Raw genomic sequence first — 115,343 nt, 5'->3', positions numbered from 1 at the left:
CACCGGCGGAGAAACCGGCCGCGACCATGGCCAGTTTGATTACCTGCTCCTGAAAGATGGGAACACCCAGGGTGCGCTCCAGTACCTTGCGGATGGCGTCGTTGGGGTAGTCCACCGGTTCCAGGCCGTGTTTGCGCCGCAGATAGGGGTGCACCATGTCACCCTGGATGGGGCCGGGGCGTACAATGGCGACTTCGATCACCAGATCGTAGTAGGTCTCCGGTTTGAGCCTTGGCAGCATGTTGATCTGGGCCCGGGATTCCACCTGGAATACGCCGATACTGTCGCCTTTCTGGAGCATGGCATAGGTGGCACGATCCTCCGGAGGGATGTCCTGCATCCGGAATGGCTGGCCTTTCTCGTCGCTGATAAGCTCCAGCGCCTTGCGTATGGCGGAGAGCATGCCCAGGGCCAGAACATCCACTTTCATCAGTCCCAGGCTTTCCAGGTCGTCCTTGTCCCACTGGATCACGGTGCGGTCTGCCATGGCTGCATTTTCGACTGGTACCAGTTCGGCCAGTGGCCCGGCACTGATCACAAAACCACCTACGTGCTGGGACAGGTGTCTTGGGAAGCCCAGCAGTGTATTGACCAGGGTGAAGAACTGGTCCGCTACCTGGGGATTACGGGTGATTTTCTTGTCCAGAATCTGCTGGCGCCAGTTGGTGGCCTTGTCCCGCCAGTCGATGCCTTCCAGCAGCTGTTCCACCAGGGCCGGATCGAACCCCAGAGCCTTGCCGACATCGCGAATGGCACTGCGGGGCCGGTAACGGATCACCGTGGCAGCCAGGGCGGCCCGCTCCCGGCTGTAGCGCCGGTAGATGTACTGAATGACTTCTTCCCGCCGTTCATGCTCAAAATCCACATCAATGTCCGGTGGCTCGTCGCGGTCTTTGGAAATGAAGCGTTCGAACAGGAGCTCAACCCGGGCCGGATTTACTTCGGTGATGCCCAGGCAGTAACAGACGGCGGAATTGGCGGCAGAGCCCCGGCCTTGGCACAGGATGCCCCGGCTGCGGGCAAAGGCCACGATGTCATGGATGGTAAGAAAGTAATGCTCGTACTTCATCTCCGAGATCAGGCCAAGCTCCTTGCGGATCAGGCTCTGGACCTGAAGTGGCGTACCCTCGGGATAGCGCCGACGCTCGCCCTCTCGGGTCAGCCGTTTCAGGTAACTGGCGGGAGATTCATCTTCCGGCACCAGATCCGGTGGGTATTCATAGCGCAGACTGCCGGGTTCAAAGGTGCACTGCCGGGCAATGGTGAGGGTTTCAGTCAGCCAGGTTTCGGGAAACAGCCGCTGGAGAACCCTCAGGGGCCGCAGGTATCGTTCGCCATTCTGGAACAGGCAGTGGCCGGCGTGTTCCAGGTTGGTGTGATTGCGCAGAGCCGTGAGCACATCCTGCAGGGGCTGGCGTTCCCGGCTGTGCATATGTACTTCGCCAACGGCGGTTACGGGGATACGTAGCTGGTCAGCCAGCCAGTGTATCCGGGCAAGCCGTTGCTCTTCACCGGATTCCAGGGTGCGGGCGGCGGCAATCCAGAGCCGGGGATCAAACAGGCGGTTCAGCCATTCTCCGCAGGCCAGAGCCTGATCGGACTCTGCCTCGGCAGGTGAGGGTGGCAACCACAGGCACAGGCAGTCATCAAGAGGGTGGGTTTCAATATCCCGGGCGAACAGCTGGTAGTGGCCTTTCTCTGCCCGGCGGCGGCCGGTGGTGATCAACTGGCAGAGCTGGCCGTAACCTTTGCGGGTGCGCGCCAGAAGAATAAAGCGGGGCGTTGTTGCGCCTTTTGGCGTATCGGAGAGCTCGAACCAGCTGCCGGTAATGAGTTTGACCGGGCTTTGTGCCAGTGCCGCCCAGGCCCGGGGAATGCCGGCGACGGAACAGGCATCGGTGATCGCCAGGGCCGCGTAGCCAAGCTCGTGCGCCCTTTCGGCCAGCTCCTGGGGATGAGAGGCGCCGGTCAGAAAGGTAAAGTTGCTAAAGCAGAACAGCTCCGCATACTGATGCTCAGACATCAGCCAAACCATCCATGCACAAACCAGCCCTCCCGGGCATCCCGGAAGATCCAGGCCAACTGACCGCTGTTTAACTGGGCAATGTAGTAATCCCGGTGCACCCGCTGGCCATCCCACCAGCCGCCGCTGATCCGCTCCGGGCCGGCAAACCAGGCGACCGGCGTTTCAGTAAGCGCTTGCGGTCCTTTCAACAGCCAGAGAGGGCGCCGTGGCAGATCTCCGGCCGGCTTTAACGGAGCGGCCGTTTTGCGCATTACCTCCGAGGCCGACCATGCCCGTTCGGGGCGATGATCGGCCTGGGGCGAGAGCTGTTTGAGTGCCTGTTCCCCAAGGCGGGCCTGCAAACGGCTGATCAGGGTATGCCAGGCCTCGTTCAGGTCCTGTGTTTCACCCAGCAGATCCTCCCCGGAGGGCGCTTCCCGGGACAGGAAACGCTTCACCGACAGCATCAGTGAGATAACCGGAGCCTGCAGCGAGTGCTGCTCAAGCCGCAACTGGATCAGGTTGAGAAAGTTGTCGGCCCGGTGCTCAGGCCCGGAGGTGCGAATGTACAGACGGGTAGGTTCCGAGTGCCGGTGCCTCAGAACCAGCCGCAGGCTGTCGGTATCCTGCTGGCGCCAGCAAAGGTCTTCTTCCAGTTCCGTGAGCATGCGATGGAGCGGAAACAGCAGGCCCTGGGTGTGCTCGACCTCCTGCACAAAATCGGCCTGTTGCCGGAACGAGTGGGGCGGTTGCCAGGGGGCTCGAGGATCCGGCCGGGTGCCCTGGATTTTCTGGATGTGAGCCAGCAGCTCAGGAGACAGGCGGCGTGCCAGCTCATTGGGGGGTAAATCAAAGACCTCCCCCAGAGTGTTTAGCCCCAGTCGCTGAAGCCGGGTGGAGGCTTTCTCATCGAATTCGGCCGCAAGCAGGGGCATCTGGCTCAAAGTTCGCAGAATATGGCCCTTGTCGGCCGTGCACTCCCCCTTGCCGACACGGGCAATCAGGCGGGCTGCCAGAGGCGTGTAGCCAATACCAATCCAGGCATTCAGCTGGCGCTCATTCAGCCCCTGTTCCACCGTTTGCCAGACAGCCGGCAGCCCGCCGTAGAGTTTCTGCAGGCTACCAATTTCAGCCAGCAGGCCATCTGGTGGAACCAGTACAATGTGGGCGGCATAGCGATACAGCCAGCGGGCCTGATCTTCCAGAATCCTGGCTTCCTGGGTTTCATCGGCACGCACCATACCCAGATCCGGTACCAGGCTGATGGCGGTTTTCAGGCGCATGCCGCTACGAATACCCTGGCTCCTGGCTTCAGGGCAGGCCTGAATGACCTTCTGGCCAGAGCCTTCAACCACCACCAGGGCACCCTGATCTTCACGGGTGCGGCGAATATGGTCCAGCACCAGGTGCGGGAAATGCAGATACAGCCAGAGCATGGAGCGTTATTACCCGGTTGAACCCGACCAGGGGCCCCGGACAACCCGGGTGGTTTCACGAAATGAGAGATCTGCCCGCTGGGCCATGACCAGTGAACAGCGTTGCCCGGGCCAGCTGCCCCGGCGTTTGAGCACATTCACCTTGAGATCCTGCTGCTCGCCCGGTTCCAGTTCCAGGCGCAGGGCCGCCGGAGAATTTTGCTCGGCGTAGCGCCGTTCCCGGAACAGGACGCACACATTGCAGCCGGCCTCGGCGGCCAGCTGCAGCCGCCGGACCTCCCGGGAGGCAAGTCTTCCGGGCCAGGCCATCACCAGCCCTGTCACCGGTGAGCGAAGGCAGTTTTCCAGAGTCCACAGAAAGTCGCCCTCACCCTCGGTATGGATCAGCACCACCTGGTCCAGATCCACGCCTTCCCGGGCCAGGGCAGGTGCATAGGGGGTGTGCGGCGGGTTCAGCCAGAACACGGTTTTACGCTCCGCGCACATCCGCTGCATAAGTGGCAGCAGCAAATGCAGCTCGCCAATACCCGGTGCATCCAGAAGACATTCGCTCAGGGCGCCCCGAGGCCAGCCCAGGCCTCCGAGCTGGTTATCCAGAACCTGATATCCGGTTGGTTCTGCAGGTTGTGTGGTCTGGACGTGGCGGTGGCCCTGCCAGACACGGGAATCCTGCATCAGCGTATTCAGAAGCTCGCTCATGATGAAAACTCTCGAGGCACTGTTTAAATATACAGTATTCTGAAAGCGGCCGGATTTCAAGAGAAGGGTTGATAAAGCGAAGGGCACGACCCACGCTTGTTAGTACAGCCATCAACCATGGAGGTTGAAATGAGTGACCTGAAAGCACACAGCTGTGAAGCCTGCAGCCCGAACGCACCCAAGGCGACTGAGGAAGAAAAGCAGCAGCTACACAAAGATGTTCCGGACTGGGAGATCCTGGACATTGACGGTGAAGAACGGCTTCACAGGGTCTACAAGCTTAAAAACTTTGTGAAGGCCCTGGAGTTCACCAACAAGATTGGCGAACTCGCCGAAGAAGAAGACCACCACCCCGTGGTTGTTCTGGAGTATGGCAAAGTTGCAGTGAGCTGGTGGAGCCACGAAATCGGCGGCTTGCACAAAAACGACTTTATCCTGGCAGCGAGAACCGACGCTGCGTTCAACGACATGCAATAGCCCGAACTGCGGCGGAACCTGGCTTCCGCCGCACTCCTTCCGGACCGGAGATTGTTAGCAGAATGGTTGAAAACCGTACCGATAACCCACTGACTTTGAAGCTGGGTAACGAAGAGCTGGTCATTCGGCGACGCTATGAAATGATCAGCATCACCAACGATTTTTTAATCGCCATCTGGTTTCTGGTGGGCAGCATCCTGTTTCTGTTCCCGGAATACGAGAAGGCGGCAATCTGGTTGTTTATTATTGGCAGTTTCCAGTTCCTGATCCGCCCGACCATCCGGCTTGTCAGCCACATTCACGTGAAACGAATTCCGGCCAGTAACTGGGAGAGTTAGAAAGCCTCATCTACCGGGCTGCGAACGCCAAAGCCACCTTTGCGAACAACGTGGGTGTAGATTTCTGTTGTGCGTAAATCTGAGTGGCCAAGCAGCTTCTGGATGGTGCGGAGATCATAGCCGGCTTCAAGTAAGCGTGTGGCAAAACTATGACGAAAGGTATGACTGCCCGCGAGTTTGCGGATGCCGGCCGCCTGGATAGCTCGGCGAATGTGCTTTTGAACAGTTCGGTCTAGCAAGTGATGCCGCCTGCGAATGCCTGAGCGAGGATCCCGCGAAAGCTCCTGCGCGGAATCGATCTGTTGCTTTAACGGCTCGACCAGACGGTCCGGCAGCGGCGTAATTCGGTCTTTAGCACCTTTGCCGCTTCGAACAATCAACTGCTGCATATCAAAATCAACATCTTTAACTCTTAGGCGCAGGGCTTCATTGATACGCAGACCGGAGCCGTAGAGGAGTATGGCCACAAGTTTGTAGTCTCCGCTCAGGTTGTGAATAACGGACCTGGCTTCTTCCGCACTAAATACCGTTGGAAGCTTTACCGGCTTTCTGGAGTGCTCGAACTTCAGATCGTCCAGAGGTTGGCCCAGGAATTCCCGATATAAAAATACCAAAGCGTTCAAAGCGACTCTCTGGGTAGAGGCGCTGGCGTTTGCCTGCAAAACCAGATGAGACAGAAATGCTTCGACTTCTGCAGAGCCCATGGCTTCAGGGTGTTGGAGGCCGTGGAAGCGGATAAAGCGTTTGATCCAAAAGAGGTAGGTTTTCTCTGTCTTATAGGCCATGCCTCGCAGGCGTATAAAACCTCGAACTTTATCCAAAAAACGGGTTGGTTGTGCAGGTATCGGGGTAGGGATATCCATATCCAGTCATCCTTTACTGTTTTTATATACAGCATTTCGGTTTGAGCCGAAGTCAAGGGGCTGATGTTAGCGGAGTTATACGAACGAGTTCGCAAAACTCCAGATACCACATGAGAAATGACGGTAACTATCTGATAGGGTTGGAAAGTTGAAACAGGAAGGGCGGAGTTATACGCCTACGGTGGGAGCAGGAGTGGCTCAAAAGAGGGCGTATAACTCCGGCGGTAGCCGTGGTGATTGGTGCTCAAGAGGCTGTTTTTATTAAAGAAACTCGTGCTTTCTTGAGCGTGCTTGAAGGGAGTTTTACGAACGGGTGATATACGAACGCGTTCGTATAATTAGCTGTTATACGGCACGAATCCCACGAATTTGGAGTTCCATGCATGACTGACGACAGAACGTTATGTACTTCCAGAACTTTACCTTTCTCCCCAGAAGAAATTTACGGAGCATTTGCTTCGCCTAAATTATTGGCGGCATGGTGGGGGCCTGAGGGCTTTTCCAATACCTTCGAAATTCATGATTTCAGGGAAGGGGGGCGCTGGAAGTTCATAATGCACGCCCCGGACGGAATCGACCACCCAAACGAGAGCAAGTTTGAAGTACTTGAACCCAATTCAAAAATAGTCATTCACCATGACTGCCCGCCAAACTTCCGACTCACAGTTGAGCTCACTGCTGAGGCTTGTGGTACGCACGTAACTTGGAATCAAGTGTTTGAAGATGCTCGAACTGCCCAGGTAGTCAAAGAAAGGGCTGGCCCAGCAAATGAGCAAAATCTTGATCGGCTCACGCGTGTGCTTGAGCGGGCAAGAAATGCCGTATAACCAGGCAGTCAACCGGACGGCAAAAGCGTGGCGCTTTTGGTTCCCTCCGCTGCGCTCCGGCGCCGGTTACCGCAGGCGTTAAGCCTAACAGGAGTAAAGGTGCCTATCCGTCGCTTTCATATTGGTGAGGAGTACGAGCTGTTCGAAGTCTTTCACTCGGCGGTTCATCTCGTTGCTAGCCGTGATTACACTCCGGAGCAGATTGATGCTTGGGCGCCGGCAGGCTTGGATATGGAGCTTTGGGCACGGAAGATTCGCGATATCAAGCCATTTGTCGCAGAGGTTGACGGAAAGGTTGTTGGCTATGCAGATTTGCAGCCAACTGGCTATATTGATCATTTCTTCGTCTCGGGATATCACCAAGATCAAGGGATTGGAAGGCTATTGATGTCGACTCTTCTCAGTCAGGCAACCACGCTCGGTTTAAGAGAGCTGACGTCGGACGTCAGCCGGACGGCGCAGCCTTTTTTTGAAAAATTCGGGTTCTGCATAATTGAGGAACGGGCGCCCAAGGTGAGGGGCGTAGTCGTTCCAAACGCATTCATGCGCAAGCTTTTGCCGTGATTAGGCTTAATCAGTGCAGGCACGGCGACGCCCTCTCCATTGCGCCTTCGGCTACATTCCAAGGGCGCGTATGCTGCAAACGTTAAGTGTTTTCAGGGAGGAAACTGTGAGTAAGTATCATATTGCACAACTCAACATTGCCACGCTGTTGGCACGAATAGATTCGCCGCAGCTTTCGGATTTTGTCGCGAACCTCGATCGGATCAATGCGTTGGCAGATGACTCCCCTGGTTTTGTCTGGCGGCTACAAACCGAAGACGGTGATGCTACCGGCATTGATTATTTCGGCTCCGATAAAATCGTGAATCTTTCCCTCTGGGATTCAGTCGAGGCTTTGCATAATTACGTTTATCGGTCTGCCCACGTTGAGATCATGCGCCGCAAGAAGGAGTGGTTTCAGAAAATGGGACAGGCATATACGGTGCTTTGGTGGGTGCCTGCCGGTCACATTCCGTCAATGGAAGAGGCGGCGCAAAAGCTGAACATTCTGCGAGAGCATGGGCCAACCGCGGAGGCTTTCACATTCAAGAAAGCTTTCCCGGCTCCCAGCGAGCTAGCCAGTGTGCCCACTGATACTTGGGGTGGTAAATGCCCAGCCACTTAACAAATCAGTCAAGTTCGTTCCGGCCTGCGGCCTCCACCGGACGCCCCTGTCGGGCCACTGCCTTCAGCGTTATGCAATCCGTTGTGGAAAGCGAAATACAGCAAAAGCGATATCAAAGTGTTTTGGGCGATTGGGTTTGACTCGGAGACGCTAAAAATTCAAGAGGTTTTTGAAAACCGGGACAGATCTGTTTTCGGGCCAGGACGTCTTCGGCAAATCCTCTTCGCCTGCCAAGTACCCTTTAACGGGCCGAGCGCCGCCGTCGCGACAAGACTAAAGCAGCAAGAGACAGCATCATTAACATAAAGCCTGAGGGCTCAGGCACATCGACAGGGGGGGCGATCGACAGCGCATACAATATGTTGTCGTCAGACCCAAAATACACCACATCACCGGCAATGGTCGGTGACGAGTCAATGGCGCCGCCGGTCTGGAACGTCTCCTGCACCAGACCGCTCAACGCATCCAGCACATACAGTTGTCCGTCACCGGAGCCCACATAGAGCAAGCCATCGTAGAAGGCGGCGCTGGAATTAATCGCGCCTCCGGTCGACGTGACCCATACGATGGCACCGGTGGCGGTATCCAACGCATACAGGTTGCCGTCGTCTGATCCGATGTACATCAGTCCATCGTTGACGTTTGCGGACGCGTCCACCGAACCGGTCGTGAGCGTTTGCCAGAAGATCTCCCCGGTCAAGGCGCTCAACCCGTATACCGATTGATCGGAAGACCCGAAGAACACGGTATTGTCATAAACGACGGGCGAGGAAAATATCGGCCCTCCGGTAAACGTCACCCACAGAAACTGCCCTGTATTCGCGTCCAGCGCATACATGCTGCCATCGGCCGAACCGACATACAGAATGCCATCGACCACCGTTGGTGATGAATCGACAGAACCGCCGGTGGCGGTTTGCCACAGGATTTCTCCCGTGGCCGCATTCATCGCATAGACGGACCCGTCACCCGAACCGGAATAGACCACGTTGTTCACGACTTCCGGGGAAGAAACGACTGCACCCCCGCTATTGGTGATCCATACCGGTTGACCGGTCTGGGCATCCAGCGCGTTGAAGGTGCCATCCCCGGAACCGATATAAAGCAAACCGCCATCCACTGTCGGGCTGGAATCCACTGGGCCGCCAGTCGCAGTTTGCCACACGACCTGTCCGGTGGAGGCGTCCATGGAGTAAACAAAACCATCATCGGACCCGACAAAAAGGTGACCACCACTCACCGTTGGCGACGAATCAATGTCCCCCTCGGTGAGGGTTTGCCAGAGCAACCCTGCCTGGCTGACGGATGACATCAGAAGCCCGCCCAACATGACTAATAAAATCGGCCAACGAGCGGAGCCTTGGTGACTGAAACCTAAAAGATGGGAGGTCATAGCCTTCACCTACGCGGCAGTTTGGGTATTGCCAAGGTGAGGCAACATCCGCGCCAGTTTGCTTTTTTCGATTTGATTGAAACGTTTGGAAAAAGCAGTGGGACTGAGGTGTAAACAATACCGGCATTTTAAAGAAAATCGGGGCCGGCTTATTTCATGAGTCGTTGAGCTATCGGCGATAGTAAAACCTTTCGGAAAATAAATCCGTTCGGGTTTCGTTTCTATGGAACCGGTTCGAAGTAGCGGTTGAGCAGATCCGGATCGTCAAAATGGCGCTTGCCGATGAAGGCCGTGGCGTGGCGCCCCCACTGACGCATGCCGCCTGGAGAAAGCACGCCAGTGGGCCAGAGCAGGAACCGTTCCAGGCGAGCGGTACCGGGCACCGATCTTTTTGTGGCCTTCGATGGGTATGAATGCGGGTTCAAATACGTCGACAGTGCTTTGATCCACGTCGATGCAATTCACCGAGCATCAGTGGAAGGCTAAGATAACAAGGCAATGCACGCGACAAGCGCGTGATTGCAGCGTTCGCCCTTAAGACAAGAGGAATGCAATTACCGCCATGGAGGAAGCATCATGAAGCGCCCAAACCTTATGTCACTTTCTCTGCTCGTAGGCTTCCTGACCGTATCAGGCCATTTTGCGCAAACCAATGCGCAATCCAGCTCCTACTTGAACGCCGAGGAATCTGACCCCAGACGGTTGCGCTGGATGGCGGACTTCCCTCCGCCGCCTGAGAAGTTGATTATGCAGCCGGAATCTGATTTCTTTAGCTTTCCGAAGTTGCGCTGGACGGTATGCCACATTCGGGAACTAATGCCCACAAAGCAAGTGAATAGAGGCATCGGCCCGCCGGTCCCGCTTGAGTACGCAATCGATGACGGTATTGACACCGTGACCTTCACCCCCATGGGTGGCGGAAAACCGATGACGTGGAAGGAGTCCCTGGCGGCGAACTATACCGACGGCATGCTCATTCTTCACAAGGGCCGGGTCGTTTATGAGAAATACTTCGGCTGTCTCGATGAGATGGGCAAGCATGCCGCCATGTCGATGACCAAGTCCATTACGGGACTCCTGGCCGAGATCTTGGTAATTGAGGGACGGCTCGACGATAAAGTGAAGGTTTCCTCAATTATCCCTGAACTCAAGGATAGCGCGTTCGGCAACGCAACTGTGCGCCAGGTCATGGACATGACCACGGCGCTTGACTATAGCGAAGACTACTCTGATCCAAAGGCGGATATCTGGATCTATTCAAAGGCGGCGAGCCCCTTACCGAAACCAAAGGACTATGAAGGCCCAAACGGCTATTTTGAATATCTACAAACCGTCAAGCAAGACGGAGCCCACGGTGAGGCTTTCGGCTACAAGACAATCAACACGGACGCACTTGGTTGGATAATATCGCGGGTCACAGGCAAGGATTTAGCGCACCTGCTGTCGGAGCGTATCTGGAGCAGAATGGGCGCAGAGCTGGATGGATATATGACCGTGGACGCCAAGGGAACACCTTTTGCGGGCGGCGGACTCAGTGCAGGCATGCGAGACTTGGGCCGTATTGGGCTGCTCATGCTTAACGGCGGCAAGATCAATGGGCAGCGGTTGTTCCCGAAAGAGGTCATGGAGACCATCCGGGCCGGTGGCGATAAGAAAGCCTTTGCCAAGGCTGGCTACAAAACGCTTAAAGGCGGGAGTTACCGTAGTATGTGGTGGGTTTTCCATGATAGGCATGGCGCTTTTGCCGCACGTGGTGTTCATGGGCAAACCATCTATGTGGACCCAACCGCCGAGCTGGTCATCGTGCGGTTCGCTTCTTTTCCCACGGCTAACAACGCGCAGATTGACCCAACCTCGTTGCCTGCCTATCAAGCCGTGGCCAAGTATTTGATGAAAGAGTAAAGGGCACATAAACATGGGCGAACAAGGCGCTTCACCGGACGACAATTCCGCTGCGCTCCATTGCCGCCGGTGAGCTTGGTCGTTAGCCCTCCGAGTTACCCACGAACAGTAGACACCTTCTATAGTTAGGGTAGCCCCTGGCACGGAGGTGTTCCTTGAGCTGTAAGAAGCCCCAGGCCTACACCGAAGAGTTTCGTCGGGAAGCCGTTTGGAAAGCTGATCAACCTGGTAATACGACAGCATCCGTTGCCCGTGATCCGGGCATTCATCCGGGCCAGATTTACAACTGGCGTCGTCAGTTTATCCGCCTGTCCGACAAGCAATTCAACAGAGTTGATGGCCTCGATTACTCCAAGGCTGAGAGCGAGGCCATACGCAAGCTCCGGCGGGAGAACGACACCCTGAAAAAGGAAAACGAGTTCCTGAAAAAGGTGTCTGCCTTGTGCATTCGGATCGTGGGGTTCAGTACCTATAAACCGGATATCAGGATTACCTGCGCTCAAGACACTGCCTGCCAAGCATGAGCCGTAAAGGCAACTTTTGGGACAACGCGCCTATGGAATCGTTTTTCAGCCGCTCCCAACTTTTCGCTCTTTGAAACTTATGCAGGTGTTGTCTATTTGATCAATCAGAATACCGGGGAACTTGAAGTAATTTCTCCGAGGCAGGCTGTTGTTATTAATGCCGGTGAAGTTTTTTAAGAATGATGAAGGTCAGCTCTTCAAATACCTGGGGGATGGGCAAGTCGAGAAGGTTGATGAAACTGAATCTCTTGTCCAAAGGTACAGTGATTAACAAGCGGCATTGCCGAGGCGCGACACGAGGCATCATGGACACAGACACCAAGACCAATAAGCTGCTGTTGTGGTGCGGCATACTGTCCGGCCTCGCTTACATCGCCATCGACCTTCTGGCAAGCTTCCTGTATCCGGGCTACAGTCTCCGTGGGCAGGCCGTCAGTGAGCTGTTCGCGATCGGCGCACCCACCAGTCGCTGGGTCGTGCCGCTGTTCAGCCTGTCCAGTGTGCTCCTGTTTGCCTTCGCTGTCGGCGTGTGGCGCACCGCTGGTGCCAGGCGCCTGGTCCGTGTGCTCGCGCTGATGTTCGCTGGCTCCGCGGTCGTCGGCTTGCTTATTTGGAATGTCTTTCCGATGCACATGCGAGGTGCGGAGCGAACCTTCACGGACACGATGCACCTGATACTGGCGACTAATCCCTTCGTGCTGCTGAGCCTCATCCTCGCGATCGCCGCATTTCGCGGTGGACTTCGCATCTATTCCGCGGTAACCGTGATCATCATGCTGGTGCCCGCTATCGCTGCATTCTCTTATGCGCCAGCGTTGGGCCTGAACCAACCAACGCCGTGGCTAGGCGCCACCGAACGCCTCGCGCAATATGGCTACGTGGCATGGCAGTTGGTGTTGGCGATTGTCCTGCTTTGGCGCAGCAACTTGTGATCAGCTGCTAGTTGAGCTGGTGCATTGCGCCGGGTGGCGGTACGTCTCCTGATTTCGAAACCACGAGAATCCAACGGGTCACAATCGGTGTTCACTAAGTCGCACCGGCTGCCTCCGAGCGCCCCAATGCCCCGGCGGGCCCTCGAACACACCGGCACAGGCGGTACCGCAAGACTTGCAGTGGCCGTCGTCGGTCAGGTTCCAGGTGCCTAACTCGTACCAGTCGCGGCCGATCAGCAGTTCGCCGCAGTTGTGGCAATAGGTGCTGCCGCCGGATTTGTCATGCACATTGCCGGTGTAGGCGTAGCGAATGCCATTATCCATGGCAATCTTTCGGGCCCGGGTCAGAGTCTCTGGCGGGGTTGGCGGAGTATCCATCATCTTCCAGTCCGGATGGAATGCGGTGAAGTGCATGGGCACGTCCGGTCCCAGTTTCTCCACCACCCACTGGGTCATCTCGTTCAGCTCCTGCTCCGAATCGTTTTGGCCCGGGATAAGCAGGGTGGTCAGTTCCAGCCATACGCTGGTCTCATGTTTGATGTATTCCAGGGTTTCCAGAACTGGTTGCAGATGCCCGCCGGTAACTTTGTGGTAAAAGTGTTCGGTGAAGGCTTTGAGATCAACGTTGGCGGCGTCCATGTACTGGTAGAATTCCCGGCGCGGTTCTTCGGTTACGTACCCTGCCGTTACCGCAACCGAGCGCACATCCACCTTATGGCAGGCCCTGGCCACATCAATAGCGTATTCGTGGAAAATCACCGGGTCGTTGTACGTAAACGCTACGCTTTTGCAACCCAGGTTCCGGGCGGCGCGGGCAATGTCTTCCGGGCTGGCCTGGTCTGCCAGTTCATCGGTTTCCCGGGACTTGGTCATGTCCCAGTTCTGGCAGAATTTGCAGGCCAGATTGCAGCCAGCCGTGCCGAACGAGAGGGTGGGTGTGCCAGGGAGGAAGTGGTTCAACGGTTTCTTTTCGATGGGGTCTATGCAGTAACCACTGGAACGCCCGTAGGTAGTGAGAACCATCGTATCCTTGAGGCGGCCACGTACGAAGCAAAGCCCTCGCTGACCTTCGTGCAGTTTGCAATATCGCGGGCAAAGGTCGCATTGGATGCGACCGTCATCAAGCCAATGCCAGAATCCGACCTTGCGGCCCTGAAGAACCGGTATATCGCCCATGATGAGACCCCTCGTAATTTCCCTTCCGAACCGCCTCAAATAATCTATAGTTTTCTGATACGGGCGTGTCAACTTTCTCCAGTTTCTTTCAAAGCTCTCAGAGCAGTTAACAACCAGGCAGGACAGAGGCAGTGGCCAGATTCATCCTCGGTTTCTTATATGCGGTATTGATGGGGTGTGATGGTTCTCCCCAGAGTACCGCGCTTGGAACCCTCGAAAGGGATCGCATTGCTCATACCGCCACCGCAAGTGAGATTATCATTGCACTACCTGTTCCAAGGGGGGCTCAGGTTGCGAAAGGCACGGTGCTGGTCAAGCTTGACGACACGCTGCAGAACGCGGAAGTAGATAGGGCTGGCGCTCAGTTGGCAGAGGCGCAGGCTAACCTTGAAAAGCTTCGCCATGGCGCTCGACCTGAGGAGGTTGCAGCCGCCCGGGCAAATGTTGCGGGCGTTCGTGCCGAACTTGTCGAGAGTGAGGCAAATCATGCCCGGATCCTGAAACTTAGGAGGCAGAGCCTGGTTAGTCAGGCCGATCTGGATAAAGCTGTGGCCCTTCGCGATGCCAGTCGCGCCAAGCTGCAGAACGCTCAGGAAGCACTGCTGGAGCTGACTAACGGAGCCCGTGAGGAGGATCTTAGAGCGGCCGAAGCCGCCCTTGAAGCTGCCAGGGCAGTACTCACTCGAGAGAAAAAGCACTTGGCCGACCTGACTGTTGTGGCAACCCGCGATGGCATTCTCGATAACCTGCCATGGAATCTGGGCGAGAGAGTCACGGCGGGCAGTCCATTGGCGATAGTCCTGGCGGGCAAAGCGCCATTTGCGCGGGTCTATGTGCCGGAACCATATCGGGTGAAACTGGCCATCGGTGATGAGCTTGTCGTGAAAGTGGACGGTATCGAGCGGGCCATCAAAGGGCGCCTGCGATGGATTTCAACGGAGCCGGCTTTTACGCCTTATTACGCGTTGAATCAGGAAGAGCGTGCCCGCCTCATGTACCGCGCCGAGGTGCAATTGCCGGACACTGAAGCCGATTTGCCTAACGGATTACCCGCGCAGGTTGAGCTGCCATGACTGACTGTGTCATCCGGGCAGAAAAGCTCAGCCGACATTTTGGCGACGTCACGGCGGTTCAGAACCTCGATCTGAATGTTACACGCGGCAGCATATACGGCTTCCTCGGTCCCAATGGCAGCGGCAAGACCACTGCAATCCGTATGCTCATCGGCTTGCTTAAACCCAGCTCCGGGACGGCAGAGGTCCTTGGTTTCCCGCTACCGGGTGGGGCAGAGAAGCTGAGGTTGCGCATCGGTTACATGACACAGAAGTTTTCTCTGTACGACGATTTGACCGTCCAGGAAAACCTGAGGTTTATCGCCACTATCTTCGGCTTGCCCGTGCAACAGCAACGCCCGCGCGTTGAGGAACTGCTAAACCTCTATAAGCTTCTGAAAAACAGGCACCAGTTAGCGGGCAGCATGAGTGGTGGGCAACGACAACGCCTGAGCCTAGCTGCGGCCACACTGCACAAGCCAGCCCTGTTGTTTCTCGACGAGCCTACGTCGGCGGTGGATCCCCAGAGTCGCCGGGACTTCTGGGAACAGCTGTTTGATCTGAGTGACCAGGGCACGACGATCATGGTCTCGACTCATTATATGGATGAAGCCGAACGGTGCCATAAACTGGCAATCCTTGAAACCGGCATCAAGCGCGCTGATGGGGCGCCCAATGAGCTGATGAGAAACATGAATGCCCGGGTCGTTGAAATCAATACTTCAAACCCCCGTGAGCTGAAACACCGGCTGCTGGAGGTGCCGGAGGTGATTTCAGCAGCGCAACTGGGAGCCCGTCTCAGAGTGTTAGTGGGAAACCGGATCTCCGACCCCGTTGCCTATCTGACCAGGCAGCCCTTCATAGGAATACGGGATAACCTGGCTGAGGTGCGCCCGAGCCTGGAGGATGTCTTTGTAACCAGTACCGGACCAGGGCGCCAATGGTGATGTTACTGAGGGTCCGCGCCATAATCTGGAAGGAATTGATTCAGCTCAGGCGGGATCGGATGACGTTCGGAATGATTGTCATGATCCCTCTAATACAACTGTTGTTGTTCGGGTACGCCATTAACACCAACATTCGTCATATCCCCGTGGGGGTCGTCGATTTTAGCAAAAGTGGTTTGAGCCGTGTCCTGGTGCAAACTGTCAGTGCCACTCAAGTCGTCGATATCAAGCATTATTTCGAGGAAGTTGACGCGGCCAGAACAGCAATTGCCAGCGCCAAGATACGAGCGGCCCTGATCATACCCGAGGATGTCGACCATCGATTGGCACGTCATCCCACGGTTGGCCCTGGCTTGCCACCTTCTGGCGATGAGGAAACCAGCCGGCCCGTTGCCCAGTGGGTGGTTGATGGTTCCGATACGATCATTGCAGCGGCCATCAAGAGCCTGAGAAATATGCCCCTCGCCGAGCTGGTAGACGAGCCCCCAAACCGCAGTACTCCGACCTTTGAAGTGACCCTGCTTTACAACCCGGAACAGCGGACGGTGGTCAATATTGTCCCGGGCCTGGTGGCGATCATTCTGACCATGACCATGATCATGTTTACCTCTGCCGCCATTGTTCGCGAACGGGAACGGGGAAACATGGAGATGCTGATTTCAACCCCGGTGCGTTCGATTGAATTGATGATTGGGAAAATCATTCCCTATATTTTTATTGGTGTGATTCAGACATCCATCATTCTGGGCCTGGGGCATGTGTTGTTCAAAGTACCAATCGGGGGCGGGCTGGTTCAGCTTGCGGCTGTAACTTTTCTGTTTATCACGGCAAGTCTAACCCTGGGTTTGGTGATTTCCACGATTGCGCGGAACCAGCTTCAGTCAATGCAAATGACGGTTTTTGTGCTAATGCCTTCGATCCTTTTATCCGGATTCATCTTCCCCTACGAAGGCATGCCCGTTGTGGCGCAGTACATTGCCGAAGCCTTGCCGGCGACGCATTTCATGCATCTTATCCGCGGGGTAGTTCTTAGGGATGTTGAAGTAATGAATATGTCTTCAGATGTTTATTGGTTGGCGCTGTTCACGCTTGGAGGTCTGGCAGTGGCCTCGCTGAGGTTCAAGAAACGTCTTGAATAGGTTCGGGGTGTCAGGCGTGTTGAACTTCACTAAATCATCTATAGTTTGTTCAGCAGGGAGTTTGAATTTCTTTCATTGACTCGGTCCCCGTTACGGGTCGCTTTGTTAAGCAGGTGATCAGCTATGTCTGCAAACATACGAAAAGCCGCTGTTGCGGGTATGTTCTACCCGGACGATCCTGCCCAGCTCAGAACCATGGTGGACGGTTTCCTGAAACAGGTACCTGTAAAAGGGCGGGCCCCCAAAGCCATTATTGTTCCCCATGCCGGATACCAGTTTTCTGGCCCGGTTGCGGCGAGCGCCTACGCCCAGCTTGCGCCCCTTCGCGAACGCATACACAGGGTGGTACTGCTGGGGCCCTCCCACCGTGTACCCCTGAGAGGCATTGCCGCGCCGACGTCCGATTTCTTCGAGACGCCGCTCGGAAATATCGAAGTGGAGCAGGACACACTGGCCAGCCTGCAGTCCTTGCCCCAGGTTGGTTATCTGGATTCACCACACCAGCTGGAACATAGTCTGGAGGTGCATTTGCCGTTTCTGCAGTCGGTTTTTGACCGCTTTACCCTGGTGCCGCTTGTTGTAGGAGAAGCTTCCCCTGAGGAAGTGGCCGAGGTCTTGGAAATACTCTGGGGTGGCGACGAAACCCTGGTTGTGATCAGTTCCGATCTGAGCCACTACCACAGCTACCCAGTTGCCCGAGAGCTGGACAGCAATACCACCAGAAACATTGAGACTCTGGATTACCACCATATCGGATACGATGATGCCTGCGGGCGAAACCCGGTTAACGGGCTATTGTATCTGGCGCGGAAAAGAGGCCTGAAAGTAACCACCCTGGACCTGCGCAATTCCGGTGACACGGCCGGGCCGAGGGACCGGGTCGTGGGCTATGGTGCCTATGCCTTAACCGAAAAAACGGCCTAACATGCTGAATGAACAGGAGCAACAGACTCTGTTACAGGTAGCTTCAGCCTCGGTTCGTAATGGTCTCGTTTACGGCCAGCCGTTGCCAGTAGAAGCGAAGGAGTTCCCGGAACGGCTGGCAAAGCCCGGAGCCTGTTTTGTAACACTGGAAATCGCTGGCCGTTTGAGAGGCTGCATCGGTTCTCTGGAGGCTTGGCGTCCGCTTGTTCAGGACTGTGCGGAAAATGCTTTCGCCGCAGCTTTCCGCGATTTCCGCTTTCCCCCGGTTGCGGAGCAGGAGCTGGACCTTCTGGACTATCAGGTGTCGGTCTTGAGCGAGGCCATGCCTCTGTGTTTCCAGTCCGAGGATGATCTGCTCGTGCAGTTGCGGCCAGGCACGGATGGCGTGGTTCTGGAGCACGGCGATCGACGAGCCACCTTTTTGCCGTCGGTGTGGGAGAGCTTGCCGGAGCCGCGGGAATTTCTTCATCATTTGAAGCAGAAAGCAGGGATGGCGCCAGAGTACTGGTCCGACGCTATCAAAGCATTTCGCTATACCGTCGACCCCATCAGGAGGATGTAATGCCATTACCCGCCCCGTTAACCGAAGAACAGGTTTACCACGGTTGCCCAACGGACAAGCTGGATTTTATCACTACGGACGATCTGGAGGACCTGGAGCGGCCCTGTGGGCAGGACCGGGTTCTGAGGGCGTTGGAGTTCGGGGCGAGCATGCAAGCCGGTGGCTTCAATCTATTTGTTCTGGGGCCTTCCGGGGCCGGCAAGCACGAACTGGTGGAGCGCTTCCTCTCGCAACATGCGGCGAGGCAGCCGGTACCCCCCGACTGGTGTCATGTTTTTAACTTCCGGTTTACCGACCGACCGAACGCTATCCAGTTGCCGGCGGGTGAAGGGCGGCAGTTCAAGAAGGGCATGAATGACCTGGCCGAGGAATTGCATACGGCCATCCCGGCAGCCTTTGAGAGTGAGGAATACCAGGCCCGCCTCCAGGAGTTGCAGGAGGAAATGGCAAAACGCCAGCATCAGGGGCTGTTTGAAATCCAGGAGGAGGCAAACCGCAATAACATCGCGATGATCACCACACCGGCCGGCTTTACTTTCGCCCCCATGCGAAAGGGTGAAGTGATTGACCCGGAGGAATACAAAACCTTCTCGGATGAAGAGAAGCAGCTGATCGAATCCAAGGTTGAGGAATTGCAGAAGAAACTCCAGCAAGCCATCCAGCAGATTCCCAGGTTGCGGAAGGAAGTTCGGGAGCGGGTGCATGCCCTGAATGAGGAAATGGTTCAGCTGACCCTGGGTGGCCCCATTGGCGAGCTGCGGGAAAAATGGATGCACCTACCGGACGTTGTTGACTACCTGGATGCTGTCCGGGAGGACGTGGTTGAACATGCGGAAGCCTTCCAGGACAGTGATAATGGTCCGCCGGCCGGTCTGTTGGCCCGCTACAAGGTCAATCTCCTGGTAGACAATGCGGACACTGTGGGAGCGCCGGTTATCTACGAGGACCTCCCCAATCACCAGCATTTGGCCGGGCAAATAGAGCACCGGGCCCGCCAGGGGAATCTTTACACCGATTTCACACTCATTCGCGGCGGTTCCATGCACCGTGCCAACGGTGGTTATTTGATTATCGACGCCCGTCGTGTACTGACCCAACCAATGGCATGGGAGAGTCTGAAGCGCATCCTGTTTTCCGGTGAAATCCGCATCGAGTCGCTTGAGCGGCTTTATGGGCTTGTCAGTACCGTCAGCATGCAACCGGACCCGATTCCGGTTTCGGTCAAAGTGGTACTGCTAGGGGACCGGATGCTGTACTACCTGCTTTCCCACTATGACCCGGATTTTCTGGACCTGTTCAAGGTGGAAGCGGATTTCGAGGACGATCTTACCCGGGACGATGACAGCTACACGCTGTATTCCCGCATGATTGCCACCGTGGCGAGAGCTCTCGGAATGCGGGCCCTTGAACGTGACGCCGTAGCGAGGCTTATTGAGCATGCCAGCCGGCTGGCAGCGGACCAGCGCAAGCTGACCGCCCATGATCGGGTGCTTCGGGACATTTTGAGTGAAGCAGACCACTGGGCTGGACAGTCCGGCGCCGATACCGTTGAAGCCAGCCATATCCAGCAGGCTATTGATGAGCGCGAGTACCGTGCCAGCCGGGTTCGGGAGCGAAGTCGGGAGCAGATCAGCCGAGGCATTGTGATGATTGCCACAGAAGGTGAGGAAGTGGGTCAGGTCAACGGTTTGTCGGTGCTCAGGCTTGGCGCTTCCATGTTCGGGCAGCCTACGAGAATTACTGCAACGGCCCGACCGGGGAAGGGGCAGGTTGTGGATATAGAGCGAGAGGCCAAGCTTGGCGGTCCTATTCACAGCAAGGCGGTGATGATTCTTTCCCGGTTTCTGGCAAGCCGCTATGCGGGCGAGGGCGACTTGTCCCTGTCGGCTAGCCTGGCTTTCGAGCAGTCTTACGGTGGCGTAGAAGGAGATTCCGCTTCGGTGGCTGAAACCTGCGTGCTGCTTTCCGCCATTTCCCGGGTCCCCCTGATGCAGTCCTTTGCCGTGACTGGGTCTATGAATCAGCAAGGCGAGGTTCAGGCGGTGGGCGGTGTCAACGAAAAAATCGAGGGCTTCTTTGACGTCTGTCGCGAGTCCGGTGAAATCCGGGGGCAGGGGGTTTTGCTGCCGGCCAGTAACGTGGAGCACCTGATGCTCAGGGCGGATGTGCGTCAGGCCATTGTCGAGGGCCGCTTCCGGATCTATCCCGTCTCAGACATCAACCAGGCCATCGAGCTTTTAACGGGCATGGAAGCCGGTGAACCGGACAGCAGCGGCGAGTTCCCGGAAAACAGCTTTAACCGGCGGGTTGCAGACCGACTCGCGAAGTTTGCCGAAGTCAGCAAAAAACGGGATGACAACGGCGAAGTGAACAACAAAAACGGGGGCAAGGATAGTGACTGAGGCCGCCAATAATCAAGCCGGCCCCGGCACGCCAATAGGACGTGTTCTGGTACTTCTGGATGGCTCCAGAATGAGTTATGCCGCCCTCAATGCCGCTGCAGAGATTGCGGCCCGGACCGGCGCAGAAGTGTTGGGAGTTTTTGTCGAAGAGCGGAATTTGTTACGCAGCGCCGGCTATGGATTTGCGAGGGAAGTCGGGTCCTCGTCGGGGGTCAGCCGGCCTTTTGATCCGGTTGAGCTTGAGCAACGCTTACAGAGGCTGGCGGGCCAGGCTCGCCAGGCCCTCGCGGGCGTTGTGGCGCATTATGGGGGCCGACATGCCCTGAGCATTGCTCGTGGCAGCGTCGTTGAAGAGGTGCTGGCCCTGGCCGGGCCTCAGGACCTTCTGGTGCTTGGTCGGGTTGGCTGGTCGTCGGCGCCGGGGGGGCGGCTGGGTTCCACAGCAAGGGGCCTGTTTCGCCGGTCGCCTGGCAGGGTTCTGCTTTGGTGTGACAAGCAGATATTGCCACAGGGCCGGATTGTGGTCTTTCTCAACGAACACGAGGATGCCAATCGCCGCGCTGTCATGGCCGCAGCAGAGGCGGTCGGGCATTCCCGGCAGCCCGTGACGCTGTTGCTGGGCCCGGGTTCAGACATCCCACCGGAGGGCCTGCAAAGAATCAGGCAGGAGCTGGGGATTCCGGAGTCAGACATCCGTGTTGGGTCGCTTCCAGCCACTGACCCGGTTACCGTTGCCCGGGTTTTGCGTCAGGAGAGGGCTGCCCAGCTGGTACTTAGCCGTGAATGTACCTTGCTTCGGGAGCCTGGTTCGGACCAGTTGCTTCTGGCCCTGAATCTGCCGGTAACCATCACGCCATAAGAGCTTTTCGTTTTTCAAAAGGCCAGCCTTTCTGATGCTCGTGGATATTGTTTACATCGTTGGTTTAACTCTTGTTGCCGGTGCCTGCATTCCACTGGGCGGTTTGCTTGCCAGTTTTGAGCGGGTAGGTCCCAATTGGCTGGAAGAAGAATTCAGACATTTCCTGATTGCTCTGGGTGGTGGAATCTTGCTGGGTGCGGTGTCTGTGGTCATGATCCCTGAAGGCCAATCAAGTATGGATGACTCTCTATGGGCAATCCCTGCCATTATCGCCGGTGGGCTTCTATTCTTTGTTATTGAACGTATTCTGGGCCTGCAGCGCCGGGAGTCTCCACAGTTGATGGGGGTAATGCTGGATTTCGTTCCGGAAGCCATCGCGCTTGGCGGGCTTGCGGTGGTGAGCCCGGAAACCGCGGTGCTCATGGCTGTATTGATTGCGATGCAGAATCTGCCGGAAGGCTTCAATGCTTATCGGGAGATAGCCAGTCTGCCTGGGTATACCTCGCGGAAAACCCTCGTATTCATGAGCTGCCTCGTGATTACCGGGCCGCTGGCCGGCTTGCTTGGGTATTTCTTCTTGTCTGAGCGCCCCATTGCGCTGGGCGTGATCATGTTGGTGGCTTCGGGCGGAATTCTCTACCTGATATTTCAGGACATAGCCCCGCAGTCCAGGCTTGAGCGCCATTGGGGCCCGCCACTGGGGGCCGTGGTCGGCTTCTGCATGGCGCTGTTCAGTCACGACCTCGTGGGCCAGGTCTAGGCCAGCCGTTCAGGCAATCTTGCGGGCGTCTTCTTTGCGGAGGATTTCCTTGACGTCTTCGGCAGACAGGGTTTCCTCCTTCAGTACCGCTTTGGCTAGCGCGTCAAGCTGGGGACGGTGTTCAGTCAGAAAGTCCAGGGTCGCTTTTTCCAGCGCGAGGAGCTGTGACTGGATTTCCGCATCGATCAATTCGGCCATTTTTTCACTGAACTCTCTTGGCAGGCCCATTTCCCGGCCAAGGAAGACATGCTCTTCTCCAATGCTGAGACCGAGGGGGCCGATTTTCTCACTCATTCCCCACTGGCCGATCATCCGGCGAATCAGTGTTGTAGCCTCTTTCAGATCATTCTGGGCACCGGTGCTGACTTCGCCATAGACGATTTTCTCCGCACAGCGACCTCCGAGCATTACCTTGATTCGATCCTTCAGATAACTTTCCGTGTAGGTGTAGTGGTCGTCCTTTGGGGTCTGTTCAGTCATACCCATGGCCATACCGTGGGGGATGATGGTTAGCTTGGTGAGCGGGTCGGCGTTTGGCATATAGTAAGCCATGATGGCATGGCCACATTCGTGATAAGCCACCGCTTCCCGTTCCTCGGCCGTGAGCTTGGTATCGCGCTCCTCGCCAAGAATGATCCTGTCCCGGGCGAGATCAAAACAGTGGGCGTTGACCTCATGCAGGTTTTCCCTGGCTGCAGTGAGCGCGGCCTCGTTTACCAGGTTCTTCAGGTCTGCGCCGGAGAAACCGATGGTTCGGGCGGCTAGCTGCTCGAGGTCAACATCACTGGCCAGCGGCACCTTGCGAACGTGAACCTGCAGGATCGCGGTACGGGCGTCCTTGTGGGGCCGATCGAGCGTGATCTTGCGGTCAAACCGCCCCGGGCGAAGCAGGGCGCTGTCCAGGACATCGGGCCGGTTGGTGGCGGCCAGAACCAGGACATTCTCGTGCGCCTCGAAGCCATCCATCTCGGTCAGGATCTGGTTCAGGGTCTGTTCCCGCTCGTCGTGGCCACCCCCGAGGCCTGCGCCCCGGGAGCGGCCGATGGCGTCCAGCTCATCAATGAAGATCAGCGATGGTGCGTCCTTGCGGGCTTCCTGGAACATGTCCCGCACGCGGGCCGCACCTACACCGACAAACATTTCAATAAATTCCGATGCGCTGATGCTGTAGAAGGGCACCTCCGCCTCACCGGCAATGGCCCGGGCCAGCAGGGTCTTGCCGGTTCCCGGCGGGCCCACCAGTAACACACCCTTGGGCATGACGGCTCCCAGGGCCCGGTACTTCTCGGGGGATTTGAGGAAGTCGATGATCTCGGCAATTTCCCGCTTGGCGGATTCAATGCCGGCAACGTCATCAAGGGTGGCTGTAGACGTTTCCTTGCGGGCCCTTCGGGCTTTTGAACGGCTGAAATCAAACGGGCCACCGCCTTGGGTCATCCGCTTCTGTGCCGCGCCCCAGAACCAGAACATCAGCGCCAGCAGCAGGAGCCAGGGCAGGAAGCCTCGAATCAGTTCTTGCCACCAGGTCAGGCCCGAGGGTGTCGCCTTGATGGTTACCCGGTGTTCTTCGAGCAGGTTCAGCAGTGACGGGTCTTCCATGGGTGGCCGTGTTGTATGGAACCCCGGTGCGCTCTTTCTGGACGGGCTATCCGAGCTGAACGCCGCGGTCCCACTGTCGGTGAACAGGCCGGTAATGGATTCTTCCTTGAGTGTGACCTCCGCTACCTGATTGTTCATTACCGCCGTTTTGAAGTCGGAATAGGCGAGTTCCTGAAGCCGTGGCTGTCCGCTGTCCTGCATCCAGAGCACCATCAGGAAGATGGCGGCGCTTAGCCACAGAAACGAGAACTGGTTGGGAATGACCGGTTGTTGATCGTTCCCTGGCTTCTGCTGATTGCCTGGCCCGTTGTTCGGTGCTGTCATTTCGGCCTCCGGTCGCCCTCCATGATTTTTGCCACGAAGACGGATTTGCCATAGGTCTCGAATGACCATTTCATGGTATCCGAGAGAACCTTCATAACCTCATCATAGTCGCCAAAAATCTCGGTGCTCATTCGCCCCGCGTAGACTTCCAGCCCGGTTTGCTCCAGCCGGGCAATGAGGTCCCGTATTGGCTGCTTGTAGTCTTCTTTCAGGGGATAACAGCTCAGTTGTACAGAAAGATACATAATGCCTCCGGTCAGGTCAGTGATCCTGGTCAATGACTGCGTCAGTAGCCCATCGCCGAGGATGTACTTCGTCTTGGATCCGCTCCGCCGTAAAGAGTGCCGTCTTCACCAATCATAATACTCTGGATGGCGCCCATCGCCGAATTACGGACGACGGTGTGGCCCCGCTCCTCCAGAAGGCCAATGGTATCCGGACTGATGCCCTGTTCAATGCGGATTTCATCCGGAAACCACTGATGGTGCATGCGTGGCGCACTCACCGCCGTCTGGATGTTCATGCCGTGGTCAATCACATTCAGGATCACCTGCAAGGTAGTGGTAATAATCCGCGAGCCGCCCGGGCTGCCCGTTACCAGCACATTTTTTCCGTCCTTTTTGACGATGGTGGGCGACATGGAGCTGAGCATGCGTTTGCCGGGCTCAACCTTGTTAGCCTCACCGCCGATCAACCCGTAGGCGTTAGGCACGCCCGGTTTGGCGCTGAAATCATCCATTTCATTATTGAGCAGAAAGCCGGCGCCTTTCACGGTGATTCCGGAGCCATAACTGAAATTGATGGTGTAGGTGTTGGAGACCGCGTTGCCCCATTTATCCACCACCGAGAAGTGGGTGGTTTCGGGGCTTTCGTACGCGGCAGGCTGGCCCGGGTTGATGTCGCTGGCGGGACGGGCTTTCGCTGGATCAATGGTTTTACGGAGTTCTTCGGCGTACGCCTTGCTAGTAAGGCCGTCCAAGGGCACGTCTACGAAGTCGGTATCGCCGAGGTATTCGGAGCGGTCCGCGTAGGCCAGTTTCATGGCTTCGGCCTGGTGGTGAATGGCATCGGCCGAGTTGTGGCCGAATTCAGCGATGGGGAAGCCTTCCAGAATGTTCAGAATCTGGACAATGTGGGTGCCGCCAGAGGACGGCGGCGACATGGAAAAAATATCGTAACCGCGATAGGTGCCGTGCACCGGAGTGCGCACCACCGGGCGATAGCTTTTCAGGTCCTCAAGGGTAATCAGGCCGCCGTTCCTGGCCATTTCGTCAGCAATCAACTCGGCGGTTTCGCCTTCGTAAAAGCCTTTAACGCCGTCATCCGCAATCCGCTGCAGGGTGTCCGCCAGTTCCGGCTGGTAAAAGCGTTCGCCGGGCTGCCAGGCGCTGCCATCTTCTTTATAAAAGGTACTGAGAGTGGCGGGCCAGCGCTCAAGCCTTTCCCGGGCCTGCTCCAGGCCTTCGGTAAAGCGCTGGGGCACGATAAAGCCTTCGCGGGCCAGTTTGATGGCCGGAGCCAGGGCCTGTTTGAGGGAGATGGTGCCATGGCGATCCAGTGCCAGTGCCAGACCGGCCACGGTTCCGGGGACACCGGCGGCCAGATGGGTGAAGCGGCTGCGATTGCGGACGACATTGCCAGCTTCATCCTGAAACATCGTCTCCGTTGCGTCAGCGGGTGCTTTCTCACGGTAATCAATCGCTTCTGGCTCTGAGCTGTCCGCTTTGGATATCAGCATAAAACCGCCACCGCCAATGTTGCCCGAGCGGGGCTGGGTTACCGCCAGGGCAAATCCTGCGGTGACCGCGGCATCAACTGCGTTGCCTCCACCCCTGAGTACCTCCAGCGCCACTTCGGTGGCCAGGGTATGGCTAGTTGCGACCATGCCCTGTTCTGCGACGACCGGGTGAAACCGCTCTCCTTCGAGAATGGCCTCGCCGAACGCCGGCCCGATTGCGACAAGAAAAGCCAGGGCAGTTGCAATCGAAAGGCGGCTTGAGCGCCCCCTGGAGAGGTTTTTGGTTGTGTGCTGGTAGAGGTAGCTGTCCATGTCTCCATTCCTCGTTTCTGGCGTTCAGATAGGCTATGATAGCCGGTCATTTTAATAGGTGCGTACCGTTAACCTGCCGTTAATCATCGGTGGTGACTCCCCAGCGCACCTGCTTTCCCGGATTTCAGTTAAGGAAAGGCTTTCATGGAGCATACCTATCGTCTTGTGATTTCCTGCCCGGACCGGGTGGGAATTGTCGCCAAGGTGAGTAATTTCCTGTCCACCTACAATGGCTGGATTACCGAGGCGAGTCACCATTCGGATACCCACACCGGCTGGTTTTTCATGCGCCACGAAATCAAGGCTAGCTCGATTCCGTTTGGTCTGGATCAGTTCCGTGCCGCGTTCGAGCCCATTGCCCGTGAATTCAACATGCACTGGCACATTGCAGATTCGGCCCAACCGAAGAAGGTCGTGCTGATGTGCAGCAAGGAATCCCACTGCGTGGCAGATCTGCTGTACCGCTGGCACAGCAAGGAAATCAATGCCGAGATTGTGGCAGTGATTTCCAATCACGATGACCTTCGCCGGATGGTGGAATGGCACGAGATTCCCTACCACCACGTGCCGGTTAGCAGGGAAAACAAGGCGGAAGCTTTCGCCCACATCGACGATCTTTTCCACAAGTATGAGGTGGATGTGGTGGTGCTGGCCCGTTACATGCAAATACTCCCGGGTGAATTGTGTGAGCAATACGCGGGCAAGGTGATCAACATTCACCACAGTTTTCTGCCGTCTTTTGCCGGTGCACGGCCTTACCACCAGGCCTATAGCCGGGGGGTAAAACTGATTGGCGCGACCTGCCATTACGTGACCCAGGACCTCGACGAGGGCCCGATCATCGAGCAGGACGTCATCCGCATTACTCACAGTGATTCGATTGAAGACATGGTTCGCCTTGGCAAGGATGTGGAAAAGAACGTGCTGGCCCGCGGCCTGCGTTCCCACATCGAGGACCGGGTGATTACCTTCGAAAACAAGACGGTGGTGTTTGATTAAGGCTGCCTGACAGTTGCCCCGGAAAGGGCGCGACTGTGATAGACTTGGCGGCTTGTTGAAGAATAACTATGGGGCCCGAAAACGGCCCTGATACGACTTCCAGATAACGCAAAGGAACCTTTCTCGATGGGTGAGTTAGCCAAAGAGATCCTGCCGGTCAATATTGAAGATGAGTTAAAACAGTCCTACCTCGATTACGCCATGAGCGTCATCGTCGGGCGTGCGCTGCCGGATGTGAGGGATGGCCTCAAGCCGGTTCACCGCCGCGTTCTGTTCGCCATGTCCGAACTGAACAACGACTGGAACAAGGCCTACAAGAAGTCCGCCCGTGTGGTGGGTGACGTTATCGGTAAATATCACCCTCACGGTGACTCTGCGGTTTACGACACCATCGTTCGTATGGCCCAGCCATTCTCGCTGCGCTATCCGTTGGTGGACGGTCAGGGTAACTTCGGCTCCATTGACGGTGATAACGCGGCAGCCATGCGTTACACCGAGATCCGCATGGAGAAGATTGCCCACTCTCTGCTGGCGGATCTGGACAAGGAAACCGTCGATTTCGTTGATAACTATGACGGCACCGAGCGGATTCCCGAGGTTCTGCCTACGCGGGTTCCGAACCTGCTGGTGAATGGTTCCTCTGGTATTGCCGTGGGTATGGCCACCAATATTCCGCCTCACAACCTGACGGAAGTGGTTAACGGCTGCCTGGCACTGATCGATAACCCGGACCTCACCATTGATGAGTTGATGGGCTTCATTCCCGGCCCGGATTTTCCGACCGAGGCCATCATCAATGGCCGTGCCGGCATCGTAGAGGCCTATCGTACGGGCCGTGGCCGCATCTATATCCGTGCCCGGCATGAGATCGAGCACGATAACAAAACCAATCGCGACGCCGTCATCATCACCGAGCTGCCGTATCAGCTGAACAAGGCTCGCCTGATCGAAAAGATCGCCGAGCTGGTGAAAGAGAAGCGCCTCGAGGGCATTACCGAACTGCGGGATGAGTCCAACAAGGAAGGTATCCGGGTTGTGATCGAGCTGCGCCGGGGTGAAAACCCGGATGTGGTAGTCAATAACCTGTTCGCCCACACCCAGTTGCAGACGGTGTTCGGTATCAACATGGTCGCGCTGATTAATGGCGAGCCGAAAACACTGAACCTCAAGCAGATGCTTGATGCGTTTGTGCGCCACCGCCGTGAGGTGGTAACCCGCCGGACCATCTATGAACTGCGTAAGGCCCGTGAGCGCGGCCACATTCTTGAAGGCCTCACGGTTGCGCTGGCCAACATCGATGAGATGATCGAGCTGATCAAGGCTTCGCCCAGCTCGGTGGAAGCCAAAGAAAAGCTGATGGCCAGGGGCTGGGCCCCGGGCGATGTTCTGGCTATGCTCGAGCGCGCTGGCGAAGATGCTTGTCGCCCGGACGACCTGCCGGAAATCTATGGCCTGCGTAACGGCCTGTATTACCTGTCTCCGGAGCAGACCCAGGCGATTCTGGATATGCGTCTGCACCGCCTGACCGGTCTTGAAACCGAGAAGCTGCAGAACGAATACAAAGACATCCTTGAAAAGATTGCCGGCCTGCTGGAAATCCTGGGCGACCCGGACCGCCTGATGCAGGTTATCCGTGAAGAACTGGAAGCAGTTGTTGCCGAGTTCGGTGACGAGCGCCGTACCGAGATTACCAGCTCCCAGCGTGATCTGACCATTGCGGACCTGATTGACGAAGAAGACCTCGTAGTCACCATTTCCCACAGTGGTTACGCCAAGACCCAGGCCGTGGAAGACTACCAGGCCCAGCGCCGGGGCGGCCGGGGCAAGGCGGCGACATCCATGAAGGACGAAGACTTCGTTGAGAAGTTGCTCGTTGCCAATTCCCACGACACCATTCTGTGCTTCTCCAACCGCGGTAAGGTCTACTGGCTGCGGGTGTTCGAGATTCCTCGGGCGAGCCGGGCTTCCCGTGGTCGCCCAATGGTTAACATTCTGCCGCTGGAAGAAGGTGAGCGTATCACCACCTTCCTGCCAGTACGTGACTATCCGGAAGACCAGTTCGTGCTGATGGCTACCTCTGCCGGTGTGGTCAAGAAAACCCCACTTCCGAACTTCTCACGTCCGCGCAGCAGCGGTCTGATCGCCCTGTCCCTGGATGAAGGCGATACCCTGATTGGCGCTGCCATTACCAAGGGCGATGCCGAAGTCATGCTGTTCTCCACCGCCGGCAAAGCCGTTCGTTTTGCCGAGAGCGCGGTCCGTCCGATGAGCCGGACTGCCCGTGGTGTTCGCGGTATCAAGATGCCGGAGGGTCATCATGTCGTGTCGCTGATCATTCCGCAGGAAGGCGGCGTGATCCTGACTGCCAGTGAGAACGGTTACGGCAAGCGTACCGCCATCGACGAATTCCCAACCTATGGTCGGGGTAGTCAGGGCGTTATCGCCATGCAGTGTTCGGATCGGAACGGCAACCTGGTAACGGCCCTGCAGCTGTTCGAGGGGGACGAAATGATGCTGATTTCTGACAAGGGCACGCTGGTACGTACCCGGACAGACGAGGTGTCCGTCCTGAGCCGTAATACCCAGGGTGTACGCCTGATCAAGCTCAGCCAGGAAGATGAACGCCTGGTGGGGGTAGAGCGCATTGCCGAAACCGATGATGAAGAACTCGATGGTGAAGGCGAGGACGAAGGCGACACCTCGGCGGCAGACAGCAGCCCGGAAGACGGCGAAAAAGGTGAGGGTGCCGGCGAAGAGTAAGCCGGCCCCACCACAGACAGATTCAGCAAGACTGGAGAGATCACAGCAGCATGAGCAGGGCGTATAATTTTTGTGCAGGCCCGGCAACCTTGCCGGAGAGTGTGCTTCGTCAGGCGCGGGATGAAATGCTCGACTGGCGCGGTACCGGCATGTCGGTGATGGAGATGAGCCATCGTAGCGACGAGTTTGTCGAAATTGCGGAAACTGCAGAAAAAGATCTGCGTGAACTGGCCGGCGTGTCGGACGATTACGCCGTTCTCTTTATGCAGGGTGGGGCGTCCAGCCAGTTTTCCACCATTCCCCTGAATCTGCTGGGTGACAAAGGCTCGGCGGACTATGTGAATACGGGAATCTGGTCCAAGAAAGCCATTGCTGAAGCCAGCCGGTATGGCAAGGTGAATGTGGCGGCCAGTTCCGAGGACAGTGGCTTTACCACGATTCCGGACCAGGCGTCGTGGCACACCAGTGCCGATGCGGCGTACCTGCATTACACGCCGAACGAGACCATTGGTGGCCTGGAATTCGATTTCATCCCGGAAAGCCCGTCGGTTCCGCTGGTGGCGGATATGTCCTCTACCATGCTGTCCCGCCCGATGGACGTTTCAAAGTTTGGCCTGATCTATGCCGGGGCCCAGAAAAACATCGGTCCCTCCGGCCTGGTCGTGGTTATCATCCGCAAGGATCTCCTGGGCAAGGCCCGCAAGGAGACCCCGACCATGATGAACTACCAGGTGATTGCCGATAACGGGTCCATGTACAACACGCCGGCGACCTATTCCTGGTACCTGGCAGGCCTGACATTCCAGTGGCTGAAACGCCAGGGTGGGGTGAAGGCCATGGGTGAGGTGAACCTGCGCAAGGCCAGGAAGCTGTATGGCTTTATCGACACCAATGATTTCTACGCCAATCCCATCGATCAACGTTTCCGATCCTGGATGAACGTACCGTTCACCCTGGCAGACGATGCTCTTAATGGTGACTTCCTGCAGGGGGCCAATGCCCGCGGCCTGCTGAACCTGGCCGGCCACCGCTCGGTGGGTGGAATGCGCGCGAGTATCTATAACGCCATGCCCGAAGCCGGTGTTGATGCGCTGATTGAGTACATGACGGAATTTGCGAAGGAGCATGGCTGATCATGAGTGATGAGCAGGTCCGGCTAGGAGAGCTGAGGGACGAGATTGATCAGATTGATCAGAAGATCATGGAGCTGATCAGCGCCCGGGCAACCTGTGCCCAGGAAGTTGCCCACGTTAAGACGACGGCAAACCCGGGACAGGATGTCTTCTTTTACCGTCCGGAGCGGGAAGCCCAGGTGTTGCGCCGCATCAAGGAGCAGAACCCGGGGCCCTTATCCGGTGAGGAAATGGCGCGTCTGTTCCGGGAAATCATGTCGGCCTGCCTGGCACTGGAAAAGCCCATGCACATTGCCTTCCTGGGGCCGGTGGGCACCTTTACCCAGGCGGCGGCGCTCAAGCATTTTGGCCACTCGGTGGTCAGCGTGCCACTGCCCGCCATTGATGCGGTATTCCGGGAGGTAGAATCCGGCGCAGCCCACTACGGCGTGGTGCCGGTGGAAAACTCCACCGAGGGCATGATCAATCATACCCTCGATATGTTCATGACTTCGCGCCTGAAAATCTGTGGCGAAGTACAGCTTCGGATTCATCATCACCTGCTGGTGTCTCCGAAGCACAAGGATCAGGAAATTACCCGGATCTACTCCCATCAGCAGTCTTTCGCCCAGTGTCGCCAGTGGCTGGACACCCATCGCTACGGTATTGAGCGGGTGACGGTTTCGAGCAACGCCGAGGCGGCCAGGCGTGCAGCTGCGGAGCCGGGAACGGCAGCGATTGCCGGCGACATGGCAGCGGAGCTCTATGGTCTGGAAAAGCTGGCCAACTGCATTGAAGACCGGCCAGACAATACCACCCGCTTCCTGATCATCGGCCGGGAAGAAGTCCCGGCCAGCGGCCACGACAAGTCCTCTATTCTGGTTTCGATGCGAAATAAGCCGGGCGCGCTGTACCAGCTGCTTGAGCCGTTCCATCGCCGTGGCATCAGCCTGACCCGCATCGAAACCCGGCCATCACCGAGTGGGACCTGGGCTTATGTGTTCTACATCGATTTTGAAGGGCATATGGAAGACGAGCAGGTGCGCAAGGTTCTCGCAGAAGTGGAGGACGAAGCCGTTGAGCTCAAACGCTTGGGGTCCTACCCGATAGGGGTTCTTTGAATAGCCCGATAGGCGGTCTTTGAAAAGAAAGTATCGAGGATGATTTATGGCCATTGATTACCAGAGTCTGGCGGTCCGGGGCGTGCAGGCACTGTCGCCCTACCAGCCAGGAAAGCCGATTGAGGAACTGGCCCGGGAGTTGGGGCTGAATCCAGCAGAAATCATCAAGCTTGCCAGCAATGAGAATCCGCTCGGGCCCAGCGAGAAGGCCCTTTCTGCCGCTCGCCGGGCCCTGTCAGAGCTGTGCCAATATCCGGATGGCAACGGCTTCAACCTGAAGCAGGCGCTGTCGAAGCGCCTGGGTGTCGGGATGGATCAGATCACGCTGGGTAACGGCTCCAATGACGTTCTCGAAGTGATCACCCGCTGTTTTGCCGATGCCGATTCAGAAGTCGTTTTCTCCCAATATGCCTTTGCGGTGTATCCTCTGGTGACCCAGGCTATTGGCGCAAAGGGCGTGTCCGTGCCTGCCCGTGACTGGGGGCATGACCTGGACGCCATGGCCGCCGCAGTCACCGATCGCACAAGGCTGGTTTTTGTCGCCAACCCGAACAATCCTACGGGCACGGTGCACAAGGCCGATGCCATTGAGGCTTTTCTTGAGAAAATCCCGGCCAAGGTTCTGGTGGTGCTTGATGAAGCCTACTGCGAATACCTTACCGGTAACGAGTACCCTGACGGCGTTGAGTTGCTGTCCCGGTTCCCGAACCTGATCGTGTGCAGAACTTTCTCCAAGGCCTGGGGGCTTGCAGCCTTGCGGGTGGGTTATAGCGTCAGCTCCGCAGCCATTGCGGACATTCTTAACCGTGTGCGTCAGCCATTTAACGTAGACACGGTTGCCCTGTCTGCGGCTACAGCCGTGCTGGATGACGAAGACTACCTCCAACGCTCCCGGGACGTGAATAGTGCCGGGCTGCGCCAGCTTGAGCAGGCATTCGATCGCATGGGCCTGAGTTACATTCCCTCCGCCGGTAATTTTGTTGCAGTGGAAGTCGGGGAGCAGGCCATGGGGGTATACCAGACCCTTCTGGCCCATGGTGTGATTGTCCGCCCGATAGCGGGCTATGGCATGCCTCGCCATCTGCGGGTGTCGGTCGGGCTTCCGGAAGAGAACGAACGGTTTATCGACGCGTTGGCTCAGGCCCTGACGTCGTCGGGGTTGAGCGACTGATATGGCGCGTTCCGAACCTCTTTTTAGACGGGTAGCGGTGATAGGTCTGGGGCTTATTGGCGGCTCCCTGGCGACCGCAATCCGGCGTAATGGTCTGGCCGGCAAAGTGGTTGGAGCGGACCTGCGCAGTGAGGAGCTGCAACTCGGGAAAGAGCTGGGTGTTATTGATGAGGCGGCTTCTTCCGTGGCCGATGCCGTCAAGGGCGCCGACCTCGTAGTGCTTGCGGTTCCGGTGCGGGCTACCCGCACCGTCCTGGAGGAGGTTCGTGCCTGCCTTGAGCCTGGCGCGTTACTGACCGATGTTGGCAGTACAAAGTCCAGCTTTGTGGCGGATGTTGAGGCGGTATTTGGCAGCCTCTCTCCGCTGGTGATTCCGGGCCATCCGATCGCGGGCTCTGAAAAGAGTGGTATCCGGGCGGCCAATCCGGAGTTGTTTGCCAATCACAAGGTGATTCTTACGCCTCCGGACAACGTCAGTGAGCCGCATCTGGCCAGGCTTAGAGAGTTGTGGGAGGGCTGTGGCGCGACCGTGCTGACCATGTCTGTGGCCTATCACGACGAAGTGCTAGCGGCGACCAGCCACTTGCCCCATCTGATTGCTTTTTCCCTGGTCGACACCCTGGCGGGTGAAGACGAGAACATGGACATCTTCCGCTACGCCGCCGGGGGGTTCAGGGACTTTACCCGTATTGCTGCCAGTGACCCGGTGATGTGGCACGATATTTTTCTCTCGAACCGTGAGGCGGTCCTTCGGGTAATTGACCATTTTACGCACGACCTGGAACAGCTGCGCACGGCCATCGCAAACCAGGACAGTGCAACCCTGTTACGGGTTTTCAGTCGCGCCAAAGCGGCGCGTGAACATTTTTCGAAGATGCTCTCAGGACAGGCTTACGTGACAACTAATAGTGAAAAGCAGGTAGTGTTCCGTCTTCAGCCCGGTGGCGCTCTTTCCGGTGATATCCGGGTGCCCGGTGACAAATCCATGTCCCACCGCTCCATCATGTTGGGCGCGCTGGCGGATGGCGTAACCGAGGTTAAAGGCTTCCTGGAGGGCGAGGACAGCTTGGCCACGCTTCAGGCGTTCCGGGACATGGGGGTCACGATCGAGGGTCCGGAGGATGGCTTCGTGCGGATTCATGGCGTTGGCATGCATGGACTGCAGGCGCCCCGTGGCCCGTTGTATCTTGGGAATTCCGGAACCGCGATGCGGCTGTTTGCAGGCCTGCTGGCGGCTCAACCGTTCGATTCTGAACTGACCGGCGACGCCAGTCTCTCCGGCCGTCCCATGGGTCGGGTTGCAGACCCGTTGCGAGCCATGGGGGCGGTGATCGATACTGCTGAAGGTGGTCGCCCGCCTCTGAAAATTCGGGGTGGCCAGAAGCTGGCCGGCATCCACTACGAAATGCCGGTAGCCAGCGCTCAGGTCAAATCCTGCCTGTTGTTGGCCGGGCTATATGCCGAAGGCAGCACGTCCGTTACCGAGCCAGCACCCACCCGGGATCATACCGAGCGCATGCTGGCGGGCTTCGGTTATCATGTTCACCGTGATGGTGCGACGGCCAGTGTCAGTGGCGGTGGCAAGCTGACCGCCACCAATATTGACGTACCTGCCGACATATCCTCCTCGGCTTTTTTCCTGGTGGCTGCGAGCATCGCGCCCGGTTCTGATCTGATCCTTCGCCACGTAGGTATGAATCCCACCCGTGTGGGGGTGGTCAACATCCTGCGCCAGATGGGTGCCAACATTGAGGTCATCGACGAGCGCGAAATTGGCGGTGAGCCGGTAGCGGATCTGCGGGTGCGCTCCGCCGAACTCCACGGTATTGATATTCCAGAGGACCAGGTACCGTTGGCAATTGATGAATTCCCTGTTCTGTTCATCGCGGCGACCTGCGCCACTGGCCGCACGGTTCTGCGCGGCGCAGAGGAGCTGCGGGTCAAGGAAAGTGACCGAATTCAGGTGATGGCAGATGGCCTTGCCGCCCTGGGTGTGGAAACAACCGTAACGCCCGACGGCATCATCATTGATGGTGGTCAGGCCATTGGCAGTGGTGTCGTCAACAGCCATGGTGATCACCGTATCGCCATGTCTTTTGCAGTGGCATCGCTTCGGGCCAAAGGTGAGATTACCGTGACCGACTGCGCCAATGTGGCCACGTCTTTCCCGGGATTTGTGGAACTTGCAAAGGGCACGGGAATCAACATCTCAGCCGAGGGGCCGGAATAATGGGGGATAGTAGCACGCCAGTAATCACGGTGGATGGCCCCGGAGGGTCCGGCAAGGGCACCATCACCCAGATGCTGGCCAGAAGGCTGGGCTGGCACTTGCTGGATAGCGGTGCCTTATACCGACTGACGGCTTTGGCCGCTGTCAGGCAGGGTGTGCCTCTGGACGATGAGGAAAGTCTGGTGAAAGTAGCCGCCGGGCTGGATGTGGCGTTTGAGCCGACGCCCGAGGGTGAGCCGGTCAGGGTGATTCTGGCGGGCCAGGACGTGACCGCAGATATACGTACAGAAACCGCCGGGGAGAACGCGTCTAAAATAGCTGTCATGCAGCCGGTTCGAGACGCGCTGCTGCAGCGCCAGCGGGACTTCCGGCGGGCTCCGGGTCTGGTGGCCGATGGCAGGGATATGGGAACAGTGGTGTTCCCGGATGCGCCGGTCAAGATTTTCCTGACGGCGAGCGCGGAAGAGAGAGCCAGAAGGCGCTACAGCCAGTTGAAGGACGCGGGTGTCGATGTTAACATTGATTCCCTTTTAGAGGAGATACGGGTTCGTGATGAACGGGATATGAACCGTTCCGCTGCCCCTCTCAAGCCCGCAGATGATGCGCAAGTCATTGATTCTACGGGGTTGGGTATTGAAGAGGTGCTAGACAGGTGTATGGCCGCAGCAGGTCAGGCCTGACTACACCTTTTTGTCGTTGAAATGCCGGATGTAGCGTTATCTGCCAGCCACAGGCTTAGTCCGGAATTTATTAACAGACCGTGTTGCTGGTGGCACGGAGTACACTTGCGTTGATCATATAGGACTCATAATGAGCGAGAGCTTTGCGGATCTTTTTGAAGAAAGCCTAAAAGAAATTGATATGCAGCCGGGTTCCATCGTCCAGGGAACCGTAGTTGATGTCGATAACGACTGGGTCACCGTTAACGCCGGACTGAAGTCCGAAGGCGTTATCCCCGCCTCCCAGTTCCTGAACGAAAAAGGCGAGTTGGAAGTTGCTATTGGCGACGTTGTTGACGTAGCTCTCGACGCTGTGGAAGACGGTTTCGGTGAAACCCGTCTGTCCCGTGAAAAGGCCAAGCGCGCAGAAGCCTGGAAGGTTCTTGAGAAGTCCTTCGAAGCTGAGGAAGTGGTTAAGGGTATTATCAATGGCAAGGTCAAAGGCGGCTTCACTGTCGATCTGGCCGGCATCCGCGCCTTCCTGCCGGGCTCTCTGGTAGATGTTCGTCCGGTTCGCGACACCGCGCACCTGGAGAACAAGGAACTCGAATTCAAGGTTATCAAGCTGGACCAGAAGCGTAACAACGTGGTTGTTTCCCGCCGCGCCGTTCTGGAAGCTGAAAACAGTGCTGAGCGTGAAGCTCTGCTGGAAACCCTTACCGAAGGTATGGAGATCAAGGGTATCGTCAAGAACCTGACCGACTACGGCGCGTTCGTAGATCTGGGTGGTGTTGACGGCCTGCTGCACATTACTGATATGGCTTGGAAGCGCATCAAGCATCCGAGCGAAATCGTCAATGTGGGCGATGAGATCAGCGTCAAGGTTCTGAAGTTTGATCGTGAGCGTAACCGTGTATCCCTCGGCCTGAAGCAGCTGGGCGAAGATCCTTGGGTTGATATCAAGGGTCGTTACCCTGAAGGTAGCAAGGTTACTGCCCGCGTCACGAATCTGACTGACTACGGCTGCTTTGCCGAGCTGGAAGAAGGTGTTGAAGGTCTGGTTCACGTGTCCGAAATGGATTGGACTAACAAGAACATTCACCCGTCCAAGGTTGTCCAGGTAGGCGACGAAGTGGGTGTGATGATTCTGGATATCGACGAAGAACGTCGTCGTATCTCTTTGGGTATCAAGCAGTGCGTATCCAACCCGTGGGAAGATTTCTCCAGCAACTTCAACAAGGGTGATCGCATCTCCGGTAAGATCAAGTCAATCACTGACTTCGGTATCTTCATCGGTCTGGATGGCGGCATCGACGGCCTGGTTCACCTGTCTGACATCAGCTGGAACGAGACTGGGGAAGAAGCGGTTCGTGAATACAAGAAGGGTGACGAAGTTGAAACCGTTATCCTGTCTGTTGATCCAGAGCGTGAGCGTATCTCCCTGGGCATCAAGCAGCTTGAGAGCGATCCGTTTGCCGAGTTTGTTCAGCTGAACGACAAGGGCTCTATCGTTAAGGGCACCGTGTCTGCAGTTGATGCCAAGGCAGCTACCATTGCCCTGAACGACGAAGTTGAAGCAGTACTGAAGGCCTCTGAGATCAGCCGTGACCGTGTTGAAGATGCACGCAATGCGCTGAAGGAAGGCGAAGAAGTCGAAGCGAAGATTATCAGCATCGATCGTAAGAACCGCATCATCAACCTGTCTGTGAAGTCCAAAGATGTTGAGGACGACAAGCAGGCCCTGGACACCGTGCGGACCAAGACTGCCGAAACAGCTTCGGGTGCGACCACCATTGGTGATCTCATCAAGGAGCAGATGCAGCAGCAAAACGCCAACAAGGAATAAATTTCCGGTTGGTATGAAAAAACGGGCTCTAAGAGCCCGTTTTTTTTGTGTTTTTTTCTGGTTTGGCTAAACTAGGTAGTCATGGGAATCCGGGAACCGACGGCCGAATAATAACGAAAGAGGGAAATGCCTCATGACGAAGTCCGAACTGGTCGAGTTGATTGCGTCCAAGCAAACACAGCTCTCCGTCAAAGATGTCGAATTGGCTGTAAAAACCATTATTGAGCACATGTCCCAGTCGCTCGCAGATGGTCAAAGAATTGAGATCCGGGGATTTGGTAGTTTTTCCCTTCACCACCGGGCGGCGCGCACCGGTCGTAATCCGAAAACCGGTGAAGCTGTTCAGTTACCGGCCAAGTTTGTGCCGCACTTCAAACCGGGAAAGGAATTGAGGGAGCAGGTTAACGACAGTCTGAAGAAAGGCTTTTAAAAGCTGCTCAGGGAACGCGTATAATTCAGGCTTAGTCAGCCCTTTGGGAGTGCTATCTTTATGGCAGGATTGCAGAAGATCCTCATTATTCTGTTGGTTTTGGTCCTGGTTCTGCTGGCACTGGTGTTCTCGCTTAATAACCAAATGGCGGTGTCCCTCAACTTTCTGCTGTTTGAAACCCAGCCTCATGGCGTGGCCGTCTGGATCATTATGGCCTTTGTGGTTGGTGCGTTGGTTGGCATTCTGATTACCTTGCTGGCCACCGTCCGTACCTCGGTGTCCCGGCGGACCCTTCAGAAGCGACTTGATCGTGCCGAGCAGGCATTGGAGAAATCCAGGGCCCCGAACGACCGGACTCTTTAATGGATATTGTACTTCAGTGGCTGCTGCTGACCGTTGCAGTGGCTGTTGGCTGGCTGGTTGGCCGCCTGGGAAGCAATGGGAGCCGATCCAAGACAACCATTTCCGACGAGGAATCGGTAAAGGATCGCCTCCAGTTCCTCTTTACCAACTACTCCGACCAAGCGGTCGAGAACTTCGTACAATCCCTGGCTGTTAACAAGGAAACCGTCAGCCTGCACCTTTCAATTGGCAGTCATTTTCGCAATAAGGGCGAAACAGACCGTGCCATACTTATTCACCAGAACCTTCTGGCAAGGCCTGAGCTGCCATCACGCTTTTCGCCTCAGGTGACTCTCGAGCTGGCACGGGACTATCTCAACGCCGGTCTGCTGGATCGCGCCGAGGCATTGCTGCATCAGCTCATGGGTGACCGGGAATATGGCCGGCATTCCTCCCAGCAACTCATTGATCTGTATCAACAGGAAAAGGAATGGGGCAAAGCGTCGGAGGTTGCCCGTACCCTGACCCGCGGTGATGCCGATCCTGCGATGTTCAAGGTTCTGGCCTACCTGACATGTGAGCTTTCCGAGGCGGCGTTGAAACAGGATGACCGCTGGGAGGCGCAAAAGCTGGCCCGGGAAGCGCTGAGCTACGACCACTCCTGTGTCCGGGCCACTTTGATACTGATGAAGCTCCTGATTCGCCAGGGGAGCTTCCGTGAAGCTGGCAATCAGAGCCTGAAAGTCTTCGACCAGAACCCGGAGTTCGGTCCGGAGGCTGTCGACCGGTTGATGAAGCTGGAGCACGAGCACGGTGATATCGGTCGCCTGGTGAAAAAGCTGCGCAAGCTCTATGAGAATTACCCGAGTACCAGTTTGTTGCTCGCACTCGTTGAATCGGTAGAGCGGGCCTCGGGCCGGCCGGCTGCAATTGATCTGCTCCGGCAGGAGCTGGAGACCCGCCCAAGCGTCCGCGGCCTGTTGCGGCTTGTGGAGATGGCGGGCTATGAAAAGGGCATGACGACAGACGAAGGTAGGCTGGTGAGCCGTATCGGCCATTTGATCCTTGCCAACCGCCCGGTCTACCGATGTGTGAATTGCGGCTTCTCCGGCCGTCAGCTGCACTGGCTGTGCCCAAGCTGCAAACAGTGGGAAACAGTCCGCCCGATCCAGGGCGTTGAAGCCGAATAAACCTTTATTGAATTTCCGCAGGACAATTGAACGTGCAAACCGCAAACGATCCCAAGATCATCGTCGCCCTGGATTTTCCTTCCGAGACTTCCGCTCTGGGACTGGTTGATAAGCTTGATCCGGCCAAATGCCGACTGAAGGTAGGCAAGGAGCTGTTCACCCGCTCCGGCCCCCAACTGGTCGAGGCCCTGCAAAAGCGCGGATTCGATGTGTTCCTGGACCTGAAATTCCACGATATTCCCAACACGACATCAGCGGCGGTTGCAGCAGCAGCGGATCTCGGTGTCTGGATGGTGAACGTCCATGCCTCCGGTGGCGAAAAAATGATGACTGCCTGCCGGGAGCGCCTGGAAACCTTCGGGGCGGATCGCCCACTTCTGATCGCCGTCACCGTCCTCACCAGCATGAACGCCGACGATCTGGCCGGTATCGGCATCACCGACTCCCCGGAAGCCCAGGTGTCACGCCTGGCAACCCTCACCAGAAACTGCGGCCTCGACGGCGTCGTCTGCTCCGCGCAGGAAGCACCAAAACTCAAAACCGAACAGGGCGCCGACTTCAAGTTGGTCACCCCGGGGATTCGGCCTCTCACCGCTGATAAGGGCGATCAGCAGCGCATCATGACGCCCACGGATGCTCTCAAAGCCGGTTCAGACTACCTGGTAATCGGCCGCCCGATTACTCAGGCGTCTGACCCGCTGGCTGCCTTGGAGGCGATTCACTCGGAGGTGATAGGACTCTGATGTGTTCGGGCCTTTGAATTCTGCCCCAGCCTTCGCACTTGGGGGCTGGTGCTGTGGGTGCGCCCTCCCAAAAACCGCTACGAGCACGTCCATGTGCGCTTGGCTGTGGCCATCCATGGCCACAGACATTTTTGGGAGGGCGCACCCACAGCACCGTCTCGGCCAAGGCAACTATAGTCGACCTTTTTAAACCAGAAGCAGGTCGGATATCCGTTTCCACAAGGTTCGTTGTTGTTTGAGGGCGCCTGAATGGTCAGAACGGTGTGGCTGTCATGGCTTTCCAAAACTGTAGAGGGCCATGGACGGCCCGAAACAAGCGTGCTTGTAGCGTGTTTTGGAAAGCCATGACAGCCGCGCCAGTCCCGCTAGCAAGCAGGCTAGGGCAGGAGTATGCATCACCACCTAAGATGTGGTTAAAAACGTAATGCAAAAAAGAAGGCAATAAAAAACCCGCTAACTCAGAGAATTAGCGGGCTTTCAGAATAGTGGCTCCCCGAGCTGGGCTCGAACCAGCGACAAACGGATTAACAGTCCGTTGCTCTACCAACTGAGCTATCGGGGAACGTCGTCATGTGACGAGGCGCGTATATTATGTTGGCTATACCGCCCCGTCAACCCCTGGCCAGAACTTTTTAGCCCAGTGCTTTCTGAAGACGCTCGATAGCCTTGTGCAGGTTATCCATGCTGGTTGCGAAGCTCAGGCGCATGTGGCCGGGGCAGCCGAACGCAGAGCCAGGAACCAATGCCACGCCAGCGTCGGTCAGCAGTTTTTCGGCGAATTCCACATCATTGCTGACACTGGAGTCGGCATCGATGGCGCCCTGGAAACTCGGGAACACATAGAAGGTTCCGTCGCCGTGCAGGCATTCAACACCCGGCAGCTTGTTCAGGGCCTCTACCAGCCAATCGTGGCGTTCCTTGAACGCCTTGACCATCTCACCCACGCAAGCCTGATCGCCATCCAGCGCAGCCTGTGCTGCCGCCTGGGAGATGGAGGCCGGGTTCGAGGTGCTTTGGGACTGGATCTTCTTCATGGCACCGATGATTTTCGCAGGGCCGGCGGCGTAGCCGATACGCCAGCCGGTCATGGAGTAGGCCTTTGACACGCCGTTCAGCACGAACGTGCGGTCGTATAGCTCAGGCGTTGCGTTCAGGATGTTGCAGAATGGCGTACCGGTCCAGAGGATCGGCTCATACATGTCGTCGGTGGCGATCATGATGTTCGGGTGCTTTTTCAGCACCTCGCCGATAGCCTGCAATTCTTCCAGGGTGTACGCCATTCCGCTCGGGTTCGAGGGGCTATTGATCACGAACAGGCGGGTACGCTCAGTGATGGCGTTTTCCAGTTGTTCCGGGGTGATCTTGAAGCGGGTCTCGGCGCCGGTTTCAATAATAACCGGTTTGCCTTCGGCTACCAGGACCATATCCGGGTAGGAGACCCAGTAAGGTGCGGGGATGATTGCTTCGTCGCCCGAGTTCAGTGTGGCCAGTGCGAGGTTGAAAAAGCTCTGTTTGCCACCACTGCTTACCAGGATCTGGTTGGCTTCGTATTCCAGGCCGTTGTCCCGCTTGAACTTCGCAATAATCGCTTTCTTCAGGGCTGGCGTACCATCAACGGCAGTATATTTGGTCTGCCCGTTGTTGATGGCTTCAATGGCTGCCTGTTTGATGTGATCAGGGGTATCGAAGTCCGGCTCGCCTGCACCCAGGCCAATAATGTCCTGGCCGGCAGCGCGGAGTTCCGCGGCCTTGTTGGTGACTGCGAGGGTGGGAGAGGGCTTGATTGCCTGTACTCGGCTGGAAAGTTGAAGGTCCAAACTTGCGCTCCTTAAAGCTGCGTCTGATAGGGCTGCGACCGCCGGGTGCCAGAGCTGCTGGCTGATTTTCGCCCAGCCGTCGATCGCACTGATGGTATCATGAAGCCAGCGTATCGCTAAATTTCTCTATTGGTGGGGATGTTTCGTCCCTGCTACGGTCCTACCGGAGGTTTCCGCCAGTTATGGCCAGTAATCAGTCCAGCGTATCCACCAGAGAGGGTGTGTTCAAAGTTGATTCACCGTTCCAGCCTGCGGGCGATCAGCCCAAGGCGATCGAGGGGCTGGTGGACGGCATCCACTCCGGCCTGGCGCATCAGACCCTGCTGGGGGTAACCGGCTCCGGTAAAACGTTCACTATTGCCAACGTGATTCAGCAGATTCAGCGGCCAACGATCGTCATGGCCCACAACAAAACGCTGGCTGCACAGTTGTATGGCGAGTTCCGGGAGTTCTTTCCGGACAATGCTGTCGAGTATTTCGTTTCCTACTACGACTACTACCAACCTGAGGCCTATGTGCCATCGTCGGATACCTTTATCGAGAAGGACGCCTCCATCAACGAACACATCGAGCAGATGCGTCTTTCCGCCACCAAGGCGCTGCTGGAACGCTCGGATGCGATCATTGTAGCGACCGTTTCTTCTATCTACGGTCTTGGTGATCCCCAGTCCTACCTGAAGATGATGCTGCATCTGGATCGCGGGGATCAGATCGATCAGCGGTTTATCCTGCGTCGCCTGGCCGAACTGCAGTACACCCGCAACGACATTGAATTCCACCGGGCCAATTATCGGGTGCGCGGCGATGTGATTGATGTGTTCCCGGCGGAATCCGAGAAGGAGGCTATCCGCATTGAGCTATTCGATGACGAAGTGGAGAATCTCAGCTATTTCGACCCGCTTACCGGGGAGGTCCTGCGCCGGGTCCCCCGAGTAACGATCTATCCGAAGTCTCACTACGTGACCCCCCGACAGAAGGTCCTCGATGCGATTGAGCACATCAAGGTGGAGCTGGACGAGCGCCTGCAGCAGCTGCGGGACAATAACCGGCTGGTAGAAGCCCAGCGGCTTGAGGAGCGCACCCGGTACGACATCGAAATGATGATGGAGCTGGGTTACTGCAATGGTATCGAGAACTACTCGCGCTACCTCTCCGGCCGCCGTCCTGGGGAGGCGCCACCTACGCTCTTTGATTACCTGCCACCAAATGCCCTGCTGGTGGTGGACGAATCTCATGTGACCATTCCCCAGATCGGCGCCATGTACAAAGGCGACCGCTCCCGTAAGGAAACCCTCGTGGAATATGGGTTCCGCCTGCCGTCGGCGCTGGACAACCGGCCAATGCGGTTCGAGGAATGGGAGCGCATTGCACCGCAGATGATTTTTGTGTCCGCGACACCGGGCAACTATGAGGCCGAGCATTCCGGTCAGGTGGTGGAGCAGGTGGTACGGCCCACTGGTCTGCTGGATCCTGAAATCGAGGTTCGGCCGGCATCTACACAGGTGGATGATCTGCTCTCGGAGATCCACGCCCGGGTGAAGGTAAGGGAACGGGTTCTGGTGACCACCCTCACCAAACGGATGGCGGAAGATCTGACGGACTTCATGATGGAGCATGACATCAAGGTGCGGTATCTGCACTCGGACATCGACACGGTGGAGCGGGTGGAAATTATCCGGGACCTTCGCCGGGGTGAATTTGATGTGCTGGTGGGCATCAACCTGTTACGGGAAGGGCTGGATATGCCCGAGGTGTCGCTGGTTGCCATTCTGGATGCGGACAAGGAAGGCTTCCTGCGTTCGGAGCGGTCCCTTATCCAGACCATGGGCCGGGCGGCGCGGAATCTCCACGGCAAGGCCATTCTCTATGGTGACCGGATGACCGGCTCCATGCAGCGTGCCATTGATGAGACTGATCGTCGACGGGCCAAGCAGGAAGCCCACAACCTGGAACATGGTATTACGCCCCAGGGGCTGAACAAGAAGATTGCTGACATCATGGAAGGTGCTGGCGGAGGTAGTCGCGGTCGTCGCAAGGCGGACCGCCCGGGGCAGAAAGCTGCGGAGGAAGCGGAGCAGTATCGGGCGAAATTGGGCAATCGGTCGCCTGAGGAAGTTCTCAAGGAAGTTTCCCGTCTCGAGGACGAAATGTACAAGGCGGCTTCGGAACTGGATTTCGAGACGGCTGCACGCCTTCGGGACGATATCTCGGAATTGAAAGAGGCGGCTTTGCGGTCCGGGTAGTTAGCCCGGTCGCCTGGGTCCCACGATAACAGCCGCCCGTAAAGGCTGGTTGCGGCCATAACTGGACATCTGGCTGAACACCCGTTTGTCGACTGGCAGGTATTGCTTGTCGGCGACGGTTTCCCCGACCTCCACGTCAATTTCCGGGTCGTGCAGGTACACGAACTGGTCGTCGATGGCGCACACCGTTACCCAGTGGGGGACGCGGCTGCGGTTCAGTTGCCAGGTGCTGATCAGGATGACCGGTACCCGGCCTTCGTGCAGTGCTTCTTCCATGGCTTCCAGGGTGAGCGGATCGTGGTGGAGCTCTATGCCGGTCTGGCCGATGTCGTGCAGGAACCCCTCATGGACCAGTTCCAGAACCCGTTTCTTGTCCTCGCTCCTGACCGTGTCTTTGAACAGGGCGCCTTCCATGCTGATCCAGGCACTGGCCTCAAAGCCCCGGTTCCACGCCGACAGAGCCAGCCCGTGGGGGCCGCAACCACCGTGGCCGGCAAGCATGAAGATGGTTGTCGCCTCGCGCCAGATCCTCAGTTCTTCCAGGGTTGTGAGCGGTTGCTGTTCATCCAGAGTGGCCATTGCCATGATCAGGGCGGCGGGGCCACAGGAAAAGTCGGTGGTTTGCGGGTAGTAGGGCACCGCCGGGAATTCCCGGGACGGCTCATAGAACAGGATCCGCCGCTCAAAACGCAGGGCATCACCGTGGTCTTCGTAATAGTCCCGGTAGGTTCCGAACTGGCGATACCCGAGGCGTTTATAAAGATTGATGGCGCCACGGTTATCCTCCCGGACTTCCAGCCTCATGACGATGCGGCCCGCTTCAGCAGCTTCGTGTTCTGCTTCCCGGACCAGTTTTTCGCCGACACCCTGGCCGCGTAAGGTTGGTGATACCGCAATGGAGTAGATCCGGGCCAGCCGGGTGGCAGCGCTCATCAGAACCAGGCAATAGCCCTCCAATTCCCCGTTGGCTTCAGCGACGATCAGTCGGTCCCGGGGCATGTCCAGAAAACGGCGGAAACTGCGCCGGGACAACCGGTCCTCGGTGAAACACCGGTTTTCAAGCAAAACCAGAGCGTCGAGGTCCTTGCTGGTGGCTTGTCGGAGCTGGAAATCAGGCATGGTAATGCGGCCTTGAGATGATCTGAATGGGCGTGCTGGCAGGCTTCCCTGATCCGGCTATTATGGTAGAGAGTCCAGTGTACGCAAAGCGCGCAACTATGCGTAAAAGCACGCATCATGCGCCGATTGTGCGGGTATTGTTACCGGCGTATTGTTGCGGCAAATAACACAGGCAATAAACCTCAGGGAGGACCGCCTTTAATGTCCCGATTGCTCATTGTAGTGGACCGTGCCAAAGACTGGGCACCTTATTACCCCAGCGAAGACGTGCTGACTTTTGACCAGTATCTTCAGCTTTCGGCACCTCCGGCCAGCCGGGTGCGGGTCATCAACCTGTGCCAGAGCGCCAAATACCTGAGTCGGGGCTACTATTGCTCCCTATTGGCGGAAGCCCGCGGCCATCATGTGGTGCCCTCGGTGATGACTCTCAACGATCTGAGTCGCAAGGGGCTGTTTTCGCTGGAACTGGAAGAGCTGGATGCCAGTGTCATCAATTGGCTGGAAGCCGCCGGCTCGGCGATTGATCCCGCCAGCGACGAGCGGGAAGCGACCCATGAAGTGAAAATCCGGACCTACTTCGGACAGGCCGAACATCCCGATCTCAAGCCCGTGGCCCGTGCTCTGTTTGAGCGCTTCCCGTGTCCGATTCTCGAAATTGTGTTCAAGCGCCGCAAGCAGTGGCAGATCGAATCCATGAAACCGGCGGCTCCAGCGGATCTGGGGGAGCATGAGCAGGATGTCTTCGCGGCTGCTCTGGATCGTTTCAGCAGCATGGTTTGGCGTAAGCCGCGCACACGCCGGCGGTACCGCTTTGATCTGGCAGTGTTGGTGAACCCCGATGAAGAAATGCCGCCAAGCGACAAGGTGGCTCTGAAACGGTTTGAGAAAGCCGGTCGGAAGCTGGGTATCAACGTGGAACAGATCACTCGGCGGGATTACATGCGTCTGCCGGAGTACGACGGTCTGTTTATCCGGGAAACCACCGCTATTGATCATCACACCTACCGCTTCGCCCGCAAGGCGGATGCTGAGGGCATGGTGGTGATTGATGATCCGGCATCGATTCTGAAATGCACCAACAAGGTGTTCTTGGCAGACCTGCTGAAGAACAACAAGGTTCCGACGCCCAAAACGCTCATCCTTTCCAAGGATCAGAAAGATGCCGTTGAGCAGGTGATTACCGAGCTGGGTTTTCCGGCGGTCATCAAGATCCCGGATGGAGCATTCTCAAGGGGTGTTACCAAAGCGGAAGATGAAAAATCCCTGCGTGCCGGTCTTCGTGAACTGTTCAAGCAGTCGGCCCTGGTGCTGGCCCAGGAATATCTGTACACGGATTACGACTGGCGAATTGGTGTGCTTGGCGGTCGGGCTATCTACGCCTGTAAGTATATGATGGTTAAAGGGCACTGGCAGATTTATCAGCATGGTGAATCCGCAAGCGAAAGTGGCGGTTTTGAAACCATGCCCACCTATGAAGTGCCAAGAAATGTCATTCAGGCCGCACTGAATGCAACCAGGCTGATTGGTAATGGGCTTTATGGGGTGGATATTAAACAGTCGGGAAATCGGGTTGCCGTGATTGAAGTGAACGATAACCCGAGCATTGATGCAGGGGTTGAAGACAAGTTTCTGGGCGGGGAACTCTACACCCTGATCATGCAGGAGTTCCTGTCCCGAATGGAGGAGAACCGCCGCCGTTAGCCTTCGGCCCCGTTTGTCAGGGGCCGGCTACCCACACCCGAATACTGCCAAACCAGGGATAGTCCCCAAGCTCCTGGCGGATATTGCCCTGCGTGAAAATTGTGTCGTCGTCCGCTTCATCCAGGAACAGCTCCAGATGCACCTTGTTTTTGAGGTAATGGAGTCGCAGACGGCTGTGGTGGGGTAGCTCGCACAAGTGGCGGGCAATAATGGCCCGGATATCTTCCCTTGAAGGCAGGCGCTCCGAGGTCGGGGGCTGATCTTCGTCGTTCTCGGCATCAATGTGGAAGTTGATGTAGCGGATGTTGTCGAGGGCATCCCGCATGCCCGAGACCACCTGCATTCCAATTTGATGCCCTTCCGAGACACTGATTTCCGGCCGCACCACAAGATGAATGTCCAGCAGGATGTCATGCCCCATGCGGCGGCTGCGCAGTTCGTGAACGTTACGAACGCCATTGGTGTCCCGGGCAATGGTCTTGAGCATTTCGGTATCTTCGGGAGAGAGTCCTGTGTCGACAAGTTCCTTGACGCTGTCCCAGGTAAACTTCCAGCCAATGTGAATAATAATGCCGGCAATCACGACGGCCGCAAACACATCGAGCCACACCAGCCCGAGCATCGCTCCGGCGGTGGAGACTAAAACCACAATTGAAGAAAAGGCATCGGTACGGCTGTGCCAGGCATTGGCAATTATGAGGTCTGATCGTATGGCTTGGCCGACGGTGCGGGTGTAGCGGTAAATCCATTCCTTGCCCACAACGGACGCCGCGGCAGCTGCCAGAACCGGCCAGCCCGGCACGGTTTCTACGCCGCCCTCGATGAGACGCAGGGTGTTTTCCCAGGCCAGGGCTGCACCAACGGCGATCAGGATGCTGCCCAGTACCAGAGTCCCGAAGGTTTCGATTCGCTGATGGCCGTAGGGGTGGTCATCGTCGGGTTCCTGGCGCGAAACTTTCATTACCCCAAGAACGACCAGATCTGACGCAACATCGGTGAAGGAGTGAATCCCGTCCACCAGCAATGCCTGGGAGTGAAAAAGAGTACCTCCAATGACTTTAATGAAGCCCAGGACGGCATCAAGAATCATCCCGATAATGGTGACCCGCGATGCCGCCCTCATTTCACCGGCCAGGTTTTCACGGTGTTGTTGTGCAGGGGAGATGAGTTCTTGCATGGGGGCACTCCGAATCAGATAACAGGAGGCAGTATAACGTTATTCGGCCCGGTTGTGGCAGTCTGGGCTTGGCCCGTAATTGCAGTGGTTTATGCACATCATTGCAGAATGGTGATGGGTTAACATTTCGTACAGGTTTTGTCGATAGCAATACAAAAAATACATAACACATTGAAAATAAAGACAAAAATAACTGGTTAAAAAATGATCAATCTGTAGACTGGCGCAGTTATCAAGGGGTAGCAAACGTTGCCCCGCAATTTTCAACAGGTTTATCCACAGATTCCGTGGACAAGGTCATGAGACTGCCATGATACAGTCATTTAGAGCTGATTTTGTTTTGCCCCGGGATGCTGTGGAAAACTTCCGGTATACTCCGCCCACCTGGATTGAGGGAGTTTTTCAGATGTACGGCGTTATCCGTAACCTGCTTTTCCGATTACCACCGGAGCAGGCCCACAGTGTTGCACTGAATGGTCTTGATCTTGCGCAACGGTTGGGTGTTTTGAGCGCTTTCGCACCAAAGTTAGATTCATTACCAGTGAATGTTATGGGGTTGGACTTTCCAAACCCGGTCGGGCTGGCGGCAGGATTGGATAAAAACGCCGATCATCTCGATGCCCTGGGGGCCCTGGGCTTCGGATTTATAGAGGTGGGTACGGTTACACCGCTTGCCCAGCCAGGCAACCCCAAGCCTCGCATGTTCAGATTGCCAGAACATCAGGCCATCATTAATCGGATGGGTTTTAACAACGAAGGGCTGGAGCACCTGCTTCAGCGTGTGGATAACCGCCGTTACAGGGGCGTGCTCGGAATTAACGTTGGCAAGAACAAGGATACGCCCAACGACCAATCCGAGTCGGACTACCGCAAGGGCATTTCCGCGGTCTATACCCGGGCTGACTATATAACGGTGAATGTATCCTCACCCAATACGCCTGGACTTCGTGATCTGCAATTTGGTGAGTCCCTGAAAGGCCTGCTGGCGGCAATCAAGGATGAGCAGCTCAATTGCGAGAAACAGCATGGCCGGTATGTACCTGTTGCCGTGAAAATCGCTCCAGACATGGACGACGAAGGCATCCGGTTCGTCGCAATGGCCTTGAGGGAGACAGGGCTGGATGGGGTGATCGCCACTAACACCACTATCAACCGCGATGCCGTTGCGGGGCATCGCCACGCAGAGGAAGCCGGCGGCCTCAGTGGTGCACCGGTTCGCGAAGCTTCTCTGAGAGTCATCAAGGGCCTTTACGCAGAGCTGGGCGACTCCCTGCCGATCATCGGAGTAGGTGGCATTATCGATGGCGAGAGTGCTGCAGAAAAGATTCGAGCCGGCGCAAAACTGGTGCAGCTGTATACCGGCTTTATTTACCGTGGGCCAGATCTGATTCGCGAGGCGGTGGAAGCCATCAGACAGGTGAAATAATTTGTGTGCCCTGAAACGAAGATGGGCCCGCTTAGCGGGCCCGTGCGGGGAATGAACCCCGTGGCGCTTCATCGCATGGTACGGGGCGGGAGGCCCCGTTTGGGTTGCTCTGAGTACTGCGTCAAATTGTGTAGAAAAAGATCAGATTAAGATTCGGGGTTAGAGTTCAGGCGTCACGCTGTCGTAACGTTCGCCAGTTTATGGATGCCGGATACGCCGGTCATGCCCTCCCATTGATCTGTGCGGCCTTCTCGCCACCCGTTCAGCCATTCCTGACGAACTTCCGCCTGTTCGAGCGGGCAGCTGTCTTTGGATTTTCCGGACACGCCAGCGAGATAACCCCGCTTGAATGCACGAGCGTACATGTCTCTTTTCTGTCTTTTCATGCCGTTCCTCACTGATGGATTAACAGAACAAGCGTGTACACATCTGCAGTGGCCTTGACGAGTGTTACCCTCTCATGGATAACCCACTATTGTCAGCTCAAGCCAGAGCAGTCAGGATCCTGTTAACGGGAGGCGTTTTGCCTCCCGGAACGACGCGTCAAATACACGTTATGTCGAACGTTGCGCGGATGTACACTATTTATTTCATCTATGTGACGCTTTTTTTATAGTTTTATGAAATAAAGAATGGCGCCGGGACTCGGTAACGGCTGCTATTCCGGAAACTTACCCCCAAGCCGCCAATGAACCAGGAGTTGATCTTGTCCAAATCTGTCTTTTTCGTAACCTGCCCGAAGGGCTTGGAATACCTGCTGGCGGACGAGCTCAATACGTTCGGGCTGGACACTGTGCGTAATGCGCCGGCCGGTGTTTGGGTGGAAGGCCCTCTGGAGGGCGGTTACCGGGCCTGTCTCTGGTCCCGCCTGGCCAACCGGGTGATCCTTCATATAGATGAAGTGGATGCCACAAGTGGCGATAATCTCTATGACGGTGTGGTGCATATGGACTGGCAGCAGCACATTCCGGTGCAGGGTAGTTTCCGGGTCACCTTTCTTGGGCAGAACGACGCTATCCGCAACACCCAGTATGGCGCCCAGCGGGTTAAGGATGGCATTGTTGACAGGTTTCAGGCCAATGGCGGCCCTCGGCCCTCGGTGGATGCCAAGAATCCTGATGTGACAATATCGGCCCGCCTTAACCGGGGACGGCTGGCCATTGGCATTGACCTTAGCGGGCACAGCCTGCACATGCGGGGATATCGAACCGACAAAGGCATCGCGCCCCTGAAAGAAAACCTCGCAGCGGCATTGCTGATACGGGCAGGCTGGCCAGAGATCGCTGCCGCGGGCGGGGATTTCGTAGACCCCATGTGCGGTTCTGGCACCCTGGTTATAGAAGCCGCCATGATGGCGCTGGACCTGGCTCCCGGCCTGAAGCAGGAACGGTTCGGGTTTGAACTCTGGCCGGGTTATCAGCCAGACCTCTGGCTCTCTCTCCGGCAGGAAGCAGAGCATCGCGCCCACGAAGGCAAACAGGGACACATCCCCAGGCTGGCAGGGTTTGATCAGGACAGCAGGGTGATCGCGACGGCCTCGAACAATATTCAACGGGCAGGACTGGAGAGTCTGGTAAACGTAGAGACATGTCCTGTGGATGCCCTGCAGCTGGAAGGGCAGTGGTCGGAGCAGGGACTGATGCTGACCAATCCCCCTTACGGCGAACGCCTGAGTGAGCGCAAGGAACTTGGAGCGCTCTATCAGGCCCTGGGAGAAGCGGCAAAGCGGACAGTTCCCGGCTGGCGCCTCGGTGTGTTTACCGGTGTGCCGGAGTTCGGTAAGTCCATAGGTCTGCGCAGTTATAAGCAATATCGGTTGTTCAACGGTAAGCTGCCCGCTCAGCTGCTGCTGTTCCAAGTGGATGAGGTCAGCGCCATGACCCCGAGGGAACCCGATGTTCCCGGTGAGGTGACGCCTCGTATAGCCAACGAGGAACGCGCCGCCATGTTACGCAACCGGTTGAAGAAGAACATGAAGACCATCGGCCAGTGGGCGAGAAAGCAGGGTATTGGCTGCTACCGGTTGTACGATGCGGATATGCCGGAGTTTGCTTTGGCCATCGATATCTACGAGGGTCGGGTGCACGTTCAGGAATATCTGGCGCCGAAATCAGTGGACGAGCGGTCAGCCCGCGAACGGCTGGCGGAAGCTCTTGCGGTGATCCCGGAGGCTCTCGACATCGGGCGAGAGAACATGGTGTGTAAGCAGCGCCAGCGTCAGACCGGCACCAGTCAATACGAGAAGCAGGCCGCCAGCGGTGAGTTTTTCAAGGTGCACGAATACGGCTGCGTGCTCAAGGTGAACCTGAGGGATTATCTGGATACCGGGCTGTTCCTGGATCACCGGCCGGTACGGCACTGGATTCAGCAACACGCGGCGAACAAGCGGTTCCTGAACCTGTTCTGTTACACCGGCGCCGCGACAGTACATGCGGCGGTGGGTGGCGCCAGCCGTTCACTGAGCCTGGATATGTCGAAGACGTATGTCAGCTGGGCCGAGGACAACCTGGCCTTGAATCGCGCCGATCCGAAAAAGCACTGGGTAGAGCAGGCAGACTGCCTGGCGTGGCTGGCAGAGCGGCCGTCTGCGGACCAGCGCTTTGATCTGATTTTCATGGATCCGCCCACCTTTTCGAATTCTGCGAGGATGGCGGGAGTGCTGGATATTCAGAAGGATCATTCGAAGCTGATCAGGCAGGCCATGGCGCGGCTGAGTTCCGATGGGCTGCTGATTTTTTCCAACAATTTCCGCCGGTTCAAGCTGGACGATGAGCTGGAGAATGAGTTCGAGGTTACCGAGGTTACGCGGGATACCCTGGATAAGGATTTTCAGCGGAACTCCCGGATTCATCGCTGCTGGCATATTCGCCATCAAGCCTGATCCGATCAAAACTCGTAGCGTAGTCCACCTGAGAACTGGAACGTATTCACCTCCGAACCGGTGTCCTTGAACAGCTTTCCGCCTTCAAACACCAGATAGGTGTCGTCCATCACCTCGAAATCCAGGCCGGCAATCCAGCTTACGCTGAAGCCGCTGTCCGGGAATTCGCCTTCGAGGTCGAGGAAGGGTCTATTGCGGTTTGCTGAGGGGTTGGTGATTTCCGCTTCGCCGTGGATGTACGAAAAGCCGAACTGGCCGTAGAGGTTGGCATAGCCGGTGATGGGGTAGTGCAGGCCCATGTACCAGCTGGCGTAGTAGTCGACGGCGAGGGTAAGGTCGCTGTCCGGCACTTCGGCGTCGTTGAAGCCGCCACCGGCGCGGAGTTCGGCGTGGAACAGGTCGGTGATATGGCCGCCGACCACTAGCGTGCCACCGTTGCCCCAGGCGGTTTCCTTGGTTCTTTCACCGATGGTGCGGTGGTTGAAGGTGGTTGCAAGCAGGGCGATGTAGTGTTTGTCTTCCCTCGGCGTTTCCTGAGCCAGTGTGGCTTGGGAGGCAAAGAGCAGGGCGGTTACCAATGCAGAGGTTAGGGGCGTTCGCACAACCTTGTTCATTGTTATCGGGCTTCCTGACGTAGGCGAATACGGGCTGATTCTGCCTCGTGTAACCGATTGTTACGTCGACCCGTGTCACACTTCCCTGTGTCGATCATGCCCGGCTTTCAGTCTTCGTCGAACAGGCCTTCTTCTCGAGCCATTAGAAGCAGGGCGTAGACTCCGCTCTCCGGCAGTTGCGGTTCCAGGCTTTCCTCGAACAGGAGCCGGCGGCGGCGGTCTTCCAGAGTCTCGCTGTCCAGGCCGGTGATAAGTTCGCTGATGGGGGCGATCTCGAACGGCGCCTCCTGCTCCACCGCGGTGAAAATCAGATCTACCAGGATTTCGTCCGGATCCAGGCCGTCGACATAAACGGTCTGGTCCGGCAGATCCTGGTGCAGTTCCCGGGCCAGTTCGATCAGGGGTACACCCTGTTCCTCAAGGTAAAGCAGGTCGATGTCGCCCAGGTCGCCGTCTTCCGGCAGCCAATCATCGGAAGGTGCAATCACAACCGTTTTCATGCGGCCGTCTTCCAGCGACCAGGACATGGCGATGGGGAAGAGGGCATCGTCGGTCTGGCAGTATTCAATATCAAGAAATCTCGGTGCAGGCACGGTAAGCTCCCGGTGGTTGGTTTGTGACCCGGTTATAGGGAATGTCCGTTGACTCAGTATGAGGCTTTAAGGCTTCATGCCATACTGTTAAGGCAATTATCTTTCAATCAGGGACATCATGGAACACGCTGAATTTAACAAAGATTTATTGAAGTTTCTGAACTCGTCGCCCACGCCCTGGCATGCTGTGGCTACCATGAAGCAGCGGCTTGATGCTGCCGGCTTTCAGGAGTTGGACGAGCGCGAGGACTGGTCACTGGCTCAGAAACAGGGCTATTACGTTATCCGTAACGGCTCGTCGATCGTGGCCTTTCGTACTGGCAGCAAGGATGTCACCACTTCTGGCATCCGTATGGTGGGTGCTCACACTGACAGCCCCTGCCTGAAGGTCAAGCCCAATCCAGAGCTGCGTCGCAAAGGCTTTTTTCAGCTCGGAGTGGAAGTTTATGGCGGTGTCCTTCTCAATCCCTGGTTTGATCGGGACCTCTCTCTGGCCGGTCGTGTCACGGTGCTGGACGAGGAAGGCAAGGTGCGGGATACCCTGGTGGATTACTGTAAGCCGGTAGCGTTCATACCGAGCCTCGCCATTCACCTGGACCGGGAAGCCAACACCAGTCGTACGGTGAATGCCCAAACCGATCTGCCGCCGGTTCTGATGCAGGTGCCGGAGAACGACACCACGAGTTTTGTCGACCTGCTGTCTCGCCAGATTGCCGCCGAATCCGGGCTCAGTGTCCGCAAGGTGCTGGGTTACGAGCTGAGTTTCTATGATGCCCGGGAGGCATCTTTCGTGGGGCTGCGTGATGAATTTATTGCCTCCGCCCGGCTGGACAATCTACTGAGCTGTCACATTGGTCTTCAGGCCCTGTTAAAAGCGTCCGGAGACGAGGCAGCACTGCTGGTGTGCAATGACCACGAAGAGGTCGGCAGCATGTCGGCCGAAGGCGCGCAGGGGCCGTTCCTGACTGCCGTTCTGGACCGTTGGGCCGGCGCCGGCAAGGCCCGGGCGATTGCCCGTTCGATGATGGTGTCTGCAGACAATGCCCATGGTGTTCACCCAAATTACTTGGACAAGCACGATGAGAATCATGGTCCTATTCTGAATCAGGGCCCCGTCATCAAGGTAAATCATAACCAGCGCTATGCGACCAACAGTCGGTCGGCAGCTGTGTATCGTCACATCAGTGACGAGTTGGGGCTGCCACACCAGACTTTTGTGGTGCGAAGCGACATGGGCTGTGGCAGTACCATTGGCCCTCTGACGGCTGGTAATCTGGGCGTAACCACGCTGGATATTGGCGTGCCCCAGTTTGGTATGCACTCCATTCGTGAACTGATCGGGACCGAGGATGGCTTCACGCTGTTCCGGGTGCTGGCTGAGTTCATGCAGCGCGAACAGATTTTTTGAGGCTTGAAAAAAATGCCGCTGTCTCAAGTGAAACAGCGGCATTTCGAAATAAGTGGCTCCCCGAGCTGGGCTCGAACCAGCGACAAACGGATTAACAGTCCGTTGCTCTACCAACTGAGCTATCGGGGAACAGCATCAATCGGCGCGCATATTAAGCGCTTTGATTTGCGGGGTCAAGCCCCTGATATGAAAGGCTAAAAATTGTACGAAAGTAAGATCCTTCGCTACCGTCCACCGCTCTGGTTGCGCAATGGCCATGTCCAGTCTGTCTGGCCTACTCTTTTTCGCCGGGTACCGATGGTGAACCCGACAACGGAAATCCTGCCTACCCCGGATAACGATGAGTTGCACCTGGACTGGTATCGGCAGGGGAGTCGCAGGTTGGCCATTGTGTCCCACGGTCTTGAAGGGCACAGTCGGCGGCCCTATGTGCTTGGTTTGACCCGAGCCCTCCTCCGTGAAGGCTGGGATGTTCTGGCCTGGAATTTCCGCTCCTGTGGCGGTGTGATGAACCACCAGCCAAGGTTCTATCACAGCGGCGCCACAGAGGATCTTGGTCTGGTGGTTAATCGAGGACTGTCAGACACCTACGAGACATTATTCATGTCTGGCTTTAGCATGGGCGGCAACCTGACATTGCTCTATCTCGGCGAGCAGGGCGAGCAGGTGGACAGCAGAATCTGTGGTACCGTTGCCTATTCCGTGCCCTGCGATCTTGCGGGCAGTGCCGATATGCTGGCGCTGCCCAGCCGGAAGATCTACATGCAGAGGTTTTTGCGGGACCTTAAGGTAAAGATGCAGGAAAAAGCGGAAAAATTCCCGGCGCTGATTGATGTTTCTGGCTTTGATTCAATCCGCAGTTTTCATGAATTCGACGATCGTTACACAGCGCCCCTGCATGGTTTCAGGGATGCCCGGGATTACTGGGCCAGGTGTTCGGCTCTTGGCCGGCTGAAAGATATCCGGGTACCGGCGCTGATGGTGAATGCAGCAGATGACCCCTTCCTGTCCCCGGAGTGCTTTCCGGAATCCCGCCGCGTGCTCGGCGCCCATGTTCGGCTGGAAGCCCCGCGCTGGGGCGGCCATGTCGGCTTTGTCGAGCATGCCCGTGACGGATTTTACTGGTCAGAGCGTCGGGCGCTTGCCTTCCTGCAATCCCTGGCTTGATCCGGCGTCACTTCAGGATAGGCTTGATCACCGGCCAGACGTTCTCCAGTAATGTGTGCTGCGCCTTTTCGGTGGGGTGAAGGCCGTCGTCCTGCATCATTCCCTCTTTGTTGTAGACACCATCAAGAAAGAAGGGAACCAGATCGGTATCGTAGCGGTCTGATAGTTTCGGAAAAATGTCGGCAAACATCTGGGTGTATCGCTCGCCGTAATTCGGCGGAATCTGCATGCCCACCAGCACTGCCCGGGCGCCGGAGGCCTGTACCTGTTCAATCATGGAGGCCAGATTGGATTCAATGACATTGGGTGGAAAACCGCGCAGGCCATCGTTGCCGCCCAGTTCGATAATAACAACCTCCGGGGCGTTCTCCTCAAGCAACTCGGGTAGCCGTCGAGCCCCGCCATCGGTTGTCTCTCCGCTGATGCTGGCATTTACGACTTCCCAGCTGGCCAGTCCATTGTCATTCAGTCGGTCTCGCAGTAACTGCACCCAGGCCGTCTCGGAGGGTACACCATAAGCCGCGCTAAGGCTGTCTCCTAAAATAAGGAGAGTGTTCTGGCTGGCCGCCGCCGGCAGCGCCAGCAAAGTCGCCATGAGAAAAAAAATTGATCTGACGTACACCAATGCCGTATGCATAGACAGCTAATACACCTTATTCCGTGTTCAGAACCCAGGATCGGGAGATTCCGTGAATCAGATGACCAATGTTAACCCGGAAAACCAGAGCCCGATGTTACGGGTGGAAAACCTGACTCATCGTGTCAGCCTTGAAACCGATACGCTGACGATCTTGCAGGGGGTCAATCTCGAAATCAATCGGGGAGAATCCGTAGCCATTGTCGGCCGGTCCGGGTCCGGAAAAACCACGTTGCTAGGATTGCTTGCGGGTCTTGATACGCCAAGTGACGGAACGGTTGAGCTGGATGGCTCAGTGATCAGCAAGCTCAGCGAGGACGAGCGGGCGAAACTCCGCGCCCACCGGGTCGGATTTGTGTTTCAGTCATTTCAGCTGCTGCCCGCTCTGACCGCGCTGGAAAACGTTATGCTGCCTCTGGAGTTGGCTGGAATGGAAGCTCCGGAGAAAAGAGCCCGGGAACTCCTTGAACGGGTGGGGCTGGGCGAGCGCCTGACTCACACGCCAAGGCAGCTATCTGGCGGTGAACAGCAGCGCGTGGCGATTGCCCGGGCGTTTGCCTCAGACCCCCTGATCCTGTTTGCTGATGAACCGACCGGCAACCTGGATAACCGCACCGGTGCGGCGGTCTCCGATCTGTTGATGGCGCTGAACCGCGAGCAGGGCACCACGCTGGTGATGGTGACCCATGATGAGCAGTTGGCGGCGCGCTGCAGCCGTCAGTTCCACATTGAAGCCGGAGTGCTGACAGAGCCCGAAGCAGCAAGGGAGATGGCCCACTGATGGCTGCTGCAAAAAAACTGATGTCTGTCCGCCGGGATTGGCGGGAACGGGATGTGCGCGTTGTCCTGGCGGCACTGATTATTGCTGTGGCTACGGTTGCCACCATTGCCCTTTTTGCCAGCCAGCTGCAGCGAACGCTGGTAACCTCGGCCAGTTCCTTTCTTGCTGCCGATCGTCAGCTGGAGGCCGAGAACGGTCGCCCGATCCCGGAATCCTGGCTGGAACAGGCGCGGGAGCGTGGCTTGGAAACCGGCCGGATGGTCGAATTCTCGACAATGGTGTTCGGTGCGGACAACTTCCAGTTGGTTTCGGTCAAGGCGGTGAGTAACGAGTACCCCTTGAGGGGCGATATTGAGATCCAGCACAACCCTGAGGGACCGAGGGAGCTGGTTAGTCAGGGCCCGGCGCCGGGTGAAGTATGGATCAATCCGCGGCTGTTGCGCCTGTTGGAACTGCAAGTCGGCGACAGTCTGGAAGTGGGAAGCCGAAGTCTGACGGTATCTGGCTTGCTGATTCGCGAGCCGGACGGCGGTTTCCGTCTTTCAGCCTTGGCCCCCCGGGTCATGATGCACGTAGACGATGTGTCATCTACCGGCGTCGTTCAGGAAGGCAGCCGGGTCGAGTTTGTTTATCTGTTTGCCGGCGACGAGGCCGCTCTTGAAGCCTATTACCAGTGGCTCCAGCCTCGTATGGAACCCAGTCATGAGTGGGAGGGCGTGCGCGATGGCGAAACCTTCTCCCGGTCGCTGGAGCGTGCAGAACGCTTCCTGTTACTCGGTGGCAGCCTGGCTGTGCTGCTCGCCGCTGTGGCCGTGGCCGTGGCAAGCAGGCAATACGCGTTATCCCAGCGTGACACCGTGGCTCTGCTCAAGACTCTTGGCCTGAGCGGCGCCGGTATCGGCGGGCTGTATCTCAAGCGCCTCGCGCTCTGGGGTTTGGCGGGGATTATCGGCGGCATTTTGGTCGCGCTGCCGCTGTATTGGCTGCTGACCCGAATGCTGAGCGAGGTTCTGGAGCGCCCGGTGGGTTTTCAGCTTGACCCTTCAGCGCTGGCACCCGCCTTGCTAACGGCACTCGTCTCCCTGTTTGCCTTTGCCTACCCGCCAGTGCGTCGGCTCCGGAATGTGCCGGCCATGCGGGTGTTGCGCAGCCAGCCGGGAGAAACCGGCCGTGAGGTACTGCCGGATCTCGTTGTCGCCATCGTGGCAGTATTCGGCCTGGTATGGATGTACGCAGGTGAACTGGCGCTGGTGGTGTCTCTGCTGGGCGGCCTTGCCCTGTTGCTGGGTGCGCTCGGGTTGGCCGGGTGGCTGCTGGTTGCGACCCTTCGCCGGGTCCGTGGTGGCGGCAATTCCTGGCGCCTTGCTCTTGTCGGCCTGTACCGCCACCGCAAAGCCAGCATGTCCCAGATTGCGGTCTTTGCCATGACCCTTATGCTGGCCGCTACGCTGATCCTGGTGCGCACCTCCTTGCTGGCGGACTGGCAGGCCCAACTGCCCGACGACGCGCCCAATCATTTCCTGATCAACATTGCGCCGGATACGGTGGATGAAATTGATGCGTTCTGGCAGGAGCGTGGTCAGCCACTGGATAAGCTCTATCCCATGGTGCGCGGCCGTTTGACCGAACTCAATGGACAGCCGGTGAAGGAGGCCGTCAGCAAGGATGAGCGTATTGGTGCGCTCAACCGCGAACTGAACCTCACCTGGATGTCGGAGCTGCCGGAAGATAACCGGATTGTGGAGGGTAGCTGGTTCCAGCAAGGCCAGAAAGAAGGGGTTTCCGTGGAATCCGAACTGGCAGGAAAGCTGGGCCTGGTTCTGGGAGATGAGCTGACTTTTACTATCGGCTCCGAAAAAGTCACCGAAACCGTGACCAGTATTCGCACCGTTCAATGGGACAGCATGAAGCCAAACTTCTACATGGCTTTCCCGCCTGGCGGTGGCTTGTCGGATATGCCGGCGACCTGGATCACCAGTTTCTATCTGCCCAGAAACAAAAAAGATGCCCTTAATGAGTTCTCCCGGCGGTTTCCGACGGTATCGGTGCTGGAGATTGACAACGTCATAGACCGGATTCAGGAAATCGTCCGGCAGGTCACCCAGGCCATTGAAGCGATTCTGGCACTCATTCTCGCCGCCGCACTGGTGGTGATGGCTGCGGTGGTCAGCGCCACGCTCCGTGACCGGCAGCGGGAGGGCGCGCTGTTGAGAACCCTGGGTGGCCGACAGAGCCTGCTGGTGCGCAGCACGATGCTGGAATTCGCCTTGCTGGGTGGTTTCGCGGGGATTCTGGGCGTGGTTGCCGCAGAGGCAGCCGTCTGGGCACTGCAGTTCCGGATGTTTGAGGGGGCATTTCAGTGGCACTGGCAAGTGGTTTTGCCGATACCGCTGGTCAGCGCGGTTGTTTTGGCTCTGTTTGGCAGGTGGCAGTTGCGGCCGGTTCTCAGCGTGTCGCCAATGCTGCTACTAAGACGCGTCGAATAAGGACCAGTCGCTACCGGTGACTAACGGTAATTGGTGAGAATGGCGTCCAGCTCGCCATTCTGCTTGATGCGCGCCAGCTCTGTGTTGAACTGGTTTGCGAAGGCATGCCAGTCACGCCGAAGCATCAGCCGGAAACCATACTCACTGATGCCCTTGTCGGAGGACCGGAATTCGTCTTGAAGGCCCTCGTTACGCAGAATCCACCTGCCCACCAGTCGGTCCGCGACAGCGGCATCAAAGCGGTCGCCGTGGAGTACAAAGGTGAACATGTCACGGTCGCGGGAAACATCGAAGCGGCGAATCTTACCTTCGGTGAAGTAGGTTTCCAGCTGCGGGTGCAGATACCCCAGGTGGGTAACGATGGTTTTCGAGAACAGGTCTTCCGGAGTTTCGTACGATAGCTTTGAGCCTTTGGGAATGAAAAACACTTCCTCGATGTTCACAATCGGGTTGGTAAACAGGAACTTTTCGGGGTGGTCCGTCCATTCCCGGGCCCGGGGCGTTCCGTCGATAAAACCGTCGAGCAGCATCTGGTCGACCCGTTTACGGGGAACCTTTTGTGCAACGACACGGTAGCCAAGCCTATGGGAAATCAATGAAACCACATCCCACATGATCCCCGAGGGGGCGCCCTGGTCGACAATCAGGTAAGGCGGGTAGCCATTGGGGGAAATGTTCAGGTGGAAAACTTTCTGTTCCTGAGCATTTGCACCACGAATTGCAATCGCAGACAAGGCAAGTAGCAGAGCGGTGATTAAAGTGGGAAGGCGGCAGGATCGTCGGCTTTTCATGCGGAAGGGCTCTCTACGGAACATTGCTGTAGGTGGAAGAACGAACCCGGCTAAGATCCCTGCCAGAAAGCGTGATTGTCACTCCATTGCTGGCCAATTTCAAGGATTTGAAGTCTATGTTCAGGTAATCGGAGCAATGGGGCCCGGCGGATGGAGCCCCTTGCATCGGCAACCTGAAGTGTTCAGGCCCAGGCCCGGCGAAGCACCGCACGGGCATCTTCGAGGCTTACTTCCTTAGGGTTGAACATGATCGAGCCGTCATCCAGTGCCATTTCGGCGATGTGATCCAGCTGGTCTTCGCTCACCTTGCCTGCTTCTTTCAGAGTGCGAGGCAGCTGGCATCGCTTGTACAGGGCATCCCGTAATTTTCGGATCGCCGAAATGCTCGCTTCGGCCCTGCGACTTGCCGGGGTAGCGGCGAAGACCTCTGGCCCCTCCAGGTGCAGCAACAGCTCGCCCAATGGTTCCCGGATGGTCTCCAGGTTGTACTCCAGCACGTAGGGCAGGTATAGGCTCATGCACAAGCCATGGGGCAGGTGGCAGATGGCGCCAGTTGCGTGCCCAAGGGCATGCACGAGGCCTACCATCGAGTTGGAGAAGGCAATGCCCGCCATGGTGGAAGCCTGTGCCAGTTCCAGCCGACCGTCACTGTCCTTCGGGTTGTCCATGACCTTCAGCAGGGACTGGCTGACCTTCTTGATGGCCGCCGTAGCGTAGGCGTCGCTCAGAGGATTCTTTGCCATGCAGGTGAAGGCTTCTGTTGCGTGGGTCATGGCATCCATCGCCGTTGCCGCCGTGATATGGGGTGGCAGAGTCAGCGTCATTCTCGGATCAATAATCGCAGCATTTGGCAGAAGGAACGAGGAAGTGAACGGAAGCTTTACACCTTTGGCTTCATCGGTAATCACGGCAACCGAGGTCACCTCAGAGCCAGTGCCTGCGGTGGTCGGAACCACAAAAAACGGTTTCAGCGGATGCTTGAGCACGCCGGCGCCGCTGTATTTGGCAATGTCGTCACCGCCTTCGGAAACCAGAATGTTGACGGCCTTGCCGGTATCGATGGCCGAGCCACCGCCGACAGCGATGATGGAGTCGCATTTTTCCAGGCGGTAGATGCCGGCAATATCACGCACCACTGTGGTGGAGGAGTCTGGCGGCACGTCATCATAGATTGTGATGATTTCGAGCCCGCTTTCCTCACAAGCGGCAATGACCGGCTCCAGCAAACCTGCGGCGCGCACGCCCTTGTCAGTCACAATCATCGGCCGTTTTGCGCCCATGCCGGTCAGCTCGTAAGGAATGTGCTCAAGAGCGGCCTTGCCGGCGATCACTTTTACCGGGCAGAAGAACTCATAGTATTTGTTGGTCATTATGCTCTCGCTGTCTCGACGAAGTTGGTGGCAACTTTCAGATAAATGCGTGCGGCGCTGATCAGCTTCTCAGGCAGGTGCAGGTCAGCTGGATATTCTTTCACGGCACGCTGGGCAATCAGTTTGGGCAGGATGAAAGATTCAAGGCGGTTCAATACCCGGGTCATCCTCACCGCATAGCTGATATCACCGTCTACCAGCATGCGGTCATTGGCGAATGCCACGGAGGTCTTTTCCTGGAACGACAGCACCAGGAAGGCATGGGCAATGTGTTTGAACTGAATGGACAGGTCCACGGGGCGGGGCGCAGTGCTGCCGTGATAGTGAAAGCGGCCCTGGCCGGTATGTTCCACAATCAGTCGCGAGCCGTCAGGCATCACCATCATTTCAAACAGAAAGCCATCGGGCAGCGCCCGTGCTTCATTCTGGACGTTCTCGTCCACCTCGCTCACCGCTTGCAGGGCCCGCCCCATCACCTGGAACATCAGTTCCACATAGTAGCGCCGAGCCTGGAAAACCATGGGCTGGATACGTTTCGCTAACATGTCCGTCATCCAATTGTTGTTGATGTCATCTGATTTTTAGAGTTATTGCTCTAAAAGTCAATGGACATGATGATGTCAGCCTATTGCGTTAGCGTCGCGAGTTTCCGTTTGGCCTCTTCGGCCACCTCACCACCAGCCTCAGCAGCCTTGCTGTAATAGGCAATGGCCTGGCTGCGATTGTTCTGCTTCACGGCGATATCTCCCAGGCGGAGAAAGGCAATGGATGTGGGCACGGTTTCATTAGCTTTGATCAGGTTTTCCCGGGCCTTGTTCAGGTTGTTGAGGCGGAGTGCATTCAGCCCGTTGTATAAGCGATAGGTGAACATCTCCGGATACAGGCTCACCGCCTTTTCGAAGTCCGCACTGGCTTTTTCCGGTTCTTTCAGTTCCTGATAGATGCGGCCGCGAAGCGAGTAGAACATGGCTTCCCGCGGAAGCAGGCGAACGGCTTCATTCACCTTGTCCAGAGCCGCTTTCATGTCGTCCTTTGAAGCAAGTTCCATGGCCTTGTCATGGGCATCATAGGCGGGCTGAAGCGAGCGAAGTTTGGCCATTTTTCGATCGAAAACTTCCTTGCCCCGGTACCCACCGGTACCTATCTTCTGTGCGAGTGCCCGGTTCTCCTCAACCCGTTTGGCAGAGGGCGGATGAGTGGCGAACAGGCCGTCGATAAAACCCGACTTCCGGCCCTCCGCCAATTTCAGAAAGATTTCCTGAAGTTCCACCGCTGCAGCCGGGTCGTAGCCGGCTTCCTTCATGTAAAGGATACCGTAGTGATCGGATTCCAGCTCATCGCCCTGGCTGTACTGTGCCAGTGCAAGTTGAGCGCCCAGCGCGGCCCCGCCCATTATCAGTCCGGCCCATTCGTTGTCCGATAGTGCAAAGCCAAGACCGGCGACGCCGGCGCTGATCAGCATGCCCTGTTGCATTCGCTGAACACTGTGTCTTGCCGCCGCATGAACAATTTCGTGGCCCAGAACAGACGCCAACTGGGCCTCATCACCAAGCTCGGTCAGCAGGCCGCGGTTGATGGCAATTTTGCCGCCGGGCAGGGCCCAGGCATTGGGGACACTACTGTTAAGTACCACAAATTCGTAGGGCAGATCCGGCCGGTCGCTGACTGCGGCCATTTTCTGGCCAACCTCCTGCACATAAAGTGTCAGCTCAGGATCGACATAAAACTGACCGCCCTGAGTTTGCTGGGTCGGTACGTACTGTTCGGCGCCCATGGCGAGTTCCTGGTTCTCCCCAATCAGCGATAGCTGCTTTTCCCCGGTGACCGGGTTGACGCTACAAGCGCTAAGGGTCAAGGCCAGGGCAATTGCAAAAAGGCTGGTTTTGATAGCGGACAGGTTCACAGTGAGCTCCCTTTCGATGATGCAACGTCAGGTCCAGTTTATTCGGAGACCCGATTCCTTAATGGCCAGTTTATAACACATCGCTGTCTGGCGTTGGATTACCGGATGATGGCCAGCGGTGGTGGCGGACAGGTCCTTGGCGTATCATAAACCTCTGATCCCGCACTGTTTCGCACTTTTGATTCTAAGGCCGCCAATGGGTAACTTACTCGAACTGATTGCATTGCTCTGGTTCCTGGTTTGCTGGCTTGGTTATACCGAATATTCAAAGCGCCGGGCCGCAGATCGCGCCTGCTTGTCCAACACCCTCGACATGTATCGCGAAGACTGGATGCGGGTCATGCTCCGGCGGGAGAACCGCATTGCAGATGCCTCCGTGGTTGGCAATCTCGAGCGCAACGGAGCCTTCTTCGCCTCCAGCTGCCTGTTGATCCTCGCCGGTATCATCACTGCCTTGGGTTACACCCAGGAAGTCATGGAAGTGTTCAGCACCATGCCGTTCGGCACACTGCCGACAAGGGAAATCTGGGAACTTCGCATGGTGGTGCTGTTGGTCGTCTTTATTTACGCCTTTTTCAAATTCACCTGGTCGATGCGGATGTACAACTTTGTCTCTGTGATGATCGGCAGCGCGCCTCAGCCGGATGACACCAAAACAAGCCCTGCGGGCCGTGAAGCCTTTGCCCGCAGTGCCGGCAACGTCTGTAACCTGGCCGGTGACGCGTTCAACCTCGGCCTGCGCTCTTACTATTACGCATTGGCTGTGGTTGGCTGGTTCATTCATCCGATGGTGTTCATGGCGGCGTCCACCCTGGTCGTCATTGTTCTGTACCGCCGGGAATTCTGTTCCGAGGCACTTCGAGCGTTGCGTGCCGGCAAGGTTTTTGAGGAACCGGCACCGGTCAAGCCTGAAACCGACGCCAAATCCAAAAACTCATCCACAGGTTGATTCCGAATGAACGACGAAACCCGAATGAAACGGGTAACCCGGTTTATCGAAACGCTCAACCAGGCGAAAGAGTTGGGTCTCAACGTTACTGAGGCCACGGAGGGCAGCCTGACACTCTGCCTGCCCTACAGTGACCGGATCATCGGCAACCCGGACAATGGCGTCATCCACGGCGGTGCCATCACCACCCTCATGGACACTACGTCTGGTTGCGTTATTCTCTGTGCCCTGGAGGACTTCGAACTTTGCCCGACACTGGATTTGCGCGTGGACTACATGCGCCCGGCGCAGCCCCATAAACCAGTCTATGCCCGGGCGGAAACCTACCGGGTAACCCGGAACATTATCTTTACCCGCTGTGAAGCGTACCAGGAGGGGGGCGAAACCATCGCCAACTGTGTGGCGACCTTCATGCGTATCGGAAAGGATGCCAGCCCAAAGCACTATCGGGACCTGATTACAGGAGGTGAGGAATGACTGATCCGGAAATCCTCCGTTATACCCAGGAAACCGGGGACTTTACCCGGATGCTTGAGAGTATTCCCTACGCCACCTGGATAGGTTTGCAGTGCGAGCGCTTTGGGGATGACCTGATTTTTCGCCTGCCGAGAAAGGAATCCAATCTCGGCAACCCGATCCTGCCGGCGATTCATGGTGGAGTCATCGGGGGGTTCATGGAAATGTCGGCCAATATTTACCTGATTCTCTCCCAGGAATCCCTGCGTATGCCCCGCATTGTGGATTTCTCGCTCGATTACCTGCGCGCGGGTCTGGACCGTGAAACCTACGCCGAATGCCGCCTGACCCGCCAGGGCAACCGGGTGGCCAACGTGATGGTCAGCGCCTGGCAAAAGTCCCGGTCGCAACCCATCGCAACTGCACGGGCCCACTTCCTCCTTGAAGACTGAGTTCGTCAATGTTCCGGGGCTTGAAATGGCCCGGTGTGCCCCCAATTCCTGCTCAGACGAGGAATTTTGTGCAGGAGCGAGCACGGAGGCCGTTCCGAAACACGCTGTGAATACGTCCATGTACGTTCGGCTCCGCCATCCATGGCTCCGCACGGTTTCGGAACGGTCTCCGCGCCCACTCCTCAAACTATGAGGAAACTCGGGCACACCTCAGTGCCTGCCTATTCGTATCAGGAGACATAAACGCCATGACGGTTGAAACGCAAAAAGAGACCTTGGGTTTTCAGACAGAAGTGAAGCAGCTGCTTCATTTGATGATTCACTCGTTGTACTCGAACAAAGAAATCTTCCTGCGTGAGCTGATTTCAAACGCTTCGGATGCCGAAGACAAACTTCGTTTTGCCGCTCTGAAGGATGACAGTCTTTATGAAAACGACCCTGAACTGAGAATTCGCCTGGATTTTGACGAGGAAGCCAATACTGTCACGCTGACCGATAATGGTATCGGGATGACCCGTGATGACGTGATCCAGAATCTGGGCACGATCGCCCGCTCTGGTACTGCCGAATTCCTGCAGCAACTGTCCGGTGACGAGAAAAAGGACAGCAAGCTGATTGGTCAGTTTGGCGTCGGTTTCTACTCGTCGTTTATCGTGGCCGACAAGGTTGATGTGTTCACCCGCCGTGCCGGTGCCCCAGCGGAAGAGGGCGTCCATTGGGAATCGAAGGGCGACGGCGAGTTCACTATTGAACAGGTCAACCTTGAGCATCGCGGCACTCAGATCGTTCTGCACCTCAAGAGCGACGCCAAGGAATTTGCCAACGGCTGGAAGTTGCGCAGCCTGGTGAAAAAGTACTCCGATCACATTTCTTTCCCGGTGGTGATGAAAGCCGAATCGGAGGAAGGAGAAGACAAGAAAGACGAGTACGAAACGGTCAACGATGCCACCGCGCTCTGGACCCTGCCGCGTACCGAGATCAAGGACGAGGAGTACAAGGAGTTCTACAAGCACATCGCCCACGATTTCGAAGACCCGCTGACCTGGTCCCACAACAAGGTGGAAGGCAAGCTGGACTACACCAGCCTGCTGTACATTCCGGCCCGCGCGCCGTTCGATATGTACAACCGGGAAGCCCCCCGTGGTCTGAAGCTCTATGTGCAGCGTGTGTTCATCATGGACGACGCCGAGCAGTTCCTGCCGCTGTACCTGCGCTTCGCCAAGGGCGTGATCGATTCCAACGATCTGTCCCTGAACGTGTCCCGGGAGATTCTGCAGAACGACAGCACGGTGGAAAGTATCCGCACTGCGGTCACCAAGCGGGTTCTGGACATGCTGTCGAAGCTGGCTAAGAAAGACCCCGAGCAGTTCCAGAAATTCTGGGGCGAGTTTGGCACCGTGCTCAAGGAAGGCCCGGCGGAAGATTTCAGTAACCGCGAAAAAATTGCCGGCCTGCTGCGGTTTGCCTCTACCCATACCGGCGAGAGCACCCAGAACGTATCACTGGATGACTACATCAGCCGGATGAAGGAAGGCCAGAAGAAGATCTACTACATTACGGCAGACAACTTCACGGCCGCCAAGAGCAGTCCGCACCTGGAAGTGTTCCGCAAGAAGGGGATTGAGGTACTGATTCTGTCCGACCGGATTGACGAGTGGATGATGGGCTACCTCAGCGAATACGACAGCAAGCAGTTCCAGGACGTTGCCCGCGGAGATCTGGACCTTGGGGAAGTGGAGACCGAGGAAGACAAGAAGCACAAGGAAGAAGCCGCCGAGGAGCACAAGGATCTGCTAGAGCGCATCAAGAATGCTCTGAATGAACGGGTGCAGGAAGTGCGTGTTACCAACCGTCTGACTGACTCACCAGCCTGCCTGGTTGTGGGCGACTTCGACATGGGCGCGCAGATGAAGAAGATCATGGAAGCGGCCGGCCAGAAAGTGCCGGACAGCAAGCCGATCTTTGAAATCAACGTGGATCATCCGCTGGTTCAGCGCCTTGAAAGCGAGAAGGGTGAGGAGCGGTTCAGCGAGCTCTCGGCAGTACTGCTTGACCAGGCCACCCTGGCCAGCGGTGAGCAGCTCCAGGACCCGGGTGCCTACGTAACCCGCCTGAACCGTCTGCTGCTGGAACTGGCAAACTAAGAGCTTATGCAGCAGATCATTGTGGATGTCAGCATCAGCCCTGATGAGTGGATCAAGCTCTATCAGGGCGTTGCTACCGATGTTCGCACAACGGCCCGGGACGGACGCTCTGTCCGTTTCCCGGCTCGTATCCTTTCCCGTTTTTACCTCAGGAACGGTATTCGCGGCAGCTTCCGGATTCTGTTTGACGATGCCGGCAAGTTCGCGTCCATAGAGCGCCTGTAACCTCTCCTGCCCCTTCTTTAATAGCCAAAACCTTCCTCAATTTTATTTTTAATTAATTGTATTAAGGATTCTGCCTCGCGCTAAGGTGAAGCTGTTGTCGTCAGGCAGGAGGTGGTTCATGTCGGATTTGATTTCATTCAGCAGCCTTGAGGCGTGGCGTGATTGTCTCGGAATTCTGGTGGACTACTCGAGCGATTTTGCGTGCGCTCAGTAATCCGGAGAGAGGTCCGCACCGCGGCAGCAAACCCTATAGGTATTCACTATTTGGGGTATAAGAAATACTCAGAGCAGAGTGTTTTATCTGGCCTATAGTTAGAGATATCTGGATTGAGATGTGTCGTTTTGCCAAACCGAATGAGGAGAGAAAAATGACTGAGAACAATAGCCCGGGTGGCAAGTGCCCTGTAATGCACGGTTCAAACACTCAGGAAAAGGCTGATGTGGCCGGTTGGTGGCCTGAGAACCTTAACCTTGACATTCTTCATCAGCATGACCTCAAAACAAACCCCCTGGGAGAAGACTTCAACTATCGGGAAGAGGTCAGAAAGCTTGATCATGAAGCGCTTGAAAAAGACATGCACGAGCTGATGACCAACAGCCAGGAATGGTGGCCTGCAGACTGGGGGCATTATGGTGGCCTGATGATCCGCCTGGCCTGGCACGCTGCGGGCACTTACCGGTTGGCTGACGGCCGAGGCGGCGCGGGCACCGGTAATCAGAGGTTTGCCCCGCTGAACTCCTGGCCTGACAACGGTAACCTCGATAAAGCCAGGCGCTTGCTGTGGCCGCTCAAGAAAAAGTATGGCAACAAGGTGAGCTGGGCGGATCTGTTCATCCTGGCCGGTAACGTTGCTTATGAGTCATTTGGCTTCAAGACCTTCGGCTTCTCCTATGGTCGCGAGGATATCTGGCATCCGGAAAAAGACATTTACTGGGGTGCTGAGAAAGAGTGGCTGGCCCCGTCCGACAGCCGTTATGAGGACCTGAGCAAGCCGGATACCATGGAAAATCCACTGGCTGCGGTGCAGATGGGCCTGATTTATGTAAACCCAGAGGGTGTGAACGGTCAGTCCGATCCGCAAAAGACCGCTGAGCAGGTCCGTGTCACCTTCGCGCGAATGGCGATGAATGATGAAGAGACCGCTGCTCTGACTGCCGGCGGGCACACCGTTGGAAAGACCCACGGCAACGGCGATGCGGAAACGCTTGGGCCAGAGCCTGAGGGCGCTGATGTTCACGAACAGGGTCTTGGCTGGCACAACCCGAACCTTCAGGGAAAGGCGACCAACGCTATTACCTCAGGTCTTGAGGGTGCCTGGACCACCAACCCGACGCAGTTCGATATGGGGTACTTCGACCTGCTGTTCGGCTATGAATGGGAGCTGAAAAAGAGCCCGGCTGGCGCCAACCAGTGGGAGCCGATCGATATCAAGGAAGAACACAAGCCGGTTGACTCGACCGATCCGTCCATTCGCCGCAATCCGATTATGACCGATGCGGATATGGCTATGAAGGTGGATCCGAAGTACCGCGCGATCTGTGAGAAATTCATGGCGGATCCAGAATACTTCAAGGACTGCTTCGCTCGCGCCTGGTTCAAGCTGACTCACCGGGATATGGGTCCAAAGTCCCGTTACATTGGCCCGGACGTGCCCGCTGAAGATCTGATCTGGCAGGATCCGGTTCCCCAGGGCGAGACCAACTACATCGAAGAAGTCGTCAAAGAAAGAATTGCCGAAGCCGGCCTTAGCCTCAACGAACTGGTCGCTACCGCCTGGGACAGCGCCCGCACCTTCCGTGGCTCCGACATGCGTGGTGGTGCTAATGGCGCCCGCATCCGTCTGGCCCCCCAGAAAGACTGGGAAGGCAACGAGCCGGATCGCCTGGCCAAGGTATTGAAGGTCTACGAGAAGATCTCAGCCGATACCGGCGCCAGCATCGCGGACGTGATCGTGCTGGGTGGTAACCTGGGGGTTGAGATGGCGGCGAAGGCTGCCGGCCATGACGTTCACGTACCTTTCCTGAAGGGACGTGGTGACGCCACCGATGAGATGACGGATGCAGAATCCTTCGATCCGCTTGAGCCGTTGGCTGACGGTTTCCGCAACTGGCAGAAGAAGGACTACGTGGTCAAGCCTGAAGAACTGCTTCTGGATCGCGCCCAACTAATGGGCCTGACAGCGCCTGAGATGACTGTGCTGATGGGTGGCATGCGTGTGCTGGGGACCAACCATGGTGGCACGAAGCACGGCGTGTTCACAGATCGCGTTGGCCAATTGACCAACGACTTCTTCGTGAACCTGACTGACATGGCAAACCGTTGGGAGCCCACCGGCAAGAACTCGTACAACATCGTGGATCGTAAGAACGGCAACACCAAGTTTACCGCGACCCGTGTTGATCTCGTGTTCGGCTCCAACTCTATCCTGCGTGCTTACGCAGAGCTGTACGCCCAGGACGACAACGAAGAGAAGTTTGTGAAGGACTTCGTTGCTGCCTGGACCAAGGTCATGAATGCGGATCGTTTCGACGTTAAATAAGGCCCGCCAGTGAATGGACACCCCGGTAACGGGGTGTCCATTCAGGTCTTGATCAGGATCCCTGTCTACCATCTTCTCGTCAAATTCCTTACAATCCGCTCCGCCTGATTTTTGATCAGCCTTACTCTGTTAACAGCCCGTTTTCTGCTGGAGCATTCATGCGAATCATTCTTGCCCCGATGGAGGGGCTGGTCGACGCACCCATTCGTGAAACACTGACCAAAGTCGGTGGGATTGATCGGTGTGTGACAGAGTTCATTCGCGTGACTCACGGCATGCTGCCGCCGAGAGTGTTCTTCAAATACGCCCCAGAACTGCACAACCAGTCGCTTACCGAGGTGGGCACGCCTGTCGCGGTTCAGCTTCTGGGCTCAGACCCGCACCAGATGGCCCTTCATGGCGCAAAAGCCGCAGAGCTTGGCGCAACCCAGGTGGATGTTAATTTCGGCTGCCCTGCAAAGACCGTGAACAAACACAAGGGCGGATGTGTGCTCATGCGTGAGCCCGAGTTGATGCACGCGATTGTGGCTGCCGTTCGCCAGGCAGTGCCAGCGGCGGTGCCGGTTACCGCAAAAATGCGGCTGGGTTATGACGACCGCTCGATGGGCGTGGCCTGCGCCCAGGCCCTGGAAGCTGCCGGCGCGGAGGAGATTGTTATCCATGCCCGCAGTAAAGTCGATGGCTACAAACCGCCTGCGTACTGGGAAGAAATTGCCCGGGCCCGGGAAGCGGTGAGTACCCACATCATTGCCAACGGCGAAATCTGGACCGTGGCCGACTACTGGCGATGCCGTGACGTGTCCGGCTGCGATGATGTGATGATCGGCCGCGGTCTGATTGCGCGGCCAGATCTGGCCCGGCAAATCAAGGCAAGCCAGCAGGGTGAAACCGTATCTGACATGACCTGGCCGGAAGCCGTGGCACTGGTTCGCGAATACGCCACCGTTCTTCAGGGCTGGCTGGAAGACCGCTACGTGACCGGTCGCATCAAGCAATGGCTCAACTTTCTGCGCCAGGGCTTTGCGGAAGCGGAAGCGCTGTGGCCTGAAGCACGCAAAATCCGCCAGGTGACACCCATGTTGACCTGCCTCGAACAGCCTTTGCCGGGTGTCGATTCCCGCGCCGCTTGATCGGCCTTTTCCCTAACACAACTCTGCCCACTGACTAAACTGGTACTAACGGCGCGATCGTTCGTATCAGTGTTGGTGTCAACAATAAAGTGAATGGGAGGAACAACCACATGTCTCAAGGATTTTTACGAAGCACTCTCGCTGTTGCAGGGGCATCTGTCTGTCTTTTTCTGGGTTCTGCCATATCCGCCCAGGCCGATGACGGCATGGTGAAAGTCACGCCACTGGGCAGCCACGATGGCGAATTCTGCAGTCGTGACCGGGCACTGATATTTGAAGATCCGAACGGCACCCGAATTCTTTACGATGCAGGGCGAACTGTTGCCGGGCCGGAGGACCCGAGGCTGGGCAAGATTGATGTGGTGCTGGTTTCCCACATGCACGGGGATCATGTCGGAGACCAGAGAATCAGTCAGACCAATCAGGGAACCTGCGCTTCTCCGGACACCGGCGTGTCCACATTGCCGCAATCCAACACCGTCGATATTGCCGTGAAGCACAATGCGAAGATTGTAACGGGCAGTGAGATGCCGGCGTTTTTTGCCGCTAAGCTGAAGGGCGCCGGCGGTGATCCTGCCAATTCCATGCTGGTGCGCTTCGGTGGCGAGCGGGAAGTGGGTGGCGTTGCCGTTACTACCGTTCCGGCGGTGCACAGTAATGGCGTTTCCCCCTCGTTCCTGACTGGGCCGCTGGCGGAACACCTGAAAGCAGCCGGGGTGGGAGCCAGCGTCGGACCGCCTACCGGCTATGTGCTGAAGTTCTCCAATGGTCTGGTGGTCTATCTGTCAGGTGACACCGGCATCACCGCTGAGCAAAAACTGGTGGTTAACGATCATTACAGTGCCGGCCTGGTGGTTATGAACATCGGTGACACCTACACCACCGGCCCGACCCAGGCGGCCTACGTGATCAACGATCTGGTGCAGCCCAAGGCGGTCATTCCTTCCCATGCCAACGAGCCGGCCACATCCGGTGGCAAAGTGCAGGATGGAACCCGTACAGCACTGTTCCAGGAGTCGGTTAACGTGCCGGTTCACGTGCCACTCAGTGGCCGCACCATGGCATTTAATGGCGCGGCCAGCTGTGTCTCTGGCTGTAATTGAGGTAATCAATAATCAAAGAGACGGTCGAGAATGTTCAGTCTTCCATTTCCGGCCGGTAATTGCCCGACCGTGCTGCACCATTCAAGCGAGCACGCTTAAGCAGCGCGGCCTGGGCATCCGAGCCGTTGTCGGGCTCACCGGCCCAAGCCTTCTGAGCCGGTTCCTGCAAGGCCCGGCCGTAGGAGAAGCTCAGCTCCCAGGGTTGGGCGCCCATGCTGTTCATGGCGTTCAGATTGGCTGTGGCTTCCTCGGGTGTCTGGCCTCCGGACAGGAAGCAGATGCCCGGAACTGCTGCAGGAACCGCCCGGCGGAAAACGTCAAGGGTAGCCCTGGCCACCTCTTCCGGAGTTGCTTTCGGATTCTCTTTTCCCGGGGTGACCATGCTCGGCTTCAGAATCATCTGCTTCAGCTCGACTTTGTGCCGGTAAAGAGCATGAAACACCTCTCTTAACACCGACTCGCTTACTTCTGCAGTCCGTTCCATGGTGTGGTCGCCGTCAATCAGTACTTCAGGCTCCACAATGGGGACAATTCCAAGTGACTGGCAGATGGCTGCGTAGCGCGCCAGAACCTCGGCGTTCGCTTCGACAGCCTGCCGTGAGGGCAGGGTACCGGAGATGTGGAAGACATCTCGCCATTTGGCAAACCGTGCGCCTTGGTGCTTGTAGATTTCCAGGCGGTCTTCAAGGCCATCCAGCCCAACTGTGATCTCATCGCCCGGAGCGTTGATCAGGGGCTGCTTGCCCTTGTCCACCTTGATGCCGGGCACAATGCCCTTGCTCGCAAGAAGCTTAGGCATGGGCAGGTTGTCCAGGCTGTTCTGGCTCAGAGTCTCCTCGAACAGAATCACTCCGCTGATAAACTCCCCAAGCCCGGAGGCCGAAAAAATCAGACTGCGGTATTCCCGACGTTTTTCTTCGCTGGATTCAACGCCCACTGCCTTGAAGCGCTTGGCAATGGTGGGATGGCTTTCGTCCGCCGCCAGAATTCCTTTGCCGGGCTGAAGCAGTTCCCGGACAGTGTCGTTCAGTTCTTCCTGAATCGTCATAATGAGCTCCTGATTAATCCGTGGCAGTGTGAATGTGCGTTTGTTGTCTCTCATTGTAGACGCTCAATTGCGCTTTGAAATTTGACCTGAGCTAAGGCAAAAACGGCTTTCGTGAATTAGGCTTTACTGAACAACAACAGGAAAAGGGAAAGCCTGAATATGAAAACCGTTGTCAGTGTCAGCCAGGGATCCTCCGAATACGATTACGATCTTGAAACCGAGTTTCTGGGGCAACCTTTCCGAATTATTCGCATCGGCACCGATGGCGACCTGTCCCGGGCAGAGGCAGTGCTGGAATCGGTGCATTCCCAGGCAGACGCCATTGGCCTGAGCATGATTCACGACCACTACGAGGTGGGCCGGGAGCATCTTGAACACCCGGATACCGCCCGGCTGGAGGCCTGTGTGCCGGATAAGCCGGTGACAACCGGTGCGGGCCTGCGCGGTATTCTGCAGGAGTGGGCGGTGCGTCACACCCAGTCTGAACTGGGGCATTTTTTCGATAACGCCCGGGTATTATTCATGAATGGGCAGGCGGGTTATCGCATTGCCAAGGCGTTGTCCGAACACACCGATAACCTGTTCTTTGCTGACCCCTACACCGACTTCGGCGTGCCAAGGCTGCTGACCTCATTGAAGCAGCTGGAAACCTACACTTCGCTGACGGCGTCCATCATGTTCCGCCCTGCAGCGGTGAAAACCGTCGAGACCGTTCTGCGCACACCGCTGTACCGCCTCGGCGAGGGACTGGTTAAGGGTTCGCTGCGCCACGCGGTGTCTGACGCCCATGTGATAGTGGCGGCCATTGGGGACCTGGAAAATTTAGGCCAGAAAGAGCTGAATGGCAAAACCGTAATTACCTCTCGCGTTACAGAGTCCTCTCTCGACTGGATGCGTTCCAGAAGAGTGGCCATGGTCGTGGACTACAGCCCCTGGCTGGAAGGCCGGCCTGTTGGGGTCAACGTGATGGAAGCGATGATCAGTGCAGCGCTCTCCCGAACGCCGGAACAACTGGGGCCGGATGACTATCTGGATGTGATCCAGAGTCTGGGGATCGAGCCCAGGATTCTTTACCCCAACGGATACCGGCGGGTGAACCGTTTTGCCTTCGTGATTCACCCACTTTCGCAGCAGTATCTCACCAAAACTCCGCCCCTGGACTGGATTGCCAATGTATCGCCTCACGCGGTGATGAACCTGGTAGAGAAAGCGGTGGCCTATACGCCGCCATTCATTTACTCAAAGGTTTCAGGCATCCGGTCGCCGACCGGTGATGAAGTCGAGGGCTGGCTGATTACGGTCGGTGGCACCCCCAAAGAAATCATGGCCCATGATCCCGAATTCACCTATGGGCGGTTGCTGCAGGCAGCGAAACTTGCGAAAAAACTGGGTGCCCAGATCATGGGTCTGGGTGCGTTTACCAAGGTTGTGGGTGATGCTGGCATTACTGTGGCCAAACGCGCGCCGCTGCCGATCACCACTGGCAATAGCTACAGTGCCTCTGGTGCCCTTTGGGCGGCCCATGATGCCATGAAGAGAATTGGGCTCGTTACCATAGGCCCCAGCGGCAAAGCCGCCGGCAAAGCCATGGTGGTGGGCGCCACTGGTGCTATCGGGTCTGTTTGCGCCCGGCTGCTGGCCAAGGCGGTGGACGAGGTCTACCTCGCCGCTCCGGAACCGGCGAAACTGCTGTCTCTCAAAGAAAGCATTGAACAGGAAACACCAGGGGCCATCGTGCATGTTGCCGGTTCTGCAGATCGGGATCTGGCGGAGATGGATATGATTGTTACCGCCACCTCCGGTGCTGGCAAGCGCATTCTGGACATCATGAAAGTGAAGCCGGGTTGTGTCATTACCGATGTTGCCCGACCGCTGGATATTTCAGCGGAAGATGTGGCGAAGCGGCCGGATGTGCTGGTGATCGAATCCGGCGAGATCCAACTACCTGGTGAAGTCCATATGAAGGACATCGGCTTGCCGAAAGGGATCGCCTATGCCTGCCTGGCGGAAACCATCGTGCTGGCTCTGGAAGGGCGGTTCGAGAACTTCACTCTCGGCCGCAATATTGAATGGGAGAAGGTGCGGGAGATCTACAAGCTGGGCCTGAAGCACGGTATGAAGCTGGCCGCCATCTCCGGTGTGAACGGGGTGTTCACCGAAGAAGATTTCGAACGGGTTCGCCTCCTGGCGGCCAGCAAAGAGGATCAGACGGAGGGATCAAGCACGCCGGCGTAACGCACACCACTGAGCAGTGCCATTTCCCGATGCCAGGTGGACAGGTCGTCACTATCGAACTTGCTGAGGCTGTCGTGGCCACAGGCCCGGGCCATCACTTGCATCAGTGTCACCGACGCCTCAAGAAAATTTTTCAGCTGTTTCGCGGACTGATCCACATTCAGTCTCTGGCGCAGGTCCTCGTTCTGGGTGGCTATGCCCGCCGGGCAGTTGTTGGTATTGCAGATGCGGGCCGCAACGCAGCCGATGGACTGCATGGCGCTGTTGGCAACCGCAATGCCATCGGCGCCCAGAGCCATGGCCTTTACGAAATCCATCGGCACTCTCAGCCCGCCTGTCACAATGAGAGTGACCCGGCCACTGGCACCATGGTTATCAAGGCACCGGCGTGCCCGTGCCAGCGCAGGGATGGTGGGCACGCTGATGTGGTCCCGGAAGATTTCCGGTGCGGCACCGGTACCACCGCCGCGGCCGTCCAGGATGATGTAATCGGCGCCGGCCTCGAGTGCGAACTGTATGTCCCGTTCGATGTGATTGGCGCTGAGCTTGAAACCCACAGGAATGCCCCCCGTCAGCTCCCGTACATGTCTGGCGAAGTTCCGGAAATCCTCAACCGAGCGAAGGTCCTCGAAGGTAGGGGGAGAGTTGGCCGGCTCACCTTCGGGAATGTTCCGTACCTCTGAAATCCTGCCGGTATTCTTGTTGCCCGGAAGATGGCCACCGGTGCCGGTTTTTGCGCCCTGGCCACCCTTGAAGTGGAAAGCCTGGACTTTCTTCAAAAGTTCTTCCTTGTAGCCGAACTTGGCGCTGGCCAGCTCGTAGAAGTAACGGGAGTTCTCCTGCTGCTCCTCCGGCAGCATTCCCCCCTCGCCGGAGCAGATGCCCGTACCGGCCATTTCCGCCCCGCGGGCCAGGGCGATCTTGGCTTCCTCGGACAGCGCCCCGAAACTCATGTCAGAAACAAACAGTGGCATGCTCAGGGTCAGAGGCTTGCGCGCTTCCGGGCCGATCACCAGTTCCGTAGCAACATCGGCGTTATCGGCAAGCGGTTTGCTGGCCATCTGCGCCACCATAATCTGCAGATCATCCCAGTGGGGCAGAGTGTGGCGGGGTACGCCCATGGCGGTGATTGGGCCGTGGTGGCCCATCTTGCTCAATCCTTCCCGGGCCAGTTGGTGGATAAACTCTACCGTGGGTTCTTCTTTTGTGGCTTTGGCCTTTGGGGCGTCACCGGATGCACCCTCGTCGCCCTCTGGATCAGGCGCTTCCTTGCCAACCTGGTCCTTGCTGAATTTCCGGTGGGTGCCATCGCAATAGGGGGCACTGCCCGTCTGTTTGCACTGGCACAAAACCGCCTCTTCGTCCTTTTCGGCCTTGAAGACCTTGGGTTTGAAGCCCGTAACTCCATGAGAGCCATCACAGAATGGCTGGTTATTGGAACGGCCACAGACACAGAAGGCATATTCCTCGCCTTTCTTCAGGCTGACTTTCTTGGGCTTGTTATCAGCGATCACCGGATTGCTCATTGCAGGGCTCCTGTTTTGGCATATGCCGGAATGTACTCAGGTGTACGGGCATTAAACGCAAATAGGTTAACCGGTAGTGCTCCAGTGTGGATCAGGAATGCCCACGCCGCCACAGCAGCGCGAATAATCGAGCCGCCGACAATGACGGTCCTTTGTGTTCTTCCATGAGTAAATGGAGCAGCCTTCGATGGCAACTCCCGTACAAAGCCTCAGTGGCGAATGAAGTTTAATGGACCCTTCATGGGCCGACACCCGGGCTTACTGCATACGCCATTGTTTCTCAAGCAGAGTCTGTTCAAATTCAGGGCCGATCGGTGGGGTCGACATCATCCGGTCGAGATGATGGTCAATTACGCTGCCGCCGCTGGCGGTTTGGTAATCGCCAGATGTGCTCGGTTGCCCGGTTTCAACGCTTACCCTCTGTTCCCATATCCCTGACTCTGTGCGACAGGCAATCTGTTCCAAGGCTGTGTTATTTACGTCGAGGCGAAATTGACGGCACCATTCACCGGTTTGGTTCTGAAAGGTTAAGGTGGGCCTCAGGCTGGCAACGTCACTGATCGAGTAGGTCTGTCCACTGGGCTGGCTATCCAGTATTCGGGCCACGGCTGTCCAGGCCGGATCACCTTCGGATGGCAGTGTCAGCCACTGTGTCAGTGCCAATCCTGCAATGACTGCGGCGGCAATGGCTTTGCCGGAATGCCCGCGCAGTCTCCGAATCCGGGGAAATGTAATAATATTATCGGCTGCACGCGACGCGGGATGCTGATCCTCCACTTCCAGCATCTTGCTTATTGTGGCAGGCAGAGGGCGATCATCAATCGAGCAGTAATGACGCTGGAGTTCCGAATCCACGCCTGCGAGCTCTGCCAACCGATCTGTCAGCGAAGGGTCAACGGCGAGTTGTTCCCTGACCGACTCCATTTCCGGTTCGCTGAGTTCGCTGTCAAGGAAGGCGGAAAGGGTCTCATCTGTGATCTTCATGAATCGGTCCTCAAGGTTGCGGGCGCCAGAGCTTCGCTGAGCGCTGCTCTGGCGCGGGCCAGGCGGCTCATGACAGTGCCTCTGGGCACCTCGAGTATTTCCGCCACCATCTTGTAGGGCATGCCCTGGATAGCTACGAGAGAAATGATCTGACGCTGGTCTTGGGGTAGCCGGGACATGGCGGAGTCTACCCGGTTCCACTCGATTTCCTTGGTCGTCTGGTGTTCGCCATCTGTTACCAGACTGTCGCGCAGTTCTGGCTGTTCTGCGGCGTCACGCCGAACTTTTCTAGCCCGGCACTCGTCTATCCAGACATTTCGACATATCCGGAAAGCCCATTTGGTGAGGTCGACATCCTCCGGCCTCTCGTGGTTCAGGAGCCTCTCAACAGTATTCTGGAGCAGGTCGTCGGCATCGGCCATGGAGCCAGTCAGCGAATAGGCAAACCTTCGAAGACTGGGTAATAGGTCCGTGATTTTCTGTTGCATAGTGATCATTCTTGGTTGGGTTTATCCGGAAGACGATCCGGCCAACGATTTATTCCATTGTTCAGGGAATTTTTTTGATAGCGGGCCGTTAGAGTATGTGAAACGTTCAGGAATTTGGATGGTAAAAAATGACGCCAATTTTCAAATCTACCTTTATATCCGCTGTTCTCCTTTGGTGCGCGCCGGTATCGAGCCTCGCGTTGCCCGGTGGCGCACTGGACAACACCGCGGGCAGCATTACCCGACAGGTGGAAAGAAGTGCCGAGCGATTGGTTAAGCGGGCGGCAAACCGGAGTATCGAACAACGGCTGGAAAAGCAGGCTGAAGCACTGGAAGCCGACCTCAAGGCTTTGCCGGACGTACTGCCTGTCTACACGATTACTGGACAGAAAGCGTTCAATGAGGTTGCGCTGGAGGATGGTTCCAGGGCGGTAGAGAGGCAATGGTTGGTAACAGGTAACGAAGAGGATATTAAACATCTTGATCAAACCGGGATAAAGGTTCTGGCAAAGACACGCTATTCCGGTCTGGGGATGTTTGTTGCGCGTTTCCAGGTGAACGATGACATCAATTCACTTGAGGCATTGCGAGGGCTGATACCGGAGCTGGCCGACCGCCTGGACCGAAACCATGTATACAGCCCCGGGGTGGGGGAGACGCATGCACCGGTAAATGTGCAGTTACTCAAGCGCAAAAGCATCTGCGGTGGGGCCCTCCGGATAGGCATGATTGATACGTCCGTCGAGACCGAGCATTCTGCATTTGGCGGTGCCCGGATTATTGAGCAACGTTTTCTATCACTCGGAAGTGGTGGCGGAAAACTTGCGCCTGTGACGGCTCATGGTACGGCGGTAGCGGGCCAGCTGGTAGGCCGGCACGGGGATTCGGGCATGGCCCGATTACCAGGGGCAACGCTGTTCAACGCCTCGGTGTTTTACAGGCGAACGGAAGACCTGTCCGGCGCCACGCTGGGGCATTTGCTGGAAGGGTTGGACTGGCTGGTGACTCAGAACCTGTCAGTGATCAACATTAGTCTTACCGGCCCGGATAACCGGCTGTTGGCCTCAGCAATTCGAAAGCTTCGGAAAAGGGGCACGTTCTTGGTTGCTGCGGTTGGCAATGAGGGACCTGCAGTGTCACCACTGTATCCTGCCGCCTATTCCGAGGTTGTTGGTGTTACCGCAACAACCCCTGCCGGAAAGCTCTACAGGTGGGCCAACCGGGGAAAACAGGTGATGTTTGCTGCGCACGGTGTTGGGGTTCGCGTTCCCCGCCCGAACGGTGGTGTCAGGACGGACAGCGGCACCTCGCTTGCTGCACCCGTGGTTGCGGCCGCGCTCGCCTGTCGCCTTAACGAAGGTGGCTCGGAAAGGGCACTGCAGGCGCTAATCGACCATGCTCAGGATCTGGGTGAGCCCGGTCGCGACAGTCTCTATGGTTTCGGTTTTCTGCCGTATTGACTTGTGGCGTTCAGAAGCCCGCCCTGAGGCTGATGCCGGCGATGGTGCGTGTATAGTCTGCTGTGTTCCCATCCCCACGATAAATTCCGTGCGACACAGAGGGCTCAAGGCTGAAGGTTTTGTTGAGGCCAATTCGCCAGCTGGCTTCCAAGACATGGGCCTGATCGGCCCGACGGCTGGTTGAGGCATCGATCAAATTGCCAGTGAACGGATTGTCCAGAAAGGAATTGGATGGTGAGACTTCTGGTTGGTCATATTCCCTGGTTTCAAATCTCCAGCCAAGGCGAAACCGGTTGTCTTCGCCGCCCAGCGTAAAGTGGTTGAGCAGCGTTGCCCTGATACGCCACAGATCGTTGTCGAAAAAGTCAGCGCGAGCGTCTTCCTTTTCATAGTCCACGCCGACCTTGAAATGACTCCGGACCTGATTGAAAAAGAAAAACGAATCCAGGCTTGCACCTCGGATGTCTGAGTCGCGGGTATTGCTCTCGTCGTAATCCTTTCGTTTGTCCTGCAGGCTGGCCGATAGGTAGACATCATCACCTAGGAGACTGCCCAGGTAAGCGCTGGCCCGGTGAAAGTCGAGGAATGGTTCTGAACCCAGGATTGAATGTGAGTAGTGGTAACTCGTGCCAATGGTTACCGAATGAAAATCGTAACTAAGGTCAGCAGAGAGCAGGTGAATATCCTGGTTGAATTGGTCCAGCTCCTGGTATCGGCTGGCAGACAGGGAATACCCGAGGGTGAGGTTCAGTCGCTCGGCCGGCTTCAGCACACCTTCAAGGCCGGCGTCAAAAACCCAGGCCTGATCACTTCGGTCCGATGAGGCGTTCAGATCGTCCACTGAGACATTGTTGTCATGCTCCACGCCGGTTGAAAGGTGACCGTTAAAAGCTGATTCTTCGGCTGCCTGGGCAGAAACTATTGGCACCGTTAGGCTTAAAACGGTAACGACATGCGGTAAGGATCGTGTGAAGTACATGGCTGTATTCCTCCTGAGCTGGAAAAAAGAGGCCGGGCCAAAAGGCCCGGCTATCCAGATGTGGCATAGGCTTTATAGCAGACCGCCGCTGGCAGAACCTTTCACGGTGCTTCGTACGGAGTTCTGGACCTCGCTTTTCACGCTATCGGATACAGCGGTGCCAATCTGCTGATTGGTTTCGGCGTGGATTTTTGCATTCCGAGCCCGATTCGTCCGGGCCTTGGCTTCATCGGCTTGTTGGTTTGCCTCGCCGATGGCCGCGGTTGCTGTTGCCGAAGCTGTGCTCCGCACCTGCTGACCAGCTTGAACGCCGGCGGTTATGGCCTGATTGGCATTTTGGCGCGCTTCGTCTCGCGCGGTTTCACCATTCGCATGGCCCTCAGCGCTTGCCGATGCTCCGCCCTGTGCAGAAACACCGCTTTGAGTGCTGGCTTCGGCGCTCATGTTGGCGTCGGCGTTTGCGTTGGCAGTGCTCTCAGCTGCAAGTGCGCCAGTGGAAAGAAGTGAACAGATCGCGAGTGTCAGTACGTGCTTTTTCATAGTTACGTCCTCCTGTTTGCCCTTTTCGGGTTGCTTTCATCAGGAGGACGTACCAGGAGAGGATTTATTCCAGAGAAAATCCGGACATTATCGGAGACCGGCTTTCACAGCCCGTGCGTTATGCAGTTTTCTGTAGCTCTCAATCAGCCGTTGGTGCTTCTCGAGACCTACCAGCTGCATGTTGGTGGGCTCCAGGCCATGAAAACGAACTGTGCCTTCCACCGAGCCCACAACGGCTTTCATGGTGTTCTCACCGAACATGCGTGTGAAGTTGGTGATGTAATGGGACAGTTCCATATCGTCGTCGAGAGTGACTTCCAGTACCGCATACATCGCGCGGAAAAACAGGCCGCGTTCTACGGTGTTATCGTTGAACTGCAGGAACATGTCGACGAATTCCAGTGCTTCCTCGTGCCACTGCAGAGCGAGGCAAATCAGGATTTTCAGTTCCAGGATCGTGAGCTGGCCCCAGACCGTATTCTCATCGAACTCCACGCCGATCAGGGTGATGATCGTCATGTAGTTGTCGAGCTGACTGGCTTCAAGGCGTTCCACCAGGTCAGCCAGCTGGTCATCGTCCAGGCGGTGCAGGTTGAGGATATCTTCCCGGTAGTCCAGGGCCATGTTGGTATTATCCATGATCAGATCTTCGACCGGATACACCTCGGAATAGCCTGGCACCAGAATCCGGCAAACCGGCGCGCCCAGTTCCTCATAGACGGCGACATACACTTCCTTGCCCAAATCACGGAGGATGCCGAACAGGCAAGCTGCTTCCTCCGCGTTGGTGCCGGAGAAATCCCATTCGACAAAATCGAAGTCGGATTTGGCGCTGAAGAAACGCCAGGACACCACGCCGGTGGAATCAATAAAGTGCTCAACGAAATTGTTCGGCTCGGTGACTGCCAGACTGTTGAATGTCGGCGGTGGCACATCGTTCAAACCCTCGAAGCTGCGGCCCTGCAGCAGTTCGGTCAGGCTTCGCTCCAGCGCCACTTCAAAGCTCGGGTGGGCACCGAAGGAGGCAAACACGCCGCCGGTTCTCGGGTTCATCAGGGTGACGCACATTACCGGGAACTGGCCGCCAAGGGAGGCATCCTTAACCAGCGTCGGGAAGCCCTGGGCCTCAAGGGCTTCGATACCCTCAAGAATGTCCGGGTATTTCTCAAGGACTTCTCTGGGCACGTCCGGCAGGGAAATTTCTTCCTCGATTATCTGCTTCTTCACGGCCCGCTCAAAAATTTCCGAGAGGCACTGTACCTCTGCCTCTTGCAGGGTGTTACCCGCGCTCATACCGTTGCTGAGGAACAGGTTCTCGATCAGGTTGGAGGGGAAATACACCACCTCACCGTCTGATTTGCGCACGAAGGGCAGGGAGACAATCCCGCGCTCGGTTTTGCCGGAGTTGGTGTCGATCAGGTTGGAGCCAAACAGCTCGCCGTCCGGATTGTAAATGGCCAGGCTGTGGCCATCGAGCATGCCTTCCGGCAATTCGTCATCGGGGCCGGGCTTGAACCATTTTTCATTCGGGTAATGGACGAAGTCGCTGTTGGCGATCTCTTCTCCGAAGAACTGGTCGTTGTAAAAGAAGTTGCAGCTCAGGCGCTCAATGAATTCGCCCAGGGCCGAGCACAAGGCGCTCTCCTTGGTGGCACCCTTGCCGTTGGTGAAGCACATCGGGGATGCGGCATCGCGGATATGGAGTGACCAGACATGCGGCACGATATTGCGCCAGGAGGCGATCTCGATCTTCATCCCCAAGTCCTGGAGGATCGCGGTCATGTTGGCGATGGTCTGCTCCAGGGGCAGGTCCTTGCCTTCAATAAAGGTCTGGGTGCTGCCCTCTGGCTGCGTCATCAGCAGAGCCTGGGCATCGGCATCCAGATTTTCGACGGTCTCGATCTCGAAGGTTGGGCCGGTTTGAACCACCTTTTTCACGGTACACCGATCAATGGAACGCAGAATGCCCTGCCGATCCTTGTCGGAAATGTCTTCCGGCAACTCCACAGAAATCTTGAAAATCTGGTTGTAGCGGTTTTCCGGGTCCACGATGTTGTTCTGGGACAGGCGGATATTCTCGGTGGGAATGTCCCGTGCCAGGCAGTAAACGCGAACGAAATAGGCCGCACACAGCGCCGAGGACGCCAGGAAGTAGTCAAAAGGGCTGGGAGCGGAACCATCGCCCTTGTAGCGGATGGGTTGGTCGGTCACGACGGTGAAATCATCAAACTTGGCTTCAAGCCTGAGGTTGTCGAGAAAGTTGACGTTGATTTCCATTACAAAGGTACCCGGATTGGAGAGTTTGGCGCGCCACTGAATTTAGTGGCGGCCATTATCCAGTTTTTGCAGGCGTTCGTCTTGGTCGGTCTTTTACGGATGATTCAATGCCTGCTCAACCGCTTGCGCGGCGTGAATCTCCGTTGTGTCGTAGAGTGGAACATAGGTATCAGCCTGGCGGATCAGCAGGCCGATTTCGGTACACCCCAGAATAACGGCCTGCGCACCGCGCTCGGAAAGCGAAGCGACGATATCGAGATACGCTTTGCGGGACGCCGGATCGATTTCGCCACGGCAGAGCTCCTCGTAAATAACTCGATGAACCTCTTGGCGCTGAGCCTCGTCCGGTGTCATTACCTCAACACCGGCTTCTTCCAGCCGGTGGCGGTAAAACGCCTGCTCCATGGTAAATTGCGTGCCCAGCAGGCCCACGCGCCTAATGCCATCCCTGGCCAATACCTTTGCGGTGGCATCGGCTATGTGCAGCAGGGGAATACGAATCGCCTGTTCAATCTCAGGCGCGACCTTGTGCATTGTGTTGGTGCCGATCACCAGGAAGTCCGCGCCGGCCTTTTGCAGTGACAGCGCGGCGGCAGAGAGAATGTCAGCCGTGGCTGGCCAGTCGCCCTGGTGCTGGAGCGCCTCGATCTCCGCAAAATCGACGCTGTAGAGCACCAGCTTCGCGGAATGCAGGCCGCCCAGCCTGGCTTTGATGCCTTCGTTGATCAACCGGTAGTAGGTTTGGGTGGATTCCCAGCTCATGCCGCCGAGAAGGCCAATGGTTTTCATCGGAGATCTCCTTATTATCCGTTCGCCATTACTATCGCCAGGGTGGCCGTATAAACTGCCAGGATCAGCGCACTCTCGAACCCGATCCTTCCGATGCCGTAGCGCTGTCGCAGCACCATGCCCATCAACAGGATTGCGGTCATCAGAATGCTGATCAGCCCCCAGGTCATCTGAATGGGGGCGATATCGTGGTAAATGGATCCGTCCGGATAGGCAATATCGGCGGAGGCCACCACCAGCATATTAAAGCAGTTGGTGCCGAAGATATTGCTGACCGCCAGAGTGAGCGCGCCGGTGCGAATTGCAGCAATGGTGGTGATCAACTCGGGTGACGAGGTCGCAAGCGCCGTGAAGAGCCCCCCGATCAGCGTTTCGGAAAGGCCGGTCTCGTCACTGATGACCTTGGCGCCTTCCATCAACACCCATCCGGCTATGCCCGTCACCGCCGCCAGCGCGGTGAAGCTAAGCCAGGCTTGGGCCAGCCCGCCATGGAGGTAGTGTGCAGGCTTGTCTGGAACGGTCTGGCGGGTGAGGCGGGGGAACCACATTGGTTTGTTATCGGTGCTTCGAACCAGATACATGCCGAACAGATAGGCGGCGGCAATCACGGGCGTGACCGGGTGAATCCCCCAAACAGAAATCGCTGGACTGCCGATCGCCAGCAAAGGTAGCGCCAGCAGTGCGATCAACAACGCAGCAAGCATCAGGTTGGTAGGGGAGGCAGCTGCATGTTCCAGGTTGGCCTTGCGGTAAATCACGTCCGCAATACCCAGGAAAACCAGGTTCGCCGCCATGCTGCCCATAATGTTGCTCATGGCAAGATCCGGCCTTGAGTCCAGTGCAGCGCTGAGAGTGGCCGCAAAGTCGGGGAGTGACGTTACGCCCGCGAGCAGAAAGATGCCGAAAAGCGCTTCACCCAGGCCGGTTCGATCGGCCAGTTCGTCTGCCACGCGCGCCAGCCGGCTGCCGGCAGTCACAATCACTGCGGCAGCGATGGTAAAACCAATAATGCTGGTAGTGAGGGTTGAAAACACGCAGGGCCTCAGACGGTTGCAGTTACATACCTCACTGTAGTTCTTCTGGGCCGAGTGTCGCTACCTCACGTCATCCTGCCGTAATTCACACTCGCCCGGTATCTCTTACCGCCACCATTTCAGGATCATTGGCCGGACAGTCATGCCATGGATGATGATCGACAGCACGATAACCACCAGCGTAATGTGAATGAACTCTACGGACAGCTCTTCGGGCAGGCCAACGACGATTGCGAACATCAGATAATAGATCGAGCCGATGCCGCGCACGCCGAACCAGCCGACGAGCATCTGCAGCCTTAGCGGTGCTCCGGAACCAAGCAGGCCGAGGAAAACGCTGACAGGGCGAACGATGACAAAGAGGAACAGTGCCATGCCGACGGCTCTGAAGCTCCAGGAGTCAATAAACAGCATTCCACCCAGCAACAGAACAAGCACCAGCTCTGAAAGCCGCTCCAGGGGTTCCTTGAACAGAAGGGAACCCTGGGAGACCTGGGGGCTCAGCTCTGGCTGCGGCCTTCCAGAGGGGTCCGGAAAGACCGATAACGGGTCAGCGTTATCGCCAGGGGCGTTTTCGCCCGCCAGTCCGAGTTCCGATTGCCGGAGCGAAATGGCCGCCACAAAAACCGCCAGAAAGCCCCAGGCATCGAGCACCAGGCAGATGCCATAAACCACGCCTATCAAGCCCAGCCCGAGGAAGTCGTCCAGCATTGGACGGTCGCTGTCCATGAGGCGCTGCTTTTGAACAATCCGCGCCAGTACATGCCCCATCACCAGCCCGACAACCAGGGCAGATAGCGTTGCCCACACAACGTCCTTTAGAACCCAGGTGCCCAGCAGCTCAAAACTCGCAGGGGCGCTAATCAGGGCCATCCCCAGCATGACAAACGGAAAGGCACTGCCATCATTCATGCCGGCTTCACTGGTGAGGGTGAATCGTAAAGGATCTGTATCGCCGACGTGTCGAACCTGAACCTCCGTTGCCAGCACCGGATCGGTAGGTGCCAGAATGGCGCCCAGCAGAATGGCCGCGCCAAGAGGCAATGCCAGCATGTAATAAGCAAAAACCGCTGTCAGGGCAACACTGATAGTCATGGAGATAAAAGCAAGTCGGATGGGAACCCGCCATTTCTGCCAACGGAAGGGGACCGGCATTTTCATACCGGCAATAAACAACGACACCAGCACCGCAACTTCGGCCAGCACCTCCAGCAAATGCGCCTGTTCCAGCGGGTTGAAATGAAAGGCACCAAACACCGTCGGTCCGAGGGCAACGCCCACCGCCAGGTAGAGCAGGGTTGGTGTCAGGTGGCAGCGCTGCAGAAGGGATGATCGCAAGCCGATCATGATCAATAGGCTTCCAATCAATACAAACCAGATGGCGATGGTCAAAAAGGCTCTCCGATGCAGATCCGGCAGTAAGGGATTTTGAATGGTGTTTGGTCGGGGCGCCAGAGTGACAGACGCTGACCAAGTTGACGGGATTCAGCTATTTCCGTCGGACTGCGGAGCAATGTGACAGACTTTTGATGCAACAACACGGCGGGAAAAATACCTATGGCCCTGGTTCCGGGAGATTGACCAACCAGTGCCGCCACGTGGGGTTTTCTGTATCAGATATAACAGTGTCATTCCCCGGGATTGCGTGCATAACAGTCCGCAGCCGTGAATGCACGGTCTTTCCAAAGGCGCAAACCAAGCGCATTCAGATAAACCTCTGTGCCCTTGAAAACGAACTCGAACGCGCAAGGCTTCCGAGAATGAGTACGTGTTGCTCACTTCTCTCAACCGGTAGTTACACACACACCGTGTACAGCTGGTCTTAAACAGCAGGTTTTTTTATGTCTGAATGCGGGCACATCCAATTTTGGGCATGCCTTTCAGGCCGCGGTTAAGTTTCAATTAAGGTTGGTCTGCCAGACTTCTGCTGCCTGGTAAAGGGCCTGTGGCCCTTCCGCAGTCCGGATCCGATGGTAGCGGTCGATCTGTTTTTCCCTGAGGTGTTATGAAACGTTTTTGGCATAATCTGACTGTCATGAATAAATCGACACTGATTGTTCTGGTGTCCATATTCCTGATGGCGTTCGGTAACCATGCGTTCTTTTCGAACATAATCGAGGCTTTTCCGCTGAACTTCGATAATGCCGCGTTTGTGATCTCCCTTGCGGTTGTCTTTGGCGCTGCCCTGATCGCGATTCTTTCGCTGGTGTGTTATCGGTATACCACCAAGCCGGTATTGATCACGATCCTGATGCTGTCCTCCTTTGCCGCCTATTTCATGGACAGCTATAACACGGTGATCGATACCGACATGTTGCGTAACGTGGCGCAGACCAACGTGTCTGAAGCTTCGGATTTGATGTCTGGTAGCCTGATGATGTACGTAATCTTGCTGGGCGTTTTGCCGTCATTGTTCGTGTACCACGTCCAACTCAAGACAGGAACGGTTCGCCGGGATATTCTGTCTACGGTCAAACTGGCGTCGATCTCTCTGGGTGTTGTCGTGCTGCTCGTCGTGATCTTCGGTAATTTTTATGCCTCTTTCATCCGGGAGCATAAGATTCTGAGGTACTACGCCAATCCAACTTTTTACCTTGTCTCTACCTTCAAGTTTGCCAGTAGCGCTATTGAAAGCAGCAGCCTGCCGTTCACAATGATCGCCGCCGATGCTGTGGCCGCACCCGTTAAGCGCCCGCGAGAGCTGATTATTATGGTGGTCGGCGAAACCGCACGAGCGGACCGGTTTTCATTGAATGGCTATGAGCGTGAGACCAACCCCGAACTGGCGAAGGACAATGTCATCAGTTTTCCAGACTTCTGGTCCTGCGGAACCTCGACCGCAGTGGCGGTTCCCTGCATATTTTCGGTTTATGGCCAGTCAGACTACGATCAGAAAAAGGCCGAAGCCACCGAAAACGTACTGGATATTCTCGCTCGCACCGGCGTCAACGTGCTGTGGCTGGACAATAATTCCGACTCCAAGGGTGTGGCCGACCGGATAACCTACCGTGATTTCAAAACGCCAGAAAACAATCCGGCCTGCACTGATGAAGAGTGCCGGGATACCGGAATGCTGGCGGACCTGCAGCAGTATGTTGACGCTCATCCGGAAGGAGACATCCTGATCGTGCTGCACCAGATGGGCAATCACGGGCCCGCGTATTACAGGCGGTACCCCAAAGAGTTCGAAAAATTCACGCCGGTTTGCCAGACCAACGAGTTAGAGAGCTGCAGCAACGAGAGCATCAACAATGCTTACGATAACGCGATTCTGTATACCGACTTTTTTCTGTCAAAAGTTATTGATGAGCTTCGGCGTAATACGGACGACTTTGAAACCGGACTGTTCTACCTGAGTGACCACGGCGAATCGCTGGGTGAATATGACATGTACCTGCACGGGCTGCCGATGTTTATTGCGCCCGAGGCCCAGCGCCATGTTCCGGCGGTCATGTGGTTTTCGGATAACTTTTCCGGCGTGAACGAGAAGGCCCTGCGCGCCAGCAAGGACCGGACTATGAACCAGGATTGGGTCTTCCACACGCTGCTGGGGTTGTTTGACGTGCGTACTGACATCTACCAGCCGACGCTCGATATTCTGAATGTTCCGGAGGGCAAAACGCAGGAGCAACTGGCGGCGAAACAAGATCAGTAAGCCGGGCAAGTATGGCTGTGGTTTTCAATGATGGCCTCCGGAAGCGACGCCTCACGAAGGCCTGTTGTTACAGCGTAGCGTGGCTCCGCTTCCATTATCGGTCAACTGCAGTTTGGAAGTGGCTCCTAAGGGATTGCAGTGGCCTTATGGCTGGGGTGGTGCGCGCTTATGTGCCGAAGAAGTTCGATTGTCTCCTTTGAGGAAATCTTTTTATCGCCGGATTTCTTGGCGCTTTCGCCGCCAGTGAAGGAGACGATGTCCCCCATGCTCACCATGCCGCAAAGCTGATTGTACTGGTTGACGACGGGAAGACGCCGCACTTCGTGTGCTTCCATCAACTGGAGCGCCTTCTGAATACTATCGTCTGGAGTACAACAATGGAGTTCCCGATGGTTGGCAATGTCTTCGCCGCGAAGGTCCCACAAAGGCTTGTGTTGCATCGCAGCGCCCATTGCGATGTCCCGGTCGGTGACAATGCCCACCGGATGCTCCTCGTCATCAATCAGCGGAATGGCGCCACAGTCGTTGTTCCACATCAGCATGGCGATATCCTGCAAGGAGGATTGGGGCGAGCAGCTCGCCACTTCGGTAACCATGATTTCGTTGACTTTCATTTGGATTTCCTCCGTCCTTAGGGGAAGCGTTCGAATGAATTCCGTCAGCAATGCGCCCTTGCCACATCCAATTCCGCAAACTTCATGGGGCTATCCATTCTGAGGGCGACACCGGTTCCATCAATGAACCGGCGTAAACTTTAATATGTACTCAGTTCGGGTGATTGTCCATGATGGTCGTCAAGGCGATTGCTCGTCCCGATTATTCTAGTCATTTACTTCCGATTATTTACCCCCGGCGACATCCAGCAGGGACCCGGTTACATACGACGCCTTATCTGACAGCAACCACTCAATGGCATGTGCCACTTCATTCGGCTGACCACCGCGTTTGAGGGGAACGGAGGGGGACAGCCGTTCAACCCTGCCGGGCTCACCGCCATCAGCGTGGATATCGGTATGGATAAATCCGGGACGGACGCCATTTACGCGAATGTTCTTTTCCGCTGCTTCTACAGACAACCCCTTGGTTATCGCATCCATGGCTGCCTTGGACGCGGCGTAATCCATGTATTCGAACGGGGAACCGGTTCGGGCGGCGAGGGATGAAACATTCACGATCGCACCGCCATCGGGCATACGCCGCATGGCCTCGCGGCAGCAGAGAAAGCAACTGGTGACATTGGTCGCCATTACCCGGGTAAAGCGCTCGACGTCCATATCTACTAACCGCGACTGGGTAAGCAGCACGCCCACGTTATTCACCAGTGCGGTAACTGGCCCGAATGCCTGTTCCGTGGCATTGAACAGGGCAATCACATCCTGTTCCCGGCTGACATCGGCCTTAAAAGCGAGGGCGCGCCCGCCACTTGCCTCGATCTCTTCAACGACAGCCTCTGCTTGGTCCATCCGGGCGCGGTAATTGACACAAACCGCGTACCCGTTCGATGCCAGCAATTTGGCTGTGGCAGCTCCGATACCCCGGCTAGCGCCAGTGATGATGGCGACGTGGTTCATTGATGGTCTCCTCAGCGAATTGCTCGAGTGATGATGCTGTGGGTTATTGAATGCACGTCCCTACCATCGAGGTTGAGACAGCAGCCCGGTTACTGGGTAACATTGTTCCAGACACACTGCCACAGTAGACCGGGAACTGTTATGACAACAGGCAGGACCACTCCGGATCACCGACATGCCATTATTCTCCTTGCCCGAGTAGGTTATGGGGCCCGGGGTGTTGTCTATCTGCTGATAGGTGGGCTGGCAGCGTTGGCTGTATTCGGGCAGGGTGGCCAGACTACCGGTAGCCGTGGTGCCCTGCAGCGCCTCATGTTTGCCCCTTGGGGTGACATTTTGCTCGGGGGCATGGTTGTCGGCCTCTTGGGGTTCGCCTTGTGGAGAGGCATTCAGGCGGTCAAGGACACCGATCATCATGGCACTGATGCCAAGGGTATCGTGATCCGTACCGGCCTTTTTGTAAGTGCCATATCTCATACCATGCTCGCCGTTTTTGCGGTTAGCCTGATTTTCACCCTGGGCGGTTCGTCCAGCGGCTCGGGGAGTGGGTCCGTGGACGTTGCCAGCTGGCTGATGAGTCAGTCCTATGGACGCTGGCTGGTTGCCGGGGTCGGGGTGGCACTGACAGGCGCCGGTGTTGCACATGAAATCAAGGCCATGAAAACGCAATTTGATCGCCACTTCCTTATGCCGACGAAAATCAAATATTGGGCCTACCCCATCTGCTGGTTTGGCCTGGTGATCCGCGGCCTGGTGTTCGTGATTGTTGGCGCCTTCTTTATGACGGCGGCTTACCAGCTGGATCCCGCTGAGGCCGGCGGTATGGCAGAAGTCTTCAATACCCTGCGCGGTCAGGCATTTGGCCAGAGCCTATTGGCACTGGCGGCAATGGGATTGTTTGCTTTTGGCATCTACAGCTTGCTGGAAGCGGTATACCGCCGCATCGATCCGTAGACCGGAGAGAAATTCACCATGGTATTCAACTGCGGCGTGCACAGCGCTGGTCTCAACACCTGAACAGTGATCGCCAGCCTAGTCGATCCGATTGAGAGACCTGCGCCGATTCAGCCGCGACAACCCGGAAACCACGCCACTCAGCACAGCAAAGGTGGGCCTCACGACGAGCCGAAATGCCCAACTAACGACATACAGCACGGGCACTATTATGAACAGCCAGCCCAGAAACTGCACCAACCACACCGGATAGCCAAGCACCTCAGAGACTTCGGCGAGAAAGTCATTAATGATACTGGGGTGGGAAACCACGAGGTAGCCAACCCCTATGATAGCTGGCCATTTGGCGTATCGGGCGCTGGTCATCAGCATCCGGCCGCTGTTGGCCAGTCGGGTGGCGAGGGCTGCCGAGCGCGTGCTTCTGGCGGCGCCTTTAGTGGAAACGGCCACCGTGCGGCCTACCCGCAATACCTTCAATGCGCTGGCGAACACGAGTGCATCGACAGAGGCCCAGCCAATGTCCGCGGCGGATACGTTTTCACCCGTGCGATGTCGGATCTCCAGGTTTCGGATTCCGCTGGCGAAAAACTGGTTAATGTTCTCCAGTACCCGTTCGGTCCGCACCCAGGTAACGTCGCCTTGGCTGCTGACAACAAACTGACCGAGGAAATCGTGGCCTTCCTCCTGAATGAAGCGCACGGCGTACCAGCCGCGCTCCTCCGGAAGCAGGTTGTCTGTTCCAACGGTGGCTGTCTGTTCAGGGAGGGGGGCGTTACCAGTAAAGAAGTCCATGATGCGCTGGTACTTGTTGGCCGCCGTGTTCATAAGCTCAATCGAGCCAATTGGCCGGCCAAAAAAGTAGTCAATGGGAGGGAGGATGTTCTCGCCATAGAGCCGAAGGATTTCGCGGAATTCGACCTCTGGCCCATACAGGGGCAGGATCTTGCGAGTCATTTCGGGATACCTGAGATACGCGGCGCGGGCTTTCAGAAGGAGCAGTTCGTCGTCCGCCATATCCAGCAACGCGGCCTGAAGTTCGAGGGGTTGCTTTTCAATGGCGGGGAACTCGTAGAGCGTATCCTCGGCCTGAATCTGGATCAGCCTCTCCTCAATGGGCATGGGGTTGGAACTGACCGCTGAAATCAGCGCGATCAGCAATGCCACACCAAGAATCAGGAAGAATTTCTTCACAGCCTTACCCCGTGAGCGTTCCGGCTGCCCGCGTTGTCGGGCTCGTATAGCTTTTTGCGAAAAATGAAGTTGAAGTTCTGGAGCAAAAGACAGTAAAAGGTTTATCTGCTTTGTCCGCCATAGGTGATATCGACGTTACCCTGACCCAGATTCTATGCCAAGTGCAGTTTCAGGGAACGGATTTTTGTCCCGCGTGAGGAGAGCGACTAAGCTTCAGATAGCGTCTCCGGTCGGTAGCTGTCTGGAAAAGTCGAAGCCTGGACCCGGTTCCTCGTCAAATTGACAGTGCATGTCTCAGGGGAAAACTGCAGGATCTCAGGGGGAGCGAGCATAAATGGCTGCTCCAGGCTTTGAACTCCTCTTTAGGAAGGATCAGGATAAACGACTGGTGGTGCCGGACTGGTGATGCCGGAAAGTACCGAGGCGGGAGTCGTTGGAATAAGCTACGTTTATGTCTGGCTTAGCGGCAATGAACAAGAAAGGGAAAGTCTATGATCGGCGATCGCAGTGTGCATGTGTTTTATGATGAGGTAATGCTGGGACATAATCCCGAGGTGAATCTGCCGTTCATGCCCAGCAGGGTGGAGAAGCGCGTCAGGTCAATCCTCAAGGGGCTCGATTTCAAATGGAGCTATCCGGAACACCCGGGCCGGCTGACTGCAATCAAGACCTACCTGGATGAGCATCCGGTAAAGGGTGTTAAGTTCCGGACGGGAGCAGCCCCTGCAACCTACAATCAGCTGGCGCGAGTACACACTGCCGCCTACCTGGACCACATCTTTTCATTCGCGGGCAAACGTGCCTGGCTCGACAAGGACACAACAGCCGTTTCACCGGAGAGCATTAATGCGGCCACCGCTGCGGCCGGCAATGCCATTGCGGCAGTAGAAAGTGTCGTGAATGGTGAATGCAACAGTGCGTTCGCTCTGATACGTCCTCCCGGGCATCACGCCGAGCCGGTGCGGGCGCGGGGTTTCTGTCTGCTTAACAACGTTGCCGTGGCGGCCGCTCACGCTCAGGCCAAACTGGGCTGTGAACGTATTCTGCTCATTGACTGGGACGCCCACCATGGTAACGGTACTCAGGATATCTTCTGGGCGGAGCCGGATGTGCTGTTCTTTGACACCCATTGTGCGGCGCCCTTTTATCCGGGTTCGGGCCACATAGAGGAAATAGGTGACGGTCTGGGAGAGGGGTATACCATCAATGTTCCGCTACCGGAAACTGCGGGCGACGTCGCCTTCGAGAAGGTCTTCCGCGACATTCTGGTGCCGGCTGCCGATTACTTTAAACCGGATCTTGTGCTGGTCTCAGCCGGGTTTGACCCACACCGTAACGACATGGCAATGAATCTGACGTTCGACGGCTTCAGGGTGATCACCCGAATTGTGCAGGACATCTCCGACAAGCACTGTAAAGGACGACTGGCACTGGTTCTTGAAGGAGGTTACAGCCTGGCGTCGCTCTCGGAAGGGGTGCACGCGGTGCTTGAGACACTGGCAGGCGGTGACGTGCCGGAGGTCCGGGAAATGGGCCTCAGGGAAGCGGAAGAGGCGGCGGAATTCCACCGCTCTGCGTTCAGTGATGAGGAAGAAGAGTAATCGGCAGGTTGTCCGTTACTTTGCTCTTTCTTCGCGACACTCATAGGAACCCATTTCAAATTCCCTGCAAATCCAGGGACGATTTTCATAAATGGTGCACATGAATGTGTGTCGGTCTAACGCTGAGCACCAACCATCCTCTAAGCGCAGCATGGTTTCACCGCCCCACTTATCGTAAGCAATATGCTGCTCAGGAACACCTGTGTCGCTAATAATCATGACTTCCAAACGGCAGCAACAGGCCCGGCAATTCGAACAGGAAATCTCAGGGTCGGTTATGTTCTCAACAGGAATGGTCATAAATATATAATGAACTCGGTTGCAGCATGGAGGATCAAACGGGGTCGCGTTTGCCCGCCGGGAAAGCTCCCAAAGTACACGATTTTTGCCTAAGTGCCAGATCAAGATTTGCAGGCTGACGCTGCTGCTTGCCTGTTGCCCAAGGAAACAGAGGCCAGTAGTAACTGTGATACAGTTGAAGTCAACACGAATGGATAGTGAGAAGGCAATGAGGCGTCCTGTTTGTACTGATGATTCGGGTCATGGCTGATCGCGGGGGAGCGGCCGGCGCGCTGTGTTCGCATTTACGCGGGACCAGCCAGCTGGTTACCGAGGCGGTCGGTGGTGTGGTGGACACCGTTGAGGCTATGCATCGCAACATCTCCGGTTTGGCCCCGATTGTCGGCGCTCCCCGTAAAGGCCCGACTCGGGGAATTACTGGCTTGGTGTACCGCAGCGTTCGGGTGATCTCCCGGGCTGCGGGCGTTGGTATCGATGCCGGCCTGGATCAGTTCGCGCCCTTGCTGAACTATCAGGGGGTTTCACTTAAGCGAGAAAGAGCGCTGGCCACCCTCAATGGAGTACTTGGCGATTACCTGGTGGCCACTGACAACCCGCTGGCAATCCCCATGTGCTTTCGCAAGGAGGGAGCGGCCCTGCAATCTGGCCGGGCGTCGCTGGAAAGTGCCTTTCCCGAGCCCTCTACTCGCCTCCTGGTGATGGTCCATGGCCTGTGCATGAACGATCTGATGTGGCAGCGCGGCGACCACAATCACGGAGATGAGCTGGCCCGTTCCCTTGGTTATACCCCGTTGTATTTGCATTACAATAGCGGCCGGCACATATCTACCAACGGCCAGGCGTTTGCCGACGTGCTCGAACGGCTGGTCCAGGAATGGCCGGTGCCGGTGGATGAGCTGGTCATTCTCGGCCACAGCATGGGAGGCCTGCTTTCCCGCAGTGCATGCCATTACGGCAGGGCTGCGGGTCACACTTGGCCGGACCGCCTGAGCAAACTGGTCTTTCTCGGCACGCCGCATCATGGTTCACCACTTGAGCGTATCGGAAATCGGGTCGACACCCTGGCGGGTGTCAGTCCGTACGTGGCGCCTATCGGGCGGTTGGGGAAAATTCGCAGTGCCGGCGTAAAGGATCTGCGTTACGGCAATATTCTTGATGAAGACTGGGAAGCCTTTGAACCAGAACACCCCCATGATGCCCGGGCCGCCGTAACGCTGCCCGAAGGCACGGATTGTTATGCAATAGCGGCGACGACGCAGTCCAGGGCTGATGCCGCCGGAGTCTATACTCGCGGAGACGGTCTGGTTCCTGTCATGAGTGCCCTGGGCCTGCACCACGATGAGAGCCGGGCATTGCCGATTCCGCTATCCCACCAAAGCGTGTTCTACGGGGTCAATCATTTTGATCTGCTCGACAGCCCGGCGGTATACGAGCGGATCCACGGTTGGCTGGCCGACCACTGATAACGCGGGTGCAGTAATTTATTTCTGCCGAATGAGGGATTGATGTCGTTTCAGAATTGTTTGCACCGTTATGCGCGGTCGCTTCGCCGGGGCCTCCACATCCTGGCTGCTCCGGTGAAGGGCGACAGTGGTCGGGGCGGACTGTTTATCCAGGCCTACCGCGGTTACGGCTCCCGCAACCGGCTGTTCCTGATGGGGCGGGTTTTTCGGCAGCCGGGTTTCGGAGCATCCTGGCGGGAAGACCTGCTGCGCCGCGACCTCATCGACCTGATCCGCAGACTGCTGCGCAAGCCGATCGTCGGGGCCCGCGTCCGGATTCGGTACAAGGACACCAATACCGTCGTTCATACCGACCGGCACGGGTTTTTCCACGTGGATATGGAACTGGGCACCATGCCGTCGGATGTTTCCTGGCATGAGATGGAACTGTCACTGGACAGCCCCGCCGACGAGCGTGCCGCCACCATCGGCGAGTTCTATACCCCATTGCCCCGCGCCCGCTTCGGCGTGATCAGCGATATTGACGATACCGTGGTTTATACTGGCGTCGCCAATACCGCCATGATGATGTGGCGCCTGTTTGCCCAGGGTGCCGAGAGTCGTACGGTTTTTCCCGGTGTGCCGGCCCTGTACCAGGCTTTCCATGCCGGTCGCGATGATGACGAAGGAAACCCCCTGTTTTATGTTTCCAGGGCTCCCTGGAGTATCTATCAGGTGCTGGTGGAGGTTTTTCGCCGCAACCGGATTCCCCATGGTCCGATCCTCATCCTGCGGGAGTGGGGTATGAAGCGTGGCAGTCTGCTGCCGCGGAGGGCCCGGGATCATAAGCTGGACGCGATTCGCCATATCCTCGGTATGTACCCTGACATGCGGTTTATTCTGGTCGGTGATTCCGGGCAGCGAGACCCCGAGGTCTACAGCCGCATTCTGCGGGAACATCCGGGGCGAATACTGGGTATTTACATTCGCGATGTCAGCAACACCCGGGCACGTTCGGAAGCCATCGACAGGCTCGCCCGTGAGGCCCGCGAGGCGGGCTGTGACCTGATACTGGCGGCCGACAATGCGGCGATGGCCGAGCATGCTGCCAGTGAGGGGCTTATTGCCGATTGTGCTGTGAATGCGGTACGTGAAGAACTTGACACCAAGACCAGCGGGGCTTAAATAAATCTATACCGGTTTTTTCTTTCAGCCAGGAAAGTCGGTCAAGAAAACCGGTTCCTTTCCAGGCTGTGGAGCGCGGTTTACGGCAACTGAAAATTCGGGTGGTATTGCGTTGATTACTTGAATCCAGGGAAGGAGGAAAGTTATGGAACTGCCTACCTTTAATGAGCTGAGGGATCTGGCCCAGCGCGACCCTGAAGGCTTTGAGGTTTTACGCTCGGCGTTGATCGAAGACTGTATTCGCTGCAGTTCGGTCAGCAATCAACGCAGGCTGCGGGGCATTCAGTTTGTGATCGAGGCCCGGCGCCGGGTAGCCGGCAGTCCGATGAAGGCACTGCTGGATATTCAGACCATGATGTATGACTCGTTGCTCGGCCTGCAGCAGGCCCTGCTTTGTCAGCAGCGCCCCTCTGAACCATCGGCACCATCAAACGCCCGAGTCCTGCACTTCCGACGGTCCCCGTCTTCTGTGGATTAGTGATTCCAGGTTATCGTGTCCCCGGTTTCCCTGCTTACCTGCCAAGAAGCCCTTCTCGGCATGAATTGCCAGACTGCCTTCCATCGGAATCTCGTACTGATAAAAACCAGCCACGGATAACGTGACGAGAAATAATAGCGCTTGGCCTAAACTTTATGGCAATATACATTCATTCAGTATGAATGTTTAATTAACGGCACTACTAATAGTACAAGGAGAGCGACCAATGGCACTGTCATTTCTGAACATTTTTAAGAAAGACGATACAGAAGAGGAGCCCAAACGGGCGGAAGAGGCCGATTCGAATAAGAATGCCAAGGCGAGCCCGGATGACTCTCCGAAGAAGGGCAACCACGGTGAGGGTACCTGCTGCGGTTCCTGCTCGTAACCGGGGCACGCATCGCTTGAAGCTCTATAACACGCCCCGGATAGCCGATCCGGGGCAGGTCAATCCCATCTGATGTCGCTTTTGCTAATCGGCCTAACAATTTTGGATGCTGTATTCTTTTTTGGATACCGCTTCCACCATTCCTTTGTCGTCGATCACTGGTGCATAGACATACTCGAAGAATCGCTTATGGCCCCGGGCTGACTGGACCTCCACCTCCCTGCGCATCTGGTCGGTGGGCGCTCCAGCTCGACCACTATACCCAGCAGGATTTGTTCGACGTGGTCTCTGAGTTTTTCCCGTGACAGGTCGGGATTGGGCAGGATCGTTCTTGCGTCGTAATCCCAGACCTGCAGAATCTCACCCATATGGATTCGGATGAAGTCAGAGAGTTTTATGGCTGGGCACCCCATCTCGAAATACCTTCACAGCTAATATTACTTAAGTAGGTTTTTCTGGTCTTGTACACCCGGTTTTCTGATCTGTGTCAATGCAGTCGTCGTTGAATGTCCTATCTTGGATTTTAGGCAGTTCTATTCCCGCTACGGGAGGAACCCATGCGGAATCTTGGCGCTTTCTCAGTTCTTGCTGCTTGTCTATCCTTCTTGATCCCTTCCATTGCCTTGGCATTGTCGGTGGGAACACCGGTGAATCCTGGCCTGTACGATGGTGTCGGCCGGGTCGATGGCTGTTCCGGTACGCTGATATCGCCGACCCGTGTCCTGACTGCGGCGCACTGCTTCTGCCCCGGGGATAAGCTTGGCGCCTGCAAGACCCGGGCAGAATTCAAGCTGTCCGATGTGCATCCGGTCGACAACCCGGCAACGAGTGTGAACGAGTCGGTCTATTTGACCAACATCACCATCCCCGGCACGTTGCGTATTCACCCTCAATACAGTCAGCCAACCTGGAATCTGAACGACTTCGCGGTGCTTGACCTCGACGTGCCAGCCCACACCATGGCAACGGGCTTGGCGACAATCCCACTCCAGGACCCAAGTGTGCTGCCTCGGCTAGGGGAGACACTCTGGCTTGTCGGGCACGGCCACACCGGAACCGATTGCAAGGGTCCCAGGCAGAAGCGGTGGCTGGCCTTGCCTACCGCCGAAGTCATTGCCCATGCGGTGCGTTTCATCCAACCGGGGAAAAACGCCTGTCCCGGTGACTCGGGTGGCGCGGTGCTTGATCAAACAGGGCGGCTGGTAGCCGTCATCTCCTGGATTGGAACGGAAACCAATACCCGTCCCACGCACACCAGCTACAACTGGATAGCCGGTTTGCCTGACACGCCCTATGGAAGTTGCGGCTGGTACCCGGTGGGGCCGCAAAAGAGCCATGGTGCTGGCGCGGCCTGGTGCCCCTCAGGACAATTCTTGACTCAGTTCGATCTTGACGGCGACCGAAGCCTTGATGACCACGATGCGCCGGTTGTGGGCCAGGCGCGATGCTGTGCCCCGGCAGCTGCTCCATCCGCCTGGAACCAGTGCAACTGGGTCCGGGTGGGCCCCCGCAGTCACCAGGCCGGCGGCGCCTGGTGCCCGCCGGGCAGCTACATCACGCAATTTGACCTTGACGGCGACCGGGCGATTAGCGGTCATGATTCACCGATCGTTGGCCAGGCACTGTGCTGCCGTCACACCGCGCCTTCGATAAATAACTGGGGTTCCACCGCCTGGTGGCCGGTCGGGTTGCAAGAAAGCCATGGGGTGGGTAAGGCGTGGTGTCCATCGGGTGCCTACCTCGGAGCCTTCGACTTAGACAGCGGCGGACAGCCCCACGACTCGCCCTACGTCGGGCAGGCGCTTTGTATCAAACCACGGCCCTAGGAACCACTGGAGTCATCTCCGATGTCCAGCCGAAACCAGCAAGACGGTGCGAATCCGGAAAGAAAACCGACGATCTGGCAAAATCCGGGGGTCGTTGCTGCCATCATGGCTTCTTTTATCGGTGGGGTGTTCGGCGTGATCCAAGTCATTATCCCACTCGTCGAGGAGTGGGGCAGAGAAGGCAATGGGGCGGAAGCGATTGCTTCAACGGAGATTGCTACTAACCCCATTGAACTTATCGTTCAGGCAGATCGCATGCTCGCGAATATCGAAACCCCCATTAATCTCCGGATCGACCTTATCCGAGCGCTTAAACAAGGCTCCGGTGAGGGTGCGTCTCCAGGCTACCACGAGGACGCCGTCGATATTTTAGTCCGCTATTTGCGGCAAGCCGTGGGTGAACGGCGGCATGCCAAAGATGACTTCGGGCTACCCTATCTGCGAAAGGATGAGTATGGCAACCAGTTCGAGCCGGACCCGCGGATGTCACGGCCCCTCAGTATCGTCGCCGCGCTGGAGGCACTGGACACAATCCGGGATGCGGCTCCCACGCCAGTTGAGGTGCGGATCGGCAACATAGATTTCAGCTATATGAACCTCTCCTCTCTGGATCTCTCTGACTTCAACGCCGGCCATTCAAGCTTCAAGTCGGCCTTTCTCTCGGGTTGCGAGTGCCGGGGAACGAACTTTAACAATGGAGACCTGCGCGGCCTTGTCGTCTGGGGTGAGGAACAATCCCGGTTTGACGGAGCAAAGTTCAGCAACACCAAACTTGGCGGCTCGAAATGGGCCAATGTCAATCTGACCGGTGTGGATTTGAGCCGGGCGATCGGCCGCCCGGCCGTGTGGCTGGACATTGAGCCCAAGGAAATTCAGGCCCTCTTCTGATGAACGCCAGACCAACCTGGTAAATTTGGGGAATTGTCACGGCATTCGCAGTGAGCATGCCGATTGAGAGATCAACTTCATTGCCCGTCGATGGCAAAGCTCAACGACAATCAATCTGTCCGGGTTTTCCGTCGGCGGGTTGGCCTATGGGTTTAGTTCCGGTTCTTCAGAACCGTATAAATCTGGAACACCGCACCCGCCTGCGTCCGGTTTTCTACCAAGTCTTCAAGCAGCTCCAGAACCCGTTTCTCGTCGTTGCTGCGAAGACCCGGCCAATACACATAGGGCACCAGATCCGGGTTGTTAATGAACAAGAGGGCGGTCTCTTCCGGTTTGTTGGCGATGTCTCCGCGCAAGCCCACGGTGAAGCGGCGGCCCTCGCGATCTCTCAGCGTCACCAGCAGTGAGTTGTCCCGTTCGACGAACCGGGTTTCCTGGACAGAAATGGGCTCAGCAAGGTCGGGAACAGAGGTGATGTAGTATTGAAACCCCAGGAAAGCTGATAACAGGACCAGCAGTGCCGCCAGGGAAATAGATTTGATCATCAAATGGATTCCGGACCGGTTACATGACCCTCGAAAATATCCCGAAGGGCAGAGATTTCAAAACGTAGCTAAGCGGTGTCCATGGCCACCAGGGTACATAGGCTCTGCGCTTTTCCGATTCAATGGCCTTCACCAGAGCCTTGACGCCGGTGTCGAGGTCCACGCGGAAGGGCGCATTTTTAGTATCCCGGTTAATATCCGTGAGGATGTAGCCGGGCAGAATGTTGCTGACGTTGATCGGTTTGTCCTTGGTATCCAATTGCAGGCCTTCGGCCAATGAGGCCACGGCGGCTTTGGTGGCGGCGTAGACGTTCAGGGGGCCACGGAAGCCTCGCACGCCGCTGACTGAAGACATCAGTACCAGATGGCCGCTGTTCTGCTCCCTGAAAATCTCCATAGCCGCCTCGCTCTGGGCAATGGCGGCCACAAAGTTGGTTTCGGCGGTTTGGCGGTTGGCGGCAAAGTGTCCTCGCCCGATCGGTTGGGAGCTGCCAATGCCGGCGTTAACCACCACCCGGTCAAGACTGCCCAGTTCACCCCGGAATCCCCGGAACACCTCGAACACCTGGTCGTAATCGCACACGTCCAGGCCTCGAACGAGAACCCGGATACCAGGGTTGGCCTGCTGCAATTCCCGCTGCAGCGCCTCCAGCTTATCGGCCCGTCGCGCACAGAGCGCCAGGTTGCAGCCCTTGGCGGCCCACGCGCGCGCCATACCTTCACCGAGACCAGTACTTGCACCGGTAATCAGAATGTTCTTTCGCATCGTTTATGCCTTGATCCGTCAGGGTAATTGGTGTTCAGACTAACATGATTGGATGCTATCGGAGTTGATGGAAAAATAGTTCTGTCCGGGTTTTTTGTGCCTGCGGTTGGGGCTATATTGGATAAAAGGTGATTGGTTGGCTACGAGAATCGCTGTGCCCTGGTGGCAACGATGTGCAGCCAATACGAGCCCGGATCGGGTCCTCGTGTCACAGGGAGAGTAACATGGACGATTTCAAGTACATCCGGTTTTTCAGCGAACTCGATAACAATGATGTGCCGCTAGTGGGCGGCAAAAATGCCTCACTCGGGGAAATGTACCGAACGCTGTCGGGGCAGGGCGTGTCTGTGCCCAATGGTTTTGCGACCACCGCTGAGGCCTACCGGTACATGCTGGACGAAGCCGGCGCCTGGGAGAAATTGCACGAGGCCCTGGACGACCTGGACCCCACCAACATGGCGGATCTTGCCAAACGAGGTAAGCGCGCACGGGAGATTGTCTATGGTGCCGGGTTGCCCCGGGATCTCGCCGCCGAAATCCTCGCCGCGTACAAGATTCTGCAGGAAGAGTACGGGGACGATCTGAGCCTCGCCGTTCGCAGCTCCGCCACAGCAGAGGATTTACCGACCGCCAGTTTTGCCGGCCAGCAGGACACCTACCTCAACATCCGGGGTGATGAGAGCCTGCTCGACGCCTGTCGCCGGGACTTCGCCAGCCTGTTTACCGATCGCGCCATCCATTACCGCCTGGATCAGGGCTTTGACCATTTCAAGGTGTCATTGTCCATCGGCGTCATGAAGATGGTCCGGTCTGATCTCGCCTCCGCCGGGGTCATGTTTACGCTGGACACGGAATCCGGCTTCCGAGACGTGGTTTTTATCACTGGGGCTTACGGTTTGGGGGAGAACATTGTCCAGGGTGCTGTGGAGCCGGACGAATTCTATGTCCACAAGCCGACCTTCACGAAAGGTCACAGAACGGTGCTGCGCCGACGGCTCGGCGAAAAAGCACTGAAAATGGTCTATCTGGAAGGCGAAACTCGCCACACCACCCGTAACACCTCCACCCCTAAGGCAGAGCGGGAGCGTTTCTGCCTTGACGACGCCGACGTCCTCAGACTGGCGGATTACGCACTCAGTATCGAACAGCATTATAAACGGCCCATGGATATTGAGTGGGCGAAAGACGGACTTGATGGCGAGTTGTATATCGTTCAGGCCCGCCCCGAAACCGTTACCTCTCAGCGTCAGGTGAACATGCTGGAAACCGATGTCCTCGACGGTAAGGGCGAGGTCATCGTGACCGGGCATGCCGTGGGTGAACGCATCGCGTCCGGTCGCAGCCGGGTCATCACCTCCGCCGCCCACCTCGCCGACTTTATTCCGGGCGAAGTGCTGGTTGCCGACAACACCACCCCCGACTGGGAGCCGGTGATGAAAACCGCAGCGGCGATCATTACCAATCGTGGCGGACGCACCTGCCATGCCGCCATCATAGCCAGGGAGTTGGGCATCCCCGCCGTGGTCGGGACCGGCAACGCAACCACCGCCATCCCGGACGGTGAAACCGTCACCGTCTCCTGCGCGGAAGGCGATAACGGCCGTATCTACCGGGGAGAAGTCCCGTTCCACCGGGAACAAACCGACGTCGGTGATATCGCCCGCCCGGTCACGGAGATCATGATCAATCTCGGAAACCCCGAGCTCGCCTTCAAGACGTCCTTCCTGCCCAACGACGGAGTGGGCCTGGCGCGGATGGAATTCATCATCACCGAATACATCAAGGCGCATCCACTGGCTCTGCTGCATCCGGACAGGGTCGCCAATGAAAAGGCCAGGGAAGCCATCCAAAAGCTCACCCTGGGTGCCGCCGACGGCGAAGCGTTCTTTGTGCAGCGTCTGGCGGAAGGCATCGGCACCATTGCGGCGGCCTTCTGGCCCAAGCCTGTGGTCGTGCGGCTGTCCGATTTCAAATCCAACGAATACGCCAGCCTGCTGGGCGGCGCTGCGTTCGAGCCGGAGGAAGCCAACCCGATGATCGGCTTCCGGGGCGCCTCCCGCTACGCCCACCCCGCCTATGAAGAGGGCTTTCGGCTGGAATGCCGGGCCATGAAACGGGTACGTGAGGAGATGGGACTGACCAACGTCATTCTGATGCTTCCTTTCGTGCGCCGGGTAGCGGAAGCGGACACGGTACTCGCAAAAATGGCGGAGTTCGGACTCAAGCGCGGGGAAAATGGCCTGCAGATCTATGCCATGTGCGAGATACCCAATAACGTCATCCTGATCGATCAGTTTGCCCAGCGCTTTGATGGCTTTTCTATCGGGTCCAATGATCTCACCCAGCTCACGCTTGGCGTGGATCGGGACAGCGACATCGTCGCCTTTGACTACGACGAGCGGGATGACGGCGTGAAGGAAATGATCAAGCTGGCCGTGGAAGGTTGCCGCCGCAACGGCATCCATTCCGGGCTGTGTGGCCAGGCGCCTTCTGACTACCCGGAAATGGCCGAATACCTGGTGGAACTGGGCATTGATTCCATGAGTCTCAATCCCGATACCGTCATCAAAACAACGCGCCACGTGCTTGCGGTGGAGGCGCGCCTGACATCATCCGGGAGTGCTTGATAGTCGATGCTTTCACAAAACCGCCACTTTTCGCATCAGGGCCGGCAGAATCTCCTGTGACTTACAGGCCCAGCCTTTCGTTTTCGCGTTGGAAAATGTCACGAATCCTGGCCCCATCAGAGGGCTCTTCTTCAAGTGTTTCCGGGTTCCATTGGCTCCGTCGGGTATCAAAAAAGTCACCGCCATAGATGTGAATGCCCCCCGTAAAGCGCTGCAGCGGATTGGTCACCGAATGCACGATATCTTCACGTAGCATTGTGGTGTCCTTTGCAAACAAGGCCTCCGCACCGAACGCCTTGATTCCCTCAGGCGTCCTTTTCCAAAAAATATTGTCCTCGCGGCCCGTGTAAATGCCGATGTTGGCCCACATCAGATGATTATGTGGCATGAGATTCATCTGTGGCGTCCAGGTGGCAGCGAATATTGTCAGCGTGGGTGAGCTCAGCAATACGTTGAGGCCTGCCTTGTCCGGTTCGCCCAGCGCTGCCAGTACCGCCGCGGGTTCAGAGACTGCACGGGCAAGGACGTCGTTGACGGCGGCTTGAGCATCGGTCTCCTGGCTGGCAGCAATGCAGTCAGCAATGAAGCGGTCAATATCCATAGTTGTACCCCCCTCGAACTCCATGGCCCAGTATCCAAAAAGACGGATATTGCTTAGTATATTTTAGGTCAAATCGACATCATCTGTACTATGAAATTATCATTCTCCCGCTGATTGGCGGCGGCGAGTCGTTGCCACCCAGGAGCAAGTGATGGACGACGCTTTCGCTAAACTGCCCGTGGCCGTACTAAGCCTGAATCCGGCGGTGGACATCACCTACGAAATCCCGCGCCTGATCGCGGACCAGAAGGTCCACGCCCTGAAATCCCGCTACGATCCCGGCGGAAACGGAATCAATGTCGGTCGAGGCCTCAAACGGCTGGGTGTCCAGGCCTGCACCTTCTGTGTTGTCGCCGGCGAAATCGGCCGCTTCCTGCGTCATCAGCTCGATGCGCAGCTGGACCAGGTCAGCTACCTGGAAGTGGACGGGGAAACCCGGATCAATGGCACCATTCTTGAGAGCGTGACGGGTGCCCAGTTTGAGGTCAGCGGTGTCGGCCCCAATGTGTCGACCACACAATGGGAAAGTCTGCTCGACCGGTTTGTGACCCATTGTGGCGATGGGCTGGGGATCATCACCGGCTCGTTACAGCGGAGTTTACCGACAGACTTGTACGCGGAAGCGGTGCGGCGGGTGAGGGCGACCGGAGGGCGAGCGGTGGTTGACTCCCATGATGAACTGCTCCGACATGCCATCGATGCCCAGCCTTTTCTGATCAAGCCCAACCGATTTGAGTTGGAAACGCTGATCGGGCGGTCTTTGATAGATGAGCGGGACATCGTTCGGGAAGCCCGCGATTTGCAGGAGCAGGGCGTGACCTGGGTGTGTGTTTCTCTGGGCTCTGAGGGTGCGTTACTGGTGACACCGTCCAGTGTCCTGAAGGGCGAAGCGCCCTCCGTCCCCGTGGTCTCTTCCGTTGGGGCCGGTGATTCGATGGTGGCCGGCATGGCGGCGTTATTGGCGCAGGGCGCGTCCGCCGAGGATGCGTTACGGGAGGGAATTGCCTGCAGTGCAGCGACGGTGATGCAGCCGGGGACCGAGCTGTTCGATCAGGCAACGGTCAATCGGCTGCGTGGTGAGGTTAAGGTGACGCGACTACGCAACAGCCAATGTTAAACCTGATCTGACGGATGACCATCAAAATCGGTAGCTGAACTCGATCATGTGAAAATCCGCCCCAATCGTGTCAGATCCATTAACGGCGGCGTCGGAATAATGAAGAAACCGATATCCCAGCCCTAGCTTTGCATATAGTGGAACAGTAACGCCCGAGGTCAGGGCAAACTGGAAGGGCCCACCATAATCCTGGGTGCCGAAGCGCCACCTGCTGAACAAAGCGCCACCTGCGCCCAGGTCCAGCAGGAAACGCCCGTCCTCACTACCCAGCGTCAATTCCGGGATGAGTGAAACGACGAGCGCATTTTCTCCGGCTCCCCGCAAAAGTCCGCCACTCGCCATTAAACGGCTGCCCAGACCCCATCCTGAAGTGGAGTAGGTATTCCAGGGCAGATGCAAGTTCGCCGACACATCGTATTCTTTAAAGTCCTCCGGAGCCTCTTCTCCAAGCAAGGTTTTCTCTGAAATCCGTGCGCGTATGCTGAGACTCTGTAATCCCAACTCGTCCGAGTAGCCCAGGCCAGGAATGAGAAGACAGCAGATGACGATCGCCAGCAGCCCGAAATGAAAGGAATGGTGAGAAAGAACCATTACTGGCAGCCTATGCTTATTTTGAGAAAGGTCTTCGCTGCTAGGCTTTTGAGCGGTGAAGAGCCTTATAACGTTCCTCTAACTCAACTCGAATCGCACGACGCTGCTGGCCGTTAGCAAATCGCCTGATTTGCTCATCCGTGCGTGGTTTCAGTTTAGGCACTTCAACGGCTTTCCCTTTTTCGTCAACAGCTACCATAGTGAAAAAGCAACTGTTGGTATGTCTGACCAGCTTTTCACGGATGTTTTCCGTGATCACTTTAATGCCCACCTCCATTGAGGTGCGTCCTGTGTAGTTTACGCTGGCCAGAAAGGTAACCAATTCACCCACATGAATGGGTTGAAGAAACATTACCTGGTCCACGGACAGAGTTACGACATAGGTACCTGCGTAACGGCTGGCGCACGCATAGGCCACTTCATCCAGACACTTAAGCAAGGTGCCTCCGTGCACGTTGCCAGAAAAGTTGGACTTATCTGGCGTCATCAAAATGGTCATGGTGAGTGTTGTAGATTCGAGTTCCATAATGCTCTCGTTTTTATTTGACCATTCAGTATATGCGCAAAAGATGCGGCGGCGTAAAGCCGGTGGACGAGGCGGTTTAACCATCGGCCTCGTAACTGATCAAATCCACATCAGCGGCCTCGATGCGCAGAGGAACCAGCTCCTGGTACGCCGGGGAGTTGTGCCAATTGACCACGGATTCCGGGTCCGGAAAGCGAATGACGACGGTATCCGTGTGAGGGTGTTGTCCGCTCAGTACCGTCGCTCGTTTCCCCCGAAGCACAAGCTCGGCACCCCAGGGCACCAATGTTCCGGGAACCCGACTCCGGTATTCCGCCCATTTGTCCGGGTCTTTAATGGTGATCTGGCCGATTACGTAGGCTGTCATGTTTTCTCCCGCTCACTGATACAGAGTCTTTCGGCATCGGTCGGCAGTGGCCACACTCCGGGCATTCGAGTGTCGCTCCCGAACCGATATCTCCACAGCTAGTGTCTCTTGATTTTTGAAACGGCCAGCTCTGCGGTAATTCCATAACGCTCCAGAATTTCCGCCAGTTCTCCGGACTGTTTCATCTCTGCAAGGGTATCAGACAGAATTTGAGCATAGCGGGTGGCATTCGGGTTCTGAGGGCTGAAGCCGGTGTAGTCTTCGAAGGCTTCGGTAGTATGTACGGCGATCACGATGGTGTCGCGGTTGCTCTGAAGCATGCGCAAACCTGTTGCTGTCGTGCTTTCACCATGCACGACATGCACCCGGGAGTCGTTGTCCTGCTCCTCTGCGAGATAGGCGATGAGACCAGGACCAAGGCCCTCAGCGGTTTTTTTGGCCCATCTGCTTGGCAGCTGCAGGGAGGAGCTGTCCACTTTTGCCTTTCACAATGTATTCAACGGACCCGCCAGCCTCCAGAAAAGCAGCGGTCTGCTCCTTGATCGAGGCGGTGGTTACTGAGTTACTTGTGGTTTTCTTGCTCATAAAATTCTCCTGTGAAATGTCGGCTCTTTCGCCCATTTCTACACACCATAGTAACTGAATCAGGAAAATATTATTGAAAGAATCGAGAAGCAGAATTTTAGCGCCAAATTCAAGAGCCCTGAAAGCGGCCATGCGATTATTGTGGTGATCCTGCGCACTGGCGCCGCCCGTCCGAGCTTTTTTTTGACAAAAGTCGGGAGTCGTTCATAAACTTTAATTGCCGTTCCGATATTACTCCTACCGACTGGGCCTGAAGCAGAAGGACTCGCGTTTTCAGCCTCCGTTCGTTCCGAGATGTTCGGCTCATGGTCTTTGCAGTTGATGATTAAGCGAAAACTGACGACAGGTGACTAACCAGGAGGGTTTGACCATGTCAGATAAAGAGCTTGTCAATTCATCGCGTCGTAGGATTCTGAAAGCAGGGGTGGCCGCCAGCGCGGCAGCCGCTTTTGGCCCCTGGGTCTGGACCAGCCGCACCGCAAGTGCCGCCGCCTACCTCCCCGGAATCACCCTCGACCCCTCAACCATTCCGCAGTTTCTCAATCTACTCCCGAACCCGCTGGCGACCGCGTTCAAGTTCGATCTCTCGGGAACGCCTACCATCGGCATGGCGCAGACGACCGCGCAGATCCTCCCTAGCGGCGCGGTGACCACCGTTTGGGGCTACTCGGGCGCGGCCCAGGCCGCCGGTTTCCCTGCAACCACCTTTCCCGGTCGCACCTTTGAGGTCCAGGCCGGCCAGCCGCTGCAGGTGCAGTGGGAAAACAACCTGCCGGTGAATCCAACGCAGGGGGCCCATCATTTGTTACCTGTCGATACCACCTTGCACGGGGTCGACATCACTGCGGGCCCACCGGTCGTGCCACACCTGCACGGTGGTGACACCGAATCCGATAGCGATGGCCTGCCCGAATGCTGGTGGGCGCCCAATGAGAACAACTTGGGGCCGAGCTTCGTCAAGAGTCTGTACAACTACGCCAACTCCCAGGAAGCGGGGACGATCTGGTATCACGACCATGCGCTGGGCATAACCCGGCTCAACGTCTACGCCGGTCTCGCGGGCTTTTATATCATCCGTGACGACTATGACACGGGAGCGCCGGGCAATCCGCTGAATCTCCCGCCCTCTCCCTACGACATTCCGCTGGTGATCCAGGACCGGATTTTCGATCTCAATAACCAGCTTTTCTATCCCTCGAGTCCGGCTCTGGCCGCACAGTTGTTCGGCCCCGCAGTGCCTGGACCCTACCCGGACCCTACGGTCTTCGCCGAGGTCTTTGGTGATGTGATCATCGTCAACGGCAAAGCCTGGCCGAAACTCCAGGTCGAGCCGCGCAAGTACCGCTTCCGTATCCTCAACGGCTCGGACACCCGCTTCTACAATCTCTTCCTGGACTTCAGCGTCCCGTTCCTCCAGATTGGGACCGATCAGGCGCTCTTGAATGCGCCGGTGGCAACATCCCAGCTCCCGGTCGCACCGGGAGAGCGGGTCGACGTCGTCGTGGACTTCTCCGGACTCGCCGGCCAAACCATCATTATGCGCAACAATGCGCCGGGGACCTTCCGCCGCCCGATGGTTATCGATCCGAAAACGACCGGCAGGATCATGGCCTTCGAGGTCTCTGTCCCGCTTGACGCGAACCTGCCCGACCTGGCCCTGCCGCCGACATTGCGCGGCGGTCCAGGCCAGCCGGCGCCGATTTCGCTCGCCAGCGAACTGACCCGGGTTTCCAACACCCGCCAGGTATTCCTCTACGAGGGCCTTGACGCGTTGGGCCGACTCAAGCCGCTGCTGGGCACCGCGGAAGGTCCGCTGGACTTTTCCGCCCCGGTGACCGAAACCCCGGCGCTTGGCAGCACCGAGATCTGGGAGATTTACAACACCACGCCCGACACGCATCCCATTCACCTGCACCTGGTGCGATTCCTGGTTGTGAATCGCCAGAGCTTTGATGTGCGCCGGTTTGCGCCAGGTCCCGGCGGGGTGGCCACGGTAAGGTTACGGGGCCAGCCGAAGCCGCCCGCCGCTACCGAGGCTGGCTGGAAGGACACGGTGCAAGTGCCGCCGGGAGAAGTGGTACGGATTGTGGCCAGCTTTAACCGGCCGGGGCGCTATGCCTGGCACTGCCATATCCTCTCGCACGAGGATCACGAGATGATGCGGCCGTTCGTAGTTTCATAGTGTAGGTGTAGCAGCGGATTCCCCGCCAGTGGGGTCTCTGATTTGGTCGGAGATGCTCGTAACCCCTCTCGCAATGAGGAAACAGCGCGAGGGGTTGCGAGCACTTCGGTCATCACGACAGCATCGCAGAAAGCTCATCCGTCGTAGCCACGGTTATTCGCGCGGTCCAAGCGGAACCATAATATGGGCGTATGGGGTATTCTTCCACATGACGTAGGGGCCACCCACGTTCGGATCGTTGGATATTCCCTCCAGCGCCTCCTCGGGATTTGGCGCGATAATCATCAGGTGCGGCCCTTCTGTCACCCACGGCTCGCCCGGGTCCTGGGTGGTATCAAAGGGGTCCTCATTATTCGTGGGAGCATCTCCGGCCAGCATATAGGAGATCCCGACTTTGGTCGTCTCGAACGGGGCTTTGTTGCCGACCGCGTCCAAAACCGCCATCCAGGTGGCGTCACTACACATGGGCACATCGAGTTCCGGTGAAATGGAGGGCATGCATGTCCATCCATTTGAACCCTCTCGAAGGATCGTACCGTCCATGTCCATGATCGTTGCATTTTCGCTGACCTGTGCCGGACCCGCCGACATCGCCAACTCTATTTTTTCTTCTTTGGTATCCGCGCCATAGGCTGTTCCAACCGCGACTGTGACAAGGGATACCACGCATGAAAAACCGATACCTAAACGCCTTATCTTATTCATTGGTCAATCTCCTTTTGCCAATCACTAACCCATCAAATCAATCTGCTACCGTGCTATGTCCGTGTCAAGCTGTTTCGGCCAGTTTCATCCGTTGAGATATCCACGAGCGCAAGTGGCAAGCTGCGACCGCTAATCGAAACATGAAGCGGTCAAACGAAGACAACTTCTGGCCGTGTTATTCCTATCCCCAAACAAAAAGGCCCGAAGTTTTCACTCCAGGCCTTCTCGTTACTCACCGGTCAATCACCTTAACCGCACTTGCTGTCGCCACAGGACAGGCAAGTCGCACACCCGTCCATTACGATCACCGCCTTGGTGCTGCACTTGCCGCACATGGTGGCGTTGGGTGGGAAGTCACTGGCTTTCTCATCGTTCGTGGCTGTGCTGTGGCTGGCTTCGAACTCGGCGCGCTTTTCGGCGAGGATGCGCTTGGTGGTTTCGCTCATTTCCTCGCTCTCCAGCAGACCGATGGCCTTCAGGTGCTTCTCGATCACCGCACCGATTTCAGCCACCAGGGAAGGCATGAATACGCCGCCTTTCTTGAAGTAGCCGCCGTTGGGGTCGTACACGCTGCGAAGCTCTTCCACCAGAAAGGTGACGTCGCCACCCTTGCGGAATACCGCAGAGATAACACGGGTGAGGGCGATAACCCACTGGAAGTGTTCCATCGACTTGGAGTTGATGAACACTTCGTACGGCTGCCGGCTTTCGTGGTCGGTGCCTTCGTTGAGCAGGATGTCATTGATGGTGATGTACATCGCATGCTCGGCGATCGGCGGTTTGATCTTGTAGGTCGTACCCAGCAGGAAGTCTGGCCGTTCGATGTATTCGTTCATCTGAACGGGCTTGGTTTCCGCCTTCACCGGTGGCTGGTGTTCAGTGGTCACTTCGGGCTCGGCTTTCTTGACTCGGTAGCCGACGATTTTGTTGCTGATTTTAACTGTCATCTTCGTTGTCCTGTGTCGGTTCCCGGATCAATATTTTCCGTAGGTGCCTTCTTTAAGCGCGTCAAAGAGGTTAGCGGCGTTGTGGATTTCGCCATCGTACTCTACCTGCTCGTTGCCCTTGAGGGTGACCTTGCTGCCGTCGTCCAGAGTGAACTCGTACAGCGTGTTTTCCAGATCCTTCTCTTTTACCAGTACGCCCTGGAAGGCTTCCGGATTAAAGCGGAAGGTGGTGCAGCCCTTCAGGCCCTTATCGTAGGCGTACAGGTAGATGCCCTTGAAGGCCTGATAGTCGAAGTCCGTCGGCACGTTCGCGGTTTTGGAAATCGAGGAATCTACCCATTTCTGGGCAGCGGCCTGGATGTCTACGTGCTGCGCCGGCGATACATCATCGGAGGTGGTGAAGTAGGCCGGCAGCTTCTTGTCTTCCTCTTCGGAGAACGGCATGGCGCCCGGGTTTACCAAGTGGCGGTAAGCCAACAACTCGAAGGAGAAAACGTCGACTTTTTCCTTGGTCTTACGGCCTTCGCGGATGATGTTGCGCGCGTAGTGGTGCGAGAAGCTCGGCTCGATGCCGTTACTGGCGTTGTTGGCCAGTGACAGGCTGATGGTGCCGGTCGGCGCAATGGAGGTGTGATGCGTAAACCGGCCACCTTTCTCGGCCAGTTCTTCCACCAGCTTCGGCTCTACGTTGGCGATCAGCTGCATATAGCGGCTGTATTTGGCGTGCAGAATGCGGCCTTTGATCTTGTCGCCCAGCTTGTAGCCATCTTCAGTGAGCTGCGGGCATTTACCCAGCATTTTCGGCGTGACTTCAAACTCGTCATCCATGATCGGCGCCACGCCTTTTTCTTCAGCCAGAACGAGGGACTGG

Annotated in this window: 103 protein-coding genes, 2 tRNA genes and 2 pseudogenes (2 of these 107 cut by a window edge); 59 read left to right on the top strand and 48 right to left on the bottom strand. The window is 56.8% G+C overall.

The features are described from left to right. The 3 genes in view from ACN0XM_RS15680 to imuA are tightly spaced (at most 9 nt apart) and all read right to left on the bottom strand, a layout consistent with a single transcriptional unit that may run on beyond the window. Positions 1-2,023 carry the 5' portion of an error-prone DNA polymerase gene (locus ACN0XM_RS15680; protein ID WP_417567879.1) on the bottom strand. 1,097 nt of this gene lie to the left of the window's left edge, so only the first 2,023 of its 3,120 coding nucleotides appear in the window; it begins with the start codon at positions 2,021-2,023; the stop codon falls past the left edge of the window. Further along, on the bottom strand, positions 2,023-3,441 hold the full coding sequence (locus tag ACN0XM_RS15675) for a Y-family DNA polymerase (RefSeq protein ID WP_417567878.1): 1,419 nt from the start codon (positions 3,439-3,441) through the stop codon (positions 2,023-2,025). The genes ACN0XM_RS15680 and ACN0XM_RS15675 overlap by 1 nt, the downstream gene beginning before the upstream one ends. A 9-nt stretch (positions 3,442-3,450) precedes the next feature. Continuing rightward, positions 3,451-4,140 carry a translesion DNA synthesis-associated protein ImuA gene (gene imuA / locus ACN0XM_RS15670; RefSeq protein ID WP_417567877.1) on the bottom strand — a complete coding sequence of 230 codons (690 nt, stop codon included), beginning with the start codon at positions 4,138-4,140 and terminating at the stop codon, positions 3,451-3,453. A gap of 129 nt (positions 4,141-4,269) precedes the next feature. Here imuA and ACN0XM_RS15665 point away from each other — a divergent pair, with 129 nt between their 5' ends. Together ACN0XM_RS15665 and ACN0XM_RS15660 are read left to right on the top strand one after the other, a co-directional pair. Beyond that, positions 4,270-4,617 (top strand): 4a-hydroxytetrahydrobiopterin dehydratase, encoded by a 348-nt coding sequence (locus ACN0XM_RS15665; protein ID WP_417567876.1) that lies wholly within the window; start codon positions 4,270-4,272, stop codon positions 4,615-4,617. Positions 4,618-4,679: 62 nt separating this feature from the next. Next, entirely contained in the window at positions 4,680-4,955 is a 276-nt protein-coding gene (locus ACN0XM_RS15660) for a YrhK family protein (protein WP_417567875.1), read from the top strand. Here the strand turns inward: ACN0XM_RS15660 and ACN0XM_RS15655 are convergent. Further along, complete coding sequence (locus ACN0XM_RS15655) at positions 4,952-5,818, bottom strand: tyrosine-type recombinase/integrase (protein WP_417567874.1); 867 nt, start codon at positions 5,816-5,818, stop codon at positions 4,952-4,954. The two genes, ACN0XM_RS15660 and ACN0XM_RS15655, sit on opposite strands and share 4 nt — an antisense overlap. Before the next feature lie 383 nt (positions 5,819-6,201). On the opposite strand from ACN0XM_RS15655, the gene ACN0XM_RS15650 reads away from it, so the two are divergent. From ACN0XM_RS15650 to ACN0XM_RS15640, 3 genes are all read left to right on the top strand, one after another. Further along, the gene (locus ACN0XM_RS15650; protein WP_417567873.1) at positions 6,202-6,645 is read left to right on the top strand and encodes an SRPBCC domain-containing protein; all 444 of its coding nucleotides are present in this window, start codon (positions 6,202-6,204) and stop codon (positions 6,643-6,645) included. A 99-nt stretch (positions 6,646-6,744) separates the two neighbouring features. Next, entirely contained in the window at positions 6,745-7,209 is a 465-nt protein-coding gene (locus ACN0XM_RS15645) for a GNAT family N-acetyltransferase (protein WP_417567872.1), read from the top strand. A gap of 106 nt (positions 7,210-7,315) precedes the next feature. Further along, complete coding sequence (locus ACN0XM_RS15640; RefSeq protein WP_417567871.1) at positions 7,316-7,813, top strand: DUF3291 domain-containing protein; 498 nt, start codon at positions 7,316-7,318, stop codon at positions 7,811-7,813. A 241-nt stretch (positions 7,814-8,054) separates the two neighbouring features. Here the strand turns inward: ACN0XM_RS15640 and ACN0XM_RS15635 are convergent, their stop codons facing one another. After that, positions 8,055-9,125, bottom strand: a complete 1,071-nt coding sequence (locus tag ACN0XM_RS15635; RefSeq protein WP_417567870.1) for a PQQ-binding-like beta-propeller repeat protein — start codon at positions 9,123-9,125, stop codon at positions 8,055-8,057. Between the two features lie 302 nt (positions 9,126-9,427). Beyond that, a complete protein-coding gene (locus tag ACN0XM_RS15630) occupies positions 9,428-9,589 on the bottom strand; it encodes a hypothetical protein (RefSeq protein ID WP_417567869.1) in 162 nt (53 codons plus the stop codon). 193 nt (positions 9,590-9,782) lie between these two features. Here ACN0XM_RS15630 and ACN0XM_RS15625 point away from each other — a divergent pair, with 193 nt between their 5' ends. The 4 genes and pseudogenes from ACN0XM_RS15625 (at position 9,783) to ACN0XM_RS15610 (ending at position 12,564) form a co-directional block, all read left to right on the top strand. Continuing rightward, entirely contained in the window at positions 9,783-11,108 is a 1,326-nt protein-coding gene (locus ACN0XM_RS15625; protein WP_417567868.1) for a serine hydrolase domain-containing protein, read from the top strand. A 155-nt stretch (positions 11,109-11,263) separates the two neighbouring features. Then, positions 11,264-11,491: pseudogene (locus ACN0XM_RS15620) on the top strand (transposase); the annotation flags it as partial. 32 nt (positions 11,492-11,523) lie between these two features. After that, positions 11,524-11,691: pseudogene (locus ACN0XM_RS15615) on the top strand (IS3 family transposase); the annotation flags it as partial. Between the two features lie 120 nt (positions 11,692-11,811). Then, positions 11,812-12,564, top strand: coding sequence for a DUF998 domain-containing protein (locus ACN0XM_RS15610; protein ID WP_417567867.1), 753 nt, complete (start codon positions 11,812-11,814; stop codon positions 12,562-12,564). 78 nt (positions 12,565-12,642) lie between these two features. Here the strand turns inward: ACN0XM_RS15610 and amrS are convergent, their stop codons facing one another. Next, positions 12,643-13,740, bottom strand: a complete 1,098-nt coding sequence (amrS, locus tag ACN0XM_RS15605) for an AmmeMemoRadiSam system radical SAM enzyme (RefSeq protein ID WP_417567866.1) — start codon at positions 13,738-13,740, stop codon at positions 12,643-12,645. Between the two features lie 131 nt (positions 13,741-13,871). On the opposite strand from amrS, the gene ACN0XM_RS15600 reads away from it, so the two are divergent. From ACN0XM_RS15600 to ACN0XM_RS15565, 8 genes are all read left to right on the top strand, one after another. Continuing rightward, on the top strand, positions 13,872-14,813 hold the full coding sequence (locus ACN0XM_RS15600; RefSeq protein WP_417567865.1) for an HlyD family secretion protein: 942 nt from the start codon (positions 13,872-13,874) through the stop codon (positions 14,811-14,813). Then, positions 14,810-15,739 (top strand): ATP-binding cassette domain-containing protein, encoded by a 930-nt coding sequence (locus tag ACN0XM_RS15595; RefSeq protein ID WP_417567864.1) that lies wholly within the window; start codon positions 14,810-14,812, stop codon positions 15,737-15,739. The genes ACN0XM_RS15600 and ACN0XM_RS15595 overlap by 4 nt, the downstream gene beginning before the upstream one ends. Then, a complete protein-coding gene (locus tag ACN0XM_RS15590; RefSeq protein ID WP_417567863.1) occupies positions 15,733-16,878 on the top strand; it encodes an ABC transporter permease in 1,146 nt (381 codons plus the stop codon). Before ACN0XM_RS15595 ends, ACN0XM_RS15590 begins: the two co-directional genes overlap by 7 nt. Before the next feature lie 123 nt (positions 16,879-17,001). After that, complete coding sequence (amrB, locus tag ACN0XM_RS15585) at positions 17,002-17,802, top strand: AmmeMemoRadiSam system protein B (protein WP_417567862.1); 801 nt, start codon at positions 17,002-17,004, stop codon at positions 17,800-17,802. Between the two features lies 1 nt (position 17,803). Beyond that, the gene (gene amrA / locus ACN0XM_RS15580; protein WP_417567861.1) at positions 17,804-18,364 is read left to right on the top strand and encodes an AmmeMemoRadiSam system protein A; all 561 of its coding nucleotides are present in this window, start codon (positions 17,804-17,806) and stop codon (positions 18,362-18,364) included. Continuing rightward, the gene (locus tag ACN0XM_RS15575) at positions 18,364-20,766 is read left to right on the top strand and encodes an AAA family ATPase (protein ID WP_417567860.1); all 2,403 of its coding nucleotides are present in this window, start codon (positions 18,364-18,366) and stop codon (positions 20,764-20,766) included. The genes amrA and ACN0XM_RS15575 overlap by 1 nt, the downstream gene beginning before the upstream one ends. Continuing rightward, on the top strand, positions 20,759-21,625 hold the full coding sequence (locus tag ACN0XM_RS15570) for a universal stress protein (RefSeq protein WP_417567859.1): 867 nt from the start codon (positions 20,759-20,761) through the stop codon (positions 21,623-21,625). The genes ACN0XM_RS15575 and ACN0XM_RS15570 overlap by 8 nt, the downstream gene beginning before the upstream one ends. 34 nt (positions 21,626-21,659) lie before the next feature. Then, a complete protein-coding gene (locus ACN0XM_RS15565) occupies positions 21,660-22,385 on the top strand; it encodes a ZIP family metal transporter (RefSeq protein ID WP_417567858.1) in 726 nt (241 codons plus the stop codon). A 9-nt stretch (positions 22,386-22,394) separates the two neighbouring features. On the opposite strand, the gene ftsH is transcribed toward ACN0XM_RS15565, so the two are convergent. The 3 genes from ftsH to ggt are packed head-to-tail and all read right to left on the bottom strand — an operon-like array spanning position 22,395 to position 26,358. After that, complete coding sequence (gene ftsH, locus ACN0XM_RS15560; RefSeq protein WP_417567857.1) at positions 22,395-24,308, bottom strand: ATP-dependent zinc metalloprotease FtsH; 1,914 nt, start codon at positions 24,306-24,308, stop codon at positions 22,395-22,397. Next, positions 24,305-24,553: a YkoF family thiamine/hydroxymethylpyrimidine-binding protein gene (locus tag ACN0XM_RS15555; protein WP_417567856.1), complete on the bottom strand. Its 249-nt coding sequence runs from the start codon at positions 24,551-24,553 to the stop codon at positions 24,305-24,307. Before ACN0XM_RS15555 ends, ftsH begins: the two co-directional genes overlap by 4 nt. A 41-nt stretch (positions 24,554-24,594) precedes the next feature. Next, positions 24,595-26,358: a gamma-glutamyltransferase gene (gene ggt, locus ACN0XM_RS15550; RefSeq protein WP_417567855.1), complete on the bottom strand. Its 1,764-nt coding sequence runs from the start codon at positions 26,356-26,358 to the stop codon at positions 24,595-24,597. Between the two features lie 144 nt (positions 26,359-26,502). Between ggt and purU the strand changes: the two genes are divergently transcribed. The 12 genes from purU to pyrF all read left to right on the top strand — a co-directional run bounded on the left by purU (position 26,503) and on the right by pyrF (position 40,961). Further along, entirely contained in the window at positions 26,503-27,357 is an 855-nt protein-coding gene (purU, locus tag ACN0XM_RS15545) for a formyltetrahydrofolate deformylase (RefSeq protein WP_417567854.1), read from the top strand. Positions 27,358-27,483: 126 nt separating this feature from the next. Continuing rightward, positions 27,484-30,117 (top strand): DNA gyrase subunit A, encoded by a 2,634-nt coding sequence (gene gyrA / locus ACN0XM_RS15540; RefSeq protein WP_417567853.1) that lies wholly within the window; start codon positions 27,484-27,486, stop codon positions 30,115-30,117. Between the two features lie 50 nt (positions 30,118-30,167). After that, positions 30,168-31,250 (top strand): 3-phosphoserine/phosphohydroxythreonine transaminase, encoded by a 1,083-nt coding sequence (serC, locus tag ACN0XM_RS15535; RefSeq protein ID WP_417567852.1) that lies wholly within the window; start codon positions 30,168-30,170, stop codon positions 31,248-31,250. A 2-nt stretch (positions 31,251-31,252) separates the two neighbouring features. Next, entirely contained in the window at positions 31,253-32,350 is a 1,098-nt protein-coding gene (gene pheA, locus ACN0XM_RS15530; RefSeq protein WP_417567851.1) for a prephenate dehydratase, read from the top strand. Positions 32,351-32,396: 46 nt separating this feature from the next. After that, positions 32,397-33,521 (top strand): histidinol-phosphate transaminase, encoded by a 1,125-nt coding sequence (hisC, locus tag ACN0XM_RS15525; protein ID WP_417567850.1) that lies wholly within the window; start codon positions 32,397-32,399, stop codon positions 33,519-33,521. A gap of 1 nt (position 33,522) precedes the next feature. Then, positions 33,523-35,751: a bifunctional prephenate dehydrogenase/3-phosphoshikimate 1-carboxyvinyltransferase gene (locus tag ACN0XM_RS15520; protein WP_417567849.1), complete on the top strand. Its 2,229-nt coding sequence runs from the start codon at positions 33,523-33,525 to the stop codon at positions 35,749-35,751. Beyond that, a complete protein-coding gene (gene cmk, locus ACN0XM_RS15515) occupies positions 35,751-36,431 on the top strand; it encodes a (d)CMP kinase (RefSeq protein WP_417567848.1) in 681 nt (226 codons plus the stop codon). Before ACN0XM_RS15520 ends, cmk begins: the two co-directional genes overlap by 1 nt. Before the next feature lie 130 nt (positions 36,432-36,561). Further along, the gene (rpsA, locus tag ACN0XM_RS15510) at positions 36,562-38,256 is read left to right on the top strand and encodes a 30S ribosomal protein S1 (RefSeq protein ID WP_417567847.1); all 1,695 of its coding nucleotides are present in this window, start codon (positions 36,562-36,564) and stop codon (positions 38,254-38,256) included. A 133-nt stretch (positions 38,257-38,389) separates the two neighbouring features. After that, positions 38,390-38,686: an integration host factor subunit beta gene (locus tag ACN0XM_RS15505; RefSeq protein WP_007154691.1), complete on the top strand. Its 297-nt coding sequence runs from the start codon at positions 38,390-38,392 to the stop codon at positions 38,684-38,686. Between the two features lie 60 nt (positions 38,687-38,746). Then, entirely contained in the window at positions 38,747-39,049 is a 303-nt protein-coding gene (locus ACN0XM_RS15500) for a LapA family protein (protein WP_417567846.1), read from the top strand. Continuing rightward, positions 39,049-40,218 (top strand): lipopolysaccharide assembly protein LapB, encoded by a 1,170-nt coding sequence (lapB, locus tag ACN0XM_RS15495; protein ID WP_417567845.1) that lies wholly within the window; start codon positions 39,049-39,051, stop codon positions 40,216-40,218. The genes ACN0XM_RS15500 and lapB overlap by 1 nt, the downstream gene beginning before the upstream one ends. 32 nt (positions 40,219-40,250) lie before the next feature. Next, positions 40,251-40,961, top strand: a complete 711-nt coding sequence (gene pyrF, locus ACN0XM_RS15490) for an orotidine-5'-phosphate decarboxylase (RefSeq protein ID WP_417567844.1) — start codon at positions 40,251-40,253, stop codon at positions 40,959-40,961. A gap of 486 nt (positions 40,962-41,447) precedes the next feature. On the opposite strand, the gene ACN0XM_RS15485 is transcribed toward pyrF, so the two are convergent. After that, positions 41,448-41,523 (bottom strand) — tRNA-Asn (locus ACN0XM_RS15485). A 70-nt stretch (positions 41,524-41,593) separates the two neighbouring features. Further along, positions 41,594-42,778, bottom strand: a complete 1,185-nt coding sequence (locus ACN0XM_RS15480) for a pyridoxal phosphate-dependent aminotransferase (RefSeq protein ID WP_417567843.1) — start codon at positions 42,776-42,778, stop codon at positions 41,594-41,596. 182 nt (positions 42,779-42,960) lie between these two features. Between ACN0XM_RS15480 and uvrB the strand changes: the two genes are divergently transcribed. Then, positions 42,961-45,021 carry an excinuclease ABC subunit UvrB gene (uvrB, locus tag ACN0XM_RS15475; protein WP_417567842.1) on the top strand — a complete coding sequence of 687 codons (2,061 nt, stop codon included), beginning with the start codon at positions 42,961-42,963 and terminating at the stop codon, positions 45,019-45,021. Here the strand turns inward: uvrB and rimI are convergent, their stop codons facing one another. Then, positions 45,022-46,140: a ribosomal protein S18-alanine N-acetyltransferase gene (gene rimI, locus ACN0XM_RS15470; RefSeq protein ID WP_417567841.1), complete on the bottom strand. Its 1,119-nt coding sequence runs from the start codon at positions 46,138-46,140 to the stop codon at positions 45,022-45,024. Positions 46,141-46,341: 201 nt separating this feature from the next. On the opposite strand from rimI, the gene ACN0XM_RS15465 reads away from it, so the two are divergent. Continuing rightward, positions 46,342-47,841 (top strand): RimK family protein, encoded by a 1,500-nt coding sequence (locus ACN0XM_RS15465; protein ID WP_417567840.1) that lies wholly within the window; start codon positions 46,342-46,344, stop codon positions 47,839-47,841. 16 nt (positions 47,842-47,857) lie between these two features. Here ACN0XM_RS15465 and ACN0XM_RS15460 read toward each other — a convergent pair whose 3' ends face one another. After that, complete coding sequence (locus ACN0XM_RS15460; RefSeq protein WP_417567839.1) at positions 47,858-49,018, bottom strand: cation diffusion facilitator family transporter; 1,161 nt, start codon at positions 49,016-49,018, stop codon at positions 47,858-47,860. 406 nt (positions 49,019-49,424) lie between these two features. Between ACN0XM_RS15460 and ACN0XM_RS15455 the strand changes: the two genes are divergently transcribed. Further along, positions 49,425-50,444 (top strand): quinone-dependent dihydroorotate dehydrogenase, encoded by a 1,020-nt coding sequence (locus ACN0XM_RS15455; RefSeq protein ID WP_417567838.1) that lies wholly within the window; start codon positions 49,425-49,427, stop codon positions 50,442-50,444. 173 nt (positions 50,445-50,617) lie between these two features. On the opposite strand, the gene rmf is transcribed toward ACN0XM_RS15455, so the two are convergent. Beyond that, the gene (gene rmf / locus ACN0XM_RS15450) at positions 50,618-50,830 is read right to left on the bottom strand and encodes a ribosome modulation factor (RefSeq protein WP_099619549.1); all 213 of its coding nucleotides are present in this window, start codon (positions 50,828-50,830) and stop codon (positions 50,618-50,620) included. 302 nt (positions 50,831-51,132) lie between these two features. On the opposite strand from rmf, the gene rlmKL reads away from it, so the two are divergent. Further along, positions 51,133-53,325 carry a bifunctional 23S rRNA (guanine(2069)-N(7))-methyltransferase RlmK/23S rRNA (guanine(2445)-N(2))-methyltransferase RlmL gene (gene rlmKL, locus ACN0XM_RS15445; RefSeq protein ID WP_417567837.1) on the top strand — a complete coding sequence of 731 codons (2,193 nt, stop codon included), beginning with the start codon at positions 51,133-51,135 and terminating at the stop codon, positions 53,323-53,325. A 5-nt stretch (positions 53,326-53,330) separates the two neighbouring features. Here the strand turns inward: rlmKL and ACN0XM_RS15440 are convergent, their stop codons facing one another. Continuing rightward, positions 53,331-53,939 (bottom strand): outer membrane beta-barrel protein, encoded by a 609-nt coding sequence (locus ACN0XM_RS15440; RefSeq protein ID WP_417567836.1) that lies wholly within the window; start codon positions 53,937-53,939, stop codon positions 53,331-53,333. A gap of 107 nt (positions 53,940-54,046) precedes the next feature. Next, the gene (locus tag ACN0XM_RS15435) at positions 54,047-54,532 is read right to left on the bottom strand and encodes a hypothetical protein (protein WP_417567835.1); all 486 of its coding nucleotides are present in this window, start codon (positions 54,530-54,532) and stop codon (positions 54,047-54,049) included. 118 nt (positions 54,533-54,650) lie between these two features. Here ACN0XM_RS15435 and ACN0XM_RS15430 point away from each other — a divergent pair, with 118 nt between their 5' ends. After that, the gene (locus tag ACN0XM_RS15430) at positions 54,651-55,940 is read left to right on the top strand and encodes a M18 family aminopeptidase (protein ID WP_417567834.1); all 1,290 of its coding nucleotides are present in this window, start codon (positions 54,651-54,653) and stop codon (positions 55,938-55,940) included. 53 nt (positions 55,941-55,993) lie between these two features. On the opposite strand, the gene ACN0XM_RS15425 is transcribed toward ACN0XM_RS15430, so the two are convergent. After that, positions 55,994-56,069 (bottom strand) — tRNA-Asn (locus ACN0XM_RS15425). A 72-nt stretch (positions 56,070-56,141) separates the two neighbouring features. Here ACN0XM_RS15425 and ACN0XM_RS15420 point away from each other — a divergent pair. After that, positions 56,142-57,107 carry a YheT family hydrolase gene (locus ACN0XM_RS15420; protein WP_417567833.1) on the top strand — a complete coding sequence of 322 codons (966 nt, stop codon included), beginning with the start codon at positions 56,142-56,144 and terminating at the stop codon, positions 57,105-57,107. 7 nt (positions 57,108-57,114) lie between these two features. Here ACN0XM_RS15420 and ACN0XM_RS15415 read toward each other — a convergent pair whose 3' ends face one another. Further along, entirely contained in the window at positions 57,115-57,744 is a 630-nt protein-coding gene (locus ACN0XM_RS15415; RefSeq protein WP_417567832.1) for an arylesterase, read from the bottom strand. A 61-nt stretch (positions 57,745-57,805) separates the two neighbouring features. Between ACN0XM_RS15415 and ACN0XM_RS15410 the strand changes: the two genes are divergently transcribed. Continuing rightward, positions 57,806-58,525 (top strand): ABC transporter ATP-binding protein, encoded by a 720-nt coding sequence (locus ACN0XM_RS15410; protein ID WP_417567961.1) that lies wholly within the window; start codon positions 57,806-57,808, stop codon positions 58,523-58,525. Next, positions 58,525-61,011 carry an ABC transporter permease gene (locus ACN0XM_RS15405; protein ID WP_417567831.1) on the top strand — a complete coding sequence of 829 codons (2,487 nt, stop codon included), beginning with the start codon at positions 58,525-58,527 and terminating at the stop codon, positions 61,009-61,011. Before ACN0XM_RS15410 ends, ACN0XM_RS15405 begins: the two co-directional genes overlap by 1 nt. Positions 61,012-61,031: 20 nt before the next feature. Here the strand turns inward: ACN0XM_RS15405 and ACN0XM_RS15400 are convergent, their stop codons facing one another. The 4 genes from ACN0XM_RS15400 to ACN0XM_RS15385 form a co-directional block, all read right to left on the bottom strand. After that, positions 61,032-61,802, bottom strand: a complete 771-nt coding sequence (locus tag ACN0XM_RS15400) for a substrate-binding periplasmic protein (RefSeq protein ID WP_417567830.1) — start codon at positions 61,800-61,802, stop codon at positions 61,032-61,034. A 182-nt stretch (positions 61,803-61,984) separates the two neighbouring features. Further along, positions 61,985-63,172 (bottom strand): iron-containing alcohol dehydrogenase, encoded by a 1,188-nt coding sequence (locus ACN0XM_RS15395; protein ID WP_417567829.1) that lies wholly within the window; start codon positions 63,170-63,172, stop codon positions 61,985-61,987. Next, positions 63,172-63,717 (bottom strand): hypothetical protein, encoded by a 546-nt coding sequence (locus ACN0XM_RS15390; protein ID WP_417567828.1) that lies wholly within the window; start codon positions 63,715-63,717, stop codon positions 63,172-63,174. The genes ACN0XM_RS15395 and ACN0XM_RS15390 overlap by 1 nt, the downstream gene beginning before the upstream one ends. Positions 63,718-63,797: 80 nt before the next feature. Next, a complete protein-coding gene (locus ACN0XM_RS15385) occupies positions 63,798-65,075 on the bottom strand; it encodes a M48 family metalloprotease (RefSeq protein ID WP_417567827.1) in 1,278 nt (425 codons plus the stop codon). 196 nt (positions 65,076-65,271) lie between these two features. Between ACN0XM_RS15385 and ACN0XM_RS15380 the strand changes: the two genes are divergently transcribed. From ACN0XM_RS15380 to ACN0XM_RS15345, 8 genes are all read left to right on the top strand, one after another. After that, entirely contained in the window at positions 65,272-66,024 is a 753-nt protein-coding gene (locus ACN0XM_RS15380) for a DUF599 domain-containing protein (RefSeq protein WP_417567826.1), read from the top strand. A gap of 6 nt (positions 66,025-66,030) precedes the next feature. Further along, the gene (locus ACN0XM_RS15375) at positions 66,031-66,501 is read left to right on the top strand and encodes a PaaI family thioesterase (protein ID WP_417567825.1); all 471 of its coding nucleotides are present in this window, start codon (positions 66,031-66,033) and stop codon (positions 66,499-66,501) included. Further along, positions 66,498-66,932: a PaaI family thioesterase gene (locus tag ACN0XM_RS15370; protein ID WP_099619561.1), complete on the top strand. Its 435-nt coding sequence runs from the start codon at positions 66,498-66,500 to the stop codon at positions 66,930-66,932. Before ACN0XM_RS15375 ends, ACN0XM_RS15370 begins: the two co-directional genes overlap by 4 nt. Positions 66,933-67,180: 248 nt before the next feature. After that, entirely contained in the window at positions 67,181-69,076 is a 1,896-nt protein-coding gene (gene htpG, locus ACN0XM_RS15365; RefSeq protein ID WP_417567824.1) for a molecular chaperone HtpG, read from the top strand. Positions 69,077-69,082: 6 nt separating this feature from the next. Then, positions 69,083-69,301 (top strand): DUF2835 domain-containing protein, encoded by a 219-nt coding sequence (locus ACN0XM_RS15360; protein WP_417567823.1) that lies wholly within the window; start codon positions 69,083-69,085, stop codon positions 69,299-69,301. A 368-nt stretch (positions 69,302-69,669) separates the two neighbouring features. Continuing rightward, the gene (gene katG / locus ACN0XM_RS15355; protein ID WP_417567822.1) at positions 69,670-71,841 is read left to right on the top strand and encodes a catalase/peroxidase HPI; all 2,172 of its coding nucleotides are present in this window, start codon (positions 69,670-69,672) and stop codon (positions 71,839-71,841) included. A gap of 158 nt (positions 71,842-71,999) precedes the next feature. Further along, positions 72,000-72,971 carry a tRNA dihydrouridine synthase gene (locus ACN0XM_RS15350; protein WP_417567821.1) on the top strand — a complete coding sequence of 324 codons (972 nt, stop codon included), beginning with the start codon at positions 72,000-72,002 and terminating at the stop codon, positions 72,969-72,971. Between the two features lie 110 nt (positions 72,972-73,081). After that, positions 73,082-74,074 (top strand): MBL fold metallo-hydrolase, encoded by a 993-nt coding sequence (locus ACN0XM_RS15345; protein ID WP_417567820.1) that lies wholly within the window; start codon positions 73,082-73,084, stop codon positions 74,072-74,074. Between the two features lie 34 nt (positions 74,075-74,108). Here the strand turns inward: ACN0XM_RS15345 and ACN0XM_RS15340 are convergent, their stop codons facing one another. Continuing rightward, a complete protein-coding gene (locus tag ACN0XM_RS15340) occupies positions 74,109-75,122 on the bottom strand; it encodes a class I fructose-bisphosphate aldolase (RefSeq protein ID WP_417567819.1) in 1,014 nt (337 codons plus the stop codon). A 159-nt stretch (positions 75,123-75,281) separates the two neighbouring features. On the opposite strand from ACN0XM_RS15340, the gene ACN0XM_RS15335 reads away from it, so the two are divergent. Next, positions 75,282-77,357, top strand: a complete 2,076-nt coding sequence (locus ACN0XM_RS15335) for a dehydrogenase (RefSeq protein WP_417567818.1) — start codon at positions 75,282-75,284, stop codon at positions 77,355-77,357. On the opposite strand, the gene ACN0XM_RS15330 is transcribed toward ACN0XM_RS15335, so the two are convergent. The 3 genes from ACN0XM_RS15330 to ACN0XM_RS15320 all read right to left on the bottom strand — a co-directional run bounded on the left by ACN0XM_RS15330 (position 77,327) and on the right by ACN0XM_RS15320 (position 80,355). Then, entirely contained in the window at positions 77,327-78,883 is a 1,557-nt protein-coding gene (locus ACN0XM_RS15330; protein ID WP_417567817.1) for a glutamate synthase-related protein, read from the bottom strand. The two genes, ACN0XM_RS15335 and ACN0XM_RS15330, sit on opposite strands and share 31 nt — an antisense overlap. Before the next feature lie 258 nt (positions 78,884-79,141). Further along, positions 79,142-79,867 (bottom strand): hypothetical protein, encoded by a 726-nt coding sequence (locus ACN0XM_RS15325; protein ID WP_417567816.1) that lies wholly within the window; start codon positions 79,865-79,867, stop codon positions 79,142-79,144. Continuing rightward, positions 79,864-80,355: an RNA polymerase sigma factor gene (locus ACN0XM_RS15320; protein WP_417567815.1), complete on the bottom strand. Its 492-nt coding sequence runs from the start codon at positions 80,353-80,355 to the stop codon at positions 79,864-79,866. Before ACN0XM_RS15320 ends, ACN0XM_RS15325 begins: the two co-directional genes overlap by 4 nt. 128 nt (positions 80,356-80,483) lie before the next feature. Here ACN0XM_RS15320 and ACN0XM_RS15315 point away from each other — a divergent pair, with 128 nt between their 5' ends. Further along, positions 80,484-81,815, top strand: coding sequence for a S8 family serine peptidase (locus tag ACN0XM_RS15315; RefSeq protein WP_417567814.1), 1,332 nt, complete (start codon positions 80,484-80,486; stop codon positions 81,813-81,815). A 10-nt stretch (positions 81,816-81,825) separates the two neighbouring features. On the opposite strand, the gene ACN0XM_RS15310 is transcribed toward ACN0XM_RS15315, so the two are convergent. The 6 genes from ACN0XM_RS15310 to ACN0XM_RS15285 all read right to left on the bottom strand — a co-directional run bounded on the left by ACN0XM_RS15310 (position 81,826) and on the right by ACN0XM_RS15285 (position 88,826). Beyond that, a complete protein-coding gene (locus ACN0XM_RS15310; RefSeq protein WP_417567813.1) occupies positions 81,826-82,794 on the bottom strand; it encodes a surface lipoprotein assembly modifier in 969 nt (322 codons plus the stop codon). A 72-nt stretch (positions 82,795-82,866) separates the two neighbouring features. Beyond that, a complete protein-coding gene (locus ACN0XM_RS15305; protein ID WP_417567812.1) occupies positions 82,867-83,334 on the bottom strand; it encodes a hypothetical protein in 468 nt (155 codons plus the stop codon). Positions 83,335-83,421: 87 nt separating this feature from the next. Next, positions 83,422-85,611, bottom strand: coding sequence for an OsmC domain/YcaO domain-containing protein (locus tag ACN0XM_RS15300; protein WP_417567811.1), 2,190 nt, complete (start codon positions 85,609-85,611; stop codon positions 83,422-83,424). 93 nt (positions 85,612-85,704) lie between these two features. Next, a complete protein-coding gene (locus tag ACN0XM_RS15295) occupies positions 85,705-86,400 on the bottom strand; it encodes an aspartate/glutamate racemase family protein (RefSeq protein ID WP_417567810.1) in 696 nt (231 codons plus the stop codon). 14 nt (positions 86,401-86,414) lie between these two features. Then, positions 86,415-87,434, bottom strand: a complete 1,020-nt coding sequence (locus ACN0XM_RS15290; protein WP_417567809.1) for a sodium:calcium antiporter — start codon at positions 87,432-87,434, stop codon at positions 86,415-86,417. Between the two features lie 105 nt (positions 87,435-87,539). Then, positions 87,540-88,826, bottom strand: a complete 1,287-nt coding sequence (locus ACN0XM_RS15285; protein ID WP_417567808.1) for a cation:proton antiporter — start codon at positions 88,824-88,826, stop codon at positions 87,540-87,542. A 613-nt stretch (positions 88,827-89,439) separates the two neighbouring features. Here ACN0XM_RS15285 and ACN0XM_RS15280 point away from each other — a divergent pair. Beyond that, entirely contained in the window at positions 89,440-91,089 is a 1,650-nt protein-coding gene (locus ACN0XM_RS15280) for a phosphoethanolamine transferase (RefSeq protein WP_417567807.1), read from the top strand. A gap of 125 nt (positions 91,090-91,214) precedes the next feature. Here the strand turns inward: ACN0XM_RS15280 and ACN0XM_RS15275 are convergent, their stop codons facing one another. Both ACN0XM_RS15275 and ACN0XM_RS15270 read right to left on the bottom strand, forming a co-directional pair. After that, positions 91,215-91,703 (bottom strand): CBS domain-containing protein, encoded by a 489-nt coding sequence (locus tag ACN0XM_RS15275; RefSeq protein WP_417567806.1) that lies wholly within the window; start codon positions 91,701-91,703, stop codon positions 91,215-91,217. Between the two features lie 225 nt (positions 91,704-91,928). Continuing rightward, positions 91,929-92,660 carry a glucose 1-dehydrogenase gene (locus ACN0XM_RS15270; RefSeq protein ID WP_417567805.1) on the bottom strand — a complete coding sequence of 244 codons (732 nt, stop codon included), beginning with the start codon at positions 92,658-92,660 and terminating at the stop codon, positions 91,929-91,931. Positions 92,661-92,801: 141 nt separating this feature from the next. Between ACN0XM_RS15270 and ACN0XM_RS15265 the strand changes: the two genes are divergently transcribed. Beyond that, a complete protein-coding gene (locus ACN0XM_RS15265) occupies positions 92,802-93,614 on the top strand; it encodes a DUF1206 domain-containing protein (protein ID WP_417567804.1) in 813 nt (270 codons plus the stop codon). 78 nt (positions 93,615-93,692) lie between these two features. Here ACN0XM_RS15265 and ACN0XM_RS15260 read toward each other — a convergent pair whose 3' ends face one another. After that, a complete protein-coding gene (locus tag ACN0XM_RS15260) occupies positions 93,693-94,805 on the bottom strand; it encodes a hypothetical protein (RefSeq protein ID WP_417567803.1) in 1,113 nt (370 codons plus the stop codon). Positions 94,806-95,296: 491 nt separating this feature from the next. On the opposite strand from ACN0XM_RS15260, the gene ACN0XM_RS15255 reads away from it, so the two are divergent. Continuing rightward, entirely contained in the window at positions 95,297-96,406 is a 1,110-nt protein-coding gene (locus ACN0XM_RS15255) for a histone deacetylase (protein ID WP_417567802.1), read from the top strand. A gap of 15 nt (positions 96,407-96,421) precedes the next feature. Here the strand turns inward: ACN0XM_RS15255 and ACN0XM_RS15250 are convergent, their stop codons facing one another. Beyond that, positions 96,422-96,706, bottom strand: coding sequence for a YkgJ family cysteine cluster protein (locus ACN0XM_RS15250; RefSeq protein WP_417567801.1), 285 nt, complete (start codon positions 96,704-96,706; stop codon positions 96,422-96,424). A gap of 242 nt (positions 96,707-96,948) precedes the next feature. Here ACN0XM_RS15250 and ACN0XM_RS15245 point away from each other — a divergent pair, with 242 nt between their 5' ends. The 6 genes from ACN0XM_RS15245 to ACN0XM_RS15220 all read left to right on the top strand — a co-directional run bounded on the left by ACN0XM_RS15245 (position 96,949) and on the right by ACN0XM_RS15220 (position 102,913). Continuing rightward, positions 96,949-98,169, top strand: a complete 1,221-nt coding sequence (locus ACN0XM_RS15245) for an esterase/lipase family protein (protein WP_417567800.1) — start codon at positions 96,949-96,951, stop codon at positions 98,167-98,169. 42 nt (positions 98,170-98,211) lie between these two features. Next, positions 98,212-99,333, top strand: a complete 1,122-nt coding sequence (locus ACN0XM_RS15240) for an App1 family protein (protein WP_417567799.1) — start codon at positions 98,212-98,214, stop codon at positions 99,331-99,333. Between the two features lie 145 nt (positions 99,334-99,478). After that, positions 99,479-99,811 carry a DUF3135 domain-containing protein gene (locus tag ACN0XM_RS15235; protein ID WP_417567798.1) on the top strand — a complete coding sequence of 111 codons (333 nt, stop codon included), beginning with the start codon at positions 99,479-99,481 and terminating at the stop codon, positions 99,809-99,811. Between the two features lie 226 nt (positions 99,812-100,037). Then, positions 100,038-100,199, top strand: a complete 162-nt coding sequence (locus ACN0XM_RS15230; protein ID WP_417567797.1) for a CCGSCS motif protein — start codon at positions 100,038-100,040, stop codon at positions 100,197-100,199. Between the two features lie 647 nt (positions 100,200-100,846). Continuing rightward, entirely contained in the window at positions 100,847-102,025 is a 1,179-nt protein-coding gene (locus ACN0XM_RS15225) for a trypsin-like serine protease (protein WP_417567796.1), read from the top strand. 21 nt (positions 102,026-102,046) lie between these two features. Next, the gene (locus tag ACN0XM_RS15220; protein ID WP_417567795.1) at positions 102,047-102,913 is read left to right on the top strand and encodes a pentapeptide repeat-containing protein; all 867 of its coding nucleotides are present in this window, start codon (positions 102,047-102,049) and stop codon (positions 102,911-102,913) included. Between the two features lie 152 nt (positions 102,914-103,065). Here the strand turns inward: ACN0XM_RS15220 and ACN0XM_RS15215 are convergent, their stop codons facing one another. Both ACN0XM_RS15215 and ACN0XM_RS15210 read right to left on the bottom strand, forming a co-directional pair. Beyond that, positions 103,066-103,458: a hypothetical protein gene (locus ACN0XM_RS15215; protein ID WP_417567794.1), complete on the bottom strand. Its 393-nt coding sequence runs from the start codon at positions 103,456-103,458 to the stop codon at positions 103,066-103,068. Positions 103,459-103,477: 19 nt separating this feature from the next. Next, the gene (locus ACN0XM_RS15210; RefSeq protein WP_417567793.1) at positions 103,478-104,224 is read right to left on the bottom strand and encodes an SDR family oxidoreductase; all 747 of its coding nucleotides are present in this window, start codon (positions 104,222-104,224) and stop codon (positions 103,478-103,480) included. 224 nt (positions 104,225-104,448) lie between these two features. Here ACN0XM_RS15210 and ppsA point away from each other — a divergent pair, with 224 nt between their 5' ends. Then, positions 104,449-106,851 carry a phosphoenolpyruvate synthase gene (gene ppsA / locus ACN0XM_RS15205; protein ID WP_417567792.1) on the top strand — a complete coding sequence of 801 codons (2,403 nt, stop codon included), beginning with the start codon at positions 104,449-104,451 and terminating at the stop codon, positions 106,849-106,851. Positions 106,852-106,912: 61 nt separating this feature from the next. Here the strand turns inward: ppsA and ACN0XM_RS15200 are convergent, their stop codons facing one another. Then, on the bottom strand, positions 106,913-107,452 hold the full coding sequence (locus ACN0XM_RS15200) for a hypothetical protein (protein WP_417567791.1): 540 nt from the start codon (positions 107,450-107,452) through the stop codon (positions 106,913-106,915). A gap of 151 nt (positions 107,453-107,603) precedes the next feature. Between ACN0XM_RS15200 and ACN0XM_RS15195 the strand changes: the two genes are divergently transcribed. Then, positions 107,604-108,569, top strand: coding sequence for a 1-phosphofructokinase family hexose kinase (locus ACN0XM_RS15195; protein WP_417567790.1), 966 nt, complete (start codon positions 107,604-107,606; stop codon positions 108,567-108,569). A 21-nt stretch (positions 108,570-108,590) separates the two neighbouring features. Here ACN0XM_RS15195 and ACN0XM_RS15190 read toward each other — a convergent pair whose 3' ends face one another. The 5 genes from ACN0XM_RS15190 to ACN0XM_RS15170 form a co-directional block, all read right to left on the bottom strand. Next, positions 108,591-109,160, bottom strand: a complete 570-nt coding sequence (locus ACN0XM_RS15190) for an acyloxyacyl hydrolase (RefSeq protein ID WP_417567789.1) — start codon at positions 109,158-109,160, stop codon at positions 108,591-108,593. A gap of 40 nt (positions 109,161-109,200) precedes the next feature. Beyond that, a complete protein-coding gene (locus tag ACN0XM_RS15185; protein WP_417567788.1) occupies positions 109,201-109,686 on the bottom strand; it encodes an acyl-CoA thioesterase in 486 nt (161 codons plus the stop codon). A 76-nt stretch (positions 109,687-109,762) separates the two neighbouring features. Beyond that, positions 109,763-110,053 (bottom strand): DUF1330 domain-containing protein, encoded by a 291-nt coding sequence (locus ACN0XM_RS15180; RefSeq protein ID WP_417567787.1) that lies wholly within the window; start codon positions 110,051-110,053, stop codon positions 109,763-109,765. A 98-nt stretch (positions 110,054-110,151) separates the two neighbouring features. Beyond that, positions 110,152-110,373 (bottom strand): hypothetical protein, encoded by a 222-nt coding sequence (locus ACN0XM_RS15175; RefSeq protein WP_417567786.1) that lies wholly within the window; start codon positions 110,371-110,373, stop codon positions 110,152-110,154. A gap of 103 nt (positions 110,374-110,476) precedes the next feature. Further along, entirely contained in the window at positions 110,477-110,770 is a 294-nt protein-coding gene (locus ACN0XM_RS15170; protein ID WP_417567785.1) for a hypothetical protein, read from the bottom strand. Between the two features lie 238 nt (positions 110,771-111,008). Here ACN0XM_RS15170 and ACN0XM_RS15165 point away from each other — a divergent pair, with 238 nt between their 5' ends. Further along, positions 111,009-112,820, top strand: coding sequence for a multicopper oxidase family protein (locus ACN0XM_RS15165; RefSeq protein ID WP_417567784.1), 1,812 nt, complete (start codon positions 111,009-111,011; stop codon positions 112,818-112,820). A 153-nt stretch (positions 112,821-112,973) separates the two neighbouring features. Here the strand turns inward: ACN0XM_RS15165 and ACN0XM_RS15160 are convergent, their stop codons facing one another. The 3 genes from ACN0XM_RS15160 to ACN0XM_RS15150 form a co-directional block, all read right to left on the bottom strand. Further along, positions 112,974-113,525, bottom strand: coding sequence for a hypothetical protein (locus ACN0XM_RS15160; protein WP_417567783.1), 552 nt, complete (start codon positions 113,523-113,525; stop codon positions 112,974-112,976). A 248-nt stretch (positions 113,526-113,773) separates the two neighbouring features. Next, the gene (locus ACN0XM_RS15155) at positions 113,774-114,472 is read right to left on the bottom strand and encodes an NrdJb (protein WP_417567782.1); all 699 of its coding nucleotides are present in this window, start codon (positions 114,470-114,472) and stop codon (positions 113,774-113,776) included. Between the two features lie 27 nt (positions 114,473-114,499). Continuing rightward, positions 114,500-115,343, bottom strand: partial view of an adenosylcobalamin-dependent ribonucleoside-diphosphate reductase gene (locus ACN0XM_RS15150; RefSeq protein WP_417567781.1) — the 3' portion only. 1,295 nt of this gene lie beyond the right edge of the window; the window shows 844 of its 2,139 coding nt (coding positions 1,296-2,139); the start codon falls outside the window, past its right edge; the stop codon is at positions 114,500-114,502.

Source organism: Marinobacter sp., assembly GCF_048269445.1.
Taxonomy (GTDB): Bacteria; Pseudomonadota; Gammaproteobacteria; order Pseudomonadales; family Oleiphilaceae; genus Marinobacter.
Note: the sequence above shows the minus strand (reverse complement) of the source record. Positions and strands in the feature narration are given on the sequence as shown.

Bases quoted from the DNA above. Each gene is read 5' to 3' on its own strand.
- ACN0XM_RS15185 (WP_417567788.1), bottom strand. From the start codon at position 109,686: ATGGAACTCGAATCTACAACACTCACCATGACCATTTTGATGACGCCA.
- ACN0XM_RS15410 (WP_417567961.1), top strand. From the start codon at position 57,806: ATGACCAATGTTAACCCGGAAAACCAGAGCCCGATGTTACGGGTGGAA.
- ACN0XM_RS15180 (WP_417567787.1), bottom strand. From the start codon at position 110,053: ATGACAGCCTACGTAATCGGCCAGATCACCATTAAAGACCCGGACAAA.
- rimI (WP_417567841.1), bottom strand. From the start codon at position 46,140: ATGCCTGATTTCCAGCTCCGACAAGCCACCAGCAAGGACCTCGACGCT.
- ACN0XM_RS15390 (WP_417567828.1), bottom strand. From the start codon at position 63,717: ATGTTAGCGAAACGTATCCAGCCCATGGTTTTCCAGGCTCGGCGCTAC.
- ACN0XM_RS15175 (WP_417567786.1), bottom strand. From the start codon at position 110,373: ATGCTTCAGAGCAACCGCGACACCATCGTGATCGCCGTACATACTACC.
- ACN0XM_RS15330 (WP_417567817.1), bottom strand. From the start codon at position 78,883: ATGAGCAATCCGGTGATCGCTGATAACAAGCCCAAGAAAGTCAGCCTG.
- amrA (WP_417567861.1), top strand. From the start codon at position 17,804: ATGCTGAATGAACAGGAGCAACAGACTCTGTTACAGGTAGCTTCAGCC.
- ACN0XM_RS15160 (WP_417567783.1), bottom strand. From the start codon at position 113,525: ATGAATAAGATAAGGCGTTTAGGTATCGGTTTTTCATGCGTGGTATCC.
- ACN0XM_RS15500 (WP_417567846.1), top strand. From the start codon at position 38,747: ATGGCAGGATTGCAGAAGATCCTCATTATTCTGTTGGTTTTGGTCCTG.
- ACN0XM_RS15350 (WP_417567821.1), top strand. From the start codon at position 72,000: ATGCGAATCATTCTTGCCCCGATGGAGGGGCTGGTCGACGCACCCATT.
- ACN0XM_RS15245 (WP_417567800.1), top strand. From the start codon at position 96,949: ATGGCTGATCGCGGGGGAGCGGCCGGCGCGCTGTGTTCGCATTTACGC.
- pheA (WP_417567851.1), top strand. From the start codon at position 31,253: ATGAGTGATGAGCAGGTCCGGCTAGGAGAGCTGAGGGACGAGATTGAT.
- ACN0XM_RS15575 (WP_417567860.1), top strand. From the start codon at position 18,364: ATGCCATTACCCGCCCCGTTAACCGAAGAACAGGTTTACCACGGTTGC.
- rlmKL (WP_417567837.1), top strand. From the start codon at position 51,133: ATGAACCAGGAGTTGATCTTGTCCAAATCTGTCTTTTTCGTAACCTGC.
- ACN0XM_RS15265 (WP_417567804.1), top strand. From the start codon at position 92,802: ATGACAACAGGCAGGACCACTCCGGATCACCGACATGCCATTATTCTC.
- ACN0XM_RS15235 (WP_417567798.1), top strand. From the start codon at position 99,479: ATGGAACTGCCTACCTTTAATGAGCTGAGGGATCTGGCCCAGCGCGAC.
- serC (WP_417567852.1), top strand. From the start codon at position 30,168: ATGAGCAGGGCGTATAATTTTTGTGCAGGCCCGGCAACCTTGCCGGAG.
- ACN0XM_RS15300 (WP_417567811.1), bottom strand. From the start codon at position 85,611: ATGGAAATCAACGTCAACTTTCTCGACAACCTCAGGCTTGAAGCCAAG.
- ACN0XM_RS15380 (WP_417567826.1), top strand. From the start codon at position 65,272: ATGGGTAACTTACTCGAACTGATTGCATTGCTCTGGTTCCTGGTTTGC.
- ACN0XM_RS15520 (WP_417567849.1), top strand. From the start codon at position 33,523: ATGGCGCGTTCCGAACCTCTTTTTAGACGGGTAGCGGTGATAGGTCTG.
- ACN0XM_RS15200 (WP_417567791.1), bottom strand. From the start codon at position 107,452: ATGGATATTGACCGCTTCATTGCTGACTGCATTGCTGCCAGCCAGGAG.
- rmf (WP_099619549.1), bottom strand. From the start codon at position 50,830: ATGAAAAGACAGAAAAGAGACATGTACGCTCGTGCATTCAAGCGGGGT.
- gyrA (WP_417567853.1), top strand. From the start codon at position 27,484: ATGGGTGAGTTAGCCAAAGAGATCCTGCCGGTCAATATTGAAGATGAG.
- ACN0XM_RS15215 (WP_417567794.1), bottom strand. From the start codon at position 103,458: ATGATCAAATCTATTTCCCTGGCGGCACTGCTGGTCCTGTTATCAGCT.
- ACN0XM_RS15360 (WP_417567823.1), top strand. From the start codon at position 69,083: ATGCAGCAGATCATTGTGGATGTCAGCATCAGCCCTGATGAGTGGATC.
- uvrB (WP_417567842.1), top strand. From the start codon at position 42,961: ATGGCCAGTAATCAGTCCAGCGTATCCACCAGAGAGGGTGTGTTCAAA.
- lapB (WP_417567845.1), top strand. From the start codon at position 39,049: ATGGATATTGTACTTCAGTGGCTGCTGCTGACCGTTGCAGTGGCTGTT.
- ACN0XM_RS15295 (WP_417567810.1), bottom strand. From the start codon at position 86,400: ATGAAAACCATTGGCCTTCTCGGCGGCATGAGCTGGGAATCCACCCAA.
- ACN0XM_RS15460 (WP_417567839.1), bottom strand. From the start codon at position 49,018: ATGCAAGAACTCATCTCCCCTGCACAACAACACCGTGAAAACCTGGCC.
- ACN0XM_RS15315 (WP_417567814.1), top strand. From the start codon at position 80,484: ATGACGCCAATTTTCAAATCTACCTTTATATCCGCTGTTCTCCTTTGG.
- ACN0XM_RS15345 (WP_417567820.1), top strand. From the start codon at position 73,082: ATGTCTCAAGGATTTTTACGAAGCACTCTCGCTGTTGCAGGGGCATCT.
- amrB (WP_417567862.1), top strand. From the start codon at position 17,002: ATGTCTGCAAACATACGAAAAGCCGCTGTTGCGGGTATGTTCTACCCG.
- ACN0XM_RS15195 (WP_417567790.1), top strand. From the start codon at position 107,604: ATGGACGACGCTTTCGCTAAACTGCCCGTGGCCGTACTAAGCCTGAAT.
- ACN0XM_RS15370 (WP_099619561.1), top strand. From the start codon at position 66,498: ATGACTGATCCGGAAATCCTCCGTTATACCCAGGAAACCGGGGACTTT.
- rpsA (WP_417567847.1), top strand. From the start codon at position 36,562: ATGAGCGAGAGCTTTGCGGATCTTTTTGAAGAAAGCCTAAAAGAAATT.
- ACN0XM_RS15280 (WP_417567807.1), top strand. From the start codon at position 89,440: ATGAAACGTTTTTGGCATAATCTGACTGTCATGAATAAATCGACACTG.
- ACN0XM_RS15305 (WP_417567812.1), bottom strand. From the start codon at position 83,334: ATGAAAAAGCACGTACTGACACTCGCGATCTGTTCACTTCTTTCCACT.
- ACN0XM_RS15165 (WP_417567784.1), top strand. From the start codon at position 111,009: ATGTCAGATAAAGAGCTTGTCAATTCATCGCGTCGTAGGATTCTGAAA.
- ACN0XM_RS15625 (WP_417567868.1), top strand. From the start codon at position 9,783: ATGAAGCGCCCAAACCTTATGTCACTTTCTCTGCTCGTAGGCTTCCTG.
- ACN0XM_RS15395 (WP_417567829.1), bottom strand. From the start codon at position 63,172: ATGACCAACAAATACTATGAGTTCTTCTGCCCGGTAAAAGTGATCGCC.
- ACN0XM_RS15230 (WP_417567797.1), top strand. From the start codon at position 100,038: ATGGCACTGTCATTTCTGAACATTTTTAAGAAAGACGATACAGAAGAG.
- htpG (WP_417567824.1), top strand. From the start codon at position 67,181: ATGACGGTTGAAACGCAAAAAGAGACCTTGGGTTTTCAGACAGAAGTG.
- ACN0XM_RS15610 (WP_417567867.1), top strand. From the start codon at position 11,812: ATGATGAAGGTCAGCTCTTCAAATACCTGGGGGATGGGCAAGTCGAGA.
- ACN0XM_RS15650 (WP_417567873.1), top strand. From the start codon at position 6,202: ATGACTGACGACAGAACGTTATGTACTTCCAGAACTTTACCTTTCTCC.
- ACN0XM_RS15655 (WP_417567874.1), bottom strand. From the start codon at position 5,818: ATGGATATCCCTACCCCGATACCTGCACAACCAACCCGTTTTTTGGAT.
- ACN0XM_RS15400 (WP_417567830.1), bottom strand. From the start codon at position 61,802: ATGAAAAGCCGACGATCCTGCCGCCTTCCCACTTTAATCACCGCTCTG.
- imuA (WP_417567877.1), bottom strand. From the start codon at position 4,140: ATGAGCGAGCTTCTGAATACGCTGATGCAGGATTCCCGTGTCTGGCAG.
- ACN0XM_RS15325 (WP_417567816.1), bottom strand. From the start codon at position 79,867: ATGAAGATCACAGATGAGACCCTTTCCGCCTTCCTTGACAGCGAACTC.
- cmk (WP_417567848.1), top strand. From the start codon at position 35,751: ATGGGGGATAGTAGCACGCCAGTAATCACGGTGGATGGCCCCGGAGGG.
- purU (WP_417567854.1), top strand. From the start codon at position 26,503: ATGGAGCATACCTATCGTCTTGTGATTTCCTGCCCGGACCGGGTGGGA.
- hisC (WP_417567850.1), top strand. From the start codon at position 32,397: ATGGCCATTGATTACCAGAGTCTGGCGGTCCGGGGCGTGCAGGCACTG.
- ACN0XM_RS15250 (WP_417567801.1), bottom strand. From the start codon at position 96,706: ATGACCATTCCTGTTGAGAACATAACCGACCCTGAGATTTCCTGTTCG.
- ACN0XM_RS15405 (WP_417567831.1), top strand. From the start codon at position 58,525: ATGGCTGCTGCAAAAAAACTGATGTCTGTCCGCCGGGATTGGCGGGAA.
- ACN0XM_RS15320 (WP_417567815.1), bottom strand. From the start codon at position 80,355: ATGCAACAGAAAATCACGGACCTATTACCCAGTCTTCGAAGGTTTGCC.
- ACN0XM_RS15555 (WP_417567856.1), bottom strand. From the start codon at position 24,553: ATGTATCTTTCTGTACAACTGAGCTGTTATCCCCTGAAAGAAGACTAC.
- ACN0XM_RS15635 (WP_417567870.1), bottom strand. From the start codon at position 9,125: ATGTCATCCGTCAGCCAGGCAGGGTTGCTCTGGCAAACCCTCACCGAG.
- ACN0XM_RS15255 (WP_417567802.1), top strand. From the start codon at position 95,297: ATGATCGGCGATCGCAGTGTGCATGTGTTTTATGATGAGGTAATGCTG.
- katG (WP_417567822.1), top strand. From the start codon at position 69,670: ATGACTGAGAACAATAGCCCGGGTGGCAAGTGCCCTGTAATGCACGGT.
- ACN0XM_RS15595 (WP_417567864.1), top strand. From the start codon at position 14,810: ATGACTGACTGTGTCATCCGGGCAGAAAAGCTCAGCCGACATTTTGGC.
- ACN0XM_RS15210 (WP_417567793.1), bottom strand. From the start codon at position 104,224: ATGCGAAAGAACATTCTGATTACCGGTGCAAGTACTGGTCTCGGTGAA.
- amrS (WP_417567866.1), bottom strand. From the start codon at position 13,740: ATGGGCGATATACCGGTTCTTCAGGGCCGCAAGGTCGGATTCTGGCAT.
- ggt (WP_417567855.1), bottom strand. From the start codon at position 26,358: ATGGACAGCTACCTCTACCAGCACACAACCAAAAACCTCTCCAGGGGG.
- ACN0XM_RS15455 (WP_417567838.1), top strand. From the start codon at position 49,425: ATGTACGGCGTTATCCGTAACCTGCTTTTCCGATTACCACCGGAGCAG.
- ACN0XM_RS15675 (WP_417567878.1), bottom strand. From the start codon at position 3,441: ATGCTCTGGCTGTATCTGCATTTCCCGCACCTGGTGCTGGACCATATT.
- ACN0XM_RS15310 (WP_417567813.1), bottom strand. From the start codon at position 82,794: ATGTACTTCACACGATCCTTACCGCATGTCGTTACCGTTTTAAGCCTA.
- ACN0XM_RS15190 (WP_417567789.1), bottom strand. From the start codon at position 109,160: ATGGTTCTTTCTCACCATTCCTTTCATTTCGGGCTGCTGGCGATCGTC.
- ACN0XM_RS15170 (WP_417567785.1), bottom strand. From the start codon at position 110,770: ATGGCCGCTTTCAGGGCTCTTGAATTTGGCGCTAAAATTCTGCTTCTC.
- ACN0XM_RS15375 (WP_417567825.1), top strand. From the start codon at position 66,031: ATGAACGACGAAACCCGAATGAAACGGGTAACCCGGTTTATCGAAACG.
- ACN0XM_RS15465 (WP_417567840.1), top strand. From the start codon at position 46,342: ATGTCCCGATTGCTCATTGTAGTGGACCGTGCCAAAGACTGGGCACCT.
- ACN0XM_RS15335 (WP_417567818.1), top strand. From the start codon at position 75,282: ATGAAAACCGTTGTCAGTGTCAGCCAGGGATCCTCCGAATACGATTAC.
- ACN0XM_RS15660 (WP_417567875.1), top strand. From the start codon at position 4,680: ATGGTTGAAAACCGTACCGATAACCCACTGACTTTGAAGCTGGGTAAC.
- ACN0XM_RS15565 (WP_417567858.1), top strand. From the start codon at position 21,660: ATGCTCGTGGATATTGTTTACATCGTTGGTTTAACTCTTGTTGCCGGT.
- ACN0XM_RS15275 (WP_417567806.1), bottom strand. From the start codon at position 91,703: ATGAAAGTCAACGAAATCATGGTTACCGAAGTGGCGAGCTGCTCGCCC.
- ftsH (WP_417567857.1), bottom strand. From the start codon at position 24,308: ATGACAGCACCGAACAACGGGCCAGGCAATCAGCAGAAGCCAGGGAAC.
- ACN0XM_RS15155 (WP_417567782.1), bottom strand. From the start codon at position 114,472: ATGACAGTTAAAATCAGCAACAAAATCGTCGGCTACCGAGTCAAGAAA.
- ACN0XM_RS15665 (WP_417567876.1), top strand. From the start codon at position 4,270: ATGAGTGACCTGAAAGCACACAGCTGTGAAGCCTGCAGCCCGAACGCA.
- ACN0XM_RS15590 (WP_417567863.1), top strand. From the start codon at position 15,733: ATGGTGATGTTACTGAGGGTCCGCGCCATAATCTGGAAGGAATTGATT.
- ACN0XM_RS15340 (WP_417567819.1), bottom strand. From the start codon at position 75,122: ATGACGATTCAGGAAGAACTGAACGACACTGTCCGGGAACTGCTTCAG.
- ppsA (WP_417567792.1), top strand. From the start codon at position 104,449: ATGGACGATTTCAAGTACATCCGGTTTTTCAGCGAACTCGATAACAAT.
- ACN0XM_RS15415 (WP_417567832.1), bottom strand. From the start codon at position 57,744: ATGCATACGGCATTGGTGTACGTCAGATCAATTTTTTTTCTCATGGCG.
- ACN0XM_RS15505 (WP_007154691.1), top strand. From the start codon at position 38,390: ATGACGAAGTCCGAACTGGTCGAGTTGATTGCGTCCAAGCAAACACAG.
- ACN0XM_RS15430 (WP_417567834.1), top strand. From the start codon at position 54,651: ATGGAACACGCTGAATTTAACAAAGATTTATTGAAGTTTCTGAACTCG.
- ACN0XM_RS15220 (WP_417567795.1), top strand. From the start codon at position 102,047: ATGTCCAGCCGAAACCAGCAAGACGGTGCGAATCCGGAAAGAAAACCG.
- ACN0XM_RS15240 (WP_417567799.1), top strand. From the start codon at position 98,212: ATGTCGTTTCAGAATTGTTTGCACCGTTATGCGCGGTCGCTTCGCCGG.
- ACN0XM_RS15440 (WP_417567836.1), bottom strand. From the start codon at position 53,939: ATGAACAAGGTTGTGCGAACGCCCCTAACCTCTGCATTGGTAACCGCC.
- ACN0XM_RS15270 (WP_417567805.1), bottom strand. From the start codon at position 92,660: ATGAACCACGTCGCCATCATCACTGGCGCTAGCCGGGGTATCGGAGCT.